General features: G+C 68.5%; 108 protein-coding genes and 1 tRNA gene (1 of these 109 running past the window's edge). 45 read left to right on the forward strand and 64 right to left on the reverse strand.

The window, feature by feature from the left end; all coding sequences use genetic code 11:
* The 10 genes from FK219_RS02170 to FK219_RS02210 all read left to right on the forward strand — a co-directional run.
* A partial coding sequence (locus FK219_RS02170; RefSeq protein ID WP_210416750.1) for an AAA family ATPase occupies positions 1–787 on the forward strand: 787 nt, incomplete at its 5' end.
* Positions 788–928: 141 nt separating this feature from the next.
* On the forward strand, positions 929–1,774 hold the full coding sequence (locus FK219_RS02175) for a vWA domain-containing protein (protein ID WP_152582072.1): 846 nt from the start codon (positions 929–931) through the stop codon (positions 1,772–1,774).
* A 33-nt stretch (positions 1,775–1,807) separates the two neighbouring features.
* Positions 1,808–2,980, forward strand: coding sequence for a pre-mycofactocin synthase MftD (gene mftD / locus FK219_RS02180; protein WP_152582073.1), 1,173 nt, complete (start codon positions 1,808–1,810; stop codon positions 2,978–2,980).
* A 30-nt stretch (positions 2,981–3,010) separates the two neighbouring features.
* Positions 3,011–3,709, forward strand: coding sequence for a mycofactocin biosynthesis peptidyl-dipeptidase MftE (gene mftE, locus FK219_RS02185; RefSeq protein WP_224744541.1), 699 nt, complete (start codon positions 3,011–3,013; stop codon positions 3,707–3,709).
* Positions 3,706–5,106: a mycofactocin biosynthesis glycosyltransferase MftF gene (gene mftF / locus FK219_RS02190; protein WP_152582074.1), complete on the forward strand. Its 1,401-nt coding sequence runs from the start codon at positions 3,706–3,708 to the stop codon at positions 5,104–5,106. The genes mftE and mftF overlap by 4 nt, the downstream gene beginning before the upstream one ends.
* Positions 5,107–5,392: 286 nt before the next feature.
* Positions 5,393–6,034, forward strand: a complete 642-nt coding sequence (locus FK219_RS02195; RefSeq protein WP_152582075.1) for a hypothetical protein — start codon at positions 5,393–5,395, stop codon at positions 6,032–6,034.
* Positions 5,974–6,765, forward strand: a complete 792-nt coding sequence (locus FK219_RS02200) for a class I SAM-dependent methyltransferase (protein WP_152582076.1) — start codon at positions 5,974–5,976, stop codon at positions 6,763–6,765. Before FK219_RS02195 ends, FK219_RS02200 begins: the two co-directional genes overlap by 61 nt.
* A 28-nt stretch (positions 6,766–6,793) precedes the next feature.
* Positions 6,794–7,984: a hypothetical protein gene (locus FK219_RS13345; protein WP_168212432.1), complete on the forward strand. Its 1,191-nt coding sequence runs from the start codon at positions 6,794–6,796 to the stop codon at positions 7,982–7,984.
* Positions 7,885–9,570 carry an AMP-binding protein gene (locus FK219_RS02205; RefSeq protein WP_210416751.1) on the forward strand — a complete coding sequence of 562 codons (1,686 nt, stop codon included), beginning with the start codon at positions 7,885–7,887 and terminating at the stop codon, positions 9,568–9,570. The genes FK219_RS13345 and FK219_RS02205 overlap by 100 nt, the downstream gene beginning before the upstream one ends.
* The gene (locus FK219_RS02210) at positions 9,567–10,517 is read left to right on the forward strand and encodes a bile acid:sodium symporter family protein (RefSeq protein ID WP_152582078.1); all 951 of its coding nucleotides are present in this window, start codon (positions 9,567–9,569) and stop codon (positions 10,515–10,517) included. Before FK219_RS02205 ends, FK219_RS02210 begins: the two co-directional genes overlap by 4 nt.
* 16 nt (positions 10,518–10,533) lie before the next feature.
* Here FK219_RS02210 and glpX read toward each other — a convergent pair whose 3' ends face one another.
* Complete coding sequence (gene glpX / locus FK219_RS02215; RefSeq protein WP_152582222.1) at positions 10,534–11,472, reverse strand: class II fructose-bisphosphatase; 939 nt, start codon at positions 11,470–11,472, stop codon at positions 10,534–10,536.
* 239 nt (positions 11,473–11,711) lie between these two features.
* Between glpX and fbaA the strand changes: the two genes are divergently transcribed.
* The gene (gene fbaA, locus FK219_RS02220; RefSeq protein WP_152582079.1) at positions 11,712–12,740 is read left to right on the forward strand and encodes a class II fructose-bisphosphate aldolase; all 1,029 of its coding nucleotides are present in this window, start codon (positions 11,712–11,714) and stop codon (positions 12,738–12,740) included.
* Here the strand turns inward: fbaA and FK219_RS02225 are convergent.
* The 5 genes from FK219_RS02225 to FK219_RS02245 form a co-directional block, all read right to left on the reverse strand.
* Positions 12,725–13,840 carry a hypothetical protein gene (locus tag FK219_RS02225; protein WP_152582080.1) on the reverse strand — a complete coding sequence of 372 codons (1,116 nt, stop codon included), beginning with the start codon at positions 13,838–13,840 and terminating at the stop codon, positions 12,725–12,727. The genes fbaA and FK219_RS02225 overlap by 16 nt on opposite strands.
* Before the next feature lie 98 nt (positions 13,841–13,938).
* Entirely contained in the window at positions 13,939–15,123 is a 1,185-nt protein-coding gene (locus tag FK219_RS02230) for a sensor histidine kinase (protein ID WP_152582081.1), read from the reverse strand.
* Positions 15,124–15,127: 4 nt separating this feature from the next.
* The gene (locus FK219_RS02235) at positions 15,128–16,261 is read right to left on the reverse strand and encodes a hypothetical protein (RefSeq protein WP_152582082.1); all 1,134 of its coding nucleotides are present in this window, start codon (positions 16,259–16,261) and stop codon (positions 15,128–15,130) included.
* The gene (locus tag FK219_RS02240) at positions 16,258–17,496 is read right to left on the reverse strand and encodes a sensor histidine kinase (protein ID WP_152582083.1); all 1,239 of its coding nucleotides are present in this window, start codon (positions 17,494–17,496) and stop codon (positions 16,258–16,260) included. The genes FK219_RS02235 and FK219_RS02240 overlap by 4 nt, the downstream gene beginning before the upstream one ends.
* A 12-nt stretch (positions 17,497–17,508) precedes the next feature.
* Positions 17,509–18,576 carry a 4-hydroxy-3-methylbut-2-enyl diphosphate reductase gene (locus tag FK219_RS02245; RefSeq protein WP_152582084.1) on the reverse strand — a complete coding sequence of 356 codons (1,068 nt, stop codon included), beginning with the start codon at positions 18,574–18,576 and terminating at the stop codon, positions 17,509–17,511.
* Between the two features lie 76 nt (positions 18,577–18,652).
* Here FK219_RS02245 and xseA point away from each other — a divergent pair, with 76 nt between their 5' ends.
* The 5 genes from xseA to FK219_RS02270 all read left to right on the forward strand — a co-directional run bounded on the left by xseA (position 18,653) and on the right by FK219_RS02270 (position 23,055).
* Positions 18,653–19,963, forward strand: coding sequence for an exodeoxyribonuclease VII large subunit (gene xseA, locus FK219_RS02250; protein WP_152582085.1), 1,311 nt, complete (start codon positions 18,653–18,655; stop codon positions 19,961–19,963).
* Between the two features lies 1 nt (position 19,964).
* Complete coding sequence (locus FK219_RS02255; RefSeq protein ID WP_152582086.1) at positions 19,965–20,231, forward strand: exodeoxyribonuclease VII small subunit; 267 nt, start codon at positions 19,965–19,967, stop codon at positions 20,229–20,231.
* Entirely contained in the window at positions 20,228–20,884 is a 657-nt protein-coding gene (locus FK219_RS02260; RefSeq protein ID WP_152582087.1) for a DUF4245 domain-containing protein, read from the forward strand. The genes FK219_RS02255 and FK219_RS02260 overlap by 4 nt, the downstream gene beginning before the upstream one ends.
* Before the next feature lie 34 nt (positions 20,885–20,918).
* Positions 20,919–21,557 carry a carbonic anhydrase gene (locus FK219_RS02265; RefSeq protein WP_152582088.1) on the forward strand — a complete coding sequence of 213 codons (639 nt, stop codon included), beginning with the start codon at positions 20,919–20,921 and terminating at the stop codon, positions 21,555–21,557.
* A 97-nt stretch (positions 21,558–21,654) separates the two neighbouring features.
* A complete protein-coding gene (locus tag FK219_RS02270; protein ID WP_152582089.1) occupies positions 21,655–23,055 on the forward strand; it encodes a class II fumarate hydratase in 1,401 nt (466 codons plus the stop codon).
* On the opposite strand, the gene FK219_RS02275 is transcribed toward FK219_RS02270, so the two are convergent.
* Genes FK219_RS02275 through FK219_RS02285 form a run of 3 tightly spaced genes read right to left on the reverse strand, consistent with a single transcriptional unit; the run spans position 23,052 to position 27,135 of the window.
* The gene (locus FK219_RS02275; RefSeq protein ID WP_235923696.1) at positions 23,052–23,351 is read right to left on the reverse strand and encodes a P-II family nitrogen regulator; all 300 of its coding nucleotides are present in this window, start codon (positions 23,349–23,351) and stop codon (positions 23,052–23,054) included. The two genes, FK219_RS02270 and FK219_RS02275, sit on opposite strands and share 4 nt — an antisense overlap.
* 20 nt (positions 23,352–23,371) lie before the next feature.
* Positions 23,372–25,750: a putative inorganic carbon transporter subunit DabA gene (locus tag FK219_RS02280; RefSeq protein ID WP_152582091.1), complete on the reverse strand. Its 2,379-nt coding sequence runs from the start codon at positions 25,748–25,750 to the stop codon at positions 23,372–23,374.
* A complete protein-coding gene (locus FK219_RS02285) occupies positions 25,747–27,135 on the reverse strand; it encodes a proton-conducting transporter transmembrane domain-containing protein (RefSeq protein WP_165638014.1) in 1,389 nt (462 codons plus the stop codon). The genes FK219_RS02280 and FK219_RS02285 overlap by 4 nt, the downstream gene beginning before the upstream one ends.
* A gap of 106 nt (positions 27,136–27,241) precedes the next feature.
* Here FK219_RS02285 and FK219_RS02290 point away from each other — a divergent pair, with 106 nt between their 5' ends.
* Positions 27,242–27,526, forward strand: a complete 285-nt coding sequence (locus tag FK219_RS02290) for a helix-turn-helix transcriptional regulator (protein ID WP_328821571.1) — start codon at positions 27,242–27,244, stop codon at positions 27,524–27,526.
* Positions 27,527–27,529: 3 nt separating this feature from the next.
* On the opposite strand, the gene FK219_RS02295 is transcribed toward FK219_RS02290, so the two are convergent.
* From FK219_RS02295 to FK219_RS02305, 3 genes are all read right to left on the reverse strand, one after another.
* A complete protein-coding gene (locus tag FK219_RS02295; RefSeq protein ID WP_152582224.1) occupies positions 27,530–28,822 on the reverse strand; it encodes a PhoH family protein in 1,293 nt (430 codons plus the stop codon).
* A gap of 260 nt (positions 28,823–29,082) precedes the next feature.
* Positions 29,083–30,204 carry an aminotransferase class V-fold PLP-dependent enzyme gene (locus tag FK219_RS02300; protein WP_152582093.1) on the reverse strand — a complete coding sequence of 374 codons (1,122 nt, stop codon included), beginning with the start codon at positions 30,202–30,204 and terminating at the stop codon, positions 29,083–29,085.
* A gap of 28 nt (positions 30,205–30,232) precedes the next feature.
* Positions 30,233–31,024 (reverse strand): isoprenyl transferase, encoded by a 792-nt coding sequence (locus FK219_RS02305; RefSeq protein WP_152582094.1) that lies wholly within the window; start codon positions 31,022–31,024, stop codon positions 30,233–30,235.
* An 80-nt stretch (positions 31,025–31,104) separates the two neighbouring features.
* Between FK219_RS02305 and trhA the strand changes: the two genes are divergently transcribed.
* The gene (trhA, locus tag FK219_RS02310; protein WP_152582095.1) at positions 31,105–31,872 is read left to right on the forward strand and encodes a PAQR family membrane homeostasis protein TrhA; all 768 of its coding nucleotides are present in this window, start codon (positions 31,105–31,107) and stop codon (positions 31,870–31,872) included.
* Here trhA and FK219_RS02315 read toward each other — a convergent pair.
* Positions 31,816–32,103, reverse strand: coding sequence for a hypothetical protein (locus FK219_RS02315; RefSeq protein WP_152582096.1), 288 nt, complete (start codon positions 32,101–32,103; stop codon positions 31,816–31,818). The genes trhA and FK219_RS02315 overlap by 57 nt on opposite strands.
* A gap of 141 nt (positions 32,104–32,244) precedes the next feature.
* Between FK219_RS02315 and FK219_RS02320 the strand changes: the two genes are divergently transcribed.
* On the forward strand, positions 32,245–32,649 hold the full coding sequence (locus tag FK219_RS02320) for a DUF4307 domain-containing protein (RefSeq protein ID WP_152582097.1): 405 nt from the start codon (positions 32,245–32,247) through the stop codon (positions 32,647–32,649).
* A gap of 66 nt (positions 32,650–32,715) precedes the next feature.
* Positions 32,716–33,207, forward strand: a complete 492-nt coding sequence (gene greA / locus FK219_RS02325) for a transcription elongation factor GreA (RefSeq protein ID WP_152582098.1) — start codon at positions 32,716–32,718, stop codon at positions 33,205–33,207.
* A 61-nt stretch (positions 33,208–33,268) separates the two neighbouring features.
* Here greA and ilvA read toward each other — a convergent pair whose 3' ends face one another.
* From ilvA to FK219_RS02355, 6 genes are all read right to left on the reverse strand, one after another.
* Positions 33,269–34,510 carry a threonine ammonia-lyase gene (ilvA, locus tag FK219_RS02330; RefSeq protein ID WP_152582099.1) on the reverse strand — a complete coding sequence of 414 codons (1,242 nt, stop codon included), beginning with the start codon at positions 34,508–34,510 and terminating at the stop codon, positions 33,269–33,271.
* Positions 34,507–35,682, reverse strand: a complete 1,176-nt coding sequence (locus FK219_RS02335) for an AI-2E family transporter (protein WP_168212434.1) — start codon at positions 35,680–35,682, stop codon at positions 34,507–34,509. The genes ilvA and FK219_RS02335 overlap by 4 nt, the downstream gene beginning before the upstream one ends.
* 83 nt (positions 35,683–35,765) lie before the next feature.
* The gene (locus tag FK219_RS02340) at positions 35,766–36,842 is read right to left on the reverse strand and encodes an ABC transporter ATP-binding protein (protein ID WP_152582100.1); all 1,077 of its coding nucleotides are present in this window, start codon (positions 36,840–36,842) and stop codon (positions 35,766–35,768) included.
* A complete protein-coding gene (locus FK219_RS02345) occupies positions 36,839–37,654 on the reverse strand; it encodes an ABC transporter permease (RefSeq protein ID WP_328821572.1) in 816 nt (271 codons plus the stop codon). The genes FK219_RS02340 and FK219_RS02345 overlap by 4 nt, the downstream gene beginning before the upstream one ends.
* Entirely contained in the window at positions 37,651–38,598 is a 948-nt protein-coding gene (locus FK219_RS02350; protein WP_407941878.1) for an ABC transporter permease, read from the reverse strand. Before FK219_RS02350 ends, FK219_RS02345 begins: the two co-directional genes overlap by 4 nt.
* 10 nt (positions 38,599–38,608) lie before the next feature.
* Complete coding sequence (locus tag FK219_RS02355; protein ID WP_152582101.1) at positions 38,609–39,733, reverse strand: ABC transporter substrate-binding protein; 1,125 nt, start codon at positions 39,731–39,733, stop codon at positions 38,609–38,611.
* Between the two features lie 202 nt (positions 39,734–39,935).
* On the opposite strand from FK219_RS02355, the gene FK219_RS02360 reads away from it, so the two are divergent.
* On the forward strand, positions 39,936–41,174 hold the full coding sequence (locus FK219_RS02360; RefSeq protein WP_152582102.1) for a winged helix-turn-helix domain-containing protein: 1,239 nt from the start codon (positions 39,936–39,938) through the stop codon (positions 41,172–41,174).
* Between the two features lie 36 nt (positions 41,175–41,210).
* On the opposite strand, the gene FK219_RS02365 is transcribed toward FK219_RS02360, so the two are convergent.
* Positions 41,211–42,086 carry a M48 family metalloprotease gene (locus FK219_RS02365; RefSeq protein WP_152582103.1) on the reverse strand — a complete coding sequence of 292 codons (876 nt, stop codon included), beginning with the start codon at positions 42,084–42,086 and terminating at the stop codon, positions 41,211–41,213.
* Positions 42,087–42,118: 32 nt separating this feature from the next.
* On the reverse strand, positions 42,119–42,685 hold the full coding sequence (locus tag FK219_RS02370; RefSeq protein ID WP_152582104.1) for a LemA family protein: 567 nt from the start codon (positions 42,683–42,685) through the stop codon (positions 42,119–42,121).
* 174 nt (positions 42,686–42,859) lie between these two features.
* Between FK219_RS02370 and FK219_RS02375 the strand changes: the two genes are divergently transcribed.
* The 3 genes from FK219_RS02375 to FK219_RS13890 all read left to right on the forward strand — a co-directional run bounded on the left by FK219_RS02375 (position 42,860) and on the right by FK219_RS13890 (position 45,803).
* Positions 42,860–44,932 carry an Ig-like domain-containing protein gene (locus tag FK219_RS02375; RefSeq protein WP_152582105.1) on the forward strand — a complete coding sequence of 691 codons (2,073 nt, stop codon included), beginning with the start codon at positions 42,860–42,862 and terminating at the stop codon, positions 44,930–44,932.
* Positions 44,933–44,944: 12 nt separating this feature from the next.
* Positions 44,945–45,018, forward strand: a tRNA-Leu gene (locus FK219_RS02380).
* A gap of 410 nt (positions 45,019–45,428) precedes the next feature.
* Positions 45,429–45,803 (forward strand): DUF4145 domain-containing protein, encoded by a 375-nt coding sequence (locus FK219_RS13890; RefSeq protein WP_165638015.1) that lies wholly within the window; start codon positions 45,429–45,431, stop codon positions 45,801–45,803.
* 70 nt (positions 45,804–45,873) lie between these two features.
* Here the strand turns inward: FK219_RS13890 and FK219_RS14055 are convergent, their stop codons facing one another.
* Positions 45,874–46,263, reverse strand: coding sequence for a tyrosine-type recombinase/integrase (locus tag FK219_RS14055; protein ID WP_328821573.1), 390 nt, complete (start codon positions 46,261–46,263; stop codon positions 45,874–45,876).
* Entirely contained in the window at positions 46,194–46,808 is a 615-nt protein-coding gene (locus FK219_RS02395) for a hypothetical protein (protein WP_152582108.1), read from the reverse strand. The genes FK219_RS14055 and FK219_RS02395 overlap by 70 nt, the downstream gene beginning before the upstream one ends.
* A 161-nt stretch (positions 46,809–46,969) precedes the next feature.
* On the opposite strand from FK219_RS02395, the gene FK219_RS02400 reads away from it, so the two are divergent.
* Positions 46,970–49,810, forward strand: a complete 2,841-nt coding sequence (locus tag FK219_RS02400) for a class I SAM-dependent DNA methyltransferase (RefSeq protein ID WP_152582109.1) — start codon at positions 46,970–46,972, stop codon at positions 49,808–49,810.
* Between the two features lie 213 nt (positions 49,811–50,023).
* Here the strand turns inward: FK219_RS02400 and FK219_RS02405 are convergent, their stop codons facing one another.
* The 9 genes from FK219_RS02405 to FK219_RS02445 are packed head-to-tail and all read right to left on the reverse strand — an operon-like array spanning position 50,024 to position 58,970.
* Positions 50,024–51,343, reverse strand: coding sequence for an NAD(P)/FAD-dependent oxidoreductase (locus FK219_RS02405; protein ID WP_152582110.1), 1,320 nt, complete (start codon positions 51,341–51,343; stop codon positions 50,024–50,026).
* Positions 51,344–51,380: 37 nt separating this feature from the next.
* The gene (locus FK219_RS02410; RefSeq protein WP_328821574.1) at positions 51,381–52,637 is read right to left on the reverse strand and encodes a S8 family serine peptidase; all 1,257 of its coding nucleotides are present in this window, start codon (positions 52,635–52,637) and stop codon (positions 51,381–51,383) included.
* A complete protein-coding gene (locus FK219_RS02415; protein ID WP_152582111.1) occupies positions 52,610–53,128 on the reverse strand; it encodes a DUF501 domain-containing protein in 519 nt (172 codons plus the stop codon). The genes FK219_RS02410 and FK219_RS02415 overlap by 28 nt, the downstream gene beginning before the upstream one ends.
* Complete coding sequence (locus FK219_RS02420; protein ID WP_152582112.1) at positions 53,125–53,625, reverse strand: FtsB family cell division protein; 501 nt, start codon at positions 53,623–53,625, stop codon at positions 53,125–53,127. Before FK219_RS02420 ends, FK219_RS02415 begins: the two co-directional genes overlap by 4 nt.
* 8 nt (positions 53,626–53,633) lie before the next feature.
* On the reverse strand, positions 53,634–54,914 hold the full coding sequence (gene eno, locus FK219_RS02425) for a phosphopyruvate hydratase (protein ID WP_152582113.1): 1,281 nt from the start codon (positions 54,912–54,914) through the stop codon (positions 53,634–53,636).
* Positions 54,915–54,917: 3 nt separating this feature from the next.
* A complete protein-coding gene (gene hisS / locus FK219_RS02430) occupies positions 54,918–56,192 on the reverse strand; it encodes a histidine--tRNA ligase (RefSeq protein ID WP_152582114.1) in 1,275 nt (424 codons plus the stop codon).
* 41 nt (positions 56,193–56,233) lie between these two features.
* The gene (locus FK219_RS02435; protein ID WP_152582115.1) at positions 56,234–57,325 is read right to left on the reverse strand and encodes an ABC transporter permease; all 1,092 of its coding nucleotides are present in this window, start codon (positions 57,323–57,325) and stop codon (positions 56,234–56,236) included.
* On the reverse strand, positions 57,322–58,278 hold the full coding sequence (locus FK219_RS02440; protein WP_152582116.1) for an ABC transporter ATP-binding protein: 957 nt from the start codon (positions 58,276–58,278) through the stop codon (positions 57,322–57,324). The genes FK219_RS02435 and FK219_RS02440 overlap by 4 nt, the downstream gene beginning before the upstream one ends.
* Before the next feature lie 5 nt (positions 58,279–58,283).
* Positions 58,284–58,970, reverse strand: coding sequence for a MazG family protein (locus tag FK219_RS02445; protein WP_152582117.1), 687 nt, complete (start codon positions 58,968–58,970; stop codon positions 58,284–58,286).
* A gap of 50 nt (positions 58,971–59,020) precedes the next feature.
* Here FK219_RS02445 and FK219_RS14060 point away from each other — a divergent pair, with 50 nt between their 5' ends.
* Entirely contained in the window at positions 59,021–59,863 is an 843-nt protein-coding gene (locus FK219_RS14060) for a CPBP family intramembrane glutamic endopeptidase (RefSeq protein ID WP_152582118.1), read from the forward strand.
* On the opposite strand, the gene mfd is transcribed toward FK219_RS14060, so the two are convergent.
* From mfd to FK219_RS02475, 5 genes are all read right to left on the reverse strand, one after another.
* Entirely contained in the window at positions 59,860–63,405 is a 3,546-nt protein-coding gene (mfd, locus tag FK219_RS02455) for a transcription-repair coupling factor (RefSeq protein ID WP_152582119.1), read from the reverse strand. The two genes, FK219_RS14060 and mfd, sit on opposite strands and share 4 nt — an antisense overlap.
* A gap of 55 nt (positions 63,406–63,460) precedes the next feature.
* A complete protein-coding gene (gene pth / locus FK219_RS02460) occupies positions 63,461–64,084 on the reverse strand; it encodes an aminoacyl-tRNA hydrolase (RefSeq protein WP_152582120.1) in 624 nt (207 codons plus the stop codon).
* A 21-nt stretch (positions 64,085–64,105) separates the two neighbouring features.
* Positions 64,106–64,747 (reverse strand): 50S ribosomal protein L25/general stress protein Ctc, encoded by a 642-nt coding sequence (locus FK219_RS02465; RefSeq protein ID WP_152582121.1) that lies wholly within the window; start codon positions 64,745–64,747, stop codon positions 64,106–64,108.
* 165 nt (positions 64,748–64,912) lie between these two features.
* The gene (locus FK219_RS02470; protein ID WP_152582122.1) at positions 64,913–65,392 is read right to left on the reverse strand and encodes a gluconokinase; all 480 of its coding nucleotides are present in this window, start codon (positions 65,390–65,392) and stop codon (positions 64,913–64,915) included.
* A gap of 23 nt (positions 65,393–65,415) precedes the next feature.
* Positions 65,416–65,739 carry a putative quinol monooxygenase gene (locus FK219_RS02475; RefSeq protein ID WP_152582123.1) on the reverse strand — a complete coding sequence of 108 codons (324 nt, stop codon included), beginning with the start codon at positions 65,737–65,739 and terminating at the stop codon, positions 65,416–65,418.
* Positions 65,740–65,892: 153 nt separating this feature from the next.
* On the opposite strand from FK219_RS02475, the gene gndA reads away from it, so the two are divergent.
* The gene (gene gndA / locus FK219_RS02480) at positions 65,893–67,341 is read left to right on the forward strand and encodes an NADP-dependent phosphogluconate dehydrogenase (protein ID WP_152582124.1); all 1,449 of its coding nucleotides are present in this window, start codon (positions 65,893–65,895) and stop codon (positions 67,339–67,341) included.
* 100 nt (positions 67,342–67,441) lie between these two features.
* Here gndA and FK219_RS02485 read toward each other — a convergent pair whose 3' ends face one another.
* The gene (locus FK219_RS02485; protein ID WP_152582125.1) at positions 67,442–69,370 is read right to left on the reverse strand and encodes a CoA transferase; all 1,929 of its coding nucleotides are present in this window, start codon (positions 69,368–69,370) and stop codon (positions 67,442–67,444) included.
* Entirely contained in the window at positions 69,367–70,647 is a 1,281-nt protein-coding gene (locus FK219_RS02490; protein WP_152582126.1) for an APC family permease, read from the reverse strand. The genes FK219_RS02485 and FK219_RS02490 overlap by 4 nt, the downstream gene beginning before the upstream one ends.
* Positions 70,648–70,705: 58 nt before the next feature.
* On the opposite strand from FK219_RS02490, the gene FK219_RS02495 reads away from it, so the two are divergent.
* Entirely contained in the window at positions 70,706–71,080 is a 375-nt protein-coding gene (locus FK219_RS02495; protein WP_152582127.1) for a hypothetical protein, read from the forward strand.
* A gap of 68 nt (positions 71,081–71,148) precedes the next feature.
* Positions 71,149–72,510, forward strand: coding sequence for a transaminase (locus FK219_RS02500; protein WP_152582128.1), 1,362 nt, complete (start codon positions 71,149–71,151; stop codon positions 72,508–72,510).
* A gap of 107 nt (positions 72,511–72,617) precedes the next feature.
* Here the strand turns inward: FK219_RS02500 and FK219_RS02505 are convergent, their stop codons facing one another.
* The 7 genes from FK219_RS02505 to FK219_RS02535 form a co-directional block, all read right to left on the reverse strand.
* Positions 72,618–73,595: a ribose-phosphate diphosphokinase gene (locus tag FK219_RS02505; RefSeq protein WP_152582129.1), complete on the reverse strand. Its 978-nt coding sequence runs from the start codon at positions 73,593–73,595 to the stop codon at positions 72,618–72,620.
* A gap of 48 nt (positions 73,596–73,643) precedes the next feature.
* Positions 73,644–75,092 carry a bifunctional UDP-N-acetylglucosamine diphosphorylase/glucosamine-1-phosphate N-acetyltransferase GlmU gene (glmU, locus tag FK219_RS02510; RefSeq protein ID WP_152582130.1) on the reverse strand — a complete coding sequence of 483 codons (1,449 nt, stop codon included), beginning with the start codon at positions 75,090–75,092 and terminating at the stop codon, positions 73,644–73,646.
* Positions 75,089–75,439 carry an SRPBCC family protein gene (locus FK219_RS02515; RefSeq protein ID WP_152582131.1) on the reverse strand — a complete coding sequence of 117 codons (351 nt, stop codon included), beginning with the start codon at positions 75,437–75,439 and terminating at the stop codon, positions 75,089–75,091. Before FK219_RS02515 ends, glmU begins: the two co-directional genes overlap by 4 nt.
* Before the next feature lie 4 nt (positions 75,440–75,443).
* Complete coding sequence (locus tag FK219_RS02520) at positions 75,444–76,853, reverse strand: L-serine ammonia-lyase (RefSeq protein ID WP_328821575.1); 1,410 nt, start codon at positions 76,851–76,853, stop codon at positions 75,444–75,446.
* A 447-nt stretch (positions 76,854–77,300) separates the two neighbouring features.
* Complete coding sequence (locus tag FK219_RS02525) at positions 77,301–78,212, reverse strand: NAD-dependent epimerase/dehydratase family protein (RefSeq protein WP_152582132.1); 912 nt, start codon at positions 78,210–78,212, stop codon at positions 77,301–77,303.
* On the reverse strand, positions 78,209–78,991 hold the full coding sequence (locus FK219_RS02530) for a MaoC/PaaZ C-terminal domain-containing protein (protein WP_152582133.1): 783 nt from the start codon (positions 78,989–78,991) through the stop codon (positions 78,209–78,211). Before FK219_RS02530 ends, FK219_RS02525 begins: the two co-directional genes overlap by 4 nt.
* Entirely contained in the window at positions 78,988–79,893 is a 906-nt protein-coding gene (locus FK219_RS02535; protein ID WP_152582134.1) for an SDR family oxidoreductase, read from the reverse strand. The genes FK219_RS02530 and FK219_RS02535 overlap by 4 nt, the downstream gene beginning before the upstream one ends.
* A 98-nt stretch (positions 79,894–79,991) precedes the next feature.
* Here FK219_RS02535 and FK219_RS02540 point away from each other — a divergent pair, with 98 nt between their 5' ends.
* The 5 genes from FK219_RS02540 to FK219_RS02560 are packed head-to-tail and all read left to right on the forward strand — an operon-like array spanning position 79,992 to position 84,406.
* The gene (locus tag FK219_RS02540; RefSeq protein ID WP_152582135.1) at positions 79,992–80,900 is read left to right on the forward strand and encodes an SDR family NAD(P)-dependent oxidoreductase; all 909 of its coding nucleotides are present in this window, start codon (positions 79,992–79,994) and stop codon (positions 80,898–80,900) included.
* A 59-nt stretch (positions 80,901–80,959) separates the two neighbouring features.
* The gene (locus FK219_RS02545; protein ID WP_152582136.1) at positions 80,960–81,718 is read left to right on the forward strand and encodes an enoyl-CoA hydratase family protein; all 759 of its coding nucleotides are present in this window, start codon (positions 80,960–80,962) and stop codon (positions 81,716–81,718) included.
* Entirely contained in the window at positions 81,715–82,587 is an 873-nt protein-coding gene (locus tag FK219_RS02550) for a CoA transferase subunit A (RefSeq protein WP_328821577.1), read from the forward strand. Before FK219_RS02545 ends, FK219_RS02550 begins: the two co-directional genes overlap by 4 nt.
* A complete protein-coding gene (locus FK219_RS02555; protein WP_152582137.1) occupies positions 82,587–83,336 on the forward strand; it encodes a CoA-transferase subunit beta in 750 nt (249 codons plus the stop codon). The genes FK219_RS02550 and FK219_RS02555 overlap by 1 nt, the downstream gene beginning before the upstream one ends.
* On the forward strand, positions 83,333–84,406 hold the full coding sequence (locus FK219_RS02560; RefSeq protein ID WP_152582138.1) for an NAD(P)H-dependent flavin oxidoreductase: 1,074 nt from the start codon (positions 83,333–83,335) through the stop codon (positions 84,404–84,406). The genes FK219_RS02555 and FK219_RS02560 overlap by 4 nt, the downstream gene beginning before the upstream one ends.
* Before the next feature lie 48 nt (positions 84,407–84,454).
* On the opposite strand, the gene FK219_RS02565 is transcribed toward FK219_RS02560, so the two are convergent.
* Genes FK219_RS02565 through FK219_RS02575 form a run of 3 tightly spaced genes read right to left on the reverse strand, consistent with a single transcriptional unit; the run spans position 84,455 to position 87,587 of the window.
* A complete protein-coding gene (locus tag FK219_RS02565) occupies positions 84,455–85,606 on the reverse strand; it encodes an acetyl-CoA C-acetyltransferase (RefSeq protein ID WP_152582139.1) in 1,152 nt (383 codons plus the stop codon).
* Positions 85,607–85,629: 23 nt separating this feature from the next.
* The gene (locus tag FK219_RS02570; RefSeq protein WP_152582140.1) at positions 85,630–86,421 is read right to left on the reverse strand and encodes an SDR family oxidoreductase; all 792 of its coding nucleotides are present in this window, start codon (positions 86,419–86,421) and stop codon (positions 85,630–85,632) included.
* Positions 86,418–87,587 (reverse strand): acyl-CoA dehydrogenase family protein, encoded by a 1,170-nt coding sequence (locus FK219_RS02575; protein WP_152582141.1) that lies wholly within the window; start codon positions 87,585–87,587, stop codon positions 86,418–86,420. The genes FK219_RS02570 and FK219_RS02575 overlap by 4 nt, the downstream gene beginning before the upstream one ends.
* A 135-nt stretch (positions 87,588–87,722) precedes the next feature.
* Between FK219_RS02575 and FK219_RS02580 the strand changes: the two genes are divergently transcribed.
* From FK219_RS02580 to FK219_RS02595, 4 genes are read left to right on the forward strand one after another with little or no spacing between them, the layout of a single operon-like run.
* Complete coding sequence (locus FK219_RS02580) at positions 87,723–88,577, forward strand: enoyl-CoA hydratase (RefSeq protein WP_152582142.1); 855 nt, start codon at positions 87,723–87,725, stop codon at positions 88,575–88,577.
* Positions 88,574–89,749, forward strand: coding sequence for an acyl-CoA dehydrogenase family protein (locus tag FK219_RS02585; RefSeq protein ID WP_152582143.1), 1,176 nt, complete (start codon positions 88,574–88,576; stop codon positions 89,747–89,749). The genes FK219_RS02580 and FK219_RS02585 overlap by 4 nt, the downstream gene beginning before the upstream one ends.
* Positions 89,746–90,702: an acyl-CoA dehydrogenase gene (locus FK219_RS02590; RefSeq protein WP_152582144.1), complete on the forward strand. Its 957-nt coding sequence runs from the start codon at positions 89,746–89,748 to the stop codon at positions 90,700–90,702. Before FK219_RS02585 ends, FK219_RS02590 begins: the two co-directional genes overlap by 4 nt.
* 14 nt (positions 90,703–90,716) lie before the next feature.
* Positions 90,717–91,832, forward strand: coding sequence for an acyl-CoA dehydrogenase family protein (locus FK219_RS02595; protein WP_152582145.1), 1,116 nt, complete (start codon positions 90,717–90,719; stop codon positions 91,830–91,832).
* A gap of 1 nt (position 91,833) precedes the next feature.
* On the opposite strand, the gene FK219_RS14065 is transcribed toward FK219_RS02595, so the two are convergent.
* Positions 91,834–92,448: a gamma carbonic anhydrase family protein gene (locus FK219_RS14065; RefSeq protein WP_152582146.1), complete on the reverse strand. Its 615-nt coding sequence runs from the start codon at positions 92,446–92,448 to the stop codon at positions 91,834–91,836.
* 2 nt (positions 92,449–92,450) lie between these two features.
* Complete coding sequence (locus tag FK219_RS02605; RefSeq protein WP_152582147.1) at positions 92,451–93,191, reverse strand: SDR family NAD(P)-dependent oxidoreductase; 741 nt, start codon at positions 93,189–93,191, stop codon at positions 92,451–92,453.
* 58 nt (positions 93,192–93,249) lie between these two features.
* Between FK219_RS02605 and FK219_RS02610 the strand changes: the two genes are divergently transcribed.
* Entirely contained in the window at positions 93,250–93,729 is a 480-nt protein-coding gene (locus FK219_RS02610) for a VOC family protein (protein ID WP_165638017.1), read from the forward strand.
* Here the strand turns inward: FK219_RS02610 and FK219_RS02615 are convergent.
* On the reverse strand, positions 93,684–94,409 hold the full coding sequence (locus FK219_RS02615; protein WP_168212436.1) for an SDR family NAD(P)-dependent oxidoreductase: 726 nt from the start codon (positions 94,407–94,409) through the stop codon (positions 93,684–93,686). The genes FK219_RS02610 and FK219_RS02615 overlap by 46 nt on opposite strands.
* Positions 94,410–94,521: 112 nt before the next feature.
* Here FK219_RS02615 and FK219_RS02620 point away from each other — a divergent pair, with 112 nt between their 5' ends.
* Both FK219_RS02620 and FK219_RS02625 read left to right on the forward strand, forming a co-directional pair.
* Positions 94,522–95,388: a CoA transferase subunit A gene (locus tag FK219_RS02620; RefSeq protein WP_328821578.1), complete on the forward strand. Its 867-nt coding sequence runs from the start codon at positions 94,522–94,524 to the stop codon at positions 95,386–95,388.
* The gene (locus FK219_RS02625; RefSeq protein ID WP_152582149.1) at positions 95,385–96,143 is read left to right on the forward strand and encodes a CoA-transferase subunit beta; all 759 of its coding nucleotides are present in this window, start codon (positions 95,385–95,387) and stop codon (positions 96,141–96,143) included. Before FK219_RS02620 ends, FK219_RS02625 begins: the two co-directional genes overlap by 4 nt.
* Before the next feature lie 5 nt (positions 96,144–96,148).
* Here FK219_RS02625 and FK219_RS02630 read toward each other — a convergent pair whose 3' ends face one another.
* Complete coding sequence (locus FK219_RS02630; RefSeq protein WP_152582150.1) at positions 96,149–96,760, reverse strand: TetR/AcrR family transcriptional regulator; 612 nt, start codon at positions 96,758–96,760, stop codon at positions 96,149–96,151.
* A 107-nt stretch (positions 96,761–96,867) separates the two neighbouring features.
* On the opposite strand from FK219_RS02630, the gene FK219_RS02635 reads away from it, so the two are divergent.
* Complete coding sequence (locus FK219_RS02635; protein ID WP_152582151.1) at positions 96,868–98,481, forward strand: AMP-binding protein; 1,614 nt, start codon at positions 96,868–96,870, stop codon at positions 98,479–98,481.
* A 28-nt stretch (positions 98,482–98,509) separates the two neighbouring features.
* Here FK219_RS02635 and FK219_RS02640 read toward each other — a convergent pair whose 3' ends face one another.
* From FK219_RS02640 to FK219_RS02655, 4 genes are read right to left on the reverse strand one after another with little or no spacing between them, the layout of a single operon-like run.
* Positions 98,510–99,748, reverse strand: coding sequence for an NAD(P)/FAD-dependent oxidoreductase (locus tag FK219_RS02640; RefSeq protein ID WP_152582152.1), 1,239 nt, complete (start codon positions 99,746–99,748; stop codon positions 98,510–98,512).
* Entirely contained in the window at positions 99,745–100,065 is a 321-nt protein-coding gene (locus FK219_RS02645) for a 2Fe-2S iron-sulfur cluster-binding protein (protein WP_152582153.1), read from the reverse strand. Before FK219_RS02645 ends, FK219_RS02640 begins: the two co-directional genes overlap by 4 nt.
* A 3-nt stretch (positions 100,066–100,068) precedes the next feature.
* A complete protein-coding gene (locus FK219_RS02650; RefSeq protein ID WP_152582154.1) occupies positions 100,069–101,322 on the reverse strand; it encodes an epoxide hydrolase family protein in 1,254 nt (417 codons plus the stop codon).
* Positions 101,322–102,533: a cytochrome P450 gene (locus tag FK219_RS02655; protein WP_152582155.1), complete on the reverse strand. Its 1,212-nt coding sequence runs from the start codon at positions 102,531–102,533 to the stop codon at positions 101,322–101,324. Before FK219_RS02655 ends, FK219_RS02650 begins: the two co-directional genes overlap by 1 nt.
* 115 nt (positions 102,534–102,648) lie before the next feature.
* Here FK219_RS02655 and FK219_RS02660 point away from each other — a divergent pair, with 115 nt between their 5' ends.
* Positions 102,649–103,812: an epoxide hydrolase family protein gene (locus FK219_RS02660; RefSeq protein WP_152582156.1), complete on the forward strand. Its 1,164-nt coding sequence runs from the start codon at positions 102,649–102,651 to the stop codon at positions 103,810–103,812.
* A gap of 11 nt (positions 103,813–103,823) precedes the next feature.
* On the opposite strand, the gene FK219_RS02665 is transcribed toward FK219_RS02660, so the two are convergent.
* Genes FK219_RS02665 through FK219_RS02675 form a run of 3 tightly spaced genes read right to left on the reverse strand, consistent with a single transcriptional unit; the run spans position 103,824 to position 106,713 of the window.
* A complete protein-coding gene (locus tag FK219_RS02665; RefSeq protein ID WP_152582157.1) occupies positions 103,824–104,690 on the reverse strand; it encodes an SDR family NAD(P)-dependent oxidoreductase in 867 nt (288 codons plus the stop codon).
* Positions 104,691–104,695: 5 nt separating this feature from the next.
* Entirely contained in the window at positions 104,696–105,916 is a 1,221-nt protein-coding gene (locus FK219_RS02670) for an acetyl-CoA C-acetyltransferase (protein WP_152582158.1), read from the reverse strand.
* On the reverse strand, positions 105,913–106,713 hold the full coding sequence (locus FK219_RS02675) for an SDR family oxidoreductase (protein ID WP_152582159.1): 801 nt from the start codon (positions 106,711–106,713) through the stop codon (positions 105,913–105,915). The genes FK219_RS02670 and FK219_RS02675 overlap by 4 nt, the downstream gene beginning before the upstream one ends.
* A 65-nt stretch (positions 106,714–106,778) precedes the next feature.
* Here FK219_RS02675 and FK219_RS02680 point away from each other — a divergent pair, with 65 nt between their 5' ends.
* Positions 106,779–107,603 (forward strand): SDR family NAD(P)-dependent oxidoreductase, encoded by an 825-nt coding sequence (locus FK219_RS02680; RefSeq protein ID WP_152582160.1) that lies wholly within the window; start codon positions 106,779–106,781, stop codon positions 107,601–107,603.
* 6 nt (positions 107,604–107,609) lie between these two features.
* Here the strand turns inward: FK219_RS02680 and FK219_RS02685 are convergent, their stop codons facing one another.
* From FK219_RS02685 to FK219_RS02700, 4 genes are all read right to left on the reverse strand, one after another.
* Positions 107,610–108,335, reverse strand: coding sequence for an ABC transporter ATP-binding protein (locus FK219_RS02685; protein ID WP_152582161.1), 726 nt, complete (start codon positions 108,333–108,335; stop codon positions 107,610–107,612).
* On the reverse strand, positions 108,328–110,139 hold the full coding sequence (locus FK219_RS02690; RefSeq protein ID WP_210416752.1) for a branched-chain amino acid ABC transporter ATP-binding protein/permease: 1,812 nt from the start codon (positions 110,137–110,139) through the stop codon (positions 108,328–108,330). Before FK219_RS02690 ends, FK219_RS02685 begins: the two co-directional genes overlap by 8 nt.
* A gap of 13 nt (positions 110,140–110,152) precedes the next feature.
* Entirely contained in the window at positions 110,153–111,010 is an 858-nt protein-coding gene (locus FK219_RS02695) for a branched-chain amino acid ABC transporter permease (RefSeq protein WP_152582163.1), read from the reverse strand.
* A 96-nt stretch (positions 111,011–111,106) separates the two neighbouring features.
* Positions 111,107–112,378, reverse strand: a complete 1,272-nt coding sequence (locus FK219_RS02700) for an ABC transporter substrate-binding protein (protein WP_210416753.1) — start codon at positions 112,376–112,378, stop codon at positions 111,107–111,109.
* Between the two features lie 66 nt (positions 112,379–112,444).
* Here FK219_RS02700 and FK219_RS02705 point away from each other — a divergent pair, with 66 nt between their 5' ends.
* Positions 112,445–113,158, forward strand: the 5' portion of a protein-coding gene (locus tag FK219_RS02705; RefSeq protein WP_152582164.1) for an SDR family oxidoreductase. 66 nt of this gene lie beyond the right edge of the window; only the first 714 of its 780 coding nucleotides appear in the window; its start codon is at positions 112,445–112,447; its stop codon lies beyond the right edge, outside the window.

Consider the following 113,158-nt stretch of genomic DNA (forward strand, 5'->3'; position numbering starts at 1 on the left):
CCCCGGCACGAGCAAGACGACGATGTTGCGGGCGATCACCGACGAATGGGGCATTCCGCTCATGTTCGTCGAGGGCAACGCCGATCTGACGCCAGCCAAGCTCGTCGGGCACCACAACCCTTCGCGCGTGCTGCGCGAGGACTACTCGCCCGACAACTTCGTGCCGGGCCCGCTTACCGAGGCGATGCAGACGGGCGGGTTCCTCTACATCGAGGAGTTCAACCGCGCCCCCGACGACACCCTCAACACGCTGCTGACGGCGATGGCCGATCGGCGCCTCGCGATACCGCGCGTCGGCATGATCGAGGCGCTGCCAACCTTCCGGGTCATCGCGTCGATGAACCCCTACGACAACGTCGGTACGACAAAGCTGTCGTCGTCGATCACCGACCGTCTCAATCGACTGTCGGTCGACTATCAGGATGCTCCGGCGGAGGAGAGCATCGTGCGATTGCGAGCGAAGCCGACATCCGCGATCGCAGACCGGCTCGTGGGCGATGCGGTCGCGGTCACCCGGGCAACCCGTGAGCATCCGTACATCAGACAGGGTTCGAGCGTGCGCGGCGCGATCGACCTGGTCGCCGTCGCCGAGCAGCTCGCGGGCCTGCGCTCGATCGCAAGCTCCGACCACGAGCGGTACACCGAGCTCGTCTACGACGCCATGGTTGTCGCGCTGTCGGGTCGCATCCACATTGATGAGGCCGTCGACATCACGCCCGAGGCTGTGCTCCGCGAGATTTGGGAAGACCGTTTCGTGCTCGAGCCGGCGATGGCCAAGCCGGGATGAAGAGAACTGCACCTCGATTCGCCCATCCAACGCAAGCGCTCGGGTCAGAGGTCGACGACGGCTGCGCGGCCGCTCTCGCGCACCCCGAAGCAGCTCGACCAGAAGCCGACGGTATTCGAGCCGGGGCAGGGCGGGGCGGGCATGGTGTTCCGCTCGCGGCCGGGAAGCCGACCGGGGCACGCGAAGCAGCGCCCGGGCGGCTCGGCCGAAGGCTTCACCGACGAGGTCGCCGAACTCGTGCCGATCGAGGCGTCGGGCACGCTCGACCCCGCGGTGCGAGCGCTCGCGCGGCAGATCGCCTCGCGTCTCATGATTCCGCGACCGAAGAAAGACTCGCGCTCGCAGCGGGGGTCGGGGGCGTTCGCCAGTGTGCCCTACCGGCGCGGCAGCGACGAGATCGATCTCGACAAGACCATCGAGATGCTCGCCGAGAAGCCGGTGCCCGACGACGAAGACATCATCGTGCGCGAGCGGGTGCGCACGCGCCGGGCACTCGTGCTCGTCGTCGATGTCTCGGGATCGATGAAAGGCGAGCGCATCCGCACCGCGGCCGCGATCGTCGGCGCCCTTGCGGGAGAATTGTCGAACGACGACCTGGCGCTCATCGCATTCTGGTCAGACGCGGCCGTGCTGCAGACCTTTGGCCAGCACCAGAGCTCCGACCGGCTGCTCGACTTGCTGACGAGCATCCCTGCTCGAGGGCTGACGAATGTCGGATTCCCCCTCGAGCTCGCGGCGAAAGAGCTGCGCAAGCGGCCCGCGCAAGACGCCCGGGTGCTGCTGCTCTCCGACTGCGTGCACAACGCAGGGCCCGACCCGCGCCCGATCGCAGCGCGGCTGCCGCGACTCGATGTGGTGTTGGATCTCAGCGGCGAGCACGACCTCGAGCTCGCCCGAGAACTGACCCGAGCCGGACGAGGGGCGATGCAGACCGTGCTCACCCACCGCGATGTCGCGACCGCGCTGACCCGCATCTTCACGACTTGATCACACCCACGATGACTGCAAGGAGAAATCACGATGAGTAGGAACGCCTGGTTCGAGACCGTCGCCGAAGCACAACGTCGCGCCAAGAAGCGACTGCCTGGTCCCGTCTATGCCGCCCTCATCGCCGGCTCGGAGAAAGGCGTCTCTCTCGACGACAACATTGCGGCGTACAGCGAGCTGGGGTTCGCCGCTCGCATTGCCGATCATCACGCGGTGCGCGACCTGTCGACCTCGGTCATGGGCATCGACATCTCTCTGCCCGTCATCATCTCGCCGACCGGCGTGCAGGCGGTGCACCCCGAGGGCGAGGTCGCGGTGGCACGCGCTGCGGCCAACCGCGGAACGATCATGGGCTTGAGCTCGTTCGCGTCGAAGCCGGTCGAAGACGTCGTCGCGGCGAACGCCAACACTCTCTTCCAGGTCTACTGGAGCGGCGAGCGCGACGAGATGATCCACCGCATCGAGCGGGCCAAGGCGGCCGGCGCCAAGGGCCTCATCGCAACGCTCGACTGGTCGTTCTCGAACGGTCGTGACTGGGGCAGTCCGCAGATTCCGGAGCGACTCACGCTCGGCGCCGCCATGAACTTCGCCCCGCACGCGCTGCCGCGCATCCCGTGGTTGTGGTCGTTCGCGAAGACCTTCAAGATTCCCGATCTCAAGGCGCCGAACCTCAAGCCCCGAGCAGGCGGCGAGCCTCCCACGTTCTTCGGGGCGTACGGCGAGTGGATGTCGACCCCGCCTCCGACGTGGGACGACGTGCAATGGTTGCGCGAGCAGTGGGGCGGCCCCTTCATGCTCAAGGGCATCGGCCGCGTCGACGACGCCAAGCGGGCCATCGACATCGGTGCGACGACCATCTCGGTCTCGAACCACGGCGGCAACAACCTCGACACGATTCCGGCGCCGATCCGCATGCTGCCGGGCATTGTCGACGCTGTCGGCGACCAGGTCGAGGTCGTGCTCGACGGCGGCGTTCGGCGCGGCGGCGACGTCGTGAAAGCTGTGGCGCTCGGGGCGAAGGCCGTCATGATTGGGCGCGCCTACCTCTGGGGCCTCGCGGCCAACGGGCAGGCCGGCGTCGAGAACGTGCTCGACATCATGCGCGGCGGCATCGACTCGGCCGTGCTCGGCCTCGGCCGCGGCGCGTTGAGCGAACTCGAGCGCGACGACATCTACGTGCCCGACGATTTCGAACGAGAGCGCTGAGCCGTCGCAGCCGCCCGATACGGTGGCGTCGTGACGCGACTCGATGAGGCGGCCTGGCCGTCGGTGCCGATGGAGCCGCTACTGCTCGTGCCGCTCGGCTCGACCGAACAGCACGGACCGCACCTGCCGTTCTCGGTCGATACCGACATCGCCGCGGCGGTCGCGCGAGAGGCGGCAGAACGGCTCGGCGCTGTCGTCGCGCCCGCGCTCGCCTACGGGTCGAGTGGCGAGCACCAGGGGTTCGCGGGCACGCTTTCGATCGGGCAGGATGCCCTGCGCCTGCTGCTCGTCGAGCTCGTGCGCTCGGCGCGCACGTGGGCGGCACGGGTGGTGCTCATCGCGGGGCACGGCGGCAATGCGCCCGTGCTGTGGGAGGTCGTGCCGACCCTGCGCGCCGAGGGCCATGAAGTCGCGTGGCTCGGGCTGGGGGCACCGAACGGCGACGCGCACGCAGGCCTCACCGAGACTTCGCTCATGCTGCACCTCGATCCAGCTCGCGTCGGCGCGTTCGACAACGTGGTGGGTGCGACTGAGCCGATCAGCGACCTGCTGCCGCACCTGCGTGAGGGCCGACTGCGCGAGGTCACGCCGAACGGCGTGCTCGGCGACCCGCGTGCTGCGACCGCGGCCGAGGGCGAGACACTACTCGCACAGATAGTGAACGAGGTGGTCGTGCGCATCGGGCTCGATCGAGTGGGAGCACACGGCGAGCTGCAGGCTCGATCGTGAAGCTGCCCAACGGCTTCACGGTGCGCCTCAACAGGCGCACGCATGTCGCTGACGGCGGCGCCACCCTTGTCGGCGGTGTGCCGACACGAGTGCTCTACGTGACAGCACTCGCGCGGGCGATGCTGACGGGCGGTCGCCTCGTGGTCACCTCACCCACGACCGCGGCGCTTGCCGAGCGACTGCTCGACGCCGGCATCGCCGACCCGGTGGTCGCTGAGCTGCCCAAGCAGGCTGAGGCAGTGACGGTTGTGGTGCCTGTGCACGATCGGCCCGAAGCGGTCGCGCGGCTGCTCGCCAGTATCCCGAGCGGCATTCCCGTGATAGTAGTGGACGACTGCTCACGGAATCCGAAGGCCGTGCGCGACGTAGCCGATCGCTTCGGTGCGAATCTGATCGCCTTGCCGGAGAACCTCGGGCCTGCCAGCGCCCGAAACGCGGGGCTAGCTGCTGTGACAACGCCATTCGTCGCCTTCATCGACAGCGACATGGTCATCGACGCCGACACGGTTCCACGCCTGCTACGACACTTCGCCGACCCGCGAGTGGGCCTCGTGGCACCGCGTATCGTGGGTCTCGAGCCCGAATCCGGCCCGAACTGGATTACGCGCTACGAGGCAGCGCGATCGTCGCTCGACCTCGGCGCCGAGCCCGCCAACGTGCGCCCGGGCGCGCGAGTGTCGTGGCTGCCCGCCGCCTGTCTCGTGGCGCGCACCGAAGTCATCGGCGCGGGATTTTCCCCCGGTATGCGAGTCGCGGAAGACGTCGATCTCGTGTGGCGGCTCGTCAAGAACGGGTGGCGCGTGCGATACGAGCCCGCGGTCGAAGCTCGGCACGAGCATCGCCGCACCGTGCTCGACTGGCTCGGACGAAAGGCGTTCTACGGCACGGGCGCAGACGACCTCGCGGCCCGCCACGGCGACACCGTCGCGCCCGCGGTCTTCACGCCGTGGACCCTCGTTTTCGTCGGCGCGCTGCTGGCTCAACGACGCTGGTCGCTGCCGATCGCGGCCGGCGCGGCTGCAGTGGCAGCAGTGCGCATCGGCTCACGCTTGCGCCCGACCCCCGATCGCGCGCGCATCGCCGTGCGGCTCACGGGCCTGGGGGCGCTCGCCGCGACGGCGCAGACCGCTGAACTGCTCACGCGCCACTGGTGGCCCGTCGCTGCGGTCGGCTCGCTCGTGTCGCGCAGACTGGGGCGGGCGGTGGTCGTGGCTGCGGTCGCCGATGCCGTGTACGAGCATCGGCGCACCGCCACCGGCATGGGGCTGGCCTCCTTCGCGATCGCCCGACGCTTGGACGACCTCGCCTATGGCGCTGGCCTCTGGATTGGTGCCATGCGCGAGCGGTCGAGCCGTGCGTTGCGACCGGTTGTGCGGGTCCGGTCGCGTATTCGCTAGCCGAACCCGGACATGCCTTTGGCAACGATCGTGATTCGGGCTAGCTCAATGGTCTCAGGCGACCGCTCGTCATGTCATGATCACTGCGCACTATCGACCCTCTCCCTATAGACGGAGGCTCACACGTCGTGAGCCTCCACATCTACGTGGAGGAGTGCTTCGATGGCTCGCAGGCGCGGTTCGAATGTCGGTGACATGCAGTTGTCTTTCGACCTGTGGGGGCTCGAAGACCCAATCCCGGACGACGGCGCGCCGGCATCTGCCGGCGATGAGGAGAGGAATGTCGATGAGCGATCAGTTCAGTCCGGACCCGCAGCTGGTGCGGCAGGTGGAGATCGACCTGAACCGTCGAACGGTGTCGGCCGACGACCTGTATCTGAAGCGGATGGGGTTGTTCACGAACGACCGGATGGTGGCGAACAAGATCGCCTACGCGGAGCAGACAGCGGAATACTCCGAACTTGGGTACTGGACCACGAAAGCGGAGCGCAACTACTTTCTGACCGCCAGGCCAACCGCGCTGGAGGCTTTCCAGCTGCTGTATCGGCACGCGAGGAACGCGCCGATCATGCCGAGCCCGATAGCTCTGGAGCTGCTGGAGTACGTGGAGGACTCGGAGCAGATGGACGAGCTGGCGTGGTCCAGCGAGTACCGGTCGCTGACGCTGTTCTGGATGTCGAAGGAGCAGGAGCAGTCGCTGCGGAGGGCGCCGGAGGTGGTGGTGGCGCTTTCGAAGGTGATGGAGCCGGTGGCGAAAGCGCAGGGGCTTTCCTGGCCGATGAATCCGATGCAGTTGCGCGTGCTGTGGCGGATGCTCCGACTGTGCGAGGACGAGCGCGCGTTCAGTTGGGAGTATCTGCAGGACGTGTGCTCCAGCAGCTGGTTCTTGAGTCTCGAGCGCCGACCGAAGAAGAGCGGCGTCTCCTAGCTTGCTGGCCGGGGAGGGGTGCCACCCCGGACCTGTTCGACGAGGACGACGCGCGCTACGCCGACGAGCGCGCACAGCTAAAGGCACTGTGGACCGACGGGGAGTGGGCGGCAGCACGCCGCACGGTGTTGAACGCCCACTACACCTCCCGCGACTTCGCCCACGGCATCTGGGAAGCGCTCGCTGAGAGCGGCGTCACCACCGGTGAGGTGCTGGAGCCTGGAAGCGGCTCGGGCAACTTCATCGGCACCGCCCCTGCCGGCGTGCACATGGTGGGCGTTGAGGTGGACCCGACGACGGCCCGCATCAGCCAGTTGGTCTATCCGCAAGCGCAGATCCGCATCGAGTCGTTCGCCGACACGCAACTGACCGGCGATGGGTTCGACGCAGTGGTCGGCAACGTGCCGTTCTCCAACGCGACCCTGTACGACCCGGCGTACAACACCGAGAAGCTGTCCATGCACAACCACTTCATCGTGAAGTCGTTGGCCATGACCAAGCCCGGCGGAATCGTCGCGGTGCTCACCAGCCGGTTCACGCTGGACTCGAAAGACGACGCGGCCCGTCAGCGGATGGCGGAGCTCGGGGAGTTCCTCGGCGCCGTGCGGTTGCCTGCCGGCGCTCACGATGACGTCGCCGGCACCGATGCGGTCACAGACCTGGTGATGTTCCGTCGGCACCTGCCGGGGGCAGAATACGCAGTCCCGCACCGACCGGCTGACCTCCTCTGACCGGCTGATCGACGGAAACACCGTCCGCGTGAGCGACTACATCTATGCGAACCCAGCACAGGTTGTTGGCACACTCGCCTCCCGTCAGGGACGGTTCGGATTCGAGCCGACCGTGCCGCCGCCTGACGGTGGCCATGACGCGATCGCCGCTGCGTTCCGTGCGGCGGCGATCGACGTCGCCACCCGTGCGCGCAGGGCGGGCCGTGGGTGGGCCGCCGAAGGCCAGATCGTCACTGACAGGCCGCCGGCGCGCATCGCGCAGAAACCCGGCGGTGTGGTCGGAAGTCTGCTGGTTGACGCGATGGGGCAGATCGTCGCCCAAGGCATCAACGGTCGCGTCGAAGTGCGCCTGCCGGCAGCGGTCTCAGGTGAGCTGCGGAAACTGATCGGCCTGCGCGATGCGGCGGTGACGGTGCTGGAAGCAGAGTCACGGTCTTCCCACGACGGCGACCTGCTGGCTGAGCTGCGGGCAACGCTGAACACTTCCTACGACGACTACGTGCGCGCGCATGGCCCCATCAACCGGGTCGAGACGCGCGGCACGGGGCAGTTCGACGACGACGGCGAAGAGATCGTCAGGCGGAAATATCCACGGGCGCTGCTGGAGTTTCGCCGCGACCCGCACTTCGCAGTCGTGGCGGCGTTGGAGATCTTCGACGAAGACTCCGGGCGCGCCCGCAAGGCGGACATCTTCACCAAACGTGTCATCGGCTACGTCGACGAGGTGACCCGTGTGGACTCACCGGAAGATGCCGTCGCGGTCAGCATGGACCGTGAAGGGCGCGTCAGCGTACCCCTGGTGGCGGAACTGCTCGGCGTCGACGAAGCGGCCGCGGTCGCCCTGGCGACCCCGTTCACGTTCCCTGACCCGGCGAAACACGGACAGCTGGTGCCGGTCGCCGAATACCTATCGGGCGACGTGCGCGCTCGCCCGCGGTTGTTGCGGAAAAAGCTCGCCGACGACCCGACACTGGTGCGCAACCTGGCCGCGCTCGAGGCGGTGATCCCGCCTGAGCTAGGCCCGGAGGACATTGACGTGAAGCCCAGTGCTTCGTGGGTGCCGGAGAAGACGAGTCACCAGAACCTTCAGCAGTCCCGGCCGATGTCGAGCACGAGCTCGTGCCCCCGCCGTTCCGTACTCTGCCGGAGCTCATCGCGAATGCGGCCGCAGAGTATGCCGATACCGTCGCGTTCACGCAGTGCATGCCCAATGGCATGAACGGCTCGCTCACCTACGCGCAGGTCGAGGCGCTCTCCGACGCCTTCGCCTCATACCTGCGCGAGGATGTGGGCCTGAAGGCGGGCGACCGCGTCGCGGTGCAGATGCCGAACTGCCTGAGCTACCCGGTCGTCGCCTTCGGCATCCTCAAGGCCGGCTGCGTGCTCGTGAACACGAATCCGCTCTACACCGCGAGCGAGATGATCCACCAGTTCTCCGACTCCGGTGCGAAGGCGCTCGTGATCATCGACATGTTCGCTGACCGGTTGCCGGAAGTGGTCGCGCCGACCGACGTCGAGACCGTCGTCACCGTGCGCATCGGCGAGTTCTTCCCGCCCGTCATCGCGGGCGTCATCCGTCTCGTGCAGAAGTGGTGGAACCGCTCCCTGCCGGCCATCACCGTCGAGCACACGGGGCTGCAAGCGGCTCTCGCGTCAGGCCGCGAGCGGCTCGGCAAGGCGGAGAGCTATGTGGCGCATCTCGACGCCGACTCGCTCGCCGCCCTGCAGTACACCGGCGGCGGTACGACGGGCGTCGCGAAGGGCGCGATGCTCAGCCACGGCAACCTCGTCGCCAACACGCTGCAGATGATGCAGCTGCTCAGCACGCACATCCGCCCCGGCAAGGAGGTCGTGCTCACGGCCCTGCCGATGTACCACATCTTCGCCTTCACGGTGAATCTCATCGGCTTCTTCCACGAGGGCGCACGCAACATCCTCATCCCGTCCCCGCGGCCGCCCAGCAACCTCAAGCGGGCATTCGAGAACTACAAGATCACGTGGACGACGGGCGTGAACACACTGTTCAACGCCCTCCTCAACGAGCGGTGGTTCTCCGAGAACCCGCCGAAACACCTCGTCGCCTCGGCGGCGGGCGGAATGGCTCTGCACGAGTCGGTCTCCGAGCGGTGGCGCGGCGTCACCGGTACTCCCATCGTGGAGGGCTACGGGCTCACGGAGACGTCTCCGGCCCTCACGTTCAACCCGCTCGGTGGGGTGGGCAAGGATGGCACCATCGGCATTCCCGTGCCGTCGACCGACATTCGATGCGTCGGCGAGGACGGCGTCGGCGAGGACGTCGGCGAGGACGGGGAGCTCATCGCCCGAGGGCCGCAGGTGACCAGCGGCTACTGGAATCGACCGGACGACACCGCGAATGCGATGCTCGACGGCTGGTTCCGCACCGGCGACATTGCTCAGATGGACGAGGACGGCTACTTCACGATCGTCGACCGCAAGAAGGACATGGTTCTCGTGAGCGGCTTCAACGTGTACCCGAACGAGGTCGAGGAGCGCATCGCCGCGATGCCGGGAGTGCTCGAAGTCGGTGTCATCGGGATGCCCGATGAGAAGACCGGCGAGTCCGTGCGCGCCTACATCGTCGCCACCGAGAACCCGCCCACCGAGGCCGAGGTGATCGCGCACTGCCGCGAGGCTCTCGCCGCCTACAAGGTGCCGAAGTCGGTGCGTTTCGTCGAGGAGCTGCCCAAGAGCCCCATCGGCAAGATCCTGCGCCGCGAGCTGCGTGCCATCGGCGTCACCTCCGCGACCGCGAGTATCGAGACCCAGGGAAGGGAGCTGTCATGACCGGCGGCTCGCTCATCGTTCTGACCCAGACCGTCGTCACCGAGTTCGAGCAGGTCTTGCTCGTCGGCCTCGTCTTCGTCATCATGTTCGGCCTTGGCGCCGGCCTCACACCGCGGGACTTCCGCTCCGCCCTGCGCCGGCCGTGGGGTCTCATCATCGGGTTCGTCACGCAGTTCGGCATCATGCCACTGCTCGCCTACCTGCTGGTGATCGCCGTGCTCTTCCAGCTGCCGCGCGAGTACGCCGCTCCCGTCGCCCTCGGTGCTCTGCTCATGGGCTGCGTGCCGGCCGGGACGACGTCGAACATCTTCACGTACTTCTCGAAGGGCAACCTCGCACTCAGCGTCATCATGACGACCAACTCGACCCTGTGGGCGATCCTGATGACCCCCCTCGTGCTCGCGTTCTACGGCTCGCTCGTCTTCGACGCGGACTCTGAGCTGCAGATTCCCATCCTCAACATCGTCGTGACGCTCGCGACGTTGCTCATCCCCGTCGTCGCCGGCATGATCCTGCGCCGCTACAGCGCGAACATCGGCGCCGTCATGGAGCTGCTGGGCGGCTTCTTCGGCCTCTTCTTCATCGTGTTCCTCATGGCCACGTGGGTGCCGCGCAACTGGGCGCTGCTCACCTCCACGCCGTGGCAGACCTACCTCGTGGCGATCGGTCTCGGGCTGTTCGGCATCGCGATCGCCTACGCCATCGCGCGGGCGATCCGCATGCACCCGATGAACGCTCGCACGATCGGGCTCGAGACGGGCATCCAGAACGGCCCGCTCGCGATCGCGATCGTGCTGCTGACCTTCGCGGGCAGCCCCGACATCGGGCTCATCCTCATCGTGCCGGCGCTCTACTCGCTCTTCATCGTCATCGTGTCGACGGTCGTGACGTTCTACTTCCGCCGCGCGAACCTCGCCGAGGAGCAGAAGATCCCGAACCTGCTGTAGCGCGTTCGGCGAGTCGTCAGGAGTCCAGCCACTTCGCGACGAGGTGGTCGGCGATGACGCGGCGCACGGTGCCCGAGCGCGAGCGCAGCACGATCGACTCGGTCGTGATGATCTCGCCCTCGCGGCGCACGCCGCGCACGAGTTCGCCGTCGGTCACGCCCGTCGCGACGAAGAAGGTGTTGTCGCTGCGCACGAGGTCGTTCGCCTCGTAGACGTGGTCGAAGAGAAGACCCGCGGCCTCGCCCTTCTCGCGCTCGTCATCGCTGCCCGGCGCGAGCCTGCCCTGAATGAAGCCGCCGAGCGCCTTGACGGCGCATGCGGTCGCGACACCTTCGGGGCTGCCCCCGGTGCCGATGCACATGTCGATGCGCGAGTCGTGGCGCGCAGCGTTGATGCCGCCGGCCACGTCGCCGTCGAGAATGATGCGCGTGCCCGCACCGGTCGCGCGAATCTCCTCGATGAGTTGCGCGTGCCGCGGGCGGTCGAGAACCGCGATGCGCATGTCGTCGACACGCTTCTTCTTCGCCGCGGCGAGGGCCCGAATGTTCTCCTCGACCGACTGGCGGATATCGAGGACGCCGATGCCCTCGTGGCCCGCGACGATCTTGTCCATGTAGAACACGCTCGAGGCGTCGAGCATCGACCCGCGATCCGCCACGGCGATCATCGAGATGGCGTGCCCGCGGCCCGCGGCCGTGAGGGACGTGCCGTCGATCGGGTCGACGGCAATGTCGCACGCGGGGCCCTGCCCGTTGCCGACCTCCTCGCCGTTGAACAGCATGGGGGCGTTGTCCTTCTCGCCCTCGCCGATGACGACGAGCCCCGAGAAGTTGACGGTGCCGAGGAACTTGCGCATGGCGTCGACAGCCGCTCCATCGGCGGCGAGCTTGTCGCCCTTGCCGATGAACGGTGCCGAGCGGATCGCGGCCGCCTCGGTGGCGCGCACGAGTTCCATCGCGAGGTTGCGGTCGGGGTGGAGGAACAGCGTTCCGGTCTCAGTGGTCACCACGATGGCGTCCTTTCCGTGGGTCGGCGATGCGTCGAGAAGATGAGGACGCGCCGGGTGGCAGTGCAGCGCGCGACCAGCCTAGCGTCGAGCCTGAACACCCGTCGGGGCGATCAGCCGGTGGCAGCGGGCACGCCCGTGGCTAGACTCGACGCGAAACCACGACACCCCCAGTACCGAGGAGTCTCATGCCCATCGCCACGCCGGACCAGTACGCCGAGATGCTCGACAAGGCCAAGAAGGGCGGCTTCGCCTACCCCGCGATCAACGTCTCGTCGTCGTCGACGATCAACGCCGTGCTGCAGGGCCTGAGCGACGCCGGCTCCGACGGCATCATCCAGGTCACGACCGGAGGCGCCGACTACTTCGCCGGCCAGAGCGTCAAGGCCCGCGCGTCGGGAGCGCTCGCCTTCGCCGCCTTCGCCACCGAGGTCGCCAAGAACTACCCGGTCACCGTGGCCCTCCACACCGATCACTGCCCGAAGGATGCCCTGCCCGGGTTCGTCATGCCGCTCATCGAGGCGAGCGAGGCCGAGGTGAAGGCCGGCCGCAACCCGATCTTCCAGTCGCACATGTGGGACGGCTCGGCGGTGCCTCTCACCGAGAATCTCGAGATCGCGAAAGACCTCCTGCCCCGCATGAAGGCCATCAACGCCATTCTCGAGGTCGAGATCGGCGTCGTCGGCGGCGAGGAGGACGGCGTGCAGCACGAGGGCTCGAACGACGCCTTGTACACGACTCTCGGCGACGTCACCGCGGCGGTCGAGGCTCTCGGGCTCGGCGAGCACGGCCGCTACATGGCCGCTCTCACCTTCGGCAACGTGCACGGCGTCTACAAGCCGGGCAACGTCAAGCTGCGCCCCGAGCTGCTCAAGGAGATCCAGGACGGCATCCAGGCGAAGTACGGCACGGATGCTCTGCCTCTCGACCTCGTCTTCCACGGCGGCTCGGGCTCGACCGATGAGGAGATCGCCACCGCGGTCGCCAACGGCGTCATCAAGATGAACATCGACACCGACACTCAGTACGCCTTCAGCCGCTCGGTCGCCGACAGCGTGCTCAAGAACTACGACGGGTTCCTCAAGGTCGACGGCGAGATGGGCAACAAGAAGGTCTACGACCCGCGGGCGTGGGGCAAGGCGGCCGAGAGTGCGATGGCCGCGCGCGTCGTCGACGCCACCCGTCAGCTGGGCTCAGCGGGTCACTCCGGCAGCTGAGCATGACGCTGCGCGAGCGGCAGATTCGGTGACCGCGGGTCCGGCGCGGTCATGAAGTCGAGCGCGATCGAGGATCCGTTGCGCCAACGGATGCCCGTGACCGTCGACTGCAGGCTCACGTAGTAGGGCTCGAGGAACGTCACGCGCCGCCCCTCGGCAAGCGTGGTGAAAATTCTGAGCGCGACCGCGATGGTGCCCTCCGCGGGCGACCTCAGCTCGATGCGTGCGGAGACGAATCCGGAGGCGGGGTCATCGAGCAGGGCATCCAGCATGGCGCGCAGAGCCGTGCGCTGCGGCACACCGAGTCGGTCGGCGAGGCGGTCGGGGTCGCGCACGCTCAACGGCCTGCCGCGAGCCATGCGCTCCAGCCAGCTGTCGTTCGCCGCCGCCAGCAGCTCCTCCCTCAGCCGGGCCGCCACCTCGGCCGCCCTCTCCTGGTCGCGGCCGTCGATCTGACCGCGCTCGACGATGTCGGCCAGCAGGGCGAGCGCCTCCGACAGCTGCGCGGTCGTCTGCTCGTCGACCTGCGCGATGAGCAGCTCGGTGCTGTCGGGGTCGCTCCCCGCGTCGAGAGTGGCGGCAGGCCCCTCCGACCACGGGCGCTCCGACCAACGGCTGAGCCGCCGCGTCACGGTCACGATGAACGCCAGAGCGCCCGCAGTGCCGAAGACGACCGGCGACACGATGATGCTCGCCGCCGCGAGCGGGGGCCACGCGCTTGACGCACCCACGTCGAGCACCGCGGCCGCACCGAGGCAGGCGAGCAGCAGCGCGCACCCTGAGAGCACTACGCACGGGGGGTCGCAGTACGGCGCCATGGCGAGAAGCAGCAGGGTGCAGACGAGTGGCGCCCACCACAACTCGAGCACGATCGCGTCGTTGCCGCGGTGCGCGGCGGCGGAGATCAGCACGCCTGCGCTGACGAGAACGACGGCGACCGTCGCACGCAGCCCGGTGAGAGGGCCCCGCCGCGGTCGGGTCGAGACGAACACCCACAGCAGCCCGAACGTCGCGAGCAGCAGCGCGAAGCCCTGCAGCAGAAGAGCCGTGCCGTCCTGACCCCCGAACACCAGGGCGAGCGCGCCGTAGACGACGGTCACGCCGATGGCCCCGAGAGGAAGGTTCGGAACGGCGAGCCAGCTCAGCGGGTCAGCATCCCAGGGGGTGCGGTGCGGCCTCGGGATCGCCGTGCGGCCGCTCAGCGGGCATCCTCTCGCATCGGCGCGGTCAGCATGACCGTCGTGCCGTCTTCGCCCGCCCAGATGCGCACCGAGCCGCCTACGTTCTCCACACGACCCCTGATCGCCGTGGTCAAGCCCAGGCGATCAGCGGGCACCGCATCGGGGTCGAAGCCGCGACCGTCGTCGACGACGAGGAGGGAGACGACGCCCGAACGCTCGCCGACCACCAGATCGGCGCGCTCGGCCCCCGAATGGCGCGCCACGTTGTCGAGAGCGGCGCGGGCAGCGGCGAGCAGGGCATCAGCGACCCGAGCCTCCACGGGGCGCGCGAGCATCTCCGCCCCGCTCACCTCCACGCGCACTCCCGTCCACTGGAAGTCGTGCGCGAGCTCGAGAAGGGCAGCGCCGAACTCGGTCGACACCGGCCGCGTGCCGGACGGCTCGCGCACGCTCGACGACCGGATCAGGTCGAGATCTGCGACGAACCGCTCGCGAGCTCGGTCGCTGAGCGGGCCGGTCGATGCGGCGACCACCGCGAGGTCCGCGAGCACGGTGTCGTGCACGACCGCCGCCGAGCGCAGTTCGAGTGCTCGCTGCCGCTCGGCGCGCTCGAGCGAGGCGAGCGCATTCTCGAGTGCCGGTGTCGCGAGCCGGGCGCGGCGCTGGGCGAGCGCGAGGATGCCGTAGGCGAGGAACGAGACGATGAAGATCAAGAGCGGCCCCCACCCGGGCTCTGCAGCGCCCCCGCCAGCGGCGAGCCCGACGGCGAGGCTGCCGTAGGCGACGATGAGCCCCGCCGTGCTCCACACCATGCCGCTCACGGCGCTGCCGTGCAGGGCACCCACGAGGACGAGTGCGGTCGCGGTGCGGTTGAGCGCGAACGGCCCCGGCTCGGCGAAACCGGGGTCCACCGTGAGGCCGAGGGTGATGACCGCGACGGAACTCACCGCCCCGCCGGCCAGGAAGAGCGACGCCGTGAACAGGGTGGGGCGCCACAGCAGCACGAGGGCCAGCAGGGAGACCGCGAGGACGGGCGCGATGACGAGCGTCGTGTACTCGCCATGGCTCCGAGCGGCGAGCAGATCGGCGATCGTGAGGGCACCGAACAGAAGGCCGAGCACGACGATGAGGCGCTGGGCCGCTGCGAGACCGTGCACGATGGCCGCCGCCGCCACCGGCCTGGGTGTTTCGAAGACGGCCATCGATCTACCGCTGCCCCTCCGCGTCGACGTCGAAGCTCACGACGAGCGACTCTCCGTTGCGCCACTCGATGCGCCTCACGACGGACTTCACGCTCAGATAGTAGGGGGCGAGGACGGTCGTGCGCCGTCCCTCCGGAAGATCGAGCGACACCGTGACCGCCACCGCAACCGCGTCATCCCCGGCGGCCGCCAGACGAAGACGGGCCCCGAAGACCCCCGCCTCGGGGTCGGAGAACAGGCCGGTGATGAGCGCGGTGATGGCACTGCGCTGGTCGACCGTGATCGTGTCGGCCAGGCGGTGCGGGTCGTCGACATGCACGGGCCACTCGGCCACGATCGCGCTCAACCACGACTGGGCGTCCTGATCGACGAGCGCTCGCCGCAGCTCGTCGGCGAGCGCCGCGGCACGCCGGCGATCGCGATCGCTCACCTCCTCGGTAGCCGCGATCGACTGCAGGAACGGCTGCATGCGCTGCGACCATGCGCCGGCCGTGACCCGCTCGAGGATCGCGAGCACCGGCTCCTCCTGCGCATCCTTCACGCGCGCGTCCCCCACGAGGCCGCGCCAGCGCTCGACATCGGCGATCATGACGCCCGTGAGCACCGATCCTCCGATGATCGCGAACAGCACGGGCGAAGACGCGGTCAGAGCGGCCGCCACGGGCAAACGCACGCCCTCTCCCCCGGTTGCGCTCAGCGCACCGAGGACGGTGCACACCGCGACGCCGATCATGCCGGGCACGAACACGCGGCCGGGCACGAACGGGGCGAGAGACATGGCGATGAGCGCGGCGGCGAGCGACGCCCACCACAGTTCTGGCACGACGGCCTCGCCGCGCAGGCCCGCAGCTGAGACGAGCACGCCGAGACCCGTCAGCACGAAGACGGAGATCGACAGCGCCGCACCGAGCCGCCCCCGGTAAGGGCGAGACCCGACATGGATCAGGACACCGGCCGCCACGAGGAGGACGAGGGCGAGCACCTGCGTCGCGAACGAGCCGCCGGCCTGCCCGCCCGCGGTGATCGAGACGATGCCGTGTAGCGCGACGACGATCGACACCCAGATCGTCACGAGGGACGACGTGAGCCAGCTGAGCGTGTCGACGTCGATCGCCGAGAAGCGCCACCACCGTTTCATCGCTCGACCTCATCGCCCGTCGCGACCGGCGCGGCGGGAACTGACAGCAGCACGGTCGTGCCCGTCGCCCCCGACCAGACGCGCGCCGAGCCGCCCACGCGCTCGACGCGGCCGACCACCGACTCCCGAAGCCCGAGGCGGTCCGCCGGCACGGTCGCGGGGTCGAACCCCCGGCCCCCGTCGACGACCATGACGGTGAGCAGCCCCTCGGCAGAGCCGAGCGTGACGTCCGCGTGGCTCGTGCCCGAGTGCGCGACGACGTTGTCGAGGGCGGCCGCGGTCGCCCCCAGGATCGCCTCGGCCGCGTCGTCCCCCGGATACCCGAGGGCGGCATCGGCGCCCGCGACGTCCACGCGCATGCCCCTCCAGCGCACGTCGTCGACGATGGCGAGCAGGCGCGCACCGAGGCTCGTGCCCCGAGGATCCCGCGCCGGCGACGTGCCGCGCGGAGACACCGTCGCGGTCGCGACGATGCGAAGATCACGGCGGATGCGCTGCCGCAGCCGCGCGTCGAGCTCGGGCGTGCTGCGCGCGACGAGCGTGAGCGCGGCGAGCGCCGTGTCGTGCACGACCGCTGTCGCGGCGCGCTCCCGCACGCGCTGATCCTCGCCGCTGCGGGAGGACTGCGTCAGCTCGGGCAGCTCGGGAAGGCGCTCCCGTCGCCGACGCCATCCGATGGCGACCATCGCGTACGCCCCGCAGATGATGCCTGCGTCGGTGACGCGATCCCAGGAGAGCACATAGGTCTCACCGACGAGCGCGGCCCCCGCGGCGAGAGAGACGCTGCCCGCGAGCCACGCACCTGAGACCCACAGGATGCCGTCCGACGCGCGCGGTCGGATCGCACCGACGAAGATGAGGGCGGTCGCGATCGCCTCGATGAGGTAGGCGCTCTGAGACTCGCCCTTCGACAGCGTGAGCATCGCGACTGCCGCATACGCCGTTCCGGCGACGGTGCCGAGCGCGAGCTGCGCCGCGGCGAGCAGCACCGTGGGCCGCCACGCGAGCGCTAGGGAGCTCACGAGCATGAGGGTGAGAAGCGCCGCCAGCGGGGCGACGCTCGCGACGTCGCCGCGTCGAGCGCCGACCTCGAACAGGATTCCCCCGGCCAGGAGGATGCTCGCGGGCCCGATGAGGCGCTGGGCGGTGGCGAGCCCTCGCACGAGAGCGCTCGCCGTCACCTCGCGAGGGGGAGGCAGTCGCAGCGCCGAAGCGGTCGCATCGGCGGCGGTCATGGTGCTCGCCCGTCAGGCCCGCGTGCGCCCGCCGAGCGCGCGGTCGTCGCGCTTGCCCGACTTGTCGACCCGTAGCTCCTTCGGCAGCGAGAACAGCAGATCCTCCTCGGCCGTCGTGATCTCCTCCACCTCGCCGTAGCCGGCGTCGGAGAGGTCGGCGAGCACCTGCTGCACGAGCACCTCGGGAACGCTCGCCCCCGACGTGACGCCGACCGTCGCGACACCGTCGAGCCACTCCTGCCGAATCTCGCTCGCGTAGTCGACGCGGTACGCCGCCCGCGCGCCGTACTCGAGCGCCACCTCCACGAGGCGCACGCTGTTGGAGCTGTTCGCCGACCCGACGACGATGACGAGATCGCACTCGGGCGCAACCTTCTTGATCGCGACCTGCCGGTTCTGCGTCGCGTAGCAGATGTCGTCGCTCGGAGGGTCCTGAAGGTGCGGGAACCGCTCGCGGAGCCGCCGGACGGTCTCCATCGTCTCGTCGACGCTCAGTGTGGTCTGCGAGAGCCAGATGAGCTCGTCGGCATCGGGCACCTCGACGGTGTCGGCCTCCTCCGGGCTGCCGATGAGGATCGTGCGCTCGGGCGCGTGACCCATCGTGCCCTCGACCTCTTCGTGGCCGGCATGACCGATGAGCAGAATGCGGTAGTCCTGCTTCGAGAAGCGCACTGCCTCGCGGTGCACCTTGGTCACAAGCGGGCACGTCGCGTCGATCGCGGCGAGACCGCGATCGGCAGCACCTTGGACGACGGCAGGGCTGACTCCGTGCGCGGAGAAGACGATGTGCGAGCCGGGCGGCACCTCCTCGACCTCGTCGACGAAGATCGCACCGCGCTTCTCGAGCTCGGTCACGACGTGGATGTTGTGCACGATCTGCTTGCGCACGTACACGGGTGCGCCGTACTGCTCGATGGCCTTCTCGACGGCGATGACCGCCCGGTCGACGCCGGCGCAGTACCCTCGCGGCGCGGCGAGCAGTACCCGCTTGCTGCCCGCGACGGGTTCGTCGGTCAACCGCGCGCGCCGCTCGGGAACGATCGGTGTGCTGACGGGGGCTCCGTTAGTGATGGTGCTCACGGGGCCCAGTCTAGGCGCGGGCCCCTGAAGGTGGACTCCGTGCCCGTGTGTCGGCGCCCGCGGCTACCCTGGGGGCGTGACCGATGCCCCCGAGGCTCCCCGCCGCCCGGGAGCCGCGCCCGATCCGGCGGCGAGCGCCGCCGACGCGCCATGGCCGGTCGGGCAGCTCTCCTCCAAGCTCAAGGGGTACATCGACCGCCTCGGCACGGTCTGGGTCGAGGGCGAGATCACCCAGTGGGGGGTCTCGGGCGGCAACGTCTACGGCAAGCTCAAAGACCTCACGGCCGAGGCGACCGTCTCCTTCACCATCTGGTCCTCCGTGCGCGGGAAGCTGCCGGAGGGTCTCGGCCAGGGCGATCGTGTCATCGCACTCGTCAAGGCGAACTGGTGGGTCAAGGGCGGCACCCTGACGATGCAGGTGTTCGAGATGCGGCGTGTCGGCCTGGGCGACCTTCTCGAGCGACTCGAGCAGCTGCGGCGCCAGCTCGCGGCCGAGGGGCTCTTCGCCCCCGAGCGCAAGAAGCCTCTGCCCTTCCTGCCGCAGCGCATCGGCCTCGTCACGGCGCGCGACAGCGATGCGGAGAAGGACGTGCTGCGGAACGCGCAATTGCGCTGGCCGTCGGTCTCGTTCCGCGTGCACTACTCTGCCGTGCAGGGCGACCGGGCGGTCGGCGAGCTCGTGGCGGGCATCCGCGCGCTCGATGCCGACCCCGAGGTCGACGTCATCATCGTCGCCCGCGGCGGAGGCGACTTCCAGAACCTGCTGCCCTTCAGCGACGAGGCCGTGGTGCGCGCCGCCGCCGACTGCGCGACGCCCCTCGTGAGCGCGATCGGGCATGAGAACGACCGCCCGCTCCTGGACGACGTCGCCGACCTTCGCGCCTCGACGCCCACCGATGCCGCGAAGCGCGTCGTGCCCGATGTCGGCGAGCAGCTCGCGACCGTGCAGCAGGCGCGCTCACGGCTCATCACCCGGCTCACCTCGATGCTCACGGCCGAGATCGAGCGCGTGGCGCAGTTCCGCTCCCGCCCGGCGCTCGCGAGTGCGACGTGGATCATCGACACGCGGGCCGAGGAGCTCACGCGCCTCGTCGCACGCGGGGCGGAGCTGACGACGCGCCGCCTCGACAGCTCGCTCGAGGCCCTCGACGAGCGGCGCCGTCAGCTGCGGGCGCTCTCCCCGCAGCGGACGCTCGATCGCGGCTACGCGATCGTGCAGGACGACGCCGGGCGCGTGGTCAGCGACGCGGCGCGGGCGTCGCTCGACGACGCGCTGCACGTGACCCTCGCCGCGGGCCGACTGACCGCGACCGTGACGGGCACTGAGCCCTCGCCGAACGACACGGCACCGCGCACTCCCACCCCGAGCGAAGGAAAGCAGACCTAGCATGACTGACGTGACCGACTCCCCCGCCTCCGAGCCCTCTGCACCCGAGCAGGCGGAGGTCAGCGGCCTGAGCTACGAGCAGGCGCGCGACGAGCTCGTACGCGTCGTCTCCGAGCTTGAGCAAGGCGGCGCGACGCTCGAGCGGTCGATCGCCCTGTGGGAGCGCGGCGAGGCGCTCGCACGGCGATGCGAGGAATGGCTGCTCGGCGCCAAGGCGCGACTCGATGCGGCGCGTGCAGCCGCCAGCGACGACGGCAGCACCGCGTGACGCCCGCGGGAGAGGGCCGGGTCGTCGCCGAGCTCGGTCGGCCCGAGACGCCGGAGGAGACCGCGGCGCGCGTGGCCGAATCGCGACGTCGGCGTCGCGCGAACCAGTCGACGAAGAACCTCGTGCTCTCCCTCGTCGCCTCGCTCGGCATCGTGCTGTTCCTCGTCGTCGTCGTGGTGCGGCAGACCCCCACTCCGCCGCCCGTCGACTATCAGTCGACCGCGGCCGATGCCTCCCTCTCGCTCGGCACGGACGTGCAGGCGCCGATCGTCCCCCCGACCTGGACGGCCAACCGCGCCGACCTCACCGCGAGCGGCGGCGTGCGCGAGTGGTACATCGGCTTCCTCACCGACACCGACGCGTTCATCGCGCTCGTGCAGGGCTTCGACACGAACCCGACCTGGCTCGACGACCTGCTGCGGGGCGCGTCGGGCGGAGTGCCCGTGGAGATCGCCGGCGTCGAATGGAGCCTCTACGATCGACGTGGGGTCGACGCCGTCGGCAGCCGCCAGTACGCCCTCGTGACCGAGGCTGCCGAGAGCACGATCGTGCTCTACGGCACCGCGTCGGAGGACGAGTTCGCGATCCTCGCGACCGCGATCGCCGCCGACCTCCCCGCAGGAAACGACGACGAGGACGAGACCGCTCCGTAGTCGCGGCATCGAACCATCAACGCGAGGTGACCGCATGACCGCAACCCGACGCACTCCCGCCCAGGTGTGGCACGAGATGGAGCGCGGCAACGCGCGCTTCATCGCGGGCGAACCGCTCCATCCCCGACAGGACGTCGACCGGCGCACCGAGCTCGCCGGCTCGCAGGCCCCGGGCGCTGCCTTGTTCGGGTGCTCAGACTCTCGGCTCGCCGCCGAGATCATCTTCGACAAGGGGCTCGGCGACCTCTTCGTCGTGCGCAACGCCGGCCAGGTCATCAGCGACAGCGTCGTGGGCTCTCTCGAATACGCCGTGGCGGTGCTGCGCGTGCCGCTCATCCTCGTGCTCGGGCACGACGAGTGCGGGGCCGTGCGGGCCGCGATGGATTCCGCCCAACCCGGCGCCGAGCCGTTGCCCGTGCACATTCGCGGCATCGTCAACCAGATACTCCCCGCCGTTCAGCGCGTGCGCATCAGTGCGGGAGCGAGCGCGGTCGACCAGCTCGATGCCCTCGAGGTCGGCCGCCAGCACCTGCGCGACACCGTCGGAGCGCTGCTCTCGGCGAGCGAGCTCATCAGCGAGGAGGTCGCCGCCGGTACGCTGGCCATCGTCGGCGCGAACTACAAGCTGCGCGAGGGTCGCGTCGAGCCCGATGTCGTCGTCGGCCAGGTCTGACCGAACTCGACGCACGCCGAGCTGACAGCCGGGCATCCTCACCCTCGACCAGCCGACCAGACACCCGACCGCCACGCACAGAAAGACGCACACCGACGTGACCGAGACAGACGACTACCGCATCGAGCACGACACCATGGGCGAGGTGCGCGTGCCGCGCGACGCGCTCTACCGGGCCCAGACCCAGCGCGCCGTCGAGAACTTCCCCATCTCCGGCTCGGGGCTCGAGTCGGGGCAGATCGTCGCCCTCGCGCAGATCAAGCGCGCCGCCGCTCTCGTGAACGCCGAACTCGGAATTCTGGATGCTCCGCTCGCGCAGGCCATCGCCGCCGCCGCCGAGCAGATCATCGAGGGGCAGCATCACGACCACTTCCCGGTCGACACCTACCAGACGGGATCGGGCACAAGCTCGAACATGAACATGAACGAGGTGCTCGCGACCCTCGCCACGCGCATCGCGGGCACGGACGTGCACCCCAACGACCACGTGAACGCCTCGCAGTCGTCCAACGACGTCTTCCCCACCTCGGTGCACGTCGCCGTGACGAGCGCGCTGCTGCACGAGCTCATCCCCGCGCTCGAGCACCTCGCCGTCGCCCTCGAGCAGAAGGCCGAGCTGTGGTCGACCGCCGTCAAGGCCGGTCGCACCCACCTCATGGACGCGACGCCGGTCACGCTCGGGCAGGAGTTCGCCGGCTATGCGCGCCAGGTGCGCCTCGGAGTCGCGCGCGTGCGCTCGACGATCGAGCGCGTGGCGGAGGTGCCGCTCGGCGGCACGGCGACGGGCACGGGCATCAACACCCCGCTCGGCTTCTCGCAGAAGGTCATCGCCGAGCTCGCGAGCTCCACGGGGCTGCCGATCACCGAGGCCCTCGATCACTTCGAAGCGCAGGGCGCCAGGGACGGCCTCGTGGAGGCGAGCGGGGCTCTGCGCGTCATCGCGGTGTCGCTCACGAAGATCTGCAACGACCTGCGGTGGATGGGCTCGGGCCCGAACACCGGCCTCGGAGAGCTGCGCATCCCTGATCTGCAGCCGGGATCGTCGATCATGCCGGGCAAGGTGAACCCGGTGGTGCCCGAGGCAGTGCTCATGGTGTGCGCGCGCGTGATCGGCAACGACGCGACCGTCGCGTGGGCGGGCGCCTCGGGCTCCTTCGAGCTCAACGTCGCGATCCCCGTCATGGGCACCTCGCTGCTCGAGTCGATCCGCCTGCTCGCCAACTCGACGCGGGTGCTCGCCGACAAGACGGTGACCGGTCTCGAAGCGAACCTCGAGCGGGCGCGCGCGCTCGCCGAGAGCTCGCCCTCGATCGTGACGCCGCTCAACCGGGTCATCGGCTACGAGGCCGCAGCCAAGGTCGCCAAGCACGCCGTCCTCGAGAGCATGACCGTGCGCGAGGCCGTCATCGATCTCGGCTTCGTCGAGCGCGGCGAGGTCACGCTCGAGCAGCTCGACAGCGCGCTCGACGTGCTGCGGATGACCGCGCCGGGCCTCTAGCGGAAGTAGTGCGGTCGGCTCACGTAGGTGTCGGAGACGAACATGACGCCCGCGGTGAGATCGAGCAGCGAGCGCAGACCCTCGATGAGGTCGTCCGCCCTGTCGTCGGGCACGACCGTGATGATGAGCGTGAGCGCATCCCGATCGTTGAACAGCTGCCGACCCTCGTGAGCGCCGTGGTGGCCGAGACCGGTCACCGCGGGCAGGCTCGTGTAGCCGGTCGCTCCCGCCGCGACGATCTGGCGGCGCACCGCGTCGGCGTCGACCGTGCGCGCCACGATCTCGATCTTGGTCATCCTCGTCAGTCCATCGCGGCTCATGCCGCCTCCTCTCCCTGGTTTTCCTCGGCGCCGGGCAGGTGCCACGGCTCCCATCCGACGCTCGTGCACCGCTCCCATTCGCCAGCCGTGTCGCCCGGCCGCACGAGCGTCACCCACTCGCCGTGCACGAGGTCGTGCACGACGTCGGCGCGCTCGACGATGCGCTCGATGCGCTCGCGCGGGGCGTCCACGACCACGAGCAGGCGCACGGGCTCGTGGTGGAGGCCCTCGCGAGTGCCCACCGACTGCCACGGCAGACCGAGTCGCAGATCGCCCGACGGGCCGCTGAGCACTCCGGCCCCCGCCACGAGGTTGTGCACGGTCTTGGAGCCGGCGCCGAAGACGTCAGGGTCGACGGCGGAGTAGTAGTACTGCGCGTTGATCCAGTGCGCGACGACGAGCGGTGCCGTGAGGATCGTCTCGAGCGCCGTGCCCTCGGGATCGTGCTCGGGCGCATAGGAGTGCAGGAAGACGCGGCGCTCGAGGTCGGCGCCCTCGGTGAGCGAGCGCGGGCCGATCACGATCGCCGCGTTCCGCGCGAGGCCCCACTCCGGATACACCTGGGCCCAGTCTCGCGACCGACGCGCGACGGCGATGCTCGCGGGTGTGCGCGGCGACGCCCCGGGCAGATCCCGCACCCGTTCTGCGGCGAGGTCGCGCCCTGCTGAACACGCATCCCGCTCCACGGCGGCGGCCGCCTCGCGCTGCCCCGGATCAAGCCGGTGCAGGTCGGCGAGCGCGACGACGTCGGTCGCCGTGTCGTGCTCGCCGGCGAGGAAGACGGTGGCCTCGGGGATGCTGACCCCCCGCTCGCGCAGCCCCACCCGCACGGCCGGGGTGTTGAGCAGCGCGGCGGCGGCCCGCGCGTTGGGGGCACCGCGGTGGCCCCCGCATGCCCCGCAGTCGAGAGCCGTGCGGAAGGCATTGTTGGTCGTCGACGTGCCATGGCCGACGAACACGACGAGCGGTGCGAACGACTCGACCATACCCATGGTGCGCAGAATCACCTCGGCGGTATCCAGCTGCGCCTCGGGGGTCAGCGCGCTGTCGAGGTCGAGGAGGGTGGGCACGCTCATGGCGGGGTCGTCGGGGCGCCCCGTGCGCACGGCTCGCCCCGCCAGGAGGCTACGGGCGACCGAGCGGGGACCCAGGAGCCACCCGGTGACCTCTGCCCAGCCGAGCGGGGCGCCGGGAAGGTCGTCGGGCGCCTTCGCGCTTGAGCGCAGGGCCCGACGGACCGCGAGCGCGCGCACGAACCTCGCGGCCTCGCGCCATGCCCCGGGAGCCGGTCGTTCGGCGACCCGGTAGCGGGGCGTCAGCAGGACGGGGCACGCCGCCGCGGGCTCGGTCGCGGCGAGGGGCTCCATGAGTGCCGCGATGCCGAAGAAGCCGGCGAAGCCGGAGGTCGCGTAGGGCCCGCGGCGCTCGAGGTGCCGTCGCAGCCCTTCGCTGCGGGGGTCGATGCAGAAGACGAGGTGCGCGCGCGGGGCCGATCCGTCTCGCTCACCGCCCGTGTGTGCGCCAATCTGCTCGAGCACGCGGCGATGCGGAGCCGATTCGAGGGCCTCCTGCCACACGAGCGCGCGCGCGGCACTCTCGTCATCGCTGTGCCCCTCGTTCGGCGTGGCCGGCGGCTCGTCGAGCGCCCACTCGAGTGCCGCGCGCACGGCGAGCACGTCCACGATGTCCACGTCGCCGGAGGTCATGGCCCGCCACCGCACGTAGGCGGCCCACCCGGGCAGCCGCGCGAGACCGGCGCGGAAGTACGCGAGCTGCTCCTCCTCACTCACGCCGGTGCGGTCGAGCACGGTGGCGAGGGCGCGATCGGCGACGTCGGGGAGTGCCGCGATGCGGCGCCTCGCCTCTCGCGGCAGGGTGGCGTCGTGGAGAGCGAGGGCGCGCCACGCCCCGAAGAATCCGAGCTCGGCCACGGGGACGGGCCACGCGGCGGCCTCGGGGGCGAGTGCTGCACGGCACCACCGCGCGAGACGATCGTCCAGAGCGCTGAGCGGCTGCCGGTCACGCGGCGGAGGCGGGGCAGCGCGGGTGAGGAACCGCGTGACGAGCTGACGGTCGGTCGCCCCCTGCGGAGAGTCGGCGCGGCGGCGACGGATCGCCCGGGCGAGATCGGCCTCCGCGATGCGGCCGGAGTCGAGCAGGTCGCGGTACTGCCCCTCAGAGAGTGCGCCACGTGCTCCGAGAGCCGGTGCGGCCTGCGCGATGGCGCCGGCGAATCCTGCCGAGAGCGAGGGCACGAGGGGGTTGACGGCGATCGCGGCATCGAGCCCGTAGTAGGGGGCGATCACGGAGGCCGCGATCTCGGCCCGTGCGCGGGCTCGCAGCGCCGAGCGTGTGGGCGCGATGATGTCGGTCATGACGATGCTCCTGTCGTGAGGGAGGTGACGAGGGAGTCAGGCGTGCGGATCGAGGACATCGAGGATGCTCTGCTCGAGAACCTCGCAGCACGAGGCTCACCGACTCCAAGCGCGAAGGCCTGCAGCGTCAGGCCCGCGCGACTGAGCGGGAACCATCGGCGCACCACGCCGAGCGCGACGACGAGGGCGAGAGTGAGCACGGCGATGACGACGACGGCGGGCAGGGCCTCCGTGGTCGGCGACGGCGCGACGACCGCCGAGAGCAGTGAGGCGGCGAGGGCGTACGCGGCTGCACCCGCGGCGAGCAGGGCGCTCGATACGGCGGCGAGGGCGGTGCTCGGGGCGAGCAGCGCCGCGCGGGAGCCCGCGGCGGCGAAGGCTGCGCCGACGACGACGAGAAGCAGCAGCTCGGGCACTCCGCGACCGCCCGGATAGACCGCGAGAGCTACGGCCGCGAGAGCCAGCACGGGCAGGGCGGCGCCCGTGGCCACCCGTGCGACTGCGCCGCGGGGAGAGAGCGCGAGGCGCGCGGGGGCACGGCGTTCGTAGGCGCGTCGGTCGATGCCGTCGCTCGAGGAGAGGAAGAGCGAGCTCTTGTACAGGCCGTGCGCGACGAGGTGCACGAGCGCGGCGGCGGCGAGGCCGAGCGCGGCGCACAGCAGCATGAAGCCCATCTGCGCCACGGTCGACAGGACGAGGCGACCCTTGATGTCGGTCCTTGTCAGCGACGCGGCGACACCCACGAGCAGCCCGAACCCCGCGAGAAGCGCGAGGGCGACGGTCGCGAGGAGACTGTCGCTGATGAGGGGCAGCTGCGTGATGACGAGGATGCCCCCGCCGTTCACGATGCCGCCGTGCAGGGCCGCGCTCACGGGTGTCGGCGCGTAGAGGGAGCCGACGAGCCAACTCTGCGCGGGCGGCAGGGCGCAGCGCAGCGCGGCCGCGACGACGAGGAGCAGCGCGGCGGCATCCGTGCCGGCACCGAGCGACGAGAGCACGACCGCGGCCCAGAGCGCGACGTCGGCGGCGATGAGCCAGAGGGCGCCGGGGAGGAGCGCGCGCACTCCCCCGCCGAGACCCAGCGCCACGAGCGTCGCGACGGTGGAGGCGCTCCAGGCGAGGCCGAGCATCCAGAGCGGACCAGCGAGGGCGAGCCACGCCGTCGTGGCGAGCATCGCGCCGAGGGCGACCGTGATCGCGGTGCCGTGGCGGTCGCCGCGCAGCGAGCGGTGTGCGAAGGGCAGCACGGCCGCGGCGATGCCGACCACGAGAACGAGAAGGGCGAACGTGACGCCGTCGAGTCGCCACAGCGCGCCGTCCAGCGGGGGCGTGGACGCCGCCGCGAGCAGTGCTCGGGGGTCGAGCGGGCTGCCGAGTGAGAACATGATGCACCTCCTTGCGCGCATCACAATACACGATTTGTCTTTCGTGTATTACGCAACGCGTATTTTGGTGCTCTCGGGCGAGCGGAGCGGCTCGTACAGTGTTCCCGTGGCCGAGTGGACGTTCCTGACGAATCACACGCACGTGCTCGTGTGCCTCGCCGACGACCCCGAACTGCGCATGCGCGACATCGCCGAGCGCGTCGGCATCACCGAGCGCGGCACGCAGCGCATCGTCGCCGAGCTCGTCGACGCCGGCTACCTCGTCAAGACGCGCGAGGGGCGACGCAATCGCTACAGCCTCGTCGACAACGTTCCCCTGCGGCACCCGCTCGAGCGCACGCACACGATCGGCGAGCTGTTGCGCGCCGTCGGCGAGAACGCAGAGCGCTAGGTCTCAGGCCAGTTCGTTTCCCTCCAGGAGCTCGGTGACGAGCGCCGCGATCGCGCTACGCTCGCTGCGGGTGAGGGTGATGTGGCCGAAGAGCGCGTGACCCTTGAGCGTCTCGATGACGCTCGCGACGCCGTCGTGCCGCCCGACCCTCAGGTTGTCCCGCTGGGCAACATCGTGCGTGAGGACGACCTTCGAGTTCTGACCGATGCGGCTGAGCACTGTCAGCAGCACGTTGCGCTCGAGCGACTGCGCCTCGTCGACGATCACGAACGCGTCGTGCAACGACCGACCCCGAATGTGCGTGAGCGGCAGCACCTCGAGCAGCCCGCGCTCGATGACCTCGTCGAGCACGTTCTGCGAGACGACTGAGCTGAGCGTGTCGAAGGTCGCCTGCGCCCAGGGGTTCATCTTCTCGCCCGCGTCACCCGGCAGGTACCCGAGCTCCTGCCCTCCGACCGCGTACAGGGGCCGGAACACCATGATCTTGCGCTGCTGCTGGCGCTCGAGCACCGCCTCGAGACCCGCGCACAGCGCGAGCGCCGACTTGCCGGTGCCCGCGCGGCCGCCGAGAGAGACGATGCCGATCTGGGGGTCCATGAGCAGGTCGATCGCGAGGCGCTGCTCGGCCGAACGGCCGTGCAGTCCGAAGATGTCGCGATCGCCGCGCACGAGACCCACGATGTCGTCACCGACAACGCGCCCGAGGGCCGAACCGCGGTCGGAGTGGATGACGAGAGTCGTGTTGACGGGAAGCTCCCGCACCGCAGCGCTCGAGATCGTCTCCCGGTCGTAAAGGTCGGCCATCTGCTCGGCCGAGAGGGTGATGTCTGCCGTCCCGGTCCATTCGCTGTCCACCGCGAGCTCGGCCCGGTACTCCTCGGCCGCGAGACCGACGGAAGAGGCCTTCACGCGCAGGGGGAGATCCTTCGAGACGACCGTGACCGCGAGCCCCTCCTGGGCGAGGTTCAGCGCGACGGCGAGGATGCGCGAGTCGTTGTCGCCGAGTTGCAGGCCGCTCGGCAGCACCGACTGATTCGAGTGGTTGAGCTCGACACGCAGCGAGCCGCCCTCCTCCCCCACCGCAATCGGGAAGTCGAGGCGCTCGTGCTGCACCCGCAGCTCATCGAGGTGTCGCAGCGCCTGACGCGCGAAGTACCCGATCTCCGGATCGTGGCGTTTCGCCTCGAGCTCGGTGATGACGACGACGGGGAGGACGACGGCATGCTCCGCGAACCGGAACATGGCTCTCGGATCGCTGAGGAGGACCGAGGTGTCCAAGACGTAGGTGCGCTGCATCACCTCCGTCGTCGACGCCGTGGTGCGGGATGTCTGGGAGGAGGTTCTCGATGCGGCCACCAGTGCTCCAACCCCGGAAGCGCGGGCGCCCCCGGACTCATCTGACGTGATCGGCCGGGGGCTCGCAAGACGAACTTCCGGCCGTCTCGATCAGGCGCTTGCCTGATGAGCGCCACGCTATGCCTCCCGGCGCGCTCGACGCGCAACGACACGCGCGTGTTGCCTGTTGGTTCACCGAGGAGGGGTCCCCGGGGCTCACCTCACGGCCGCGTCGCCGCCCGGAAGGTGAGCAGCGCGGTGCGCAGGAGTGCCAGCGTGTCCTCGCCCGTCGACACGTGCGCACTCAACCGCACGCGCCCCTCCCGACTGGTCGCCGAGATGCCGTGGTTGTGCAGAGCGGCGGCGAGCACGCCGAACTGGTCGGCATCGGGCTCGACGACCACGATTCCCGCCCGCTCCTCGTCCTCCCGCGGGGAGACGACCGGAAGGCCCGCCTCGTCGACGAGATCGAGAATGCGGGCGGTGCGCTCGAGCACCACCGGGGCAATGACATCGACGCCGACTCGGACGACGGCCTCGACGGCCGCGGCGAGCCTCGCCTCGGCACCCGGGTCTGCGGCACCCACCCGGAAGGCCCCCGCGTCGTCCTGCGGCGGGAGTATCTCGTGAACAGGCTCGACCGAGCCCTGCGCGAGCCACCCCGACCAGACGGGCGTGAGGCTCTCGCGCGCCCGATCGGAGAGCACCAGGAACCCGGTTCCGGGGCCGGCGCGCAACCAGGTGCGACCACCGCCCGCGATCACGTCGGCCACCTGCCAGGGAGCATCCACGACACCGGCACCCTGCGAGGCGTCGACGATGAGCAGGCGGTCGCCGATGACTTGGCGCACCCCCTCCAGATCGACGACCTGGCCCGTGCGGTAGTCGACGAGGCTCACGACCACCGCCACGGTGTTCGCCCCTACCTGCGCCTTCACCACGCCCGGCGTCACGCGCTCGTGCTCGGGCACGAGGTCGCGCGGCACAAGAACTCCGAGAGCCTCCGCCGCCCGCGCGAGGGCGTAGCCGACGGCAGGGAACTCGCCGGGCGATGCGGAGACTCCGCCCGTCAACCCGAACATGACGTGCATGAGCGCCTGCGAGGCACTCGGCTGGAAGACCACCTGATCGGGGCGGAAGCCGAGCATCTCGCCGAGCGCGGCTCGCACCCGGGCATCCTGCTCAGAGAGCGTCTGGAGCGCGCCGAAGCGCGCACGCGAGAGGAGCTCGGCGTGCGCGCGCTCCTCCGCGAGGACCGGGTCGCCGACGGGGGCGAGACGGGCGAAGTCGAGGTAGCCGGGGTCTTCGTGGAAGTCGGCGATGAACGCATCGAGGGCTGTCATGAGGGTCTCCAGGGGTGAAGCACCGAGCCTACTGGCCGAAGCGGCGCTGACGGCGCGAGAAGTCGCGCAGGGCCCGCAGGAAGTCGACCTCGCGCAGGTCGGGGCCGAGCGCCTCCACGAAGTAGAACTCGCTGTGGGCACTCTGCCAGAGCATGAAGTCGCTCAAGCGCTGCTCGCCCGAGGTGCGGATCACGAGGTCGGGGTCGGGCTGCCCTCCCGTGTAGAGGTGCTCGGCGATGTTCTCCGGGGTAAGCAGCTCGCCGAGAGCGTCGAGGGTGCCGCCCGCCGACGCATGATGATGCACGATCGACCGCACGGCGTCGGCGATCTCACGCCTGCCGCCGTAGCCGACGGCGAGATTGATGTGGAGTCCGTCGTGGTCTCGCGTGCTCTCCACGGCGGCATCCAGCTGGGCCAGAAGCGGCTCGGGCAGTCCTTCGCGGCTGCCCACGTGCTGCACTCGCCAGTCGCGGAACTGCGAGAGGGCGCTCGCGAGCTCGCCGATGATGGGGATGAGCTCGCGCAGCTCCTCCGACTCGCGCCCGGTCAGATTGTCGGTCGAGAGCAGGTAGAGCGTGACGACCCCGATGCCGGCGTCATCGCACCAGGTCAGGAACTCGCGAATCTTCTCCGCTCCAGCGCGGTGCCCGTGAGCACTCGTGCCGCCGGCCCGCAGTCGGGCCCAGCGCCGGTTGCCGTCGAGGATCATCGCGACATGACGAGGGTGCGTGGCATCCGACAACTGATGCCGCAGCCGACGCATGTAGAGCTGGTAGAGCACGCCGCGCCCGCGGAGACTTCTCCTCGATTGCACAGCCATCACGGTAGTGCACCGCGCTCACATTGTTCACGGCCTCCAGTCGAAAGGCGCCTGCGAGGTGGGCGGGCTACGATCGCGGCATGACGCCTGCCGCCGAGGAGCCCGTGACCACTGCCGCAGACCGCGTCGACGAGGAGCCCGCGGCGGACATCCCGAACGTCCCCTTGCTCGAAGAGTCGATCGAGTACGAGCAGATCGAGCAGCGCGAGGAGAAGCCGACCTGGCGCGGCTGGATTCACGCGGGCACCTTTCCCCTGGCGATCGTCGCCGGCATCGTGCTGCTGGTCGTCGCCGATGGCGTCGCGGCCACGTGGTCGAGCGCCGTCTTCATGACCTCGTCGCTCCTGCTCTTCGGTATCTCGGCGACGTATCACCGGTTCCACTGGAGCACGCGCACGCGCATTCTGCTCAAGCGTTTCGACCACGCCAACATCTTCCTACTCATCGCCGGCACGTACACGCCCCTGGCGATCATGGCGCTGCCGCCCGACAAGGGCTACCTGCTGCTCGCGCTCGTCTGGGCGGGCGCTCTGCTGGGCATCGGCTTCCGCGTGTTCTGGATCTCCGCGCCGCGCTGGGCCTACGTGCCGCTCTACGTGCTGCTCGGCTGGGCGGCGGTGCTGTACATCGTCGACCTCTTCGCCGCGAGCCCGGCGATGATGACGCTCGTCATCGTGGGAGGGCTCGCCTATACGGCCGGTGCGGTCATCTACGGTCTCAAGCGCCCGAACCCCGTGCCGGGCGTGTTCGGCTTCCACGAGATCTTTCACACCCTCACGGTCGTGGCCTTCCTATGCCACTGGACGGGCGTCCTCATCGTCGCCCTCGACCCGCCGTTCGGCGGCTGAGGCCTGCTCGGCCTCGAGGCGTTCGCGCACTTCTCCGCGATACCGCACACGCCGCACCCGCCGTGACATGTCGATGACGAGCAGAATCGCGCCGATCGCGACGAGGAGCGTCACGACGAAGCCGATGACGCCCGGCGTCACGAGGTTCTCATCGACCTGGATGGGCGAGATGAGCGGGTCGTCCACGGGGTTCGGCCCGATGCCGGTGGGAAGGGCGGTCAGCCAGTGCACGCATGCTCCTCGGGTCGGTGGGCGTGGTAACCACGCCGAAGGGGAGGGCGCCGGGCGCTCGCTTCTCAGCGGCGCCGACTACCCTGAGAGCCACACTACCGAGCGCACCCGGATGCTCGCCGACCAGCCGCACAGGAAACCATGACGACGACCCAGCATCTCCTCGATGAGCGCTACGGGCGCAGCGCGGGGAGTGAGCGCCGCACTCGCGGCATCCTCATCGGGGCAGCGATCACCCTCGCCGTGGTGCTGACCGCGTGGGTCGTCTGGGGCGGGCTCTCGGGCACGAGCGCGACGCTCGAGACGCGTGAGCTGGGCTACACCGACGCCACCGACACCTCGATCACCGTGCAGTGGGAAGTTACGGCACCACCGGGCACCCCCGTGCACTGCGCGCTGCAGGCGCTCAACAGCAGCTTCGGCATCGTGGGGTGGACGATCGTCGAGATCCCGGCCTCCCCCGAGCGCACCCGATCCCTCGCGCAGACCGTGCGAACATCCGAACCAGCAGTGACGGGTTTGCCGTACCGCTGCTGGCTCCCGTAATATCCTCAGATCACTGCGGCGAGCCGACCCACCGGGTCGGCTCTGTTGCGTCAGGAGGCAGACAAGATGAGCGACACCACCGACACGAAGTGGCTGACCCAGGAGGCCTACGATCGCCTCAACGCCGAGCTCGAGCAGCTCAGCACGGAGGGTCGGGCCGAGATCGCGCGGCGAATCGAGGCTGCCCGAGACGAGGGCGACCTCAAGGAGAACGGCGGGTACCACGCCGCGAAGGACGAGCAGGGCAAGATCGAGGCGCGGATCAGGACGCTCTCTGCCCTGCTGAAGAGCGCGACCGTCAGCGAGGCGCCCCAGTCGAGCGGCGTCGTCGAGCCGGGAACGGTCATCGTGGCCACGATCATGGGCGATGACGAGAAGTTCCTGCTCGGCAGTCGCGAGATCGTCGGGGACGGTGGCGAGCTCGCGGTCTACAGCGAGCAGAGCCCGCTCGGTTCGGCGATCCTCGGGCTCAAGGTCGGCGACTCGACGAGCTATGAGGCGCCGAGCGGCGCGCAGGTCTCCGTCACGATCGTGAACGTCGAGACCTACACCCCCTAGCGCACGCTAGAAGTCGACGCGCGGTTGATACCCCGTAACGCGTGAGCGTTGCGCGTGGACGCTAGAAGTCGACGCGCGGTTGATACCCCGCCTCGCGCAGCGCACCCAGCACCTGCTCGGCGTGCTCGGGGCCACGCGTCTCGATGTGCAGTTCGAGCTCGACCTGGCTGATCTGCAGCCCCGTGCCGTGGCGCGTGTGCAGCACTTCGACGACGTTCGCGTTCTGCGAGGCGACGATCTCGCTCGTGCGCGCGAGCTGGCCGGGCCGATCGGGCAACGGGATGCGCAGCTTGAGGTAACGCTCCCCCGCCGCGAGGCCGTGGCTGATGACGCGCTCCATGATGAGCGGGTCGATGTTGCCGCCCGAGAGGATGACGACGGTCGTACCCTGCGCGCTCACCTTGCCCTGCATGACGGCGGCGACTCCGACGGCGCCGGCCGGCTCGACGACGAGTTTGGCGCGCTCGAGCAGCACGAGCATGGCCTGCGCGATGTCGTCCTCCTCGACCGTGACGACTTCGTCGACGGCGTCGCGGATGATCGCGAAGTTGAGAGTGCCCGGTCGTGCGACGGCGATGCCGTCGGCGATGGTCGAGCCGATCGCGATGTCGGTCGGCTCTCCCGCGGCGAGCGAGATGGGGTACGCGGCGGCGTTGGCGGCCTGCACGCCGATGATGCGGATCGTGCGCCCCTCCTCGGCGGCGCGTCGCTTGAGCACGCTCGCGACGCCACTCGCGAGCCCGCCTCCCCCGATCGGGATGACGACGGTCTCGAGGTCGGGCACCTGCTCGAGCAGCTCGAGCCCGAGCGTGCCCTGACCCGCAACGACATCGGGGTGGTCGAACGGCGGGATGTAGATGGCGCCCGTGCGCTCGGCATACTCGGCGGCGGCCTGAAGCGGCTCCGACACCGAGTGGCCCCGCAGCACGACCTCGGCTCCGTAGTCACGTGTGGCCTGGAGCTTGGGCAGGGCGACCCCGATGGGCATGAAGATCGTGGCGTGGATGCCCAGCTCGCGCGCGGCGAAGGCCACGCCCTGCGCGTGATTGCCGGCACTCGCGGCGACGACACCGCGCGAGCGCTCCTCCTCGGTGAGCCGCGCCATGCGCGTATAGGCTCCACGAATCTTGTACGAGCCGGTGCGCTGCAGGTTCTCGCACTTGAGCAGCACGGTCGTGCCGAGGATGTCGCTCAGGTAGCGCGAGGTCTCGATGGGGGTCGTCTCTGCGACTCGCCGCACGAGGAGGCGCGCTGCCTCGACATCGTCGAGTGTGGGGCCGGCCAGCGTCACGGGTATCGTCATGCTCGCCTTTCTGTCGTGGGGGGATCGTGCTCGTGGGGCGATATGACGCCGGCGAGGCTCGGCCGGGGGTTGGTGCGCCACTGCCCACGAGAAAGGTAGCGGACGACGACGTTGAGAACCGCAACAAGGGGGACGGCGAAGAGCGTACCCGGGATGCCTGCGAGGAATCCGCCGGCCGCGACGGCGAGCACGACCGCGAGCGGGTGCACCTTGACCGCGGTGCCCATGACGAGGGGCTGCAGCACGTTGCCCTCGAGCTGCTGCACGAGCAGCACGATGCCGAGCATGATGAGTGCGATGACGATGTCGTAGTAGACGAGGGCGACGAACACGGCGAGCGCGCCGGTGACGACGGCGCCGACGATGGGCACGAAGGCGCCGAGGAACACCGCGACCGCGATGGGGAGCGCGAGCGGCAGCTGCAGGATGACCGCCCCGAGCCCGATGCCCACGGCGTCGACGAACGCGACGAAGATCTGCACCTTCACGAAGTTGGTGAGCGTCAGCCAGCCCGCTCGGCCGGCGCCGTCGACGGGGGTGCGCGCACGGCGCGGGAACAGCCCCACGACGAACTGCCAGATGCGGCGCCCGTCGATGAGGAAGAACAGCACGGCGAAGAGCACGAGCACCGTGCCGGTGAGCACCTCGGTGAGCGTCGAGCCGACGGAGAGGGCGCCCGACAGCAGCCAGCCGCCCCCGAGGTCGAGCTGGGCGACCGTGTCGTCGACGATGACGCTGATCTCGTCGGGCGAGAGCTCGAAGGTCGTCGACACCCACGCCAGGAACTCGTCGTAGCGCTCGACCGAGCGCTCCTCGAGCGAGGCGTAGCCCGCGCGCACCTGCGAGACGACGAGCCACACGAGGAACGAGACGACCGCGAGGAGCGTGACCATCGCCGTCACGATCGCGAGCCAGCGCGGGAAGCGCAGGCGGGAGGAGAGCCAGCCCGCGTAGGGCACGAGCAGCGCCGCGATGAGCACGCCGATGAACAGCGGGATGACGAGGAGCCTCAGCTGGATGACGAGGAAGATGAGCACCCCGGCGGCTCCCGCGATCGCGAGGACCCGCCACGACCAGTCGCTCGCGATCCGCACGCCGGGCGGCACGTCGGGCGACACGGCGCCGTCGCTGGGCGCGCCGTCGCGCCCAGCGGAGCGGAAGAGACCGAGCATCCGGTCAGTCTACGAGCCGAGTGCGAGAGCCCTTCGCAGGATTCCGCGACGGGCATGCGCCCCGCGCTGCTCGAGAACTCGGCTCAGGCGCGCGCGACCGCGACGGGTCGGCCGGCGAAGCGCACGTGCACCGACTCCCCCGGCCTCGGGTTCACCGCGACCTCGTGCTGCACGACGATCTCGACACCATCGCTCAGGCGCACGCGCGAGCGGCGCAGCGGGCCGAGGAACGAGCTCGTGACGATGACGCCGGGCAGGGCTCCGCTCGTCGAGGGCGGCACGAGCTCGACATCCTCGGGGCGCACGAGTGCGAGCACCTCGCCGTCCGCGGCGCTCTCATCGAGGAGGGGGAGCCGCTGGCCCGCGGCCGCCACCTGCCCGCCCGAGACCGTGCCGGGGATCCGGTTGCTCAGGCCCACGAAATCGGCGACGAAGTCGTTCGCGGGGCTCGAGTAGAGGTCCTCCGGCGAGCCGATCTGCTCGATGCGGCCCGCCCGCATGACGGCCACGCGGTCGGCCACGGCGAGCGCCTCCTCCTGGTCGTGCGTGACGAAGAGGGTCGTGATGCCGAGCTCGGTCTGGATCTCGCGGATCTGCTCGCGCAGCTGAACGCGCACCTTGGCGTCGAGCGCACTCAGGGGCTCGTCGAGCAGCAGCACGCGCGGCCGCGTGACGAGGGCACGGGCGAGGGCCACGCGCTGCTGCTGGCCCCCGGAGAGCTGGTGGGCGTAGCGCTGCGCGTGCCGATCGAGACCCACGAGATCGAGGGCCTCGGCGGCGCGTCGGCGACGGTCCTCGGCAGGCACCCTGCGCATCCGCAGACCGAATTCGACGTTCTCGATGACGGTCAGGTGCGGGAACAGGGAGTAGGACTGGAACACCATGCCGATGTCGCGCTTGTTCGGAGGGGTCGACACGACGTCGACCTCGTCGATGAGGATGTGGCCCTCGTCGGCGATCTCGAGCCCGGCGAGAACGCGCAGCGCCGTGGTCTTGCCGCACCCGGACGGACCGAGCAGGGCGACGAACTCGCCGGGGGCGAGCTCGAGCGAGACGCCGTCCAGTGCCGTCATGCCGGGGAACCGCTTGACGACGTCGACGAATGCGACGGGGGCGGAGACCCGCGTGGGATCGGTCGTGGGGTGGGCGGTCGTGGTCATCGAGTCCTCCGGGTACTGGCGCGCCCGATCCACCCGATGACGAGCAGGAGGGCGAAGGCGAAGAGCAGGGACAGCAGAACGATGATGACGGCGATGAAGGGATCATCCTTCTGCACGATCACGAGCGCCGTCTGCAGGTTCTGGCGGTTGAGGAGCGAGGCGATCGTGAACTCGCCGAGCACGACGGCCACGGAGATGAACGCGGCCGCGAGAAGCCCGACCCTCAGGTTCGGCAGCAGCACGCGCACGATGACCGTGAGCCACGAGGCACCGAGCGAGCGCGCCGCCTCGGTGAGCGTCGTGATGTCGATCGCGTCGATGTTCGACTGCACGGCGCGATAGGCGAACGGCAGCACGAGGATCCCGTAGGCGAAGGCGAGGGTCCACACGCCGCTGCCCGCGGCCCGCGAGATGACTCCGTACACGGGCGCGAGGCCGACCACGAGGACGATCGCAGGGATGCTGATCGGCAGCAGGCAGATGAACTCGAGCACTCGGCGCAGCCGCGGCAGCTTGAGCGCCACGGTGATCATCGCGGGGACTAGCAGCACGAGCACGATGACGATCGTCGCGAGCGCGAGCAGGAGCGAGTTGCCGATCGCGACGCCGAGCACGCGGTACTCGGGCCCGACGTCGCCCGTGAGCACAGTCACCCAGCGGCTGACGTCGTAGCCGCCCTCGAGCCCCCGTCGCAGCGTGAACTCGACCATCGCGACGATGGGCACCGCGAAGATCGCGCCGATGGCGCCGAGGATCAGCCAGCGGGTGCCTCGCCGGGGCCCGGGGATTCCCGTGCCCGTGATCGCGCTCACTGCTGCCACCGTGCCGCGCGGCGCTGCAGGAGGGCGTACAGGGTCATGACGATCGCCATGACGACGATCATGCCGAGCGCGAGAGCGCCCGCGAGGTTCTCGCGCCCGAGGAGGGTCTCGCTCGTGAGGGCCGCCCGGATCTGCAGCGGGACGATGGACTGCCCCTGGCTCGTGAGGGCGGCGGCGGTCGCGTAGGAGGAGAAGGCGTTCGCGAACAGCAGGAGGAGCGAGCCGAGGAAGGAGGGTGCGAGCACGGGGAAGCCGACGCGCAGCCAGAAGACGCGCGTCGTGCCGCCGAGGGTCGCCGTCGCCTCGGCCCACTGCGGCTTGAGCGACTCGAGGGCCGGCATGAAGATGATGATCATGAGCGGCACCTGGAAGTAGATGTACGGCAGGATCAGGCCGGGCGCCTCGTAGAGCCACACGCCCTCGGCGAAGATGTCGATGCCGAACGTGTCGAGCAGCAGGATCGTGATGAGGCCCTGGATGCCGATCGTCGCGACGAACGCGAAGGCGAGCATGACGCCGCCGAACTGCGCGAGGACGCCGCTCGCCGCATCGATCACGGAGCGCAGCGGGCCCGCCGACCTCGTGCCGATGAGGGCGTAGCAGACGAGCGCTCCGACCACGGCGCCGATGAGGGAGGTCACGGCGGAGAGCTGCAGCGTGGTCACGAACCCGCTCACGACGAACGGGTCGGCGAGGGCGGCGACGTTGTCGAGGGTCAGGGCGCCGTCGGCGTCGAGGAACCCCGTGGCGACCGCGAGGAACGTGGGGATCGCGAGGAAGAGCGTGACGTAGATCGCGAAGGGCGCGACGCCCCACAGGGCGCCGCCGAACCGCGTGCCGCCGCGGCGCGTGCCGGTGGCGCGCGGTGCGTCGTCTCGGCCGGGCGTGGGGGCCGATCCCCGGCGCGCAGGGAGCCGGGGATCGGCCGTCGTCACGACGGGCGTGCTACTGGACAGCGGTCGCCCACTTCTCGCCGAGCAGTGCCGCCGCGGCGTCGCTCTGCTCGGAGCTGGGCACGACGGTGTCGGCGGGAGCCTCGGGAAGCGCCGCGTAGAGCGCCTCGTCGATCTCGCCGTTCTCGACCATCGATGCCTCGAGCACGGGGCGCGCTCCACCCTTGAGCCACAGGTTCTGCGCCTCGGGGCTGTAGAGGAACTCCTGCCACAGGCGCGCCGCGGCCGGGTGCGGCGCGTCGATGTTGATCGCCTGGTTGTAGTAGCCCGCGTAGCCGGTGCCGGGGAAGACCACGACCTCCCAGTTGCGCTGGCCGTCGAGGTCAGCGGCGTAGCCGGCGTTGAGGTAGTCCCAGTCGAAGACGACGGGGGTCTCGCCGGAGGCGACGGTCGCGGGGGTCGGGTCGATCTTCACGAAGTTGCCCGCAGCGTTGAGCTCCTCGAAGAAGTCGATGCCGGCCTGGAAGTCGTCGAGCGTGCCGCCGTTCTGCACGGTCGCCATGCCGACGGCCGCGAAGGCCGCGCCGGCCTGGGTCGGGTCGCCGTTGATGGCCACCTTGCCGCGATAGTCGGCGCCGAGCAGATCCTCGAGGCTCTCCGGGGCGGGAACGGCGTCGGGGTCGTAGCCCACGGCCATGTATCCGCCGTAGTCGCTCCAGAACAGTCCGTCCTCGTTCTTGAGCGCGTCGGGGATGTCGTCCCAGCGCTCGACGAAGTAGGGGGCGAAGTAGTCGGTGCTCGCGAGAGCGACCGAGAGGCCGACGTCGAAGACGTCGGGAGCGGTGTCCTGGCCCTGGAGGTTCTCGGCCGCCTGGATCTCCTCGGCGCTCGAGGAGTCGGGGGCCGCCTCGGTCACCGTGATCTCGGGGTAGCGCTCGATGAACAGGTCGAGGATCTCGCCGTAGTTGGCCCAGTCGCGGGGAAGCGCGATGACGTTGAGGGCGCCTTCCGCCTTCGCGGCCGCCTCGAGGTCGGCGAAGGTGCCGAAGTCGGCGATGCTCGTGGCCGTCGACGCGTCGAAGCCGTCGGCGGGAGCGTCGGTCGACGCGCAGGCGCCGAGGGTGAGAGCGGCCGTCGCCGCGAGGGCGACGGTGGCGAGAGTGCGGGTGTTCTTCACGAATCCTCCGTGTGATCGTGCGCGGCGGCCGAGGCTGTGTTCTCGACACGGGAAACCACGTATTTCTCGAAAGCTAGAGAGCGCCGGTGTCCGGCACGCCCGCGCGATGTGAACGGCAGGACAACGCGCGGTTGCTACTCGGCCGCCGTCGGTCCGCCCCGCGGGTCGGGCGCACGTCGGCCGCCGCCGCTAGCGTGGCGGCGTGCCCACTTTCCCCGCTGCGCCGCGCACGGCTCGCAGGCTGTCCTCCTCCCAGGCGCGCCGCCTCGCCCTCTCCGCGCAGGGGTTCGGCCGCCCGCATCCTGAGGCCGTGACGAGCCGCCAGCTCTCGGCGGCGCTCGATCACCTGGGCGTGCTGCAGCTCGACTCGGTCACCGTCTTCGCACGGTCGCACTACCTGCCGCTCTTCGCGCGACTCGGCACCTACGACCCGGCGAGCCTCGACCGGCTGATCTTCAGCGCCCGCGGCCGCTACACCGAGTACTGGGCCCACGAGGCGGCGATCATCCGGCGGGAGGACTGGCCGCTGTGGCACTGGAAGCGCGAGGCCCTTCGGGAGCGCTTCACCTGCACTCAGCCCTGGGTGCGCGAGAACACCGCGATGCTCGACTGGCTGCTCGCCGAGCTCGCCGAGGTTGGTCCGATGACCGTCTCGGACGTCGAGCACGAGGCGACCGCGCGTCGCGGCCCCTGGTGGGGCTGGAGCGACGTCAAGGTCGGCCTCGAGTACCTCTTCGCGTTCGGCGACGTCGTGAGCGGCGGGCGGCGGGGCTTCTCGCGCATCTACGCCCTCCCGCACCAGGTCGGCATGACCGCCCTGCACGCTCAGCGCGTCGCGCGCCCCGATGCCGAGCGCGAGCTCGTCCGTCGCAGCGTGCGCGCCCTCGGCGTCGGCACGATCGGCGACATCGCCGACTACTACCGTCTGAAGATCGCCCCGACGCGGGATGCCCTGCGCGCCCTGCTCGCGGCCGGCGAGGTCGAGCAGGTCGAGGTCGAGGGGTGGCAGCGCGCGGGCCGCCCGCTGCCCGCGTTCGTCGTGCCCGGCGCGAGCATCCCGCGCCGCCTCGAGGCGACCGCTCTGCTCTCGCCGTTCGACCCCGTCGTGGCGAACCGCGACCGCGCCCTGCGCCTCTTCGACTTCGCGTACCGCATCGAGATTTACACGCCCGCGCCCCAGCGCCAGTACGGGTACTACACGCTGCCCGTCCTCGTGGACGAGATGCTGCTCGGGCGGCTCGACCTCAAGAGCGACCGCCAGGCGGGCGTGCTGCGCGTGCAGTCGGCCTGGGTCGAGCCGGGGGTGCAGGCCGGCCACCTCGCGGAGCGCGTGGCCCCGCTGCTGCGGCGGGCTTCCGCGTGGCAGGGGCTGGGAGACGTCGTCGTCGCGGACCGCGGAAACGCGAGCGCTGCCGTGCGCCGAGCCGTCGACGGGGAGTGACGCGGGGAGTGATGCGGGGGCCGACGCACGGTCGAGCTAGAAGCGCGTCGAGTTCTCCATGAGGCGCTTGACGCGATCCGGGATCGGCGGGTGCGTCTGGAACATGCGGTCGACGATGCCGGGCTTCATCGGGTCGCTGATCCACAGGTGCGCCATCGTCGAGTTCTGCTTGCGCATGGGGCGCGCGTAGTCGCCGAGCTTCTGCAGAGCGCTCGCGAGCGCCTCCGGGTCGCGCGTCGTGAGAGCGCCCGTCGCATCGGCGAGGTACTCGCGCTGCCGGGAGACGGCGGCCTGGATGAGGCTCGCGACGAGCGGGGCCACGATCATCGCGACGAGGCCGAAGACGAGCACGATCGGGTTGCCGTTGTTGCGGTTGCCGCCGAAGAACGCCATGCGCACGAGGATGTCGGCGAGCAGGCCGACCGCGACGACGAGCCCGAACACGATCGTGGAGACGCGGATGTCGTAGTTCTTCACGTGGCCGAGCTCGTGCGCCATGACGCCCGTCAGCTCCCGGTCGTCCATGAGCTCGAGCAGGCCGGTCGTCGCCGCGACGCTGGCGTGCTGGGGATCGCGACCCGTCGCGAAGGCGTTCGGCGCCGGATCGTTGACGATGTACACCTTGGGCATGGGGAGCCCCTCGGTGATGGCGAGGTTCTCGACGATGCGGTAGAGGCGCGGGTTGTCGCGCTTCTCGATCTGCCGGGCTCCCGCCATCGAGAGCGCCTGCGAGCTCGACGCGAAGTACTGGAACAGCACGTAGGCGGTCGCCCCGATGAGCGTGCCGATGAAGATCGTCATGCCGCCGCCGTACAGGTAGTCGGCGACGAGGCCGAGACCCCCGATGAGCAGCACGAACACGATGATGATGAACACCGTGTTGCGCTTGTTCGCCGCGATGGCGCGATACACGTGCGGTTACTCCCTGCTCGCGAGCGCGGTGATCAGAACTGCACGCGGGGAGGCTCCGCGATCGCCGCCGAGTCCGCCACCTCGAAGAAGTCGCGCTCGGTGAAGCCGAGACCGCGCACGAAGAGGGTGTTGGGGAACTGCTTGATCTTGACGTTGAGCTCCCGGACACCGCCGTTGTAGAAGCGGCGCGAGGCCTGGATCTTGTCCTCCGTGTCGACGAGCTCGCCCTGCAGCTGCAGGAAGTTCTGGCTCGCCTGGAGCTGCGGGTACGCCTCGGCGACCGCGAAGATGCTCTTCAGGGCCTGCTGCATGTGGTTCTCGGCCGCGCTCGCCTCGGCAGGGCCCTGAGCGCTGAGCGTCTCCGCCCGCGCCTTCGTGACGTTCTCGAAGACCTGCTTCTCGTGCGCTGCGTAGCCCTTGACCGCCTCGATGAGGTTGGGTAGGAGGTCGGCGCGGCGCTTGAGCTGCACCGTGATGTCGCTCCACGCCTCGTCGACGCGCACGTTGAGGGTGACGAGCGAGTTGTACGTCGCCCACAGGTAGATGCCCGCGATGACGACGAGGAGGACGATGACGCCGACGATGACCAAGAATTCCATGAGCACAGCATAGAGCGCGCTTCCGCACCGCAACAGGCGCCAGGCTTGGTGACTCCTGTGCAGGCGCCCAGCAGTCACCGGCGCAACGCGCCATGATGGTCGCGAGGATGGTCCGATGTCGGCACGTCGACAGCACCGAGGGCCGTCGCCCTCACGAGCGGAGAGGGGATGCGCATGGGCCGCTCGTCGTCGTCCGCGCGCGGGATGCTCCACCTCGCGATCGTCGCGGCCGCCGCGGCCGTCCTTACCGCGCTGCCCCCGGTGCCGGCTGCCGCCGCAGCCTCGTTCACGGAGCCGGCGAGCGACTTCAACGGCACCGGGCAGGTGGTACTGCAGGGCACCAAGGAGGCGGGGAGCGCACTCGAGCTGCGCCGCGCCGGCGCGGGCGTGGTGTGCACGATCGCCGCCTCCCCCGCGACGACCTGGCAGTGCCCGACCATTCCGGTGCCGAACGGCGAGAAGACCTTCACGGGCCTGGAGACCCTCCCCGACGACTCGGTCGAGCCGCTCGACCTCCTCGTGCTGCGCGTCCTGCGCCCACCCGTGCTCGAAGGCTCGGGCGGGCAGGTCACGACCACGGGCCGGTTCACCGGTCAGGCCGAGCCCGGGGCGAGCATCCAGTTGCAGTCCATCGGCCCCGGCGCACCGCAGCAGCACTCGTGCCCTGCCGCGGTCGGCAGCGGCTTCTGGTCGTGCGCCATCGTGCTGCCCGAAGGCGAGCACGAGGTGCGCGTGCGGCAGTCGCTGCCCTCGCTCGGCCCGGAGTACTCGGCCTACTCCCCCGCGACGATCGCGACGATCGACCGCACCCCTCCCGCCGCTCCCCTCATCACGAGCCCGCGCGACGGCGATGCGGTGAGCGGCCCGGACGTGTCCGTCGCCGGCCGGGGAGAACCGGATGCCCGGGTGCAGGTCTTCACGAACGGCGACATCGCCTGCGAGGCCGACGTCGGGCCGACCGGCGACTGGGACTGCGATCTCGGCCTGCCCGGGCCCGGCGAGTGGACCCTGCAGGCGCTGCAACGGGATGTCGCCGGCAACTTCAGCAGCGCCAGCGAGCGCGTCGAGATCACCGCCTCCCCCCGCGACCCCGACACGCCAGGAGGTGCGCCGGGCGGCCCCCCAGCGCCCGGCGCACCCGGGCCCGGCGCCACGGAGGCACCGCAGTCGGGCGAATCCCCCAGCCCCGACCCGACGACGCCCTCCAGCCCGACACCCGACGCGACCACGCCTCCCCTCCCGGACGATGGGAGCGGCCAGCCCGCGACCTCCCACTGGGGCACGCAGACGGGCTTCGGAAACGCGCTGCCCTCCGCCGAGCAGATCATCGAGCACGGCGGCTGGGCGCTCGCCCCCGTGGTGGCGCTCGTGTACGTGCTGCTCGTCGCCCTCCCCCTGCGCGCGTACGCGACGATCGTCGGCCCAAGGCTCGGCACGTCGCCCTGGCGCCTCACGGGGCGCAACCGGGAGGACGACGAGCCCGACGGCGCCCCCGACGAGCCGCCGGTCGAAGGCGAGGAACGGCCACTGCTCTCCCCCCTGCTCATCGTCGTCGCCACCTTCGCGGGTGCCGCCCTCATCGCCGCGCTCTCCGGCGGTATCGCCGCCGACGTGCGCTACATCAGGCTCATGGCCGCCATCGGGCTCGGGCTCGTGCTGCTCAACCTGCTCGCCGTCGTGCTCCCCGCGAGGATCGCCGGGCACCTGCTGCGCGCCCCGGCGCGTGCCAGGCTCCTGCCGGGCATCCTCGTCATCGCGCTCTTCGCCGCCCTGCTGTCGCGCTTCCTCGACCTGCAGCCACCCGTGCTGCTCGGAGTGCTGATCACCTGCCTCGCCCTCGAGCCCGCTCGTTTGCGCGCCCGCGGCGGAGTCGCCATCGCCCAGATCGGCGGCGTCGCGACACTCGCCCTGCTGGCGTGGGCGGTGCACACCCTCCTCATGCCCAGCATCGGCTTCTGGCAGACCTTCGCCGCCGAGACGACGGCGGCCATCGCGCTGGGCGGGTTCGGGTCGCTCCTCCTGCTCCTGCTGCCGGTCGGCCGGCTGCCCGGCCGGGAGCTCTACGCCGTTTCCCGGGGAGCGTGGGCGGTCGTCGCCCTCGCGAGCGCCGCCCTCACGGGCGCGATCGTCGCCTCCGGCGCGAGCTTCCCGCTGCTCCCCCTCGGCCTCGTCGCCCTCGGGGTCGCCGCGGTACTGACCGCCCTCACCGTCTGGGTGCGCTGGGTGGCACCGGCGCTCGACGGCTAGTGTGGCGGGCAGGCCCCGGTAGCCCAATTGGCAGAGGCAGGCGACTTAAAATCGCTTCAGTCTGGGTTCGAGTCCCAGCCGGGGCACAGCGAAAAGGCCCGGAATCACTGGGGCATTCAGTGACACCGGGCCTTCTCTGTGGGCCGAGCTATGCGGCAATCCCCTCCGTAACCCCTCGGGCGAGCTCGGCGAGTTGCTCGGCGACCACGGCGAGCGTTCTCCTCCATATGTCGGTAGCCTCGGCCATCATGGGGTCATGACAAATCCGTATGACGACGTTGTCGTGGCCTCCACTGGTAGCTCGTTCAGCACAGGATCGTCGAATGCATTCGTACAGGGCGATTGCCCAGAATGCGGTGCCCATCAGTTCATGGTCATTGCGAGGACTACGCCCATAAGCAAGGCCTGGTTGCGCTGCATTCAGTGCGGTCTCGCTCTCGCTGTAAACAACGACGTGGTCTCACCGCCTCTGCGGCCACTAAGGATTCCGTCGGGGGTGACGGGAGCCGAGCTGGACACTTGGAAAGAGGTGCGCGAATGTCTTGGGGTCGGCGCGCACTCGGCGGCTGTCATGCTCTGTCGCAAGCTTCTGATGCACGTCGCGGTGTCCCATGGATTGCCAGAGAAGGATGCAAAGGACCGAGCGCCCAACTTTGCTCAGTGCGTCGATCACCTCATTGCGGAGGGGATCGTCACTAAGCGCATGGAGCCATGGATTGACCGAATCCGCGAAGTCGGCAACGAGGCCAATCATGAGCTAGTTCCAGTCGGGAAAGACTCGGCGCTCGACGTTGCGATGTTCACCCAGAAGCTCTTGGAACTTGCGTATGAGATGGACGACACTATGGCCAAGGTCGGACCGCCGCAGTAGCTCCTAACCGATTCCGCGGAGCGGGGTGATAGAGGGCACCGAGGCGGCTTCGTCCAGCTTGCTCATCGCGTCAGAGTGCCGAGCGCTTGAAGAGGTGCACATAGGTGCTCTGCGTGATCGACACGTTGGCGTGCCCGAACCAGACTGACACGTCGTGGATGTCGATGCCCTCGGATGCACACACGCTCGCGTAGAAGTGCCGTAGGTCATGCCAGCGCATGTGCGGGATGCCAAGCCGCTGCAGGGCCGGGAGAAAGAGCGTAGCTAACAGGTGGCAGATGAGTATCTGCCCGTCCCACACCGGCGCACTGGCCTGCCATATTTGCCGGACGCGGCTAGGCGATGCGTGCGTCCGCGCACCGAGCGCGCGGCGAAGGCGGTGGCCGCCCCTCAGATTCCCCACTCGTATCGCTCGCGCCTGCTTGCATTCATCTTCATGATGTCGCGAGTTCGCGCCCACTCACTCGCGAATTCCTTTTCGCCAAGGTGCAAAGCAGTCCCGATAACGGTGTGTAGGGAGTCCAGGTCGCTTCGGTTTTGCGCCCGGAGGAAAGCCATAGCAAACTCGCTCGCAGTAATCGGAGGCGCGTCGTGTCCGTATTTGGTCATAACCTCGGCGCCCTTGAGCTCCTGCAGGATCTGGGCCGCAACATCACCGCCCTCGGCGGCCCGGAGCCAATGCGCGGTGGTGCCCCATGACCTACCCTCAAGAATCTCGACGATACCAAGCCCGGTGTAGGCAGGCAGGTGTCCCAGATCAGCTGATTGTCTCCACAGAGCTTGAGCATCGGTTGCACGACCTTCCACCATCGCGGCAACGGCCGATCGGTAGAGCTCACGCGAATGTTCTACGTGCGCGATCCTTTGCTTCGAGGGATTCGGTCCATGCTCGGCCCACTCGCCCATCCCGGCGCGTTTGTCTATAGCGCTCTTCACTCCGGTGACACCGGCGGCAACCACCGCCAACCCGACTACCCAGAGGGCGAAGGTGATCACAGGATCCATTCCTCGATCGTTGCACTCGGGGTCGAATCAGCGCAACGTAGGCATTCAACGAGCACCCAGACCTACGGTACGCCCCGCACCGCAACGCTAGACGCAAACGCGACTGACCCGATTCGGCGCGTAGCATTCGATTGCAGACAAGCCCTCAGTAATGTGAAGACGTGCCAGCGCAGAACTCCACACCCAAGCCCATCTCGCTCACCGAGATGCAATCCCGCGCGCGAAAGTTCGTTGCGGACTGGAATGGCGAATCCCGGGAACGAGCCGAGGCTCAGTCTTGGTGGAATGCATTCTTCGAAGTCTTCGGGGTGGAACGTCGGAGGTTGGCCATCTTCGAGCGCCGAGCGCGCCGAGCTTCGACTGGCGGCGACGGCAATATCGACGTGTTCATGCCTGGGGTGATGATTGCCGAGCACAAGAGCCTCGGCAAGGATGCGGGCAAAGGCACTTCGCAGGCCTTCGACTACTTGGAAGGCGGCGACATTGCCGCTCACGAGGCTCCAAGATATGTGATCTCCGCTGACTTCGACAGGATCGTGCTGACTGATCTTGAGTCAGACGATCCACCGCTTGAGTTCCAGTTGCGGGACCTCCCCAAGTACGTCCAGCGGTTCGCCTTCCTTGCAGGCTATGAGGCTCCCAAGAGACTCAGCGGAGAGGCCGAAGCGGTGTCCATCAAGGCCGCTCGGGAGATGGGCAAGCTCCATGAGGCACTGTTGGGAGACATCGAACCAGACGACAACTCAGAGGCCGCCGAAGATGCTGCGATCTTCATGACTCGCCTTCTGTTCCTGCTTTACGGAGATGACGTCGTGGGGCTCTGGGAGCCAGGTCTGTTCGAGTCGTACGTAAAGAACCGAACCTCGGCTGACGGGTCGGATGTCGGCTCGGCCATTGCGACTCTGTTCCAAGTGCTTGACACCGAGGATCGTAAGAAGGTTCCCGATGAGCTGAAAGCGTTTCCCTATGTAAACGGCGGTCTGTTCCGCAAACGAGTCAGCATCCCGTTCTTCGACAAGAAGATGCGTGACGCTCTGATAGTCGCGACTGAGATCAATTGGTCTGACATCTCGCCCGCGATATTCGGAAGCCTGTTCCAAGGCATGTCGTCTCGCGAAGAGAGGCGAAAGTCTGGTTCGCACTACACGACAGAAACGAACATCCTGAAGGTGTTGCGTCCGTTGTTTCTCGATGACCTCGAAGATCGGTTGCAGCGCTGGTGGTGGTCGTCACTCGAACTCGAGAAACTGCGGGTTGAGATCGGGAGTTATCGATACCTGGACCCTGCTTGCGGCGCAGGAAACTTCTTGATCGTCGCGTACCGCGAAATGGCCGACATCGAGTTTCGCATCATCAAACGCGTCCGGGAGCTGAAGGGCGAGGAGGACTACGCCCTCGACCCCACATGGGGGCTGCAAGTCCAGCCCGACCAGTTCGGCGGGATTGAACTCAACTGGTGGCCGGTGAAGATCGCCGAGACTGCGATGTTCCTGATGCAGCACAAGATCACTCAGCGGCTGGGGGAGATTGGTGAGCCGCCGGAGATACTGCCCATCGGAGAGTCGGCGCACATCCTGCATGGCGATGCACTCATCAATGACTGGAACGACGCCGTGGTCGCCACGCCGAGGACGTTCGTCTTCGGCAACCCACCATTCCACGGGCACAAGGAGCGCAGCAAAGAAGAGGTCGAGTCGCTCAAGGCCGCCTGGGGCAAGGACTACAACGGCAACCTTGACTTCGTGACTGCTTGGCACGCTAAGTCGCTTGGGTATTTGAAGGGCAAGGATCAGTCCCGGTTCGCCTTCGTAACGACGAACTCGATTGTCATGGGCTCGTCGGTTGCGGAACTCTTCGAACCGATCTATCGCGACGGGTGGCGCATCTCGTTTGCGCACCGCACCTTCGTATGGCAGTCCGAAGCCTTCGGGGCCGCTGCGGTTCACTGCGTGATCGTCGGTTTCGACAAGGGGAAAAGTAGCCCGCGCTTGTTCGTGTACAAGACCGGCAAGGGTCAGCCCGAGGAGATCGTCGCGACGTATGTCAATGCATACCTGCTCGATATGGAGGAGAACTTCGTTCGCCCTGTGACAACGCCGGTTGCACCCGATCTCGCGACGGTGTCCAGCGGCAACAATCCAATCGACTTCAAGCAACTGATCTTGGATGACGCTTCGTTCGCCGAGGCCATGGCCGATCCCATCGCCAAGAAGTACATCAAGCGGTTTGCCAACGGTGAGGATTTCATCAACGCGCTGTCTCGGTATTGCCTCTGGCTCGATGGAGCCGACCCAGACGACATCGCCAAGTCTGCGTTCCTCAAGAATCGCGTCAAAGCCCTCGCCGACAAGAGGCAGAACAGCGACCGCAAGGCGACGAAGAAGCTCGCCCTCACTCCCACTCTGTTCGGTGAAGTCCGCCAGCCGAAGGAGCGGTTCCTGGCGATTCCGCAAACCTTCACGGACAACCGCATGTACATGACGGTTGGATACCTGGAGCCAAGCACGATCATCGGGATGAAGATCTACTCGGTGCCCGACGCGAGTGGGTTACAGTTCGCGATCGCGTCCACGAGCATGATTATCACTTGGCAGAAGTCGGTGGGTGGCCGCTTGAAGTCTGACCCGAGCTTCTCCAACACCACGGTGTGGAATACCTTCCCACTCCGTGCGCTGTCTGAAGCGGAGAAGAAGAAGCTGATCGAGGCTGGCAAGGCCGTCCTGGCCGCGCGGCAAGCGAACCCCGGTTCACTCGCGCGACTCTACAACCCACTGACGATGCCGAAGGCTCTGCTGGCCGCGCACGCGGCGTTGGACAAGGTCATGGACGGCATCTTCGGGTTCCGGAAGGTGCCTACGGACTTCGAGCGCCAGAAACGGCTCTTTGAACGATTTGCAGAAGCTGCGTCGAGCAACCAGCTCGCGATTCAGCTCGACGCACCCTCGAAACCCAAACGAACTCGTCGCTCAGCGTCTGCAAGCCTGAGCAACCCCTCCGCATAACCCCTCCGAGTTTCGGCTATCCGCCGGTATCCGTCGGTATCCCTCGGTCGCCGAGCTTCGCCCGGGATTCCGCGCCCACGAGTTCCGCGGATCTCCCACGGTGTCCCTGGCTATCCCCAAACGCGGACGGCTTAAAATCGCTTCAGTCTGGGTTCAAATCCCAGCCGGGGTACTCCGCACGCGCGTGGACGCATAACCTGCGTCCACGGGCACTCAGCCCTTGGGGCGGGCGGCGAACTCCTGGAAGTACGCCGCGGGCTCCTCGCGCGCGGAGAGGCTCACGTTGTCGCGCCCGAGCACGAAGTTGCCGACCCAGTCGCCGACGACGCGCAGCTTGCGCTCCCACATGGGGATCGCGAGGCCGTGATAGCCGCGGTGCATGATCCAGGCCGGGAAGCCCGTGACGGCGAACTTGCCCGACTGGAAGGCTCCGTAGCCGATGCCGAGGCCGGCGACGGCGCCGAGGTTCTTGTGCTCGTAGTCCTTCGGGTCCTCACCGCGCAAGACGGCCACGAGGTTCTTCGCGAGCTGCTTGCCCTGACGCACGGCGTGCTGCGCGTTCGGAACACAGAACCCTCCGACACCGCCGCCTGAGAGGTCGGGCACCGCGGCGACGTCGCCCGCGGTCCACGCGGCGTCGACGACGCCGTTGTCGTCGATCACGCGCAGGTCGGGCTGCGCACGCAGGCGACCGCGCTCGTCGACCGGCAGGTCGGTGCCGCGCAGCACGGGGTTGGCCATGACGCCCGCCGTCCAGATGATGAGATCCGACTCGAGGCTCTCGCCCGTCGACAGTTCGAGATGCCCGTCGACAGCGCTCGTGAGCTGCGTCTCGAGGTGCACGATCGCGGCGCGCTGGGCGAGGTTCTTGAGAACCCAGTGGCTCGTCTTGAGGGACACCTCGGGCATGATGCGGCCCATCGCCTCGATGAGGTGGAAGTGCGTGTCGTCGATCGTCAGCTGCGGGTGATCGCGCAGCAGGGCGCTCGCGAGGCTGCGCAGCTCGGCGAAGGTCTCGATGCCGGCGAAACCGCCGCCGACCACGACCACGGTGAGCAGGCGATCGCGCTCGGGCCCGGCCGGCAGCAGGGCGGCGCGGTGGAAGTTGTCGATGAGACGGTCGCGCACCGCTACCGCCTCCTCGATCGACTTCATGCCGATGGCCTCATCGGCCACACCGGGAATGGGGAACGTGCGCGAGACGGAGCCGGCGGTCATGACGACGTGGTCGTAGTCGAGCTCGAAGGTCTCCCCCACCTCGGGCTCGATCGTGGCAGTCTTGCTCGCGTGGTTCACACCCGACACCTTGGCCGTGATGACGCGCGTGCTCCTCAGGTGGCGCCGGTGCGAGACAACCGCGTGACGCGGCTCGATGGAGCCTGCCGCGACCTCGGGCAGGAACGGCTGATAGGTCATGTACGGCAGCGGGTCGACGAGAACGACCTCGGCCTCACCCTTGCGCAGCCACTTCTCGAGCTTCAGAGCGGTGTAGAACCCGGCGTAGCCTCCACCGACGATGAGAATTCTGGGCACGAGAAAAACACTCCTTGATTGGGGGAACCCGGTTAATCTACTCCGACGGCGTGCGCCTGGCGAACTGCACGGCACCCGCGACGACCGCGCCCACGACGAGGAGCACAAGGCCGAGAAGCAGGCCGACGACCGGCAGCACGGGTGCCGCGGCGGCGATCGCGGGCCGGGCATCCGCAAGGGGGTCATTCGCGACCGAGCCGCGGGCGATCGGCTCGCGCGCGGGGGGCAGGTCGGCAGCGACGGTGTCGGCGTCCGCTCGACGGTGCACGACGACCCACTCGGCGAGACTGCCGAGCGGGTTGCTCGCAACAGGAGCGACGTTCGCCCCCACCGCTGCGCGCGCGTCGATGAGGCCGTAGCCGTAGAGCGGATCAGGCACCGTGGGCGTCGCGGGGCGGGCGGTGCGCAGAATGCGCTCGATGACGTTCGCGGCATCGAGCTCGGGATGCGCCGCGCGCACGAGCGCCGCGATGCCCGCGACGATCGGCGTGGCCCCGCTCGTGCCCTGCCACAGGGCGTGCCCGCCGCCCGGCACGGCGCCCACGAGCTGCTCGCTCGGTGCCATGACCCCGATCGTGATGCCCTGCGAGGAGGCGTTGTCGCTCGCCACGCCCGAGCGGTCCACGCCGCCGACCGCGAGCACCCCCGGCATCGTCGCCGGCGCCCCCACCGACTCGGTGCCGCTGCCCCGGTTGCCCGCCGCCGCGATGACGACGACGTCCCTCTCCTCGGCGTAGCCGAACGCGTCGTCCCAGCTCTCCGGCCAGCCCAGAGTGTTGCGGGTGAGGGAGAGCGAGATGATGTCGGCGCCGTTGTCGACGGCCCAGCGCACCGCCTCGGCGACCTGCGCGTCGGCGCTGCGCTCCCCTGATCCGAAGGCGAGCGAGATGCTCAGCAGCGAGGCCGCGGGGGCCGCACCGATGACGCCGCTCGTGGGTCCGCTCCCGCGACCGGCCGCCAACGAGGCGACCATCGTCCCGTGGGTGCGACCCGTTCCGCTCACCGGTCGCGTGCCGTCGTCAGCACCGCGCCCTGAGACATCCGTGCCCCCGATGACGGCGCCCGCGAGGTCGGGATGCGTCGCATCGACGCCCGAGTCGATGACCGCGATCGTGACGCCCGCGCCTCGCGTGACCTGCCACGCCTCGCTGATTCCATACTCGTCGAGCCAGTACTGGAGGTCTCTGATGGAATCGGCGCGCGCGTCGGGCGCGGGAGCGAGCGCGAGAGCGCCCGCGCTCGCCACGGCGAGCACGAGCAGGCGCGCTAGGAGCCGCGCAGGTCGGGAGTGCACGCGCACACCTCGGGGGTCCAGCCGCACTCTGCGAGAGCGCGGTCGCCGATCGGGTTGACGCCAGCCCCCACAGCCAGGGAATGGCCGACGAGGGCGTGCAGGCACTTGACCCGCGTCGGCATGCCCCCCGCGGAGTAGTTGTCGATCTCGGGAACCTCGAGCAGCTGCCCGCGATCGGCCAGATACGCATCGTGAGCGGCGCGGTACTGCCCCGCGAGCTCCGAGTCATCGGCGAGCATCGCCGTGAACTCGGCCATGCGGCCGTCGGCCTCGAGTCGGGAAACAGCCGCCGTCGCCGCGGGGTGGCTCAAGTAGTACAGAGTCGGGAAGGGTGTTCCGTTCGACAGCCGCGGCCGCGTGGCGACGACCGTGGGCGCGCCGCACACGCAGCGGGCGGGAATGCCGACGACGTCGCGCGCCGGGCGACCGAGCTGCGCGCTCACGAGCGCGACGTCGCCCTCGCTGAAGGGTGCGAACGGGGGCCGGCTCACTGCGCCCCCTCGAACGCGGGCGAGACGAGAGAGTCGGCTGGCAGGTCGGTGAGGCCCGCCGTGACGAACGACGACAGCAGGGCGCGCGTCCAGTCGACGCGCGTCGTCTGAATCTCGTCGCTGATCGGCTGACCGTCATCCGAGGGGGGAGTGAGGCCGTCGTCGATCACGAGATAGCTGATGTCGCCCGGGTACACGTACAGCAGTCGACCGCGCGCTTGCGCCTCGATGTACGCAGGGTCCTGCCACCGATCGATCTCGATCTCGAGATCCTCGATCGCAGCCTGCTGCTCGGCGACCGTGCGCCCCAGCGCGGCGATCTCCTGGCGCTGCTCCACGAGGATGCGCAGGGAGGGCGCGAGCACGACGAGCCCCGCGACGATGAGCAGGAAGACCGTCACGGTGAAGCCGGAGAGCTGGAGGTTGCGGAACCAGGCGCCCACCCCCAGCGCCTCCGCGGCCGGAGCCGGGGAGGCGCTGCGCGGGGGGCGGGCCATGTCGCCGCCTAGGCGGTGAAGCGCGGGAAGGCCGAGCGGCCCGCGTACACGGCGGCCTCGCCCAGCTCCTCTTCGATGCGCAGCAGCTGGTTGTACTTCGCGACGCGCTCCGAGCGCGCGGGCGCGCCCGTCTTGATCTGACCGCAGTTCGTCGCGACCGCGAGGTCGGCGATCGTGGTGTCCTCCGTCTCGCCCGAGCGGTGCGACAGCACGGCCGTGTAGCCGCTGCGCTGGGCGAGGGAGACGGCGTCGAGCGTCTCGGTGAGCGTGCCGATCTGGTTGACCTTCACGAGGAGCGAGTTCGCGGTGCCGTGCGCGATGCCCTTCGCGAGTCGCGTGGGGTTGGTGACGAAGAGGTCGTCGCCGACGATCTGCACCTTCGTGCCGACGTCGGTCGTGAGCGAGGCCCAGCCGTCCCAGTCGTCTTCGTCGAGCGGATCCTCGATCGTGACGAGCGGGTACGCGTTCACGATCTCCGCGTAGAAGGCGGCCATCTCGGCAGCCGTGCGCGTCGAGCCCTCGAAGCTGTAGGTGCCATTCGAGTAGAACTCGGTCGCCGCGACATCGAGCCCGAGCGCGATGTCGGTGCCGGGTGTGAATCCCGCCTTCTCGATCGCCGCGAGGAGGAAGTCGAGCGCGGCCTTCGTGCCGGGAAGGTCGGGGGCGAAGCCGCCCTCGTCGCCGAGACCGGTCGAGAAGCCACCGGCCTTGAGCTCGCCCTTGAGCGCGTGATACGTCTCTGCGCCCCAGCGCAGGGCCTCCGTGAAGCTCTCGGCACCGACCGGCAGGATCATGAACTCCTGCACATCGACGCCCGTGTCGGCGTGAGAGCCTCCGTTGATGACGTTCATCATCGGCACGGGGAGCACGTGGGCGTTGGGGCCGCCGACGTAGCGGAACAGGGGAAGGTCGGCCGAGTCGGCTGCGGCCTTCGCGACGGCGAGGGAGACGCCGAGGATGGCGTTCGCACCGAGCTTCGACTTGTTGTCGCTGCCGTCCGCGTCCATGAGAGCGGCGTCGACGAGGCGCTGGTCGCTCGCGTCGAGGTCGTCCACGGCCGGGCCGAGCACGTCGAGCACGGCGTCCACGGCCTTGAGCACGCCCTTGCCGAGGTAGCGGCCCTTGTCGCCGTCACGCAGTTCGTACGCCTCGAAGGCGCCCGTCGACGCGCCGGAGGGAACAGCGGCGCGCGAGACCGTCCCGTCATCGAGCAGGACCTCGACCTCCACGGTCGGGTTGCCTCGCGAGTCGAGGATTTCACGGGCTCCAACGGCCTCGATAGCTGCCACGGGTCAGTCTCCTTCGGTGGTGGTCGAATCTGCGGCTCCGAGCCTACGCCAGTCGAGAAGCGCGGGGTCGGGTGCGGCCTCGCGCGCCACGGGCGCGAAGCGGCAGAAGCCCTCCGCCTCGAGCTGCTCGAGAGCGGCCCGCAGATTCTTGGGCCGCTTCAGCAACCGCACGCGGGCGCCCTCGCCGACGAGGGCGGCCTGCAGAGCCACGATCGTCGCGGGGGCGACCTCGCGGTCGTAGACGAGAGCCGCATCCTCGGCGCCCCCCGTCTCGGTGAGCTGCACGAGGTCGATGAGGCGCTCGAAGCCGAGCGAGAAGCCGGTCGCGGGCACCTCGCTGCCGAGGAACCGCCCGATCATGCCGTCGTAGCGGCCCCCGCCGCCGAGCGAGTAGCCGAGCTGCGGGTGCGCGACCTCGAAGATCGGGCCCGTGTAGTAGCCCATGCCGCGCACGAGGAACGGGTCGAACTGCAGCGGAAGCTCGGGCAGCGCCTCGCGCAGTGCGCGCAGATCGTCGAGGGCCGGGCTGCCGTCGAACGCGGGGCTCTGCAGCAGGCTCCACGAGTCGCCCTCATCGGCGGCAAGGGCCTCGAACAGCTCGCGTGCGTGCGCGACACCGAGCGTGACGAGCTCGTCGACCACACCGTCGACGCCGAGCTTGTCGAGCTTGTCGATCGTGATGAGCGCCTGCGGCTGCAGCGTCGCGGGCACGCCGTGCCGCGTGAGCCACGCCGTGAGCAGGCGACGGTCGTTTACGCGGATGCTGCAGTCGGGGATACCCAGGGCGTCGAGCGCCGCCGAGGTCGCCGCGATGAGCTCGACCTCGGCGATGATGCCCGGCTCGCCGATGATGTCGATGTCGCACTGCACGAACTGGCGGTAGCGGCCCTTCTGCGGGCGCTCCGCCCGCCAGACCGGCGCCACCTGAATGGCCCGGAACACGGTCGGCAGCTGCCCGCGGTTGCTCGCGTAGAAGCGCGCGAGCGGCACCGTGAGGTCGAACCGAAGACCCAGGTCGGCGAGCTCGAGAGGCGACTCGGCCGTGCGCAGGTCATCCACGGTCAGACCGCGCCGCATGACCGCGAACGCGAGCTTCTCGTTGTCGCCGCCGAGGCCCGCGTGCAGGCGATCGGCGTCCTCCATGACGGGAGTCTCGATCTCGTCGAAGCCGTGCGCGCGGTACACGCCGCGCACCGTCGCGAGCACACGCTCGCGACGGGCCTTGTCGGCGGGCAGGATGTCGCGCATCCCGCGGGGCGGGGTCACCGGGCTGGCCATACGCTCGATTCTGTCACGCAGCCCGGGCGCCCCCGGTGCGCTCAGGCGACCCGGCTGCCCTTCGGCAGGCGACCTGCCGGGGTGCGCGTGCGCGCGATGCCACCGCCCAGTGCGAGCGCTGCCAGCAGGAGGTGCAGCAGGAGGCCGACGAACCAGCTGGGCACCGTGCGCTCGAAGACCTCCTGAGGCGTCTCGTAGTCGTTGAGAAGATCGAGGTCGCCGGCGAGCGCCGCCGCGCACTCGTCCGTGACCATCTCGAGCTCGGGGGCGAGCTGGGCCGCCCGCACGCCCGTCGCGATCGTGCCGAACAGGTCTTGCGGGTTGCCGTTGCTGTCGAATGTCGTCGGCGCGGCATCCGCGAGCACGACGTACGGGTTCGCGGCGAGGATGCCCCACACGTAGTCGAAGCGGGGCACGAGGTACTCGTAGGTCTCGGGCGGAAGGCACTCGACCTGCTCGGGGAATCCTGTCTGCGGATCGAACTCGCCCCCGACGGAGTAGTCGACGCCGATGTAGGTCGAGCGGACCTCGGACTGGAAGGCGAGCCCGCCAAGGGTGAAGGCGATGAGCGTGCCGATGCTCAGCGCCGCGACGGTGAGGTAGGTCGTCACGACCGAGAACAGGGCGCGCGACATGAGTGCGGAGAGCCCGACGCCGATCGCGGCGACGATGCCGAGCTCGAGCACGAGCACGCCGAGCGAGGCCAGGAGCGTGTCGAGCCGTACGCCGCCCGCCACGACGGAGAAGACGAGGAACGGCAGGGAGGCGAGCAGGAAGGTGAGGGCCACCGTCCAGGCCGCGAGAAACTTGCCGAGCACGATCTGCGGCGCACTCGCGAGCGTCACCTGCGTCGTCGCGAGCGTTCCGGCGTCCCGATCGCCGTTGACCGCTCCCCCGCTGATGGCGGGCGTGACGAGCGTGCCGACGAGCAGCACGAAGAAGATGATGGTCGAGTAGACGCCCGCCGTCTCGGCGTCGCCCCCGAAGGCGGAGATCGAGGCCCAGAGCATCGCCGTGACGACGCCCACGAGCACGAAGACGACGATCACGAGGACGATCCAGGCGGCCGAGCGGATGCGCTGCCGCAGCTCGAGCAGGATGATCGTGCCGAGCGTGTCGAGGTAGCGGGTCATCGCGCCTCCTCCGGCCGTTCGCCGCGCGCCAGGTCGAGGAAGGTGTGCTCGAGGTCGCCCACCGCGGGCCCGAAGGCGCTCACCGCGACGCCCGCGCTCACGAGCCGGGCCAGCAGGGCGGCCGCGTCGGTCTCGCTCGCCACCGAGACGAGCGTGCCGAGGTGGTCCTGACCCACGCTCTCGAAGCCCTCGCTCGCGAGCGCTGCCGAGAGTGCCGCGGGGTCGACCGCGCGGATGCGCCACTGGCGAGCGCCCGCACGCGAGGACTCGATGCGCTCGGCGCTCGCCGTCACGCCCTGGTCGAGGTACACGGCCGCGTCGGCCATCTCGTCGAGCTCGGCGAGAACGTGGCTGGAGACGAGCACTGCGACGCCCTCCGCGGCGAGCCGCCGCACGAGCACCCTCAGATCGACGCGTGCCGCCGGGTCGAGGCCCGAGGCGGGCTCGTCGAGCAAGAGCACCTCCGGCCGGTGCACGAGCGCGCGCGCGAGGCTCAGACGCTGCTTCTGGCCGCGGCTGAGCACGCGCGTCGGCTGGTCGGCGAGCGATTCGAGCCCCACGAGCTCGATGAGCTCGCGCGCCCGCTCGCGGGACTGCACCGGCGTGAGCTCGTACAACCGCCCCGTCATCTCGAGCGTCTGCCGCACGCTCAGTGTCGCCCACGAGCCCAGCACGTCGGGCATCCAGCCCATGCGCTGGCGCACGGCCCGCGCATCGCGCACGGGGTCGGCTCCGGCGATGCGCACGGTTCCCGCATCCGGCGCGAGCAGGGTCGCGAGCACGAGCATGAGCGTGGTCTTGCCGGAGCCGTTGGGGCCGATGAGGGCCGTGACCGACCCGGCGTGCGCGGTGAAGCTCGCGTCGCGCACGGCGTGCACGTCGCCGAAGGAGCGCGCAACCCCCTGCACCTCGATCGCGGCGCCGCTCGAGGCGTGCGCTGGGGTTGCCGTCATGAGCGTCAGTCAACCACTGTGCGAGCCGCTGTCGATTCCGCCGCGCGGATGCGCGACTCGAGATCGCGCACGGCGGCGCGCAGGGCGCGCTCGGCGTCCAGACCCTGTGCGCGGCCCGCGGCCACGAGGCTCAAGAGTCGGTGCCCGAGCTCGGCCTCGCCCTCAAGAGCCGGCTCGTTCTCGTCGACCGCGATCTCGGCGGAGACGCCGTGCGCGCGCCCGAGAACCTTCTCGGCCCGGGCGAGCGCCGGCAGGCCGGCCGGGACGCCGTCGAGCACCGAGGTGCGCGCGGGCTTCTGCTGGCGCTTCCACGTCTCCCAGTTCGCCGCGACATCCTCGGCGGTGTCGGCGACCACGTCACCGAAGACGTGCGGGTGGCGGCCGACCATCTTCGCGGTCGTCGCGGCCGCGACATCCTCGATCGTGAACCGATGCTCCGCGCTCGCCGCAGCGATGTCGGCGTGAAACAGCACCTGGTAGAGAACGTCGCCCAGCTCCTCGAGCATGTCCTCGCGCGAGCCGTGCTCGATGGCCTCGATGAGCTCGTGCGACTCCTCGACGAGGTACTGCACGAGGCTCTCGTGCGTCTGCTCGGCATCCCACGCGCAGCCCCCCGGAGCCCTCAGGTATTCGAGCACGGCGATGAGCTGGTCGAGGTTCGGGTGCGGTCGCGGGGTCGGAAGCTCGCTCATGCCGCCATCCTCTCAGCCCGCCTCTCTGCCGCGTGCACGAGACTGGAGGCGTGCTCCCCGACCTCGACTGGCTTCCTCGGCTCGCGGCCGCGCTCCTCGCGACCGGCCTGCTCGTTCTCTTCCTCGTGCGGGCCGTCCGCAAGGATCGTCGCGAGTACGCACGCTTCCGCCGCTACCGTTCGACAGCGCGCCGCCAGGCGATGCTGCGACGGTGGCTCATCGAGTCGCTCGCCCTCTTCGGCGGCACCGCCGCTCTCGTGCTGGTCCCCGTGCAGCCGTTCGTCGCGCCGTTGCTCGCCGAGACGCAGGCCCTGCCGCCCGTTGCATGGTTGAGGGATGCTCTGACCGGCGGCCTCGGAGCCGGACTGCTCATCGGCGCCGTCGTCGGCGGCACCCTGCTCACCGTGATCGGCGTGCGCAGCGCCCGCGCCGAGGGCGGCGTCGTCATGGTCGGCGACATCGCCTCGCTCCTGCCGCGCAACCGACCGGAGCTCGGCTGGGGCGCGGCGCTCTCCGTGAATGCGGGCATCGTCGAGGAGGCCCTGTTCCGCCTCGCGCTGCCCGCGCTGCTCGTGATCGTCACGGGCGAGCCGATCAGCGCCTTCGTGCTCGCCGCTCTCGTCTTCGGCGCGCTGCACGCCTACCAGGGGTGGCTCGGGGTCGTCGCGACGAGCGTCGTAGGGCTGCTCTTCACGACCCTCTACGTCGTGAGCGGCAGCATCCTGCTCGCGATGCTCGTGCACATCCTGTTCGATCTGCGCACGCTCGTCGTCATCCCGATGGCCGTGTACCGCGTGCACGAGGTGCCGGGCAGCGTGCGGTTCCCCCGTCCTCTCGCTCTCGCCACCCCGCCCGCCCAGCCGGAGGCCGCCCAGCCGGAGGCCGACGCCTAGTCGCGAGCGGCGGAGGCGGCGGGCTCTGCGGCATAGAGGTTCTCCAGGGTGCGGCCGACCCACTCGATGAGGTCGTCGTCGCTCGCATCCTTCGGCAGGGGAACGGCGACGGCGCGCTGCTGGCCGAAGTACTTGGCCCCCGGATACATGCGCTGCAGCCGCAGCTGGCGCGAGTCGGGCAGCTCAAGCCCCACGATGCGCAGCATCTGCCCCATGACGACAACGTCGCTGAGCCCCAGACTCTGGGCGAGCCGCCGCAGTCTCGACACTGCGAGCAGCGCGTGCACGGGGGCGGGAGGATCGCCGTAGCGATCGGCCAGTTCCTCGAGAACCGCACCGAGTGCATCCGCGTCGCTCGTCGGCGATGCCGCGGTCGAGAGCTTCTGATAGGCCTCGAGGCGCAGGCGCTCGCTCTCGATGAACTCCTCGGGAATCCGCGCGTCGACGGGCAGCTCGAGCCGCAGCTCGGTCTGCTCGGCGGCCGCGTCGCCGCGGAACGTGCTCACGGCCTCGCCGATCATGCGCAGGTAGAGGTCGAAGCCCACGCCCGCGATGTGGCCGGCCTGCTCGGCGCCGAGCAGGTTGCCCGCGCCGCGAATCTCGAGATCCTTCATCGCGATCTGCATGCCGCCGCCGAGGTCGGTGTGGGCGGCGATCGTCTGCAGGCGGTCGTGCGCGGTCTCGCTGAGCGGCTTCGACTCGTCGTAGAGGAAGTAGGCGTAGGCGCGCTCCCGGCCGCGCCCGACGCGCCCGCGCAACTGGTGCAGCTGCGAGAGCCCGTACTTGTCGGCACGGTCGATGATGAGCGTGTTGGCGTTGGCCACGTCGAGCCCGGTCTCGATGATCGTCGTCGAGACGAGCACGTCGAACTTGCGCTCCCAGAAGTCGACCATGACCTGCTCGAGAAGCGACTCGCTCATCTGGCCGTGGGCGACGGCGACGCGCGCATCCGGCACCAGTTCGGCGAGGTGGGAGGCGACGCGCTGGATGCTCGACACGCGGTTGTGCACATAGAACACCTGCCCCTCCCGCAGCATCTCGCGGTGGATCGCGGCGGCGACCTGCTTGTCGCTGTACGCGCCCACATAGGTGAGGATCGGGTGGCGGTCTTCGGGCGGCGTCGCGAGGGTCGACATCTCGCGGATGCCCGTCACCGCCATTTCGAGCGTGCGCGGAATCGGCGTGGCCGACATCGCGAGCACGTCGACGTTGTGCTTGAGCTTCTTGAGCGCGTCCTTGTGCTCGACGCCGAACCGCTGCTCCTCGTCGATGATCACGAGCCCCAGGTCTGTGAACTGCACGCCCTGCGAGAGGATGCGGTGGGTTCCGATGACGACGTCCACGGTGCCCTGCGCGAGCCCCTCGAGCGTCTCCTTCGCCTCGCGGTCGGACTGGAAGCGGCTGAGCGCGCGCAAGTGCACGGGGAAGCCGGCGAAGCGCTCGGCGAAGGTCTCCACGTGCTGCTTCACGAGCAGGGTCGTCGGCACGATCATGGCGACCTGCTTGCCGCCCTGCACGGCCTTGAACGCGGCGCGCACGGCAACCTCGGTCTTGCCGTAGCCCACGTCGCCCGCCAGCAGGCGGTCCATGGGGATCGGCCGCTCCATGTCGGCCTTGACCTCGTCGATGGTCGTGAGCTGGTCGGGCGTCTCCATGAACGGGAACGCCTCCTCGAGTTCGCGCTGCCAGGGAGTATCGGGCTCGAAGGCGTGGCCCTTGCTCGACATGCGGGCCGAGTAGAGCTTCACGAGCTCGACGGCGATGTCACGCACGGCCCGACGCGCACGGCCCTTGGCGGCCGCCCAGTCGCTGCCGCCCATCTTGCTGAGCGCAGGCGACTCGCCGCCCACGTAGCGGCTCAGCAGGTCCAGCTGATCGGTGGGCACGTAGAGCTTGTCGCCCGGGTAGCCGCGCTTGGACGGCGCGTACTCGAGCACGAGGAACTCGCGCGTCGTCTTCACGGCATTGCGGCCGCCCGTGGAGACCTCGCGCGTCGTGAGCTCGAGGAAGCGCCCGATGCCGTGGGTCACGTGCACGACGGGGTCGCCCGGCGTCAGCTGCAGCGGGTCGACCTGCGTCTTGCGGCGGCTCGCGAGCTTCTTCGGCTGGCGCGAGTCGTAGCCGGCGCTGCGACCGTAGAACTCGGTCTCGCTCAGCAGGCCCAGCGTCAGCTCGGGCAGTTCGAAGCCGTGCTCGACGCTGCCCTGCACGAGGTACACAACCCCGGCCTCGAGAGACTCGGGCAGCTCGGCGACCTCCCGCGCGGCGACCTCCTGCTCCGCGAGCACGTCGGCAGCGCGCTCGATGAGACCGTGGCCGCCCGCGACGACGATCATCGTCCAGCCCGCCCGCGCGCGGTCGGCGACGTGGTCGACGGCGCCCGCGCTCGTGCCCGCGAAGCTGGGGGGCTCGGAGGCGTCGATGCGCACGACGTCGGGGTCGTCGGCATCGAACGCGCTCACGGTGAACCAGGCGCGATCGCCCGCCGCGCGGCGCAGCCCGTTCACGGTGAGGAAGTCGCCAGCGTCGAGGTCGATCGGCGCCTCGGCCCCCGCGGTCGCCGCGTGCCAGGCCGCGGTGAGGAACTCGCGGTTCGTCTCGGCGAGGCTCACGGCGCGCGTGGCGACCCGTTCGGGGCTCAGGACGGCGACCGCGGACGCTGCGGGCAGGTAGTGCGTGAGCGGCACGAGCTCGTCGACGAGCGCGGGTGCGAGGCTCTCCATGCCCTCGACCGGGATTCCCTCGCCGATCTTCTCGAGCAGCTGCTGCAGGCTCGGGAACTCGTGCTGCATCTCGCGCGCCCGCTGCCGCACCGCGTCGGTGAGCAGCAGCTCGCGCGTGGGTGGCAGCTCGACGCTCGCGACCTCCTCCGGCAGCGACCGCTGGTCGGCGACGGAGAACTCGCGCAGCTGCTCGACCTCGTCGCCGAAGAACTCGACGCGCACGGGGTGCTCGGCGACCGCGGGAAAGACATCGAGGATGCCGCCGCGCACCGCGAACTCGCCGCGGCGGGTCACCATGTCGACGCGCGTGTAGGCCAGGTCGACGAGCCGGCGGGTCACCTCGGCGAGGTCGTGGCCCCGCGCTCCCGCCACGAGAGTCACCGGCTCGATGTCGGTCAGGCCGGTGGCGAGAGGCTGCAGGGCGGCGCGCACGGACGCGACGACGACGAGGTCGCTGCGCCGGTCATCCTCATCGGCCTCCCATGCCGCGAGGGCGCGCAGCGTGCGGATGCGGCGGCCGACCGTCTCGGCGCTCGGGCTCAACCGCTCGTGCGGCAGGGTCTCCCACGCGGGCAGGTCGAGGATCGTCGCGCCCGGAGCGACGCACGCGAGCGCCTGCTGCACGGCCTCGGCCTCGCGGCCGGTCGCGGCGATGACGAGCAGGCACTGCGGGCCGTCACGGCGCTCGAGGAGGCCCGCGAGGAGCGGTACACGCAGGCCCTCGACGATGGAGAAGTCGGTGCTGCGTGCGGCGTGATCGAGCGCCGTCTCGAGGGTGCGGGCGCGCGACAGGGCAGGGATCAACCGCTCGAGACTCACGTCGGCCGAGTCTACGCGGCCACCCTGACGCTCCGCCCGAGACGGGATGCTCGGCTCAAGCCCGCGGAGCGTGCACGCGCTGCTGCGCCGCGAGCAGACCCTCGTCGACGATGAGCTCGACCGCGTCGGCGGCATCCGACAGCACGAACGGCAGTCGGGCGCGCTCCGCGGCCGGGAAGTCGCGCAGAACGTAGTCGGCCGCCTCCTGGCGCCCCGGGGGTCGCCCCACCCCGATGCGCACGCGCACGAACTCGGGCGTACCGAGCGCCTTGATGACGTCGCGCACGCCGTTCTGGCCGCCATGACCGCCGTCGGCCTTGAGCTTGATCGTCTCGAACGGCAGGTCGATGTCGTCGTGGATGACGATCGTGCGCTCCGGGGGGATGCCGAAGTAGGCGGCGGCGCTCGAGACGGGGCCACCCGAGGTGTTCATGTAGCTCAACGGGCGCGCCAGCACGAGCTTCGGCCCGCCCGGCCGCACGCGTCCCTCAGCGAGCATCGTCGTCGTGCGGTGCCGACTGAAGCGCGCGCCGATGCGGTCGGCGAGCTCGTCGAGCACCATCGCGCCCACGTTGTGGCGGTTGCCGGCGTAGCCGGGCCCGGGGTTGCCGAGCCCGGCCACAAGCCAGGTACTGCCGTCCGCCGCGCTCGGCTGCGAGCGCCGCTGCAGGCCGAACATGGTGGCGGGGTGCTCGGCTCGCTAGTCGTCCGACTCGGAGTCGGCGGCCTCGCCGGACTCGTCCTCGGCGGTCTCGCCCTCGGCGGTCTCGCCCTCAGCAGCCTCGTCGTCCTCGGCCACCGTCGCGCGCGGCACCGTGATGTTGACCACGAGCGCCTCGGGGTCGGTGATGAGGGTCGTGCCCGAGGGCAGCTCGACGTCGGAGGCGTGGATCTGGCTGCCCTCTTCGAGGCCCTCGATCGAGACCGTGAAGGACTCGGGAATGTGCGTGGCCTCAGCCTCGACGGTGAGCGTGTTGTGGTCGACCATCGCGATCGTGCCGGGGGCCGACTCGCCCTCGAGGTGCACGTAGACGTCGACGGTGACCTTCTCGCCCTTGCGCACGACGATCATGTCGATGTGCTCGATGAGCTGGCGCACCGGGTCCTTCTGCACGTCCTTGACGAGCGCGAGCAGCTTCTCGCCCTCGATGTCGAGCGTCACGATGACATTCGACTTGCGCAGCAGCAGCGCGGTCTCGTGGCCCGGCAGTGCGACGTGGCGCGGCTCGGTGCCGTGGCCGTACACGACGGCGGGAATCTTGTGGGTGGCGCGCAGCTTGCGGGCCGCGCCCTTGCCGAAGGACGTGCGGTCCTCCGCGACGAGCTTGTTCTGGTCAGCCATGGGTGAATCTCCTTGATCGGTGGGCTCGTGGCCCGGTCTGTGGTGTCGTCTCGAACGCGCGAACGCGTGAGGAAAGACCGTGAATGCCTTGCCCACCGCGTCGATCACGGAGCGTGAAGCACGCTCCCTCGCCGAAGTCCGCCCGTCAGTCTACCCGAGCGGCGACTACTCGAGCACCGGCCGGTCGAACACCGCCGCGATCTCCTCGGCGAGCGACTCGATGCTGCGCGCGGCGTCGACCTCGATGACGACCTCGTCGTCCTCCGGGTCGTCGAGCGTCGCGAGCTGCGAATCGAGCAGCTGCTCGGTCATGTAGTGGCCCGTGCGACCGGCTAGGCGCTCGGCGAGCAGTTCGCGCGTGGCCCTCAGCAGGACGAAGGCCGTGAGCGGAGCATCCTGCCGCAGCCGATCGCGATACGACCGGCGCAGGGCGCTGCACGCCATGATGCACGGGGCATCGTCGCGCAGGGATGCTGCGACGGCGTCCAACCACGGGGCGCGATCCTCATCGGTGAGCGGGATGCCCGACCGCATCTTCTCGACGTTCGCCGGGCTGTGCAGGTCGTCGGCATCGAGGAACCGCACGCCCGCGAGCGCGGCCGCCTCAAGGCCCACGGTCGTCTTGCCGGCGCCCGAGACGCCCATGAGGACGAGGGAGACGGTGCCGCTCAGAGCGCACCCCGGCGAGCATCGCCGACGGGGAGCGGCGCGAGGCGCGTGACCTCGACCGGCCCGGCGAGGTGCCCGTCAAGAGCCGCGACGAGGTCCGCGACCGGGGCGCCCGCACCGTGCGCATCGAGATCGGCCGCGCTCGACCACTTCTCGAGCATGACGATGCTGCCGTCGGGAGCGTCGTGGATCGCGTAGAGCTCGCACCCCTCCTCCTCATGCACGCGCGGGATCGCCTCGTGCAGGGCAACGAGCACCGCACTGCGACTCTCGGGCAGCGGGCGGAAGTAGGCGGTCACGACGACGGGCTCGGGGGAGGTCATGGGGTCAGGGTACCCGTCGCGCCGCAGAATCCTGGGCGCGGGCTCACGGTGCGAGGGGCTCGCGAGAGGAGAGGCTCTAGGCTGGGAAGAGCCGTGCGGCCGCGTCCCGCACCCTCGCGCATCTCATCCGCCCCACACCCGCAGGAGTTCGCCGTGACCCAGCCCACCGCCAACATCGGAGTCGTCGGACTCGCCGTCATGGGGTCGAACCTGGCCCGCAACCTCGCCAGTCGCGAGGGCAACACGGTCGCTGTCTACAACCGCTCCTACGAGAAGACCGAGACCCTCCTCACCGAGCACCCCGAAGCCGGCTTCGTCGCCACGCAGGACTACGCCGAGTTCGCCGCCGCCCTGCAGAAGCCGCGCACCGCCATCATCATGGTGCAGGCCGGGCGCGGCACCGACGCCGTCATCGACGCCCTCACCGAGGTCTTCGAGCCGGGCGACATCATCGTCGACGGAGGCAACGCTCTCTTCACCGATACGATCCGCCGCGAGAAGGCCGTGCGCGAGACGGGCATCAACTTCGTCGGCGCCGGCATCTCCGGCGGTGAGGAGGGTGCCCTGCTCGGCCCCTCGATCATGCCCGGCGGCTCGGCCGAGGCCTGGGTCACGCTCAAGCCCATTCTCGAATCGATCGCCGCCGTCGCCGAAGGCGAGCCGTGCGTCACCCACATCGGCACCGACGGCGCCGGCCACTTCGTCAAGATGATCCACAACGGCATCGAGTACGCGGACATGCAGCTCATCGCCGAAGGCTACGACCTGCTGCGCCGCGTCGGCGGGCTCGACCCCGCCGAGATCGCCGACATCTTCGCCGAGTGGAACACCGGCGAGCTCGAGAGCTACCTCATCGAGATCACGGCCGAAGTGCTGCGCCAGGTGGACGCCGAGACCGGCAAGCCGCTCGTCGACGTCATCCTCGACCAGGCGGGCGCCAAGGGCACCGGGGCCTGGACGGTCAAGAGCGCCCTCGACCTCGGCGTGCCTGTGAGCGGCATCGCCGAGGCCGTCTTCGCCCGCTCCCTCTCCTCCAAGCCCGCCCAGCGCACCGCGTCCTCCGGCATGCCAGCCGGCGCCGAGGAGTGGCAGGTCACCGATCGCGATTCCTTCATCGAGGATGTTCGGCGCGCGCTCTTCGCCTCCAAGATCGTGGCGTACAGCCAGGGGTTCGACGCCATCGTGGCCGGCGCCGAGGAGTTCGGCTGGAGCATCGAGAAGGGCGACATCGCGAAGATCTGGCGTGCCGGCTGCATCATTCGCGCGCGCTTCCTCAACCGCATCACCGAGGCCTACGCCGAGCAGCCCGACCTCGTCGCGCTCCTCACCGCGCCCTACTTCGCCGACGCCGTCGGAGGCGCGCTGCCCTCCTGGCGCCGCGTCGTCGCCGGTGCCGCACTCGCCGGCATCCCCACGCCCGCCTTCGCCTCCTCGCTCTCCTACTACGACGGCCTCCGCGCTGACCGCCTCCCCGCCGCCCTCATCCAGGGCCAGCGCGACTTCTTCGGCGCCCACACCTATAAGCGCGTCGACAAGGACGGCACCTTCCACACACTGTGGAGCGGCGACCGCACTGAAGTGAGCGCCGCCGACGCACACTGAGTCTTCTGTCGCGCCGCCGCCCCTGCGGCGCGACCCCGCTACCGCGCGACGAGCGCGGTCGCCGCGCTTCGCGGCCGCCTCACGCGCTTCTCGGGAGGCTTCAGCCTCGCGCGTAGCGGGTCTGGGCGAGGGACTGGTCGCCGCTCACACGGCCGACGAACAAGCGGGTGAAGAGGAGCAGGCCGGGCACGAGGAGTGCCACGAGCGCGGCGCCCGTCGAGAGCGAGACGACGAGCACCGTCACGAAAGACTCCGCCGCGAACGGTTCTCCCACGCGCAGAACCCCTGCGGCAGCCGTCACGAGAACGCTCGCGGCATAGCCCGCGAGGGTCGTGAGAGCCACGGCGGGCGCCACGGTCACGAGGCGCGAGGTGGCGTACCAGGCACCCGCGAGAGCAGCGGCCTGTGCGGCAGCACCTGCGAGCCACTCCGGCTGCGTCCAGAAGTACAGCTGGGGTGCGCCGCCCAGGGCCAGCGAGCCCAGCAGCCCGATCACTCCTTGCAGACCCCACACGAGCACCGCGCTCAGGAGCCCCCATACGAGAGTGCGCCCAGCGCCCAGCGCCGCCACGGCTCGCGCCGAGGAACCAGCCGTGGCTCCCGCGCGGCGCGACGGCAGCACCTCGTCGAGGTCCGACTGCCATTCGGGCTCGTCCGAGCCGAGCGGTCGGGGCGCCACGAACGTCTCGATGCGCACGCCGGCGACGCTCAGAGGCGGGTCGAGCACGAGTGCCTCGCCCCAGAACGTGTCGATCGTGCGACCCGGCAGCGTCGGCGGCGCGGGTGCCGCCGGAAACGCGGACGTGGCGTGCGCGTCAGCCTGCGACGCGAGCGCGGCGTCGCGCAGCAACTGCAGCTCGAGCGCGGTGCGCGCCAGCGAGAGTCGGCTCACCGACCCCGCACCGGTGTGACGGGCGCGCGCGACCCCGCGCAGAGCGGCTGCTGCCGCGAACCAGCCCGTGGCGTGATCGAGGGCCTGCACAGGAAGGGGCACCGGTACCTCGGCGGCGGCGTGCAGCATTCCGAGATGGGCGATGCCGGAGGACATCTGCACGAGGCTGTCGAAGCCGCGCCGCCCCGCCCACGGGCCCGAATAGCCATACGCGTCGACTTGCACCTCCACGAGTCCGGGGCGCACGCGACGCAGCGTCGCGGCATCGAGCCCCATCGAGTCGAGGGCTCCCGGGCGATAGCCGTGCACGAGGATGTCCGCCTCCGCAAGCAGGGCCAGTAGCTCCGCGCGATCCTCCACGTCGTCGGTGTCGAGGCGCGTGCACCGCTTGCCGAGCGTCATGTCCGGCGCGACCGACGGCTCATTCCAGCTCGGAGGATCCACGCGCAGTACGTCCGCCCCCAGCAGGGCGAGCACGCGCGTCGCCACCGGACCGGCGAGCACGCGCGTCAGGTCGAGCACGCGCACACCCGCAAGAGGCCGCTCCGCCACCCCCGCCGGGAACGGGCGACCCGACTCGCGCACGTCCGCCGCGACGAGAGGCTCTGCAGCCACGGCGATGCCCTGAGGATGCCGAGCCCACTGCTCGACGGACCGCATGACCGCGGCGCACCCGCCCGCGATCACGACCTCCGTCTCGAGCACGTCGCCAGTCCACCGCTCCACCGCGGCGGCGACGGCCGGGCGGTCGACAGGCTCCGGCAGTCCGAGCACGCGGAGCGCGGCCGCCCGGTGGTGGGGAGCGTTCGTGTGCAGGCGGATCCAGCCGTCTGCGGTGCGGTAGTCGCCCGCGACCGCGTCCCACGGCGAGGCGAGCGGCTGAGTCGGTCGCACCGCCGCGGAGAACCAGGCGTCGGCGAGGGGGCCGTCGACGATGACGGAACCACTCGCACTCGCCCCCTCGCTCGCCTCGCTCGCGAGCGCGGCGCCATTCGCAGCGGGGCGGTCGGACTCGTCGGCGAGCTTCGCGAGCGCGAGGCCGACCGCGCCCACGGCCTGCGCGGCGAACGCGCTCACCGGGTACGCGCCGCCCAGGGTCGGCTTGCCCGTCACGGCGACGGCGGGGCTCTCGGTCATGCATCCTCCTGGGGTCGACTCGGCGGTGCGCCACCGCGGCGGACGGCGATCAGGCGCAGGAGCAGCCCCACCGCGAGAAGCACGGCCGTGCCGAGCAGCGAGCCCCACGGCAGCGCGGCGACCAGCAGCACGCAGCCGAGCAGGCCCACCACCGCGACGGCACGCGGCTGCCAGCGGTGCTCGGCCTCCTGACGCAGCACCGCGAGGTGCGCGATCGCGTAGTACAGGAGCACCGCGGCACTCGACGCCGCCACCAGCTGAGCCGGCTCGAGCAGCAGCACGATCACGATCGCGACCGCAGCGATCACCCCCTCGGCGACGACGGGAGCGTGGGTGCGCGGCGACACGCGGGCGAGCACGCCGGGCAGGTCGCGCTCGCGGGCCATCGCGAGCGACGTGCGGCTGAGGCCCGCGAGGATCGCCATGAGCGAGCCCAGGCACGCGACACCCGCGAGCACCGCGATGAACGGGCGCCACGCGGGGTCGAGCAGCTCGGCCAACGGAGAGGTGCTCGCGGCGAGAGCTCCCGACGACAGCCGGCTTGTGAGTGTGAGCTCGATGACCGCGTAGAGGGCGAGCACGACGCTGAGGGCGAGCAGGATCGCGCGCGGCAGCGTGCGCCGAGGGTCGCGCACCTCCTCCCCCAGGGTCGCCATGCGTGCATAGCCCGCGAAGGCGAAGAAGAGGAGGGCCGCGGCCTGCACGACGCCGTACGGTGTCGCGAGCGACAGATCGAGCTCGGTGCCGCCCGGCTGGGGGGCGGCAGAGGCCGCGACGAGCATCCCGATCAGGCCCGTGAGCACGACCGAGACGATGACCAACGACACCCGGGCCGTGGTGCGCACTCCCGTCATGTTGAGCGCGGCGAACACGACGATGAGGCCGACCGCGAGCGGCGTGCGGGCCTCCGGCCACAGATACGCGGCAGCCACCGAGGCGATCGCCGCCGCCGACGCCGTCTTGCCCGTCACGAACAGCCACCCCGCGGTGAAGCCCCACCACGGGCCCACCCAGCGGCGCCCGAACGCGTATGCCCCGCCCGACACCGGGTGCGCCATAGCGAGCTGCGTCGTGCTGAACGCGTTGAGCGTCGCGACGACCGCGGCGACGAGCAGCGCCACGAGCAGACCGCCCGCGCCGGCAGCCGCCGACGCCGGCGCCCACACGAAGAACGCCCCAGCACCGATCATCGACGCGAGCCCGATGCCCACCGCCCCGACGACGCCGAGGCTGCGAACGAGCCCCCCGGGCGACGACGTCGGCACGCTCGGGCTCATGGACGCCAGACTATCGGCGCGCATGGGGCTCAGAGCGGCGAGTGCGACACTGGAAGGGATGACCGACGACGAGAACCCCCGCGAGCTCGACGACTGGGAGCCGTACGGCGCTCCCGGCGACGAGACGACCTCCCCGTGGGAGCGCCGCCGCCGGGTCATGCGCATCGTCGCCCTCGTCACCATGATCGCGATGGTCGTGCCCGGCGCCCTCACCTCGTGGGCGATCGCGCAGTCCACCGCCGAGCGATCGTGCCGCATCGCGGTCGACTATTACGCCAACGAGCGCACGCCCTCACGAGTGGCCTTCGAGCTCGGCTCGCCCGACACGCTCGGCTGGAACTGCTACGCCATCGCCCCCACCGGTGAGGTGCGCGTCGCGCTGCTCGGGCTCATCCCGGGCCCGCCCCGCCTCGTGCCGACGACGCGCGTCTGAGGTGCCGTGGTCGGGACTGCACGAGTGCGCACTGCACTCTCCCCGCCACTCCGGGCCAGAATGAGCGCATGACCGTCATCGATCGCACCCGCCTCACCGAACTCGCCGAGCGCGAGCAGGCCGCCTTCGCCGCGGCGCGACCCCGCTCACGCGCCGCCTACGAGAGCGCCGACCACCTCTTCGGCCGTGTGCCTATGACGTGGATGAACAAGAAGTCGAGTGCCTTCCCCGTCTACCTCGACCGCGCGCAGGGCAACCGTGTGTGGGACATCGACGGGCACGAGTACATCGACTTCGCCCTCGGCGACACCGGCGCGATGGCGGGCCACTCTCACCCCGCCGTCGTCGAGGCGGTGCAGCGCCGCATCGGCGAGCAGGGCGGGCTCACGACGATGCTGCCGACGGAGGACGCCGAGTGGGTGGGCGCCGAGCTGTCGCGCCGGTTCCGCATGGACCGGTGGAGCTTCGCGCTGACGGCGACGGATGCGAATCGCTGGGCGATTCGACTCGTGCGCGCGATCACCGGAAAACCGAAGATCGTCTTCCACTCGTACTGCTACCACGGATCGGTCGACGAGTCGCTCGTCGTCGTCGGGCCCGACGGCGAGAGCATGTCGCGCCCCGGCAACGTCGGCGCGCCTGTCGACGTGACCGAGACCTCGCGCGCCGCCGAGTACAACGACCTGCCGGGCCTCGAGCGCGCCCTCGCGCACGGCGATGTCGCCGCGGTGCTCATCGAGCCCGCCCTGACGAACATCGGCATCGTGCTGCCCGAGCCCGGCTACCTCGAGGGCGTGCGCGAGCTGACCCGTCAGTACGACGCGCTGCTCATCATCGATGAGACCCACACGTTCTCGGCCGGGCCCGGTGGCATGACGACGGCGTACAACCTCGAGCCCGACCTGGTCGTCATCGGCAAGTCGATCGGCGGGGGCATCCCGACCGGGGCCTACGGCCTCTCAGCCGAGTTCGCCGAGCGCGCGCTCGCGCGCGACGACCTCGACCTCGTCGACATGGGCGGCGTCGGCGGCACCCTCGCGGGCAACCCGGTCTCCGTCGCGGCGATGCGCGCGACGCTCGAGCACGTGCTGACCGACGAGGCCTTCGCGCACATGATCGACACGGCGACGTACTTCACCGACGGAGTCAACGAGCTGTTCGACCGGTACGACCTGCCGTGGGCGATCAACCAGCTCGGGGCGCGCGCCGAGTACCGCTTCGCCCGGCCGTACCCGATCAACGGCACGCTCGCGGCCGAGGCCGCCGACGGCGAGCTCGAAGACGTCATCCACCTCTACCTCGCCAACCGCGGCATCATGCTGACGCCGTTCCACAACATGGCGCTCATGGCGCCCATGACGACGCGGGCCGACGTGGATGCTCACCACGAGGTCTTCGAGGCGTGCATCCGCGAGCTGCTCGCGCTCTAGCTGTCTCCGGCGCACGAGTGTGCCACGTAGTGGCAACCGTGCTCGCTGTAGGCGGCACAGTTGCCACCCACGGGCACAGTTGTGCCAAGCGGAGGTGCCGCAGCAGGTTAGGCGGCGCCGTCGAACATCGACGTGACCGACCCGTCGTCGAACACCTCGTGGATGGCCCGCGCGAGCAGAGGCGCGATGGGCAGCACCGTGAGGCGATCCCAGCGCTTGTCGGCCGGCACGGGCAGCGTGTCGGTCACGACGACCTGGTCGATCGACTCATCCTGGAGGATCTCGAAGGCCGGGTCGCTGAAGATCGCGTGAGTCGCGGCGACGACGACGCCCGTGGCGCCCGACTTCTTGAGCGCCTCCGCGGCCTTGACGATCGTGCGACCGGTGTCGATCATGTCGTCGACGAGCAGGCACACTCGGCCCTCCACCTCGCCGACGATCTCGTGCACGGTCACCTGGTTGTGCACCATCGGGTCGCGCCGCTTGTGGATGATCGCGAGTGGAGCATCCAGCTTCTGGCTCCAGATGTCGGCGACGCGCACGCGCCCCATGTCGGGCGAGACGACGGTGAGCGTCGCCGGGTCGAGCTGGGCGCGGAAGTGCTCGAGCAGCACGGGCATCGCGAAGAGGTGGTCGACGGGGCCATCGAAGAAGCCTTGAATCTGAGCGGCGTGGAGGTCGACGCTCATGATGCGGTCGGCGCCGGCGGCCTTGAACAGGTCAGCAACCAGTCGCGCGCTGATGGGCTCGCGACCTCTGCCCTTCTTGTCTTGACGCGAGTAGGGGTAGAAGGGCGCGACGACCGTGATGCGCTTGGCGCTGGCCCGCTTGAGGGCGTCGACCATGACGAGCTGCTCCATGAGCGCCTCGTTGATGGGCTTCGCGTGCGACTGCAGCACGAAGGCGTCGCACCCGCGCACGCTCTCGTCGTAGCGAGCGTAGATCTCGCCGTTGGCGAAGGTGCGGGCGTCGGTGTGCACGACGTCGGTCTGCAGGTATTCGGCGACCTGCGCGGCGAGCTCGGGGTGGGAGCGCCCCGACACGATGACGAGTCTCTTCTGGCCGGTGATCTTGATGCTGGCCACTACTGCCCGCCTTCCGCCGCGATGTGCGACTTGTCGTGTTCTGGTCGCCTACTCGGTGCTCTGGTCCCCGTCGGCCTCGGATGCGGCCGCTGCCGCCTCCGCCGCAGCCGTCCCCGGGCGATTCGCCGCCACCCACCGTGGAACAGTGCGCTGAGGTGCGTGGTTCACCGCGAGGGCGCCGGCCGGAACATCCTTGCGGACCACCGTTCCCGCTCCCGTGTACGCTCCGTCCCCAATCCTAACGGGGGCGACGAACACGTTGTGCGAGCCCGTGCGCACATGCGCGCCGACCTCGGTGCGGTGCTTCGTGACGCCGTCGTAGTTGGCGGTGATCGTGCCGGCTCCGATGTTGGAACCCTCCCCCACGGTCGTGTCGCCGATGTAGCTCAGGTGCGGCACCTTGCTGCCGAGCCCGATGACCGCGTTCTTCGTCTCGACGAAGGTGCCGATCTTGCCGCCTGCCGCAAGCTGGGTGCCGGGGCGCAGGTAGGCGAAGGGGCCGACGGAGGCGCCCGCCCCGATGACGGCGAGCGTCCCGTCGGTGCGGCTCACGCGCGCGCCCTCCCCGACCTCGCAGTCGGTCAGGGTCGTGTCGGGGCCGACGACGGCGCCGCGCGCGATGCTCGTGGCGCCCTTGAGCTGGGTGCCCGGCAAGATCTCGACGTCCTCGTCGAGCGTGACGGTGCGGTCGATCCACACGCTCGCCGGGTCGCTGATCGTGACGCCCGCGAGCTGCCACCCGCGCACGATCATCTGGTTGAGGCGCAGTGCGGCGTCGGCGAGCTGCACGCGGTCGTTGACGCCCGCGACGATCCAGCTCTGGCCGGCAGGCAGGGCGGCGACCGGCTGCCCGGCGGCCCGCATGAGGCCGATGACGTCGGTGAGGTACTTCTCTTGCTGCACGTTGTCGGTGCTCACGAGGGCGAGCGAGTCGCGCAGGGCCGGCACGCTGAACACGTAGGTGCCCGAGTTGACCTCGGTGAGGGCGCGCTCGGCGTCGGTGGCATCTTTCTGCTCGACGATGCGGTCGAGTGCTCCGGCCGCGTCGCGCACCACGCGGCCGTAGCCGGTGGCGTCGTCGAGCACGGCGCTGAGCACGGTCGCGGCAGCGGCGTGATCCCGGTGCTCGGCGATGAGCCGGGTCAGGGTGTCGGCGTCGAGCAGCGGCACGTCGCCCGAGACGACGAGCACGTCGCCTGCGAAGTCTGCCGGTAGGGCATCCAGCGCCACTTCGGCGGCCCGCCCCGTGCCCGGAATCTCGTCTTGATCGACGATCGTGCAGTCGCCGTCGCACTCGAGCACGGTCGCCGCGACGCGGTCGCGCTCGTGCCGCACGACGGTCACGAGGTGGGCCGGATCGAGAGCGCGCGCGGTGGCGAGCACGTGGCCGATGAGCGGGATGCCCGCCAGACCGTGCAGCACCTTGGGGGTCTGCGACTTCATGCGGGTGCCTTGCCCGGCGGCGAGCACTACGACGGCGAGGCGCGAGTCAGTCATTCCTCTATCTTCTCGCACAGCGCGGCGAGCCGACGCAGGTCGGCGGCGACAGCCTCGGCGTCATCGCGCCACTGCTCGTCGGTCATGCCGGGCAGCCGCTCGAGTGTGAAGACGATCTCGCTGCCGGCGCCTCGCGGTTCCACGCGCAGGCGCACGGGCACGACGGTGCCGTCGTGCAGCGTGACCTCGTGGTCGAGAATGCCGCGCTCGACGTCGATCGAGAACTCGATCTGCGCGTCGCTCGACAGGCCGCTCGCCCACTCGGGCATGCGGTCGAGGTCGGCGGCGACGGTCATGACCTGCGCGACCGTGCGGTCGACGCGCTGGCGGATGTCTCGAGAGAACATGGGCTCAGCACTCCACCACGTTCACCGCGAGGCCGCCCTCGCTCGTCTCTTTGTACTTCGTCGACATGTCTTCCCCCGTCTGGCGCATGGTCTCGACCACGGTGTCGAAGCTGATGAGGTGAGTGCCATCGCCGTGCATCGCGATGCGGGCGGCAGCGACGGCGTGACCCGCGCCGATGGCATTGCGCTCGATGCAGGGCAACTGCACGAGGCCGCTCACGGGGTCGCACGTGAGGCCGAGCGAGTGCTCCATGGCGATCTCGGCCGCGTTCTCGACCTGCTCGGGGGTGCCGCCGAGCAGGTGGGCGAAGCCGGCGGCAGCCATGGAGGCGGCGGAGCCGACCTCGCCCTGACACCCCGCCTCGGCTCCCGAGATGCTCGCATTCGACTTGATGAGCGCGCCGAAGACCGCCGCGACGAGCAAGAATTCTCCGGCAGCGGCGACGGGGTCAGCGGGCTTCTGCGTGTCGAGTGCGTGCCGCAGCACGGCCGGGATGATGCCCGCGGCACCGTTGGTCGGCGCCGTGACGACGCGGCCACCCGCCGCGTTCTCCTCATTGACGGCGATCGCGTATGCCTGCAGCCACTCGGGGCTCGTGTCACGCGTGCCCTGCTCATCGATCGCGCGCAGCTTCGCGGCCATGGCAGCCGCCCGTCGCGGCACCTTGAGGCCGCCGGGCAGGATGCCCTCGGCGCTTAAGCCCCGGTCGATGCAGTCGGTCATCGCGGCCGCGACTGCGCGCAGCCCCGCCGTCGTAGCCGCCTCGCCGCGCAGGGCGTGCTCGTTCTCGCGCGCGAGACCGACGAGGCCGAGGCCCGTCGTGCGGCAGCGGTGCAGCAGCTCGACCGCGGTGTCGAAGGGATACGGTACCGGCATGGCCGCGGTGCCTCCGGTCTGGGGGGCATCACCCTCGTGCTCGACGAATCCCCCGCCCACCGAGTAGTAGGTCTCGAGGGCGAGCGGGTGACCTTCGGCGTCGAAGGCCCGCAACTCGAGCGCGTTGGGGTGGCGCTCGAGGCGCACTTGCGGCATGAATCGCAGCCACTGCGGATCGAGGGCGATGCGGTGCGTGCCGCCGAGAGCAAGCATCCCGTGGTCGGCGTCGGCAACCACGCGCTCGACGTCATCGTGCGTGACGGTCTCGACCGTGCAGCCGGCGAGGCCCGCGAGCACGGCGCCGAGGGTTCCGTGGCCGACGCCGGTCGAGCCCAGCGAGCCGAACAGGTCACACTCGACGCGGGCGACCGTATCGAGGCCGGGCGTCGTCGCGAGCTGCTGCACGAAGGCCTGCGCGGCGCGCAGCGGGCCGACCGTGTGCGAGCTCGACGGCCCGATGCCGACGCGGAACAGGTCGAGGGCAGAGATGTACTCCCGCGCCGCGAGGGGGGCGGGCAGGGCGACGACAGTTCTCACGACGGCTCCTTGTCGCGCGGGCCGGGTTACGGCGCCGCGGGTCTCAGGCCAACCGCTGCTACCGGTTGCGGCGCTCACGGTCGGTCGGCGGCGCGCAGGCACCCGGGTGCGGGCGCCGTCGAACCGCTGCAGACATTCTGGCGCAGGTCGCTCGCGGCCGCACGACGCGACGCGTGCGGGTGGTGTAGAGCGCGTCACGCTCGTTGAGCCGTAATGGTGAACCTGTGCGCGGACGCCGGTCAACTCCTTCCCATGAGGTAGGTCGGCTTTGCCGGGTTCCGCTTCACCCTCTCATCACCTGAGATCACGCGGCGAAGACTCTGGCGTGTGAGCGGCAAAGGTGCCAGACGCTGCATGCCTACACTCATGGCAGGTTTTCTCGAGCTTCGATGCAACGTCGGGGCAGCACTGCAAGGGCGCACCTAGCGGCTCGATCCTGTGAGTGCCTCACCAGGCCTTCGAGATCTCTCGCTGAATCTTCTCAACCGCATCCCTGACATCGTCTCGGCGATACGACAGCGTGGCCACATCGGCGGGCGAGGGCTGATAGGCGATGACACGACCGCGACCCTGCACGATGAAGCGATCCGGTTGATACGGGCACTCCTCATCGCGTTCTGGCACCCGCAGAGTCGAGCCCGCAACATCGGCAAGCACCTGGAAGAACTCTTGGTAGCGAAGGTTCTGATCGCCGATCAGATAGGCGGTGCCGGGTTCGCCTCGCTCGAGGGCGCCGAGCGTCGCTTCGGCGAGTGACCGCACCGACATGTAATTGGTGCCGCCGGGGGGGGCGAAGACATTTTCTGGGCGCTCACCGCGAAGCCACGAGAACATGCGTGCGAAACGGCGCAACGATGATCCCTGGATCGCCCCGACAATCGACGGCGGGTTCAGAGTGATCGCGGCGAAGGTGTCGTCGGTCAGGGCGCGCGTGCGCTCATCGGCCGCCTTGCGGGCTGCGACATAGGGCAGGTTCTTCGCCCACTCTGGGTACAGCTGATGGTAATAGCTTCCGATCTGCACGAACCGCCGCACACCGGCTCGGCGAGCGGCGTCGGCGAAGGCGGGCACTCCTCGAGTCTGCACGCGCTCCCAGATCTCGTCGCCCTCTTCGTCTGCGGGGATATGCCGAATGTCTTGCCCAGCAGCGAAAACCACCTGTTCGAAAGGTTCTAGCGCAGACGGGTCGGTGACGTCGGTGTAGTCGGCCACCAGTCGGGGCATTCCGACGATCTGCGCCGGGTCTTCGCTGGAGCCCTCCCGCCGCGCCATGATCGTCACGCCGTGCCCCTGGGCAGCCAGAAGTTCAGCGATGTGCGCACCGATCATGCCGGTGCCTCCCACGACGAGGGTGTTCATGAGAAGACCGCCCTTCCGTGCGAAATCGCCGTCTCCGTGCCCCGAAGAACAGAGAATCGCCCCTCCTGGTCAGCCACCACCGTCAGCATGTCTCCGGGGAGCACCATCCCAGAGAATCGGCCATCGAGGCTCGTAAGGTCAGCCGGATGCGCTCCGCGGTGTGCCGCGAGGGGCAGTGTCGCCGCGGCGAGAGTGCAGAGCCCCTGCAAGATCGGCCGTGGCTGCCCGATCTGCGCAGCGGCATCCGGATCGATGTGAATGTGGTGCCGGTCACCCGTCAGCCGATAGAGGGCGGCCTGGTTCTCGACAGTCTGCAGCGGCAGCTCGGCCACCTCTGCGCCGAGTTCGTGCGGAGCACTAGAAGGACCTCTGTCTCCGCCGAACCCGCCCTGCCCCGGAGCGAAGATGCCCCAGGTCGCCGTGAAGGCATCGCATTCGATGATGACGGTGTAGACCGCTGCGGAACCCTTGTCCCAGACATCACCGACACGAGCACGCATGCGCAGCTCTCCCGAGCGCTCCAGCGGCGCATGCACCTGGAGGTTCTGCGAACCGTGCACAGACTGCGGTCCGAATGCTCCCGCCTCGGCCATGACGTCGGGAGCCCATTGGGCGAGGGTCAGGCCGAAAGTCGGAAGCACCCGGAGGCGATCCTCGAAGACGAGGTCGAGCTGATGAGCTGCGGCGCCGACCGCCAGCGCGTACAGGATGACGTCGCGGTCGCTATACGCAATCGTGCGCTCACCGAGATCGCGCCCGATCCAGTCACCGGCACTCATGCGCCGTACACCGGCTCGGGCGTGGCGCCCTGAGCGATCAACTCGCGCAGTAGCGGACCCACCTCAGCCGCCTGCCAGCGCTTACCCAGGTCACGCACGGGGCCGTGACGCCACCCTTCTTCGACACACACTCGGCCTCCCTCGATCTCGATCACGCGACCGGTGACATCTCCTGCGTCGGGGCTGGCCAGCCAGGCGACGATCGGCGAGACGTTCGCAGGATCCATCTTGTCGAAACCTGCCTCCGGCGCCGCCATCGCGTCAGCGAAGGGCCCCTCGGTCATGCGCGTGCGCGCCGATGGTGCGATCGCGTTGACGGTGACGCCGTAGCGACCGAGTTCTTGGGCGGCGACAAGAGTGAGAGAGGCGATGCCGCCCTTCGCAGCCGAGTACGCCCCCTGGCCGACGCTGCCCTGCAGCCCCGCTCCCGACGAGGTGTTGATGACCCTGGCGACCGGCATTCGGCCCGCTTTGACCTCCCCACGCCAGTATGCCGAAGCGTGGCGGAGCGGAGCGAAGTGACCCTTGAGGTGCACGCGAATCACCGCATCCCACTCGTCTTCTTCCGCGCTGACGATCATGCGATCGCGCACGAATCCAGCGTTGTTGACCAAGATGTCGAGTCGCCCGAAGTCGTCGATCGCCTGCTGCACCATGGCTCGTGCCTGCTCGAAGTCGGCGACGTCAGCTCCATTCGCCACGGCTTCTCCGCCGCGCGCGCGAATGATATCCACCACATCCTGGGCTGGTCCGGTCGAGGTGCCGTCGCCGTTGAGGGTGGTGCCGAGGTCGTTGACGACCACCTTGGCTCCCTGCCGGGCGAGCTCGAGCGCGTGTTCCCGGCCCAAACCTCGGCCGGCTCCGGTGACGATCGCCACCCGTCCTTCACATATTCCTGACATGGGCCTCTCCTTCGAGTGGGGTTGCTCGCCAGCCTATCCAAGGTGACCAAGCAACTGCTAGTTTGGCAGAGGTTCTGTTTATCGACGAAGGAGTCAGCATGCCCCGGCAGACCGTGACGGTCGTCACCGGCGCGAGCACGGGAATCGGGCGCGCGGTCGCCCTACGTCAGGCTCGCGCCGGCGATCGCGTGTGGGCCTTGGTGCGAGATCCGGCAGCGTGTGCCGAGATCGAGAACACCGCACAGCACGAAGGGCTCGCCCTTCATCTCGTCGCGGGAGACGTCACCGACGACGCGTCAACCGCAGCGGCCTTCAAGCACATTCTCGATGTGAGCGGGCATGTCGACCGCCTGATCAGCAACGCCGGTGCCTATCTGGGGGCACCCTTCGAGTCGATGACCGTGGACGAGCTCCGCGGCGTCTTCGAGGTCAACTACTTTGGTGCCCTTCGCTGCGTGTCCCACGTGCTCCCCGGCATGCGTCGCGCCGGTGGCGGCATCATCATCGCAGTGAGCTCGCAATCCTCCGAGGCGATTTTTCCTACTTGGACGGCATACGCAGGTTCCAAGCGCGCGCTCGAGGCTTCTCTCGAGTCGCTCGCGCTCGAGGTCGCCAGCCTGGGAATCAGGATCGCGATTGTGCAGCCGGGAATCACCGCGACCGCCATGCGCACAAAGATTCAGCCCCGCAGCAATCCTCCGGCGTACGACGCACTGCTACAGCGGTATCGCACGATCATCGCCGCCGACCGCGGCGACAGCATGGAGCCAGACGACGTCGCGCAAGCCATTCAACGCACCATCGAAGACGCTCAATCACCGTGGCGCGTTCGGGTAGGTCGGGATGCGCAGCGCAACATCGACATGCGGCAGGCCGCTGGCGACGAGCAGTGGATCAGCTTGTTCGGCGCGACGAGCGACGACACGTTTTTCGCGGCGTGGACAGCGCTCAGCGGCTCGCCAGACCCGCGCGATCGTGCGGATGAGTCCCTCGCCGATCCACACTGACCCCCGGTCAACCAAGCAAGTGCTAGGGTAAACAAGCAATCGTTAGGTAAGGAATTCCCATGGCAGTGAGTTCAACCGTTCGTCACAAGGGCGTTCGCGTCGTCACGATGGACTACCCCCCGGTCAACGCACTCCCCGTGGCGGGCTGGTACGCCGTCGCCGATGCGGTGCGCGATGCCGGAAACGACGGCGAGACGCGCGTGGTCGTACTGCGCGCCGAAGGCCGAGGCTTCAATGCCGGAGTCGACATCAAGGAGATTCAGGCGACGGAGGGGCACAGTGCCCTGCTCGAGGTAAACCGCGCATGCTACGCGGCCTTCAAGGCGATCTACGAGTGCGCCGTGCCGGTCATCTCGGCGGTCAATGGCTTCTGTCTCGGCGGAGGCGTGGGCTTGGTCGGCAGCAGTGATGTCATCGTCGCCTCCGACGACGCCTACTTCGGAGTGCCCGAAGTCGACCGCGGTGCACTCGGGGCGGCCACACACCTGGGCCGCCTGGTTCCACAGCACATGCTGCGAGCGCTCTACTACACGAGCACGACCGTTTCGGCCCAGCGCCTTCACGACCTCGGCACGGTGCACGCGGTGGTGCCGAGTGCCGACCTCGACGATGCGGCATTCGCCTTCGCCGACCAGATTGCCGCGAAAGACACTCGGGTGATCCGGGCGGCCAAAGAAGCGCTCAACGGGATTGATCCGATCGACATCAACCTGAGCTACCGCTTCGAACAGGGCTTCACCTACGAACTGAACCTCGCGGGAGTCGCCGACGAACATCGCGACGCCTTCGTGCAGCACGGCGGCACCCTCTCCACGTGAACGACCCACAGATCGAGCTCGACGACGTCGCGGACCTCATCCACGACGGCATGACGATCGGCATCGGGGGCTGGGGCTCGCGCCGCAAGCCACTCTCTCTTGTCCGGGCCGTCGTGCGGTCGGGTGCGCAGGACCTCACGATCGTGAGTTTTGGCGGACCCGATGTGGGGATTCTCTCGGCCACCGGCCAGGCAACGACCGTGATCCACGGTTTCGTCTCCCTCGACTCTGTCGCCATCGACCCGCACTTCGCCGCACGACGTGAGGCCGGCACGATCTCGAGCATCGAATGGGATGAAGCAATGCTGGTCGCCGGGCTTCGCGCCGCAGCCCGCCGACTGCCCTTCGAGGTAGTGCGATCGGGAGTCGGCTCAGACGCCGTTGAGCGAGACCCCTCCTTGCGCACGATCGCCTCACCGTACGGCGACGGGGAAGAGCTGCTCGCTGTGCCCGCCGTGCCACTCGATCTGGCCCTGATCCACCTCGATCGTGCCGACGAAACAGGCAATGTGCAACTGCTCGGACCCGATCTGTTCTTCGACGACCTCTTTGTCGACGCGGCGCAGACCGCCATCGTGAGTGTGGAAGAAATCGTGCCGCGCGGAAAGCTCGCGACGACCGAGGCTCTCTCGTCGATCGTGCTCACGCGCGCCTCGGTCGACCACCTCGTGCTGGCCCCCGGCGGAGCAGGCTTCACAGCCCACCCGCCCTACGCGGAGCGCGACGAGGCGCTGCAGTCGCACTACGTCGACGCTGCTCGGGATCCCCAGGCGTGGGCGGCCTTCGCCACACAGTTCCTCACAGTGTCCGACGAGCAATACCGCGCGTCGGTCACCGCCTTCGCTCGAAATGTCGCGGGTGCGCAGTGATGGCCACTCGGGCAGAGGTTGCCGTAACGGCCTGCAGCGACCTGTTCCGTGGTGCCGGCGCGATCCTGGCGAGCCCTACCGGCATCGTCGCGGGCATCGGCGCACGCCTCGCGCGCCTGACCCACGCTCCCGACTTGCTGCTGAGTGACGGTGAGGCCACCCTGTATGCCGACACCCCCGCTATCGACGAGCCGTTCCGCGAACCCGAAGCACCTCTTCCCTACCGCGCGCTGTTCGAGCTCATCGCGCGCGGTCGGCGCCACGTCGTGATGGGCGCCGCACAGATCGACCGTTTCGGCAACCAGAACCTCTCAGCGATCGGCGATCGCGACCACCCCCGGCGGCAGCTGCTCGGCGCTCGCGCCGCCTCGACCAACACCCTGAACCACCGCACGAGCTACTGGATCGCGCGCCACGCACCGCGCACCTTTGTCGAACGGGTCGATGTCGTGACGGGGATCGGTACCGATCGCGCCGCTGCGCTCGGAAGGGCAGGGCGCTTTCACGACCTGCATCGCATCGTCACCAACCTCGCCGTGCTTGACCTCAGCGGGCCCGAGGGCACCATGGCCATCGTGAGCACGCACCCCGGCGTGAGCGTTGACGAGGTGCAAGCAGCGACCGGTTTCGAACTGTGGGTGCCGCCCACGGTGCCGACGACCCGCGAACCCGACGACGACGAGGTGTCGATCATCCGCGACCTCCTCGACCCCCGAGGCTTACGAGAACGAGAGGTTCCTCAGCCATGAGCACTCCACCGAAGATTCGCACCGCGCTCACCGAACTCACCGGTGTCGACCACCCGATCGTCCAGACCGGTATGGGATGGGTCGCCGGGCCACGTCTGGTCTCAGCCAGCGCCGAAGCCGGTGCCCTGGCGATCCTCGCCTCGGCGACGATGACGATCGAAGAACTCGAGAGAGCGATCATCGAGGTGAAGGGTCGCACCGAACGCCCCTTCGGCGTGAACCTGCGCGCAGACGCTGCGGATGCCAGCGCTCGAGCCGAGCTGCTGATCCGCCACGATGTCGCCGTCGCCTCGTTCGCTCTCGCCCCCAAACGTGAACTCATCGACAAACTGAAAGAGCACGGCATCGTCGTGATTCCGTCGATCGGGGCCGTGCGGCACGCCCAAAAAGTGCAGGAGTGGGGTGCCGACGCGGTCATGGTTCAGGGCGGAGAAGGGGGCGGCCACACCGGTGCGGTGCCCACCTCGATACTGCTCCCCTCGGTCGTGTCGGCGGTCGACATTCCGGTGATTGCGGCGGGCGGTTTCCACGACGGTCGCGGCCTGGCGGCAGCCCTGGCCTACGGGGCAGTGGGGGTCGGAATGGGCACTCGCTTTCTCCTCACCAGCGACAGCGCGGTTCCCGAGGCCATCAAGCGTCGGTATCTCGAGTTCGGTCTTGACGGCACCGTCGTGACGACAAAGGCCGACGGCATGCCCCACCGCCTGCTGCGCACCGAGTATGTCGAGGAGCTCGAGAGCACCAATCGGCTGCGCACTCTGATTCCGACGGCACGTCGTGCCCTAGAGTTCCGGCGCATCAGCGGAATGTCGTGGCCGCAGTTCCTCACCGACGGTCTCGCGATGAAGAAAGCCACCGGCCGCAGCTGGTCGCAGATGGCGGTCGCCGCGAACACTCCCATGCTGCTCAAGGCGGGGCTGGTCGACGGCGACACGAAGGCCGGGATGCTCGCCTCCGGCCAGGTCGTCGGCCTCATCGATGACCTGCCGAGCTGCCAAGAGCTCGTCGATCGGGTGATCAACGATGCCGTGACGCATCTGGAGCGCGCCGCCGCCACCATCATCCGGTGATAGCGAGCGCGGGCTGGCCTCTCGCTCGGCCAGCCCGCCCGCTCGGTGTTAGAGACGCTCGATGATCGTCACGTTGGCGACGCCGCCGCCCTCGCACATCGTCTGAAGCCCGTAGCGGCCGCCGCGACGTTCAAGCTCGTTGAGCATGGTGGTCATGAGTCGCGTGCCGGTCGCGCCGATCGGGTGCCCGAGAGCGATACCTCCACCGTTCACGTTGACCCGCGAGTGATCGGCCCCGGTCTCTTTTATCCAGGCCATCACGACCGACGCGAAGGCCTCGTTGACCTCGAACAGATCGATGTCGTCGATGCTCATGCCCGCGCGCTGCAGAGCATGTTTCGTCGCCGGAATGGGTGCGGTGAGCATCCACACCGGATCAGCGGCCCGCACCGACAGGTGGTGGATGCGCGCCCGCGGGGTGAGACCGTGCGTGCGTACCGCGCTCTCGGAGGCGATGAGCATGGCAGAGGACGCATCGCTGATCTGCGAGGACACCGCTGCCGTGACCCGACCACCTTCGACCAGCGTCGGCAGGGAGGCCATCTTTTCGAGCGAGGTCTCACGACGCGGGCCCTCATCGACCGAGAGGCCCGCCAAGGGCGCGATCTCTGCCTCGAATCGACCCTCATCGGTGGCGGCGATCGCACGCCGGTGACTCTCGAGGGCGAAGACCTCCATCTCTTCCCGGCTGAGGTTCCAGTGCGTGGCGATCATCTCGGCCGCGCGAAACTGTGAGACCTCTTGGTCGCCGTAGCGTGCGCGCCAGCCCGGCGACTCGGCAAACGGAGTCGTGAACCCGAACTCGGCACCGGCCATCATGGCCGATGAGATGGGAATGGCCGACATGTTCTGCAGCCCGCCCGCCACGACCAGATCGGCCGTTCCCGACATCACCGCTTGCGCCGCGAAGTGAACGGCCTGCTGGCTCGACCCGCACTGCCGGTCGACGGTCACCCCGGGAACATGCTCCGGCAGGCCCGCGACGAGCCAGGCCGTGCGCGCAATGTTGCCCGCCTGCGAGCCCAGTGTGTCGGTGCACCCCATGATGACGTCGTCGACCGCGGCGGGGTCAATGCCCGAGCGCTCCATGAGCGCGCCGATCGCGTGCGCGCCCAGATCTGCGGAGTGCACGGCGGCGAGGCTTCCGCCGCGCTTGCCCACGGGGCTCCGAACAGCGTCGATGATGTAGGCAGTGCTCATGGCGGGGTTCCCTTCGATGGGTGTCACGGGTGCTGGCTGCTGACGGAGACGACCTCGCCCGTCATGTACGAGGAGTAGTCGCTCGCGAGGAAGACCATGACGTTCGCGATCTCCCACGGCTCCGCCGCGCGCCCGAAGGCTTCGCGCGATTTGAGCTCCTCGAGAAGTTCGGGCGTCGTCACCTTCTCGAGAAAGGGGTGCATGGCCAGACTCGGCGAGACGGCGTTCACCCGAATACCGTGCGGAGCAAGATCTTTCGCCGCCGAGCGAGTGAGTGCCATCACGCCGGCCTTAGCGGCCGCGTAGTGCGCTTGACCCTCCTGGGCGCGCCATCCAATGACGGAGGCGTTGTTGACGATGACCCCGGGATGCTGCGCCTCCACCATGCGTCGCGCTGCGGCCCGCACACAGCGGAAGGTTCCCGTCACGGTCACGTCAAGCACGAGCGACCACTGCTCATCGGTCATCTCGAGAATCGAGACGGTGCCCCCGAGGCCAGCGTTGTTGATCATGACGTCGATCGGTCCGGCAAGCTCTGCCGCATCGAGCATGGCGGCAATCTGCTCTTCGCGAGTCACGTCGCACACGACAGCGGTCACGCGCTCAGCCCCGAACTTCTCGGCCAGCTCGGCTCGAGAAGCCTCGAGCCTGCCCTCATGCGTGTCACCGATCGTGACGTGCGCCGCGCCCTCTTCGAGGCACCGCAGTGCGGTGGCGGAGCCGATCCCCGCTCCGGCCGCCGCAGTGATGACGACTCGGCGGCTCGCGAGCAGGCCGTGTCCGCTCGGGTAGTCGGGAAGTGTGCTGGGGGTCATGACCGCGCCTCTCTGGGTAGTCCGAGCACGCGCTCGGCGAGCACGTTACGCAGGATCTCGTCCGAGCCGCCATAGAGGGTGTCTGCACGGCTGAACAAGAACAGTGTCTGGAGATCGTCAAGGTCGTAGGGCTCGGCCGCGACCGTGAGAGCTTCGGGGCCGGCCACCGCCATCGCCAGTTCTCCGAGGTCGCGATGCCACCGTGCCCAGAGAATCTTCGCCACGGACGACTCATAACCCTGCTCACCCCCGAGGGAGCGCAGAGCGTGGAGTCGGATGATCTCGAGCCCGAGGTGCGCCTCGGTGATGCGGTCACGAAGTACGGGATCATCGATGGCACCCGTGCGACGGGCCGTCTCGATGACCACCTCGAGTTCACGCCGGTACGAGATCTGCTGAGCCAGCGTCGACACACCGCGCTCGTAGCCGAGGGTCGCCATCGCTACCCCCCAGCCCTTGCCGGGTTCTCCGACGACGAGGTCAGCGTCAGTGCGGGCATCATCGAAGAAGACCTCGTTGAACTCGCTCGTACCGGTGAGTTGAAGAATGGGGCGAATCTCGACGCCCTCCTGCTCGAGGGGCACCAGAAGGTACGAGAGTCCGTCATGACGGCGCTCACCGTCGCTCGTTCGAGCCACCACGAAGCACCACTGAGCGTGTTGGGCGAGCGAGGTCCAGACCTTCTGCCCGTTGATCACCCACTGGTCACCCTCGAGTCGAGCACGAGTGGAGACGTTCGCGAGGTCTGAGCCAGCCCCGGGTTCGGAATAGCCCTGGCTCCACAACTCTTCTACGGCGACGATCTTGGGGAGGAAGCGCTGCTGCTGCTCGGGCGTTCCGAGGTCGATCAGCGTCGGGCCGAGCAGTTCTTCTCCCAGGTGGTTCACGCGAGCGGGCGCGTTCGATCGCGCGTACTCCTGGTGGAAGATCACCTGCTGGGCGAGGCTGAGACCACGGCCACCGTGTTCGACGGGCCACGCGACGCAGGTCCAGCCCGCCGCCGCCATGTGACGGTTCCATTCCAGACGCTCTTCGAAGGCTTCGTGCTCGCGTCCGGAACCGCCGAGACCCTTGAGGCGGCCGAACTCGCCCTGCAGGTTGGCGTCTAGCCAATCGCGAATTTCCCCGCGAAACTGCTCGTCCTCTGGAGAATAGGTGAGATCCACGTCGTCGTCTCCTCGCTGAGCTCAGGGGGTGGCTGTCGAACTCTTCCGTCACGTATAGTAGCAATAACCAAGCATTTGTTTGGTGGATTGGCCGGATTGCCCATCAGGTCGACCCACCCACGGTGAGGAGAGCTGATGTCGGCCGAAGAAGATCCCGTCGTCACCTATGAGGTTCGCGACTCTATTGCGATCATTCGACTGAATCGACCGCGGTATCGCAACGCCCAGAACTCGGCGGTCACCTACGCGCTCGATGCAGCCTTCGTGCAAGCCACCAACGACGACGCCGTCTCGGTCATCGTGCTCGGCGGCAACGGCGACCACTTCTGCGCCGGTCACGACATCGGAACCCCCGGTCGGGATATCGACCAGAGCTTCGAGCGCAAGGCAGTGATCTGGTGGGATCACGTGGGTGCCGAGGGAGTCGATTCTCGCTTCGCACGCGAGTCGGAGGTGTACCTCGGCATGTGCCGTCGCTGGCGAGAGATTCCCAAACCCGTGATCGCCATGGTGCAGGGTGCCTGCATCGCGGGCGGCCTCATGCTGGCGTGGTCGTGCGACTTCATCGTCGCCTCCGACGACGCGTTCTTCCAAGATCCCGTCGTGCGCATGGGGATTCCCGGAGTGGAGTACTTCGCCCACCCCTGGGTCACCAATCCGCGTGCGGCGAAAGAGATGCTGTACACCGGTGACCGCATGCCCGCCCAGCGGGCACACGAGCTGGGGATGGTCAACCATGTCGTGCCGCGCGACCAGCTCGAGCAGCACACCTTCGATCTGGCGGCGCGCATCGCGCAGATGCCCCGACTCGGCTTGGCACTCAGCAAGAAGGCGGTCAACCAGGCGGAAGACCTGCAGGGCATGCGTGCAGGAATGGACTCGGTGTTCGGTCTGCACCATGCCGCGCACGCGCACAATGCCGAAGTCGGCGGCGACTCGCTCGGCGGCGTCGGGGTGACCTCCATTCGGAAGGCGAGCGAGAAGCCATGAATCTCGACCTGACCCCTGAACACGAGACGTTCGCGGCCGAGGCGCGCGCCTGGCTCGCCGAGAACGTGCCCGCGCAGCGCCTGCCCTCCATGGACAGCGCCGAGGGCTTCGTCGCCCATCGACAGTGGGAAGCCACGCTCGCGGAGGGCCGCTGGTCAGTTGTCTCGTGGCCCGAGCAGTTCGGAGGCCGCGATGCCGGCCTCGTGGAGTGGGTGCTCTTCGAAGAGGAGTACTACCGTGCGGGCGCGCCGACCAGGGTGGCACAGAACGGCATCTCGTTGCTCGCGCCGATTCTGTTCGACCACGGCACCGAGAGTCAGCGCGAGCGCTACCTCGCCGACATGGCCAACGGCACCACCATCTGGGCTCAGGCGTGGTCAGAGCCGGGTGCGGGCAGCGACCTCGCTGCGATCCGCAGCACCGCCCGTCGCGACGAGGGCCGCCAGGGTTGGGTGCTCAACGGGCAGAAGATCTGGAGTTCGCGCGCCGTATGGGCTGATCGCGGATTCGGCCTTTTTCGATCTGACCCCGAGGCGCAGCGACACCGCGGCCTCACCTACTTCTTGTTCCCCCTCGATGCCGAGGGAATCACCGTGCGCCCCATCGCCCAACTCGACGGCGAGACCGGGTTCGCGGAGATCTTCTTCGACGACGTCTTCGTACCCGACGATGATGTGCTCGGCGCTCCGGGAGACGGGTGGCGCGTGGCGATGAGTACGGCCGGCAACGAGCGCGGCCTGTCACTTCGGGCCCCCGGGCGCTTCCTCGCCGCGGCAGAACGGCTTCGATCACTATGGGTGCGCGAAGGGGCGAATGACCCCGCACTCGACGATGCCGTGGTCGACGCCTGGATCGGCGCCGAGGCCTACCGACTCTTCACCTGGAACACGGTTGCTCGAGCACTCGACGGCGCAGACCTCGGTGCCGAGGGGAGCATGAACAAGTTGTTCTGGTCCGAGCTCGACGTGAGCATCCACGAGACCGGTCTCAGCCTGCTCGGAGCGCGAGCGGAATCTCGCAGCACCGCAGCCGTCGATGGCGGCCGCTGGGTTGACGACTACCTCTTCGCCCTCGCCGGCCCGATCTATGCCGGCACCAACGAGATTCAACGCAACATCGTCGCCGAACGCATCCTCGGACTGCCGCGCGGCGAGAGGAGAGAACGCTCATGAGGTTCGTGCCGACCGACGAACATGAAGCGCTGGGCGAGGCGATCGACGAGATCATCGCCGGTTGCGGTGGTGTCGATGTCCCTCGTGGTTGGGCGAACGGCGACACCGCGTCGGGCCGCCGGCTGTGGTCGCAACTGGCGGACCTCGGGCTCACCGGTCTTCGGGTGTCTGAAGACGACGGAGGAATGGGCGGCACCCCGCAAGATATGGTGGTCGCGTTCGAACGCCTCGGGTACCACGCGGCTCCCGGCCCGTACATCGAGTCGGTCGCCTTCCTTCCGCACGTCGTCCCCTCCGACATCCGTGCACAGATCGCACAGGGAGTCATCGCCACCACCAGTGCGGCACCCCACGCACCGTGGGCAGTGGATGCGCAGATTTCTGACTTGATCTACGCCGTCGGCGACTCTTGGTGGGCCGAAGCGACGGTCGGGTCAGAGGAAGAGTCGCTGTCGGCTCTGCGTCGACTCGTCGTCGTGGATCCGGGCGAGCGCACCTCTTCAGACTCCGCAGCGATCGCCTTCGCGCACGATGAGGCGTCGCTCGCGGCCGCCGCCTACCTCGTCGGCGCCGGCGAGCGCCTACTCGACGAGGCGGTGTCGTACGCGGGCGTGCGTGAGCAGTTTGGGCGCCCGATCGGCGAGTATCAGTCGCTCAAGCATCAGCTCGCCGACGTGAGAGTGGCCCTGAGTTTCGCGCGACCTCTCGTGCACGGCGCCGCGGTGACGCTCAGCGACCACACCGGCCCCCGTGCGGTGTCGGCCGCGAAGGTGGCAGCCGGGGTAGCGGCGCGGCGGGCAGCACGCACCGCTCTTCAAGTGCACGGTGCCATTGGCTACACCGCCGAGCATCATCTGGGCCTGTGGGTCACGCAAGTGCCTGCCCTCGACACGGCCTGGGGAACACCAGCCACACACCGCGCCCGTATCGCCCGCGCTCTGCGCGCTGAGTGAAGGAGCAGCCTCCGATGCAGTTCGACCTCACCGACGAGCAACAAGAGCTCGTCTCGTTCGTTCGCGAGCTTCTCACCCAGCGCTCCGACAGCGGTGCCGTGCGCGCCGTCATGGGCACACCGGATGGTTTCGATCGGGGACTCTGGGCGGTGCTCTGCGGCGAGATCGGCGCGGCGTCTCTCGCGATTCCTGAGGAGTTCGGTGGTGCCGGATTCAGTTCTTACGAAACGCACCTCGTACTGGAGGAGCTCGGATACGCCCTCACCCCCTCGCCCTTCTTGGCGTCAGCCATCCTGGCAACGCAGGCGCTCCTCGTGGCGAACAACTCCGAGGCCAGCACTCGACTGCTGCCCGGCATCGCCGACGGCTCCCACATCGCCACGCTCGCCTGGGCGGCTCCCGATGGCCGATGGCGACCTGATCAGATCGGCGTTGATGCGACTCCGAACGGCGAGAGCTGGTCTCTCTCCGGCGAGGTGCCGCTTGTCGCCTATGGCGCCCAGGCCGACACCCTGCTGGTGATCGCGCGCACCTCGGCGGGGGTGGCACTGTTTGAGATCACCGGCGAGAGCGGAGTTACCCGCGAGGAGACCAGCGCCATGGATCCGACGCTGCGGTTCACGACCGTAAGGCTCACCGAGGCGCAGGGGCGGGAAGTCGCGGCAGGAGGCACCATCGACCTCGAGCTGCTGCGAGCTCGGGTCTTGACCGCGGTCAGCGCGCTGCAGGTCGGAACCGCAGCACGCGGACTGGATATGACACTCGCGTACGCCGGCCAGCGCGTGCAGTTTGGGCGCACCATCGGCTCGTTTCAGGTCGTCAAGCACCGCCTGGCCGACATGTACGTGCAGCTCGAGACCGCCCGCACGGCATCGCGGGCAGCCGCGTGGGCTGTCGCGAACGACTCAGACGACGTCACCGAGCTGGCCCGAATCGCCAAAGTGTGGTGCTCACGAGCACTTGATTTCGTCGCCAGCGAGACCGTTCAGTTGCATGGTGGAATCGCGATCACCTGGGAGCACGACGCCCACCTGGTGTTCAAGAGAGCACACGCGACGGCGCAGTTGTTCGCCAGCCCCTCCGAGGTTCGTCGCGAGGTCGAAGAGTCGCTGCTCGCCGCTTCTGCCTAGATCACTCTGGACGACGACGGGTCTCGTGCAAGGGTTGTGAGACGTCTTTGCCCGTGCTGACCCTCGGGCGGTTCGGTTCGGGCTCGGCCAAGGGTGTCACGGGGCGCAGAGTCGCCCGGCTTCGCTGTGCGAGCTCTTGATAGATGCGCACCCCGTTGGCCTTCCACGCGAGGGCCTCATCGTCGAGTTCACGAATCACCCGAGCCGGGCTGCCGAGAACGAGCGACCGCGGGGGAATCTCGGTGCCCGCGGTCACCACCGCTCCTGCACCGACGAGAGATCCTTCGCCCACCACGACGCCGTCCAAGATGACTGCGCCGATTCCCACCAGCGCGTACGACTCGATGCGACAGCCGTGCAGCACGGCCGCGTGGCCGATGTGACTGTGAGGCTCGAGAACGGCATCTGCGCCCGGAAAGGCGTGGATGACGCTGGAGTCCTGCACATTCGAGCCCTCACCGACGAGGATGCGCCCGAAGTCGCCCCGCAGGCTCGCGAACGGCCCGATGTAGCAGCCGGCTGCGATCTGAACATCGCCGATGAGGCTCGCAGACTCATGCACGAACGCCGTGGGGTGAACAACGGGGATGACGCCGTCGATCTCGTAGCTCGTCACGGTCACGCCGCCTGTCCGCCATCGATGACGTATTCGTGACCCGTGCAGTAGCTGCTCGCGTCGCTGGCGAGGAACGCGACGAGGTTCGAGACCTCTTCGGGTCGCCCCGCTCGAGGAATCGGGATCGTCGAGATGAATCCGACGCCCTGCCGCGTCTCCTCGCTGATCATCGGGGTGTCGACAGCGCCCGGGCAGATGGCGTTGACGCGGATTCCGAGGGCGCCGAACTCCCGGGCGGCCGAATGCGTGGCCCCCAGCAAGCCCCACTTGGAGGCCGAATACGGAACGCGATCGGCATAGCCGGCCAGTCCTGCGGTGGAGGAGATGTTGATGATCGAACCACCGTGCCGCCCCATCACGGGGGCCACCGCTTTCATGCCCAGCATGGGCCCCACGAGATTGATGTCGATCGTGCGCCGCATCGTGGCCTCATCGGTGTCGACCAGCGGCGCCACGGGGCTGTATCCGGCGTTGTTCACCAGAACGTCGACGCGCCCGAAGGTGGACTCGGCGAGCGCGACCACGGCATCCCAGTCCTCTGCCGAGGTCACATCGTGGCGCGTTGCCACCGCGTCATCGCCGAACTCTGCGGCGATGGCACGGACTCCCTCGAGGTCGAGGTCGGTGAGAACGAGTTTCGCACCGAGCTGGTGCAGCAGTGCCGCGTGCGCGCGGCCTTGGCCACCGGAAGCGCCGGTGAGCAGAACGACCTTGCCGGTGAGGTGAACGAGGGGATCAGACATGGGAAACACCTTTCTGCGTAGAGTGTCGTCCGGTCATCGGCACGACGAGAGGATTCGCATGGCTCGGCTCCACCACATGGGCATCACCGTGAGCGACATGGCATCGGCGGTGGAGTTCTACCGCGAGCTCACCGGGGGTGAGGTCATCGGCCCTCTGGAGAAGAGCGGCCCCGCCGTCGAGGCGGCGACAGGGTACCCGGGCATCGTCATCACGCTGAGCTTCGTGTCGTTCGACGAGGGCTCGACGGTGATCGAGCTCGCCGAGTACCGCAACGGCTCTGGCGAGCGAATTCAGCCTGACACGGGGCGAGCGGGGGTTGCGCATCCGGCGATCGTCGTCGACGACATTGATGCGACGCTCGCCCGACTGGCCGAGCGGGGGGTGCGTGCCTTGTCGCAGCCCATGACCGCCACTGCCGGCCCGTTGGAGGGGTATCGCTACGTCTACGTTCTCGGCCCGGATGACGTGCGGGTTGAGCTGCTGCAGGAGCCTCACCGGCCGACCGTGGTCCACCCGCCGTCGACGGCCACGCACTGACCGGTGACGAAGGTGGCCTCGTCGAGCAGGTGCGCAATGGTGACGGCCATTTCGCTCGGCTGCGCTAGTCGCCCCAGTGGCATGCGCTTCTCGGTCTCCCGAATGTCGTAGCCGTTCGCGATGAGGTCCTCGACCATGGGGGTGCGGGTGTGGCCAGGAGCCACGGCGTTCACGCGCACTCCCATCGGCGCCCACTCGATGGCGAGGTTCTGGGTGAGTTGGCGCACGGCCGCCTTGGCGAGACCGTAGTCGACCTGGTGCGACCACCCTCCGTACGCGGTGGTGGACGAAATCAGAACGAGGGATGCGGGCTCGCCATCGAGTCGGCGCACGATCTCCCGCGCAACGACGAAGGCCCCCAGCACGTGAATATCGAACTGACGACGGACGTCGTCGAGGGTCATCTCCATCGCGGGCACGAAGCGCCCCCGGATTCCGTGACTCGCCACCAGGCCGTTGACTCGTCCTTGACGAGCCATCACGGCATCGACCGCCTGTGAGACCGCGCTCTCGTCGGTGACGTCGACGGTTTCGGTCGGAACGTCGGCGTCGGGGTGGGGAGTCAGATCGAACACCGTGACGGCGTGACCCCGCCGCCGCAGATCGTCGACCACGGCGAGTCCGATGCCGCTGGCCCCTCCGGTCACGATCGTGCTCCGGGCTGGGGGGGTTTCTGACATCGCCGTCCTCCTCGACTCGACCCACCATGCGGTGTGCGGTCATGCTAGCCTGATTACCAAGCAAGCGCTAGGTATGACCTTCCGAGCGCGCCATCTCGACGAGGAGCAGGATGTGGCCGAGAAGCTCATGACGCCAACCGAGGCCGTGGCCTCAATCGAGAGCGGGATGACCATCGGTATCGGCGGGTGGGGCTCCCGACGCAAACCCATGGCTCTCGTTCGAGAGCTCTTGCGGACCGATGTGACCGACCTCACGGTGGTCGCCTTCGGTGGCCCCGACGTCGGTCTTCTCGCCGCCGCCGGGAAGATTCGGAAGCTCGTCTACGGCTTCGTCTCACTAGACAGCATTCCGCTGGACCCGCTCTTCACTCAGGCCCGTGAACGCGGCGAACTCGACGTCGAAGAGTACGACGAGGGCATGTTCGTCGCTGGACTGCGTGCCGCCGCTGCCCGCCTCGACTTTCTACCGATTCGCGCCGGCCTCGGATCAGATGTCCTCCCGGCCAATCCGCGGGTCGCCACCATCGCCTCCCCCTACAGCGACGACGTGTATGTCGCGATGCCGGCGCTACCCCTGGACGTGGCATTGATCCACATGAATCGCGCTGACCCGCAGGGCAATGGCCAGTTTCTCGGCCCCGACCCCTACTTCGATGACCTCTTCGCCATGGCGGCGACCTCCACGATAATGTCAGCTGAGAAGGTCGTCCCGACCGAGCAGCTGCTCCACGACAGCAGCTTTCACACCTTGCTGATCAGCAGGATGTTCGTCTCGTCTGTCGTCGAGACACCGCGCGGTGCCCACTTCACGACGTGCGAGCCCGACTACGACCGCGACGAGGCATTTCAGCGGCACTACGTGGAGTCTGCCAAGGACCCGGAACCGTGGACCGCCTTCACGCAGCGTTTCCTGAGCGGTAATGAACAGAACTACCACGACGCCGTCGAGGCGTTCCACCAGACAGAGGGAGCGAAATGACCAGCGACGTGACCCGTGCTGAGGTGTGCATCGCCGCCTGTGCGGACACCTATCGGGAGTCCGGTGAGGTGCTGGCCCATGCAGTCGGCATCGTTCCCACACTCGGCGCTCGTCTGGCGAAGCTCACTTCGGCTCCGCAGATCGTGCTGACCGACGGTGAGGCCTTTCTGATGAGCACACCTCCACCGCTCGGAAAGTCCGCCTCGGGCGGCGGCGTCATCGAGGGCTGGGCGCCGTTCCGACGCATCTTCGACATCCTCGCGACCGGGAGACGGCAGAGCATGATGGGTGCTAGCCAGATCGACCGCTTCGGCAACCAGAATATCTCGTTGATTGGCGATTGGGCCCAGCCGAGTCGGCAGCTCATCGGGGTGCGGGGCGCTCCGGGCAACACGGCGAACCACCGAGTCGACTACTGGATCTCGCGGCATTCTCCTCGAATTTTCGTGGAGTCTGTCGACATGGTCTCGGGCGTCGGCAATGACCGCGCTCGAGCGGCCGGGCCAGCGCTGAAGTACCACCACCTCGGAGCCATCGTCACCAACCTCGCCGTGTTCGGATTCGACGCTGATGGTCGCGTGATGCTGCGTTCCATCCATCCCGGGGTCGACCCTGACGAAGTGGCGCGGAACACCGGGTTCCCGGTCGACGTGCAGAACGTCCCCCTCACCCGCATCCCCGACGCAGAAGAAGTGCGATTGGTCCGCGAGGTGCTCGATCCGCGGGGAGCGCGGTCGCGAGAAGTCCCGGACTGATGCGATCAGTCGGCGAGCAACCCCTGGTGCAGAAAGTCCAAGTAGTGAGCGCTCAGACTCTCGGCCGTGTGTCGACCGCCGGGGCGGAACCATCGACCGGTCGCCCACACAGAGTCTCGAATGAAGCGGTAGGTGATCGCCGGGTCGACGCTCGCGCGGAAGTCCCCCGACGCCTGCCCGTCGCGAATGGCGGTCATCCAGATCTGCTCAATGCGCGCGGAGTGCTCGGACACGAACTCGAACCCCTGCTGCGTCGCCAAGAAGGACGACTCGTTTTGGTAAATGCCAACCGCATCAGGTTCGCTCTCGATGGTGCGAAAAGCCTGGTCAACGAGAAGGTCGAGAGCTTCACGGGGACTATCAGTCTCCGCAGCGATCTTCTCAAAGCGATCGAGCAGTGTGGTCATGAACCGCTTCAAGAGTTCGGCGAGGATCGCCTCTTTCGAGGAGAAGTGGTGGTACAGACTGCCCGAGAGAATGCCCGCCTCATCGGCGACATCGCGCACGGTGGTCGCCGAGAAACCGCGCGTGGCAATCAAGCGAGCAGCGATCGCGAGCAGTTCGTCGCGACGTTCCGACGTGGGAGCACTGCGCCCATTCTTGGTGACCGCGACCATCGCAGCACGTCCTTCCGGCTATCTATCAAGCGTTTGCTCGATTCTGCCGCATGAGGAGCGATATGACTACTAGAACACCCCTGACAGAGACGACAGGAACACCAAGCATGCGTCACTCCACAGCCGACACTATCCCTCGGCTCCTCGCAGACCAGGCAACACTCGGAGATCATCCCGCCGTGGTTGCTCGCGACGGGTCGCTATCGTATCGAGAACTCGAGCAATCCGTGCATGCAGTCGCCAAGGCTTATCTCGCTCAAGGCGTGCGCCACGGCGACCGCGTGGCAGTGTGGGCACCCAATCGGCTCCGGTTCATTCTCGCGATGCTCGGTGCTCAGGCAATCGGTGCAGCGGTCGTTCCGCTCAATACTCGATTCACCGGCCACGAGGCGGCGACCATCCTCGACCGCTCCGGCACCTCGGTGCTCGTGCTCGTCGACGGCTTTTTGGGCAAGTCGTACTCGCAGATGGTGCTCGACGCCGCCGCTCAGCTCGGCAGCGAGGGGCCGAGCGTACCGGGGCTCCCCGAGCTGCGACTGGTCGTCGGCATGGATGCCGAACCGGCGGGCAAAGCGGTGTACGACTGGTCGACGTTCCTCAGCAGTGGCGAGTCGATCTCTGATGACGTTCTCGCTACCGCTCTCGAGGCCGTCACGCCCGACGACGTGATGGACATTCTTTACACCTCGGGAACCACCGGGCTTCCCAAGGGCGTCATGAGTTCGCACCGCCAGTCGATCGGTGTCGCTCAGGCATGGGCGCTCGGCGCCGATCTCAGCACCGACGATCGCTATGCCGTGGTCAATCCCTTCTTCCACGGTTTCGGGTACAAGGCCGGCATGATTACCTCTTTGGTGGCGGGCGCGACCATCTACCCGGTCGAGACATTCGATCCCGACCAGGTGCTCGAGCTCATCCAGTCAGAACGAATCTCCGTGCTCCCCGGGGTGCCGACCATCTTCACGACCTTGATCGATCACCCCAGGCTGAAGGAGTACGACCTCTCCTCGCTGCGCTTCGCCATCGCCGGCGCGACGGCGGCTCCGGCCACGCTGTTCCGCGACATGGTGCACATTCTCGGGTTCCAGCGCGTCGCCCAGGCCTACGGCCTGACCGAGTGCATCGTCGCCACGATGTCGCGGCCAGGCGAATCACTGGAGCATGCGCAGCAGACCACCGGGCCAGCCGTGTCGGGCATCGAGATTCGCACCGTCGACGAAGAGGGTCACGACGTGGGCATCGACGTCGATGGAGAAATCCTCTTGCGCGGCGACAATGTCATGCTCGGCTACTTCGAAGATGACGAGGCGACTCGGGCGGTAATCGATGCCGACGGCTGGTTCCACACCGGAGACGTCGGGCGCATCGACGAGCACGGCTGCGTCAAGATCACTGATCGGTTGAAAGATATGTTCATCGTCGGGGGCTTCAACGTCTACCCCGCCGAGATCGAGAACGTTCTGCGCCAGCACCCTGCGGTCAATGAATCTGCCGTGATCGATGTTCAGGATGCTCGTCTCGGCGCCGTGGGTCGCGCCTACGTTGCGCTGCTGCACGATATCGAGCAGCCTCCGACTGAGCACGACCTCGAAGCCTTCTGCCGCGAACGCCTTGCCAATTTCAAGGTTCCCCGCGAGTTCATCTTCGTCGAAGACTTTCCCCGCAACGCGACCGGCAAGATCCTCAAGGCCGAGTTGCGAGCACGAGCGAACGACGAGTAGGACTCCTCAGGTGCCCAAGCGGCGCCGGTCAGGCTTGAGCGTTCACCACGGCGTGTGAGCGATCGAGCTCTCGCCGGTACTGCAAGAACTCTCGAGGGCTACTGACCGCCGTCACCCCGACGAGCACACCGTCGCGGCGGTGCTCCACCACGAGCTTCTCGGGGGTGTCCCCGGCGAACACCGTGGTGTCGGTGTCGTGACCGGTGTCACCCACCGTCTGCAGCTTCAGATCGAATTGATCTGACCAGAACCACGGGACCTGCTTCGACGGCGGTGCGGCCTCCACGATGGCGGCGGCCACGGCCTTCGCCTGCTGCACGGCATTGTGCACCGACTCGGTACGCTCTGTGGCGCCCGAGGCCAAAAGGCGCGTGGCGCAGTCACCCGCCGCGTAGATGGCCGGGTGGCTCGTTCGCCCCGCGTCATCGACGAGAATGCCCCGGTCGATCACCAGTCCAATCTGTTCGGCCAATGCCGTGTCAGCGGTCAGCCCGATGCCGACCACAACGCAGTCCGCCTCGACGCGTCGCCCATCGGAGAGCTGGACTGCGGCAACCCGCCGACCGTCCGCGACGAGCGCAGTGACCTGCGCTCCGAACTCGAGAGACACACCGCGCGCGAGATGTGCGCGACGAAAGATATCGGCGACGTACGGGTGCACCACCCGTGACATCAGTCGGTCTCCCCGCACGAGAACCGTCGCAGCGACTCCCCGCGATGAGAGCGATGCCGCGACTTCCAGGCCGATGAAACTGCCGCCGATGGCGACGAGCCGGCTGACCTTCGACGCGGCCGCCCGAAGAGCGAGCGCGTCGTCTGCGGTGCGCAGAAGATGCACGCCCTCGAGACTGCTCGTGGAGGTGACGAGATCGCCCGTCGCGCCGTCGATGATCGGAACATCCAATTCGGAGGGGCGTCCGCCAACAGCGAGAACGAGGTGATCCCAGCTGAGCTCCGCACCGCTCGCCCGCTGCACCAGCGCGCGTGCGGCATCGATCGCCGTCACCGCATCGCCCACCATGACTTCGATGTCGTGGCGGGCATACGCCGGCTCACCGCGCAGGGCGAGAGTCGCAGGCTGCGCATCCCCCGCAAGAAAGGCTTTCGAGAGCGGGGGGCGCTGATACGGCAGGTACGGCTCTGCGGCGATCAGCACGATGCGGTCGGTGTACCCGGCCTCACGCAGACTCACGGCAGTCTGTGACCCCGCTTGCCCCCCACCGATGATGATGGTTCCCGCGTGCTCTGGTGGGGTCGTGCCCCTCATGCCGAGTCCGGCACCGTGACCACGACCTCACCCTCCGACTGTGCGGGGTACAGCTGGCACGACAGTCGGCTCAGCGCGCTGCAGTTCTCCAGGCCATCGATCAGGTCGCGCTCCATGTCCTCCTTTGGCTCGAACGCCTCGTTTGCCTGAGGCTCGAGGTACACATGGCACGTTGCGCACGACATGCTGCCGCCGCATTCTGCGACGATCCCGGGCACGCCCTCGCGCACGGCGACCTCCATGACCGTGTCGCTGTCGGTCATCGTCGTCTCGACGAGCACGTCGCCCTCGGGGGTAGTGAAGGTGATGCTCAGCATCCGTCAGTTCTCCTTTGTCACGAGACGGAACGTTTCGCGCATGTCTGTGATCCAGGCTTCGGGGTTTTCCCACGCTGCGAAGTGGCCACCGCGCTCGTGACCCTTGACGTTCACGAGGTTGTACCAGCGCGCACTGCGGTCGCTCGGGCTTCGCGACGCGGAGGCCGAGAGGTAGGCCTGGGCTCGCTGCTCCGCGGTCACCCCGGGCGGGTTCTCGAACCCCAAGAAGGTGATGCCGGTCGGAGGCTCGATCTGCGGCACGCGGTCGTGCTCGGGCGCCCAGGGGTACAGTGCCGAGTTCGCGTACGTGCGGATGCTCGAACCGATCGTGTTCGTCAGCCAGAACATCGTCACCACGCTGAGCAGATCGTCTTTCGAGAACACCGACTCGAGGTCACCTCGGTGATCCACCCAGAGCTGGTATCGCCGCACGAGCCACGCGAGCAGGCCGACCGGCGAGTCGGCGAGCCCCAGGGTGAGCGTCTGCGAATCAAGCATGTGCACGGCGATGTGGGCGACGAACTTCTTCATGTAGGCCTGCAGGCCATCGCGCTCGACCTGCGTGGCGTCCGGCGGCGAGACCCGCCCCTCGGTGATGTCCCACCACCGCTCGCCCTGGAAGATGTCGAGCGGGGTGGGAGTGCTCACGTGCAGGCCGATCACGGAGTCACCGAACTTGTGGCCCAGTTGGGCGGTGACCAGCGCTCCGAAGTCTCCCCCTCCAGCCCCGTAGCGCTCACAGCAGAGCACACCGGTCATGAGCTCGTGCCACAGGTCGGCGATCTTCCAGAAGTTCAAGTCGTCGCGCGTCGACGGTGACGACAGCGCGAAGCCCGGGTACGACGGAACAATCAACTCGAAGGCCGGAGCATCCGGGGCCCCATGCGCAGCAGGGTCTGCCAGTTGCTCAATGACCCGGCTCCAGTGCCAGAACGTCCACGGCCAGCCATGCGTCAAGATGACGGGGATCGCATCGGCCCGGGGTGAGGGCCGGTGCAGGAAGTGGATGGTCTCTCCATCGACCTCGGCGAGGTAGTGATCGTAGGCGTTGAACCGGGCCTCTGCCGCGCGCCAGTCGTACTGCGTAAGCCAGTAGTCAACCAACTCTTTGACATACGACACCTCGATGCCATACCGGTCAGAGTCGGCTCCGGCAAGCTCAGGCCAGCGCGTCAGACGCAGCCGCTCCCGCAGAGCCTCGAGCTCGTGGTCGGGGAAAGCGATAGTGATCTTGCGGGCCGACGAGAGGTCGACCATCAGGAGGCGCCCTCTCGAGCGCGGAACGTCACGTTCACGTACTCCGGCCCGCCGATGGTTCCACCCACCTTGTAAATCACCTTCTCAGCCAGTTCGACATCGGTCAGACGGTCGACGAGGGTCTGCACGCCAATGGTGATCTCGGCTGTGGCGAGTGCCCACCCGATGCAGTGATGGCCGCCGAAGCCGAACCCGAGGTCCCAGCCGGGTGCGGGACGGTCGAGGTCAACCTGGTCAGGGTTCTCGAACACCTCGGGGTCGCGGGCGGCGCCGGTGAGGTTCATCGCGATGCGTCCGCCGGGCTCGAAGTGCATACCTTCGATGTCCAGTTCGTCGATCACGATGCGCGGAAAGCGATGGGCGGCGGGGTAGAGCCGCAATGCCTCTTTCACCGCACGTGGCACGACGGTGGGGTCGGTGCTGGCCGCCTCCCACAGTCCCGCGTCGAGCAGCATCCGCGCCGTAGACGCGATCTGCGCACGGGTGGTGTCGTGCCCGGCGAGAAGCAAGAAGACGATCGACCAGACAAGCTCGGTCTGGCTGAGCTTGCCACCCTCAGCCTGAATGGCGATGAGGTCGCTGATGAAATCGTCCGCGGGCGCCGCACGACGCTGATCGACGAGCGAGTTCACATAGTCGAAGATCTGACGAAGGGCTTGCTCCAAGCGGGGGATGCCCGGCTCGAAGGGTATCGCCCCGAGCAGGATCAACTCGACCGTGGCGTCTTCGAAGCGATGCACGTCTTCCGGAGGCACCCCGACAAAGTTGGAGATGGTGCGCACCGAGACGTGATGCGAGTAGTCGTGGACGAGATTGGCCGTGGTTCCGCGCTCGAGGATGCCGTCGACGAGGTCAGTGGCGATGGACTGAATCAGCGGCTCCGCGTCCTTGATGCGGACCGGGCGGAAGCCCTTGAGCACGAGGGGCCGAATGCGATCGTGCCCCTCCTGCGACATCATGTTGAAGTTGCCGTTCTCGAGGAACTCGAGAATCGGGCTTCCCTCCTGCACCCCCATCTGGCGGTACACATCGGCAGTCTTGGGCCGCACCCGGTCGTCACGGAACAGTGAACGCACCGTCTCGTAGCGGAAGTACTCGGTGCCCGAGATTCCCTCCTGATGCGCGAGGCGCGCGTGCGGGCACCCCAGTGCGGCGTTGGGGTTCTCGAGGTAGTCCTGCGACTGAACATCTACGGCTGGCGTCTTTGCCATGCGGCCTCTCCTAACGAGCGCTTGCTTGCTATTGAGGCTATGGTGAAAGTCTTGTGGCCGCAAGGCTCAGCGCCGAGACTGAAGCCGCTGGGCTCCTCCCGAGAGAGTGCGTGAGATGACCCTTGACCTCGAGGCCTTCACCCTGGCGGTTTCTGACGATGATCTCGACGAGTTGCGCCGGCGTCTTCGACAAGCGCGCGTGCCCGATGACTTCGCGAACGACGATGGTTCCTACGGGCTGGCGCGCGCGTGGGTGGCCGACATGCTCGACTACTGGTCCGGCGACTTCGACTGGCGCGCCCAGGAAGAGCGCATCAACGCTGTCCCCCAATTCCGTGTCACTCTCGACGACGTTCCGATCCATTTCCAGTGGGTGCGCGGAGAGGGTAAACGAACCGTCCCGGTCATCCTCAGTCACGGCTGGCCCTGGACCTTCTGGGATTGGAACCAGGTCATCGGTCCACTGACCGATCCCGCCGCCCACGGCATCTCCAGTGAGATCGCGTTCGATGTGGTTGTGCCCTCCCTGCCGGGGTTCGGCTTCTCGAGCCCCCTTCGCCGGCCGATGGGTTGCCGTGACGTCGCCGAGCTCTGGAACACCCTCATGCACGACGTGCTGGGGTATGACCGCTATGCGGCTGTCGGAGGCGACTGGGGAGGGAAAGTCACCGGCGAGCTCGCCCAGCTCTACCCAGAGCACGTCATCGGCGCCTACTCCACCCTGCAGACGATTCCCGGGGTGACCCCTTCGCTCGACGGCGCCGACCGCTTCGCACCAGATGAGCGCTGGATGTTCGAGCAGATGGCCGCAGCGCGACCGACCGTCACCAGCCACCTTGAGGTGCACCGACGCGACCCTCAGACACTCGCCTACGCACTGAACGACTCGCCCGCGGGCCTCGCTGCGTGGATCTGGGAGAGACGCCGCAACTGGCGTGATCCCGACACCCTCGACGACGTCGCGGCCGACCGCGACTTTCTTTGCACGACCGCATCGATCTATTGGTTCACCCAGACGATCGGCACCTCTATGCGGTTCTACCGCGACAACTTCGGCGAGCGCATCCCGCCGCCCCTGCCACGCTCCGGGCCGTCTCCCACCCCCGTCGGGTTCGGCATCACCCCGCGCGATGTGCTGTACATGCCGCGGGCTGAGGCCCAGCAGCATGTGAACCTCGTGCATTGGTCGCACTTGCCCCGGGGAGGCCACTTTTCGGCCTACGAGATTCCGCACGAACTTGCCAGCGACATCCACACCTTTGTGAGGCCGCTCGTCTGAGCGAGGGCCCGTCAGTCCGAAACCACCCACTGCGGGCGCGGTGAGTTCATGAGCCCGACGGGCGCGACGCCGGGTGCGAGAACACCGGCGAGTGCCTCCGCGACATCTTCGGGACTCCAGGTGGGGCGCTCCGTCACGATGGTCAGATGTGACGGTGTGACGAGGCCCAAACGCTTGCCGTCGAACCGGAGGATCTGCCCCGTGAGTGGCGCCGATCGGGCACTCAGCAAGTGCAGGAGAGCCGGAGCGATCAGGGCCGGGTCTGGCCCTTTGTGCTCGTCGGGAATGTTCATCTGATCAGACATCGCGGTGTGGGCTAGCGGGGCGATGGCGTTGCAGCGAATCCCGTACCTCTCCCACTCCAGCGCCCAGCCGTACGTGAGTGACGCCGTCGCCCCCTTGGTCGCCCCGTACAGTGCCAGATCGTCCAGGCCCTGCAACGCGCCAGAACTCACGTTGACAATAGAGCCGGGTGTGCCCGCGTCTCGCATGGCGCGTGCCGCGGCCACCCCACACAGGATGCTGCCGGTCACATTCACGTCGACCAGCAGTCGCACATCTCGCGCCGACAGGTCGAGCGAGGAGCCCGGAAAGATCACACCGGCGTTGTTGACCAGACCATCGAGCCGGCCGAACGTGGCGAGACAGGTGTCGACGAAAGACTGCGCTGTCTCCGGCTGCACCACATCACCCACCACCCCGACCGCCGTACCGCCGGCCGTGCTGATGAGATCGACCGTCTCGTGCACGCCTTCTGCACGAAGGTCGCCCACGATGACGCCTGCCCCCGCTTCAGCCGCGGCGAGTGCATACGCCCGACCGAGTCCGTGTGCGGCCCCTGTCACGATGACAGCGGTGCCCTCGAGCACCCCGCTCATGAGGTCTAGCTCATCCGCTCGAGCAGAAGCGCCATGCCTTGGCCGCCCGCGACACACATGGTCTCGATCGCAAACTGCTCATCGCGCTCTTGCAGAGCGTGGATCGCGGTGGTCGCCATGCGAGCCCCGGTCATGCCGAAGGGGTGGCCGAGCGCGATGGCTCCGCCGTTCACGTTGACCCGCTCGGGATCGATGCCGATGTCGTCGATACTCGGCAACGCCTGCGCCGCGAAGGCCTCGTTGAGTTCAAGAATGTCGATGTCCGAAATCGACATGCGAGCGTTGTCGAGGGCTCGCCGCACCGCATCCACGGGCCCCAAGCCCATGATTTCGGGGCTGATGGCAGAGACTCCGGTGGAGACGACGCGGGCGAGCGGGGTGATGCCGAGTTCTTTCGCGCGCACGTCGCTCATCACGACCAGTGCCGCGGCACCATCGTTGAGGGGGCAGCAGTTCGCCGCCGTGACGGTGCCGTGCGGACGGAAGACGGGCTGCAGCCCCGAGATCCCGTCGAGGGTGACTCCTGCGCGGGGCCCGTCGTCGGTCGACACCACGGAGCCGTCGGGCAAGGTGACCGGGGTGATGTCTTTCTGCCAGAACCCGCGCGCGCCAGCGGCCTCGGCGCTGTTCTGACTGCGCACGGCCCACTCGTCCTGCGCCTGGCGCGACACCCCGCGCAACTGCGCAACGTTCTCGGCAGTGTCGCCCATCTGGATGTAGATGTCGGGATGCTCTCCGCGGTCGCGCGGATCACTCCACACCGCCTCGGGGTCGGCCGCCAGGGCCTGCGTGCGCGCCATCGCGTCGGCATAGGCCGGGTTCTTGGTGTCGGGCATGCCGTCGGACTTTCCCGCTCCGAAACGGGAGACGGTTTCCACTCCGGCCGAGACGAAGACGTCTCCTTCGCCGGCACGGATCGCGTGCAGTGCCATCCGTGTGGTCTGCAGCGACGATGAGCAGTAGCGGTGCACCGTCGTTCCCGGAACGCCATCAAGGCCGAGTTGTAGGCTCGCCATCCGGCCGATGTTGTAGCCCTGCTCGCCCGCTGGCTGCGCGCAGCCGATCATGATGTCTTCGATCGTCTGAGGGTCCAGTTCCGGAACCTGATCGAGGGCGGCGCGGATCATCTGGACGACGAGGTCGTCAGCGCGCATGTCTTTCAGGGAGCCCTTGTGGGCGCGACCGATCGGCGAGCGGGCGACGGAGACGATGACTGCTTCGGTCATGAGGGATCACTTTCTCTGGGCCGCATGATGTCGGCATTAGGGGTGTGGGCAAGAAACGCCGGCCACTCGCCGCCACCGTCGACCGGTAGCACGGCGCCGGTGATGTGGCTCGACATCGGCGACGCGAGCATCACGCAGACGGCGCCGATCTCTTCGGGTGATGCCAGCTGGCCGCGCGGGATAGTCGCGGAGACCCGGGCGAACTGCTCGGGAGTTCCGTAGTGCTCGAGGCCAGCATCCGTCGCGACGAGTCCGCAGCTGACGGCGTTCACCCGCACCTGCGGGGCCCACTCGACAGCGGTGCTCTGGGTGAGGCTCTCGAGCGCGGCTTTCGCGGCACCGTAGACCGCCGTGCCGGGGCTCGGGCGACGAGCGCTGATCGACGTGATGTTGACGACCGATCCGCGCGTCGCGGCCAAGAGAGGGTACGCGGCGCGACTCAGGAAGGCAGCCGAGAGAAAGTTCAGTTCGGTGATCGCGCGCATGTAGCGCGGCGAGCCCTCTTCGAAGCGCGAGAACGGGCCACCGCCGGCGTTGTTGACCAGGGTGTCGATGCGCCCGTGCCGTTCCACCACGTCGGCGATCCACTGATCGACGGCCTCGGGGTCACGCACATCGGCTTCGCGGAAGATCGCGGTGCGACCTGAACTCTGCACGGGCACCTCGGGGGCGGTGCGCCCGCAGATCTCCACCTCGGCGCCGGCATCGAGAAAGCGTGTCGAGATGCCCTTGCCCACTCCCCGCCCACCGCCGCTGATCAGAACGACGGTGCCCTGCAGATCAATGGTCAGGCTCATGTGTCTCTCCTCACGCCGCGGTGCGAATCTCGTCCACCCTACCAACCAAATGCTAGGTTTGTGCGATGACGGCTTCTTCCTCGCGACCCCTGGCAGTTGTTACTGGTGGAGTGCACGGAATCGGTGGTGCCACCAGCAGACGGCTTGCGGCAGACGGCTACGATCTCATCGTCGTCGACATCGATGCCGAGGCTGCCCTCCCGTTTCGCGAGCATCTCGTGGCCCAGGGTTCGCGCTGCGAATTGGTGGTGGGCGACATCACCGATGACGCCACTCTCGCGCAGCTCGGCGCGGTGATCCACAACGTCTCCAACGGCCGCGTCGACGTGCTGGTGAACAATGTGGGTGACTTCCGGCCAGCTCGCGCCGTCTTCCACAAGAGCGACCCCGCCCAATGGCGCCGACTGCACGAGCTCAACTTCTGGCACGTGCTCACGGTCTCGCACCTGGTGATTCCGGGAATGATCGAGCGAGCATCCGGAACCATCATCAACGTTTCCACCGTCGAGGCCTACCGGGGAATACCCGGCAACGCGGTCTACTCGGGCTACAAGGCTGCGGTGTCAGCGTTCACCAAGAGTCTCGCCGTCGAGCTGGGTCCGAGCGGTATTCGAGTCAATGCGATCGCACCCGACTTGGCAGACACGCCGCAGACTCCTGCCGCCCTCATGCTCGACGGCCGGGACCCAGACCTGGTTCGATCGTGGGTTCCGCTCGGACGCTTCGGGCACCCAGACGACTACGCCGAGGTGATCGCCTTCCTGGCTTCCGACGCGGCGCGGTTCGTCACCGGACACACCATCCCCGTGGATGGCGGCACGCTGGCCGCTTCCGGCTGGTACGGCCGCGCCAAGAGCCGCGGCTGGACCAACCTGCCCAACGAGGCGTGAATCGGCTCAGGCCGCGGTACCGAAGTAGGCGGCCTGAATCTGCCCGAAGGTGATCTCTTCCGCCGGTCCCGTCAACACGGTACGGCCCATCTCGACCACCGACACCTCGTCGGCGATCGCCACAGAATCTTGCACGTCTTGTTCGACGAGCAGGATTCCGATGCCGGTGGCCTTGAGGGCGTGAATGCGCTCGAGCACCTCCTTGACGACCACGGGCGCCAGACCCTGGCTGGGCTCGTCGAGAATGAGCAGCTTGGGGCGAGCCATCAGAGCCTGACCGATGGCAAGCATCTGCTGCTGCCCACCCGACATACTCGATGCCGGCAGGTGGCGCTTCTCCCCCAGAATGGCGAAGAGGTCATAGATCTCGGCGACGTGCTGCTGCAACTTCTTCTTGCGCTCGCCGGTCGAGAAACCTCCCAAGAGAAGGTTCTGTTCGATCGTGAGCTCACGGAAGATGCGCTTGCCCTCCTGCACGTACGACATGCCGCGGGAGACCCGAGCGTGCGACGGCACCGAGGTGATCGTCTCGCCGAGGTAACGAACCTCTCCCGCGGTCACCCGGTTGAGACCGGTGATCGCGCGCAAAGTGGTCGTCTTTCCTGCTCCATTGCGCCCGAGCAAAACCGTGATCTCACCCGCACGCACCGTCACAGAGACATCGCGCACGACCTGCAAATCGCCGTAGCCGGTCTGCAGGTTCTCGACCTGCAACAACACCTCGTCACTCATGGTGGCCTCCGGTCTGGTTCGCCTCGTCTTCTGGAGTCACACCGAGGTACTCCTCCATGACGCGCGGGTTGTTCTCAATTTCGTCGGGGGTGCCCTGCGCCATGACCTTGCCCTGGGCGAGCACGTAGATCACGTCGGCAAGACGGAGCACGAGACGGAAGTTGTGCTCGACGAGCACCACTGTCATGCCGGAGTCGCGGAGTCGCAGGATCAAGCTCGCGAGTACTTCGATTTCGTCTTCATCGAGACCCGATGCGACCTCGTCGAGCAGCAGAACCTTCGGCGAGCCAACGAGGCTGCGCGCTACCTCCAGCAGACGTCGGTTGCCGAGCGGCAGCGAGTCTGCCATGGCGTGACGCTGCTCGCTCAGGCCCACGAGCGCGAGCGCTCGTTCAGCCTCGATCCGGTCATCGCGGGTCACCCGCCAGTAGCTCGGCAGACGAAGAACGGCGGCGAGAATTGACGAGCGATCGCGTGCATACCGTCCGGCCTCCACGGCCTCGAGCACCGTCAGCTTCTCCGGCACATTCGGGGTCTGGAAGGTGCGGGAGACACCGGAGCGCGCGACACGGAAAGACGAGAGCCCGTGAACCGCCTGGCCATCGATCGTGATGGTTCCCTGGTCGGTGCGGTAGAAGCCCGAAATCATGTTCAGCAGGGTGGTCTTGCCCGAGCCGTTCGGCCCGATGATCGCGGTGACCGCCCCGGGCTTCGCCTCGACCGAGACATCGCTCAGCGCCTGGTTTCCGCCGAACGCCTTCGACACGTTGTCGGTGCGCAACAAGGCACCCTCGCGCCGTTCGACGATGGCTTCCGACGCCGGCGCCTCGACATAGCCGGTCTTCGCTCTCGCCGCGGCGTCGGCCCGACGAACGAGCAGCCGAGCGAGGGCAGAGATTCCGCCGGTGAAGGCGACGCCGCCGATGAGCAGGAAGGTACCGGTGATGATGAGGCCGTATTCCTGGAAGTTCGTCGACTGGTTCATGCCGAATTGCAGCACGAACGCGCCCACGATCGCGCCATAGACGCTCGCGGACCCGCCGAAGATTGACGCCGCGAGCACCGTCATCGCGAAGGAGAACGCGAAGGCCTCCGGGGACAAGAACAGGTCGAGGTTCGCGAACAGCACGCCAGCGAGGCCGGCCGGAATCGCGCCCATGGCATAGGCCGACAGCTTCGTGCGGAACACCGAGATGCCCATCGACGAGGCCAGAACGGGGCTCTGCTTCAGCACCCTCAGTGCGATGCCGTGGCGCGAAACGATCATGTTGCGCATGGCGGCGAACCACAGGATGCCGACCACGATGATGATCACGTAGTAGGTGCGGCTGTCGATCATCTCGCCGAACAGCGTCGCAGGGCGGATTCCCGAGAGCCCGTTGCGCCCGCCCGTCTCCGACTTGAAGAGTGACAAGACATCGGGCACAAGCAGGATGAGGAAGAACGAGGTCATCGCCAACGACCATCCGCCCAAGCGCAGCCCGGGAATCCCCGAAATGAGGCCCACGACGAGCGCGGCGGCCGCGCCCACGAGCAGCTGGAAGAGCAGATCGGTGTTGCCGGCCTTGCTCACCAGGCCCGCGGCGTAGGCACCGGCCGCGTACATCGCGACCTGGCCCATGGCCAGTTCACCCGCGTAGCCGAGCGACAGGTTCAACCCGGAGACGATGAGGGCAAGCATGATCGTGAGCTCGACCTGGCGGATCATCGGATACGGGGCCCCGATGAACGGCAACAGGATGAGGATCACGGCGAAGAGCAGGGGCCACACCCAGCCGGGGATGGCGCGGAGCTTCAACCACAACGAAGCCATGAGGTTACACCGCCCGTTCTGTTCGACGGGTGAAGAGGCCCGTCGGCTTGAGCATGAGGATCACAATGAGGATGAAGAAGACCGAGAGGTTCGCGAAGTCTCCGCCGATGTACCTCGCGGCCAGGGCTTCGGTGAGCCCAACGATGAGGCCACCGACGAGGGTGCCCCACATCGAGCCAAAGCCTCCGATCGCGAGCACCACAAAGCCCTTGATGGCGAGAGCCGCACCGAGCGTGGCGACAGCGTAGGTCTTGGGGCCGACAAGAACACCCAGCAGACCGGCCAGCACGCCCGTGAAGACGAAGGCCCAGAAGGCGAAGCGACGCACGTTGACGCCGCGCAGCATTGCCGCCTCGCGGTCTTCGCTCATGCCCAGCAGTGCGATACCGGTCATCGACCGCTTCGAGTACTGGGTGAGGGCGACGACCAAGAGTACGACGACGATCACGAGTGCGATCTCAACCGGATACACCCGGCCGCCCGCAAGGTCGATCACCCCGTCGCCGAGGAAGAACGGAACGCGACGCGGTTCACCACCCCAGATGAGCTGAGCGACGCCCTCCATGATGATGGAGGCACCGAGCGTGGTGACCAGCAGGTTGTGGTGGTCCTTCACCGGGCGAATGGCGACGACCTCCTCCAATGCTGCGACACCGCCGATGACGATGGCAGCGACGATGGCGACGAGCCACCAGGGAAGTCCGAGGACGGCGATGCCCATGTAGGCGACGAACGCGCCGAGCATCATGAGCGCGGCTTGCGCGAAGTTGAACGTCTTCTGCGAGAGGAAGACGATGTTGTATCCGATCGCCACGAGCGCGTAGACGGCTCCGATGGCGAGTCCGGACATGATGATCGTCATGGACCTGTCGTCCTTCCAGACTGAGTGAGTAGGGGTGAGCGGGGGCCCGACGCCGGCGTAGCGCGCCAGACCCCCGCTCTCATGATTCTCTGATGACTACTGGTACTGACCGTTGACCAGCGGCCCCGGCCCGATGAACAAGAAGTCCTCGGGTGCAACATGCGGGGTGTGCGAGTCAGCGGTAAAGCGGTACCACGAGATCATCTGCGTGTTCGCGGCCTGCTGTACCTCTTCGTCGAGCAGAGCTGCGGCAAGCGCATCGACATCGTCGATCGAGCCCGCCGACTCGGCGGCAGCCTTGACCAGCAGCATGCCATCGTAGTTGTAGGCCAGAATCAGCGACGACAGAATGTCACCCGCGGCCGCCATGCGCTCAACAGCCTCGTTGACCTCGGTCGCTGCCGGGTCGAACTTCGTGCTCTTGAACACCTGCATGGTGAGGTTGCGCACCTGATCGGTTCCGAGAACGCCCGAGGGCGGTTCGGTAGCGATAAGGCCCGTGGCCGACACCGAGGTGTTGCCCATGATCGGGATGTCCCAGCCGAGACGCTCGATGCCCTGCAAAACGTAGCCGAGCGGCGCGCCGTAGGCGTCGAGCACGAGCACGTCAGGGTTCGTGGCCTGCAGCGATTCCAGCTGCGGGGTCATGTCGAGCGATGCGTTGTCGTAGCCCTGGGCGCCGCTGATCGTAAAGCCAGCCTCCGCGAAGGTCTCCTGCGTCAGCGAGCCGAACAGCTCACCGTAGGCGCTGGAGCCGTGGAGAATAGCGACGTTCTCGTAGCCGCGCTCGCCGAGCTCATACGTGAACGACCCGAGGTAGTCGGGCACAGAGGCCGACAGGTCGAAGTTGTATGGGCTGACCGACGGGTCACCCGAGGTCGGTGTCGGACCAATGTTGAACGACAGAACCCGCTCCTGCGTCAGGATGGGGATCATGGCGTCCGCCACCGTCGACGGACCCGAGTTCATGACGACGTGCGGACGTTCGTCGCTCGCCATCAGTTCCCGCAGACGCGTCACCGCGACGGTCGGGTCTGCGGTGTCATCGATGACGTCGATGACAACCTCGCGGCCGAGGATTCCCCCCATCTCGTTGACCGCGGCGACCGAAGCCTGTGCCGCCGTGACAGAGGTGGTGGCGTTGTTGGCAAGAATGCCCTCCGCGCCGATGCCTCCGAATACCACAACCCTGATCGGACCCTCGGAGGAGGCGTTGTCGTCGGGTGACGTCGTGTCTCCTCCTGCGCAACCGGCGAGCGCCAGTGCGGATACGGCCAAGGCTGCGAATGCTGCTTTCACTCTGATGCGTTGCATGTGCCCTTCCCTCTCTTCGTTGAGCGGACAACTACCAAATGCTTGCTTAGTCAAACACAGCGTGCGGTTCGTGACAACTACCAAACATGCGTTTGTTCGGTCGAATGCTATGGTTCAGCCATGAGGGACACCAAATCGACTCAGCAGCACCAGGAATTTCCTACCGACGGCGTAGCGATCGTCACCGGCGGATCTGGCGGAATCGGGTCTGCGATCGCGCGCCGACTGGTGAGCGGAGGCGCTCGCGTCGCGCTCACCTATCGCCGGACACGCCCCGACGAGCTCCTCACTGAACTAGGCGAAGCCGCAGAAGCCCACGCTCTCGATGTCGCCGATGCCGATGCTACGGCGGCAGTGATCGCGCAGATTTTCGAACGCTGGGGAAGCATCCACACGCTCGTCCACGCGGCTGGTCCACACGTGCCCATGGTGCACCTTTCTCGAGTCTCGCCGCAGCAGTTCGCCCAGCAGGTCACCGACGACCTCAACGGATTCTTCGCCGTGACCCACGCCGCTCTCCCTGCACTGCGCGCGAGCGCGGGGTCAATCGTCGCGGTCACCACGGCAGCGACCACTCGATATCCGGTCCGCGACGGACTCTCCGCCGCGCCCAAGGGCGGCATCGAAGCCCTCGCCCGCGGCTTGGCCGCCGAAGAAGGCCGTTTCGGCATCCGCGTCAATTGCGTCGGGCCCGGGATGCTCACCGATGGCATGTCTGCGCGACTCATGAGTTCAGGCGACCTCGATGAGAGAGCGCTCGCGGTAGCCATGGCCAACATCCCCCTGCGACGCTTCGGCAGTGCGGATGACATCGCCGAAGCCGTGGCCTTTCTT

Source organism: Microcella pacifica (genome assembly GCF_009371975.2).
Classification (GTDB): Bacteria; Actinomycetota; Actinomycetes; order Actinomycetales; family Microbacteriaceae; genus Microcella; species Microcella pacifica.

What these genes read in the sequence shown, in the direction of transcription:
- FK219_RS02680 (WP_152582160.1), top strand. Translation starts at nt 106,779, where the DNA reads ATGACGGCTTCTTCCTCGCGACCCCTGGCAGTTGTTACTGGTGGAGTG.
- FK219_RS02235 (WP_152582082.1), bottom strand. Translation starts at nt 16,261, where the DNA reads ATGAAACGGTGGTGGCGCTTCTCGGCGATCGACGTCGACACGCTCAGC.
- FK219_RS02495 (WP_152582127.1), top strand. Translation starts at nt 70,706, where the DNA reads ATGACCGACGACGAGAACCCCCGCGAGCTCGACGACTGGGAGCCGTAC.
- FK219_RS02320 (WP_152582097.1), top strand. Translation starts at nt 32,245, where the DNA reads ATGACGACGACCCAGCATCTCCTCGATGAGCGCTACGGGCGCAGCGCG.
- FK219_RS02660 (WP_152582156.1), top strand. Translation starts at nt 102,649, where the DNA reads ATGACCCTTGACCTCGAGGCCTTCACCCTGGCGGTTTCTGACGATGAT.
- FK219_RS02650 (WP_152582154.1), bottom strand. Translation starts at nt 101,322, where the DNA reads ATGGTCGACCTCTCGTCGGCCCGCAAGATCACTATCGCTTTCCCCGAC.
- FK219_RS02500 (WP_152582128.1), top strand. Translation starts at nt 71,149, where the DNA reads ATGACCGTCATCGATCGCACCCGCCTCACCGAACTCGCCGAGCGCGAG.
- FK219_RS02240 (WP_152582083.1), bottom strand. Translation starts at nt 17,496, where the DNA reads ATGACCGCCGCCGATGCGACCGCTTCGGCGCTGCGACTGCCTCCCCCT.
- trhA (WP_152582095.1), top strand. Translation starts at nt 31,105, where the DNA reads ATGACGCCTGCCGCCGAGGAGCCCGTGACCACTGCCGCAGACCGCGTC.
- FK219_RS02525 (WP_152582132.1), bottom strand. Translation starts at nt 78,212, where the DNA reads ATGAACACCCTCGTCGTGGGAGGCACCGGCATGATCGGTGCGCACATC.
- ilvA (WP_152582099.1), bottom strand. Translation starts at nt 34,510, where the DNA reads ATGACGATACCCGTGACGCTGGCCGGCCCCACACTCGACGATGTCGAG.
- FK219_RS02655 (WP_152582155.1), bottom strand. Translation starts at nt 102,533, where the DNA reads ATGGCAAAGACGCCAGCCGTAGATGTTCAGTCGCAGGACTACCTCGAG.
- FK219_RS02175 (WP_152582072.1), top strand. Translation starts at nt 929, where the DNA reads ATGGTGTTCCGCTCGCGGCCGGGAAGCCGACCGGGGCACGCGAAGCAG.
- FK219_RS02640 (WP_152582152.1), bottom strand. Translation starts at nt 99,748, where the DNA reads ATGAGGGGCACGACCCCACCAGAGCACGCGGGAACCATCATCATCGGT.
- pth (WP_152582120.1), bottom strand. Translation starts at nt 64,084, where the DNA reads ATGTTCGGCCTGCAGCGGCGCTCGCAGCCGAGCGCGGCGGACGGCAGT.
- hisS (WP_152582114.1), bottom strand. Translation starts at nt 56,192, where the DNA reads ATGGCCAGCCCGGTGACCCCGCCCCGCGGGATGCGCGACATCCTGCCC.
- FK219_RS02340 (WP_152582100.1), bottom strand. Translation starts at nt 36,842, where the DNA reads ATGACCACGACCGCCCACCCCACGACCGATCCCACGCGGGTCTCCGCC.
- mftD (WP_152582073.1), top strand. Translation starts at nt 1,808, where the DNA reads ATGAGTAGGAACGCCTGGTTCGAGACCGTCGCCGAAGCACAACGTCGC.
- FK219_RS02490 (WP_152582126.1), bottom strand. Translation starts at nt 70,647, where the DNA reads ATGAGCCCGAGCGTGCCGACGTCGTCGCCCGGGGGGCTCGTTCGCAGC.
- FK219_RS02465 (WP_152582121.1), bottom strand. Translation starts at nt 64,747, where the DNA reads ATGGCTGACCAGAACAAGCTCGTCGCGGAGGACCGCACGTCCTTCGGC.
- FK219_RS02670 (WP_152582158.1), bottom strand. Translation starts at nt 105,916, where the DNA reads ATGACCGAAGCAGTCATCGTCTCCGTCGCCCGCTCGCCGATCGGTCGC.
- FK219_RS02435 (WP_152582115.1), bottom strand. Translation starts at nt 57,325, where the DNA reads ATGACCCGCTACCTCGACACGCTCGGCACGATCATCCTGCTCGAGCTG.
- FK219_RS02645 (WP_152582153.1), bottom strand. Translation starts at nt 100,065, where the DNA reads ATGCTGAGCATCACCTTCACTACCCCCGAGGGCGACGTGCTCGTCGAG.
- FK219_RS02275 (WP_235923696.1), bottom strand. Translation starts at nt 23,351, where the DNA reads ATGACCAAGATCGAGATCGTGGCGCGCACGGTCGACGCCGACGCGGTG.
- FK219_RS02470 (WP_152582122.1), bottom strand. Translation starts at nt 65,392, where the DNA reads ATGGGCGTCTCGGGCGCCGGCAAGACGACCGTGGGCCTTGAGGCGGCC.
- FK219_RS02580 (WP_152582142.1), top strand. Translation starts at nt 87,723, where the DNA reads ATGTCGGCCGAAGAAGATCCCGTCGTCACCTATGAGGTTCGCGACTCT.
- FK219_RS02440 (WP_152582116.1), bottom strand. Translation starts at nt 58,278, where the DNA reads ATGACGGCAACCCCAGCGCACGCCTCGAGCGGCGCCGCGATCGAGGTG.
- FK219_RS02295 (WP_152582224.1), bottom strand. Translation starts at nt 28,822, where the DNA reads ATGCAGCGCACCTACGTCTTGGACACCTCGGTCCTCCTCAGCGATCCG.
- FK219_RS02535 (WP_152582134.1), bottom strand. Translation starts at nt 79,893, where the DNA reads ATGTCAGGAATATGTGAAGGACGGGTGGCGATCGTCACCGGAGCCGGC.
- FK219_RS02565 (WP_152582139.1), bottom strand. Translation starts at nt 85,606, where the DNA reads ATGAGCACTGCCTACATCATCGACGCTGTTCGGAGCCCCGTGGGCAAG.
- FK219_RS02695 (WP_152582163.1), bottom strand. Translation starts at nt 111,010, where the DNA reads ATGACGATCATCATGTCCGGACTCGCCATCGGAGCCGTCTACGCGCTC.
- glpX (WP_152582222.1), bottom strand. Translation starts at nt 11,472, where the DNA reads ATGGAACTCGTGCGCGCCACCGAGGCGGCCGCGATCCGCTCGGCACCG.
- FK219_RS02445 (WP_152582117.1), bottom strand. Translation starts at nt 58,970, where the DNA reads ATGAGCGAGCTTCCGACCCCGCGACCGCACCCGAACCTCGACCAGCTC.
- FK219_RS02485 (WP_152582125.1), bottom strand. Translation starts at nt 69,370, where the DNA reads ATGACCGAGAGCCCCGCCGTCGCCGTGACGGGCAAGCCGACCCTGGGC.
- FK219_RS02590 (WP_152582144.1), top strand. Translation starts at nt 89,746, where the DNA reads ATGAGGTTCGTGCCGACCGACGAACATGAAGCGCTGGGCGAGGCGATC.
- FK219_RS02280 (WP_152582091.1), bottom strand. Translation starts at nt 25,750, where the DNA reads ATGACCGACATCATCGCGCCCACACGCTCGGCGCTGCGAGCCCGCGCA.
- FK219_RS02300 (WP_152582093.1), bottom strand. Translation starts at nt 30,204, where the DNA reads ATGACAGCCCTCGATGCGTTCATCGCCGACTTCCACGAAGACCCCGGC.
- FK219_RS02305 (WP_152582094.1), bottom strand. Translation starts at nt 31,024, where the DNA reads ATGGCTGTGCAATCGAGGAGAAGTCTCCGCGGGCGCGGCGTGCTCTAC.
- FK219_RS02595 (WP_152582145.1), top strand. Translation starts at nt 90,717, where the DNA reads ATGCAGTTCGACCTCACCGACGAGCAACAAGAGCTCGTCTCGTTCGTT.
- FK219_RS02335 (WP_168212434.1), bottom strand. Translation starts at nt 35,682, where the DNA reads ATGCTCGGTCTCTTCCGCTCCGCTGGGCGCGACGGCGCGCCCAGCGAC.
- FK219_RS02615 (WP_168212436.1), bottom strand. Translation starts at nt 94,409, where the DNA reads ATGTCAGAAACCCCCCCAGCCCGGAGCACGATCGTGACCGGAGGGGCC.
- FK219_RS02630 (WP_152582150.1), bottom strand. Translation starts at nt 96,760, where the DNA reads ATGGTCGCGGTCACCAAGAATGGGCGCAGTGCTCCCACGTCGGAACGT.
- FK219_RS02285 (WP_165638014.1), bottom strand. Translation starts at nt 27,135, where the DNA reads ATGTTCTCACTCGGCAGCCCGCTCGACCCCCGAGCACTGCTCGCGGCG.
- FK219_RS02420 (WP_152582112.1), bottom strand. Translation starts at nt 53,625, where the DNA reads ATGGCCCGCCCCCCGCGCAGCGCCTCCCCGGCTCCGGCCGCGGAGGCG.
- FK219_RS02515 (WP_152582131.1), bottom strand. Translation starts at nt 75,439, where the DNA reads ATGTTCTCTCGAGACATCCGCCAGCGCGTCGACCGCACGGTCGCGCAG.
- FK219_RS02475 (WP_152582123.1), bottom strand. Translation starts at nt 65,739, where the DNA reads ATGACCTCCCCCGAGCCCGTCGTCGTGACCGCCTACTTCCGCCCGCTG.
- FK219_RS02605 (WP_152582147.1), bottom strand. Translation starts at nt 93,191, where the DNA reads ATGTCTGATCCCCTCGTTCACCTCACCGGCAAGGTCGTTCTGCTCACC.
- FK219_RS02370 (WP_152582104.1), bottom strand. Translation starts at nt 42,685, where the DNA reads ATGGAATTCTTGGTCATCGTCGGCGTCATCGTCCTCCTCGTCGTCATC.
- FK219_RS02685 (WP_152582161.1), bottom strand. Translation starts at nt 108,335, where the DNA reads ATGAGTGACGAGGTGTTGTTGCAGGTCGAGAACCTGCAGACCGGCTAC.
- FK219_RS02560 (WP_152582138.1), top strand. Translation starts at nt 83,333, where the DNA reads ATGAGCACTCCACCGAAGATTCGCACCGCGCTCACCGAACTCACCGGT.
- FK219_RS02665 (WP_152582157.1), bottom strand. Translation starts at nt 104,690, where the DNA reads ATGAGCGGGGTGCTCGAGGGCACCGCTGTCATCGTGACAGGGGCCGCA.
- FK219_RS02635 (WP_152582151.1), top strand. Translation starts at nt 96,868, where the DNA reads ATGCGTCACTCCACAGCCGACACTATCCCTCGGCTCCTCGCAGACCAG.
- FK219_RS02545 (WP_152582136.1), top strand. Translation starts at nt 80,960, where the DNA reads ATGGCAGTGAGTTCAACCGTTCGTCACAAGGGCGTTCGCGTCGTCACG.
- FK219_RS02675 (WP_152582159.1), bottom strand. Translation starts at nt 106,713, where the DNA reads ATGAGCCTGACCATTGATCTGCAGGGCACCGTCGTTCTGATCAGCGGC.
- FK219_RS02585 (WP_152582143.1), top strand. Translation starts at nt 88,574, where the DNA reads ATGAATCTCGACCTGACCCCTGAACACGAGACGTTCGCGGCCGAGGCG.
- FK219_RS02395 (WP_152582108.1), bottom strand. Translation starts at nt 46,808, where the DNA reads ATGGATCCTGTGATCACCTTCGCCCTCTGGGTAGTCGGGTTGGCGGTG.
- FK219_RS02195 (WP_152582075.1), top strand. Translation starts at nt 5,393, where the DNA reads ATGAGCGATCAGTTCAGTCCGGACCCGCAGCTGGTGCGGCAGGTGGAG.
- FK219_RS02210 (WP_152582078.1), top strand. Translation starts at nt 9,567, where the DNA reads ATGACCGGCGGCTCGCTCATCGTTCTGACCCAGACCGTCGTCACCGAG.
- FK219_RS02570 (WP_152582140.1), bottom strand. Translation starts at nt 86,421, where the DNA reads ATGACCCCCAGCACACTTCCCGACTACCCGAGCGGACACGGCCTGCTC.
- FK219_RS02375 (WP_152582105.1), top strand. Translation starts at nt 42,860, where the DNA reads ATGGGCCGCTCGTCGTCGTCCGCGCGCGGGATGCTCCACCTCGCGATC.
- FK219_RS02555 (WP_152582137.1), top strand. Translation starts at nt 82,587, where the DNA reads ATGGCCACTCGGGCAGAGGTTGCCGTAACGGCCTGCAGCGACCTGTTC.
- FK219_RS02540 (WP_152582135.1), top strand. Translation starts at nt 79,992, where the DNA reads ATGCCCCGGCAGACCGTGACGGTCGTCACCGGCGCGAGCACGGGAATC.
- greA (WP_152582098.1), top strand. Translation starts at nt 32,716, where the DNA reads ATGAGCGACACCACCGACACGAAGTGGCTGACCCAGGAGGCCTACGAT.
- FK219_RS02610 (WP_165638017.1), top strand. Translation starts at nt 93,250, where the DNA reads ATGGCTCGGCTCCACCACATGGGCATCACCGTGAGCGACATGGCATCG.
- FK219_RS02255 (WP_152582086.1), top strand. Translation starts at nt 19,965, where the DNA reads ATGACTGACGTGACCGACTCCCCCGCCTCCGAGCCCTCTGCACCCGAG.
- FK219_RS02625 (WP_152582149.1), top strand. Translation starts at nt 95,385, where the DNA reads ATGACCAGCGACGTGACCCGTGCTGAGGTGTGCATCGCCGCCTGTGCG.
- FK219_RS02530 (WP_152582133.1), bottom strand. Translation starts at nt 78,991, where the DNA reads ATGAGTGCCGGTGACTGGATCGGGCGCGATCTCGGTGAGCGCACGATT.
- fbaA (WP_152582079.1), top strand. Translation starts at nt 11,712, where the DNA reads ATGCCCATCGCCACGCCGGACCAGTACGCCGAGATGCTCGACAAGGCC.
- FK219_RS02265 (WP_152582088.1), top strand. Translation starts at nt 20,919, where the DNA reads ATGACCGCAACCCGACGCACTCCCGCCCAGGTGTGGCACGAGATGGAG.
- glmU (WP_152582130.1), bottom strand. Translation starts at nt 75,092, where the DNA reads ATGACTGACTCGCGCCTCGCCGTCGTAGTGCTCGCCGCCGGGCAAGGC.
- FK219_RS02230 (WP_152582081.1), bottom strand. Translation starts at nt 15,123, where the DNA reads ATGGCCGTCTTCGAAACACCCAGGCCGGTGGCGGCGGCGGCCATCGTG.